The sequence below is a fragment of the Streptomyces tirandamycinicus genome, assembly GCF_003097515.1.
Classification (GTDB): domain Bacteria; phylum Actinomycetota; class Actinomycetes; order Streptomycetales; family Streptomycetaceae; genus Streptomyces; species Streptomyces tirandamycinicus.
In genome coordinates this window covers 2,119,675-2,231,509 of record NZ_CP029188.1, presented here as the reverse complement: position 1 = coordinate 2,231,509, position 111,835 = coordinate 2,119,675, and the positions used below count along the sequence as shown (strand labels likewise).

The window sequence follows — 111,835 nt, the reverse complement described above, 5'->3', positions numbered from 1 at the left end:
TGAGCTCCAAGTAGCGCACCCGCACCACGGCCGGCCGGGGCACCGGGTCCCGGCCGGCGGCCCTCGGCGGACGATCCGGCGGCGACGCCGGTCGTCGTACGAGGAGCAGGAGAGGAAAGGAGAGGACACGGCATGGACAGGTTGCCCGACACCGACGTACTGGAACTCGTACTGGAGGGTGAACCCCCCGAGCTGGAGGTGCTGCCGGCCGGGCACGCCCCGAGCAGCACCCTCGGCAGCGCGGGAAGCATCAGCTGCGCGTCCTGCCCCGCCGCCTCGGCCAGCAGCGCGTCGACCGCCAGCAGCCACTGAACCGGCGGACGGCACGGGCTGCGGCCACGAGCCGTTCGCCCCGCCGGCCCGGACGGCCGCGGCAGGTCCCCGGACACGCCGCCGTCGGCCGCCGCCGGCTCACCGGCGGACATCCGCACACACCGTCACACAGGAGGAATCATGAACGACATCACCCCGGTCTCCGGCCCGGCACTCGACCTGCGCCTCGACCAGGAGGCGCCGGAACTGGAGGTCCTGCCGGCGTCCCACTCGCCCGGCAGCACGGTGGGCACCGCCGCGACCGGCAGCTCCATCTCCACGCCGTCGGGATGCTTCAGCAGCGCGGGTACGGCCAGCAGCGCCTGACCCTGTGCCATCCCGCAGGCCGCTGACGGACGGCCGGTGAACGGGCCGACGCCCGGCACCTGAGTACGTCACGGCCCGCCGGGGCGGCCGGCCCCTGCCCATGTCGGGCAGGTTCCGGCCGCCCTTCCCGGCAGTGCCCGCGGCTGACGCGGGCCTCATGGCCGGCCCGGAGCGCCACACTCCCCACCCCGCGCTCCGGGCCGGTCTCCGTCCCTTCACCGCCACCCGTACCGGTCACGGAAAGAAAGGGAATGCACTACGCTCGGTAGCGGCCGACGAGAGGCGACGACGGCTTCGCACCGGGGGAGTTGGGCATGGCGATCGAGGACAACCCGAAGTCCCGTGAGACCTACGGGGCCGAGCTGAAGCGCCGTCGTGAGGCGGCCGGACTCACCCAGGAGGAGCTGAGCCGGCGGGTGGTCATGTCCCGCACCCATATCGCGCACATCGAGGCGGGCAGGCGCAGACCGGACGTGGAGGACGCGCGGCGACTGGACCGCGTGATGGACAGCGGCGGCTTCTTCGAGCGGTTCCTGCCGTCGCTGAAGGAGGGCAAGGTCGCTGAACACTTCGCGGAGGCGCTGGAACTGGAGCGCCAGGCGAAGGTGATCCGGGAGTACGCGCCGAAGCTGGTACCGGGCGTCCTGCAAACGGAGTCGTACGCACGGGAGGTGCTGAGCTCGGGCTTCCCGTCCAAGACGGAGGCCGAACGCGACAGGCTCCTCGGTACACGACTCGCACGCGCCCGCATTCTCGACGACTTCCATTCACCGGTGTTCTGGGCGCTGCTGGACGAGGCGGTGCTGCGGAGGGGCGCCGGGTGTCCGAAAGTCATGAGCGAACAGCTGCGCCATATTGCCGACTTGGGCGAGAGTCGTCGGATCCGGGTGCATGTCCTGCCGTTCTCCCTGGGCCTCCACTCGCTCCTGGAAGGCTTCGTCTCGCTTATGTGGTTCGACGACCTCCCTCCCGTCGCCTATGTCGAAGCCCTGAAGACGGGCCGGGTGCTCGAAGTGCTCTCCGTGGTGCGCGAGTGCCAGGCGGTCTACGATCACGCCTTGGGGGACGCGCTCTCGCACCGCGAGTCCCTGGCTCTGATCAGGACCGTCGCGGAGGAGTACGAGCATGCACAGCAGTGAGCACGTCACCCCCGCCGCCGACACCGCCCCGAAGTGGCGCAAGTCCAGCTACAGCGGCGGCAGCAGCGGCGAATGCCTCGAAGTCGGCGACCTCTGCACAGCCTTCGTCCCCGTCCGGGACAGCAAGAACCCCCATGGCCCCGCGGTCGTGTTCGGAGCGGCCGCCTGGACGGCCTTCGTCGGCTCACTCAGGGCCCATCCGATCGACCCTGAGGGACGCCGGTTGCCGTTCCCGTGATTCGCGGGCGGGAAGTGAAAAGCCGCTGGCGGCTCGCTTTGTCGATAAGGCAACTGGCTTTGAGCAAGTGGTAGTTCCTCGCTTACGTCACAGTTATCTGCTCCCGCCTCGGGCAACTGGCCCCATTTCGGGCATTGCGCGCGCAATGAAACTTGACGCGTCCGCGGAAACTGGGAAGGCTGACGCGCGGCATGCGTACCTGTGGGGCGGGTGTGAGCAGGGGAGTGGAAACGCAACCCCTGAACGGTCGCCGCCCCTGACGCTGCACTACAAACGAATGAGCTACTGGGGGTAGCAGCAGATGACCAAGAAGACGCGGGTTCGCGTCGCGCGCATAGCCGCCGGCGCGGTGATCGCCGCCGGTGCCTCCCTGACCGCCGCGGGTGCCGCCCAGGCCGTTGGCATCGATGTCGGCGTCGGTGGCCTGAGTGCCAGGGCCGAGGTGACACAGGAGGGTGCCGAGATCGGTCTCGGCATCCAGGATGACGAGGGCGATGGCGGTGCTCTCGGCGGCGTCGACGAGGGTCAGGTTGGCGGTGCGGACGCCGGTCAGGTTGGTGGCGCGGACGCCGGTCAGGTTGGCGGTGCGGACGCCGGTCAGGTTGGTGGCGCGGACGCCGGTCAGGTTGGCGGCGTCGACGAGGGTCAGGTTGGCGGTGCGGACGCCGGTCAGGTTGGCGGTGCGGACGCCGGTCAGGTTGGCGGCAATGGCAACTCCGGCGGTAACGCCACTGGCGGTGACCAGGGCGGTTCCACCACGGGTGACCCCGCGACCACCGGCGGTTCCTCCAGCACCGGCGGTTCCTCCAGCACCGGCGGTTCCTCCAGCACCGGCGGCTCCAGTGCGACTGCCGGTGGCTCCGTCGCAACCGGTGGCGGCGACGGCGGCTCCGACGGCTGCACCGTGAGCGTCGAGGGTGCCGAGTGCGCCGACAACACCGACACCGACTCCGTCGGCTCGCAGCCGGTGGAGCAGGGCGAGGCCAAGGAGGAGCTGGCCGAGACCGGCGCCGCCGAGACCACGTTCCTGCTGGTCGGTGCCGCGACGATGATCGCCGGTGGCATCGGCTTCCGTATGCTGCCCCGCCTCGTCGGCGGCCGCGCCGCTGTCTGACCGGGCCAGCTTGTCACTGATCCACGGGATCGGATCTGACCTGCGCCGGTGACTCGTCACGGCATGCGACAGGGGCCCGGAGAGCCGTTCGGCTCTCCGGGCCCCTGTGCGTTCCCGCGCGTTCCCGTGCGCTTCTGTGTATTCCTGCGCGGATGCGGTGCCTGATTCGGTGCCTGATTCGGCTCGGCCGGTGCGTCAGGCGGCGGTCTGGTGCGCCAGGAGTGCCAGCGCCGCAACCAGGACCACCAGCAGCGCCACCAGCGCCGCAGGGTTCAGGCCCGCGAAGGGGCCGTTCTGCTGCAGGCGCTCGCGACTGGCCCGGCAGACGGGGCAGCGGCCCTCCGCGACGGGCGCGGCGCAGTTGGCGCACACCAGTCGGTCGTAGGTCATGCGCTCTCCTCCTCCCGCGCGGCGGAGCCGCCGGCGGAGTCCGTTCTTCCGGCGTTCCCCGGTGGTTCCCCGATGCTTCTCCGCGTGTCTCTCCGCGCAACGCTCCGGGAACCGTGTTCGTTCCCGGGTACCACTGTGCCAGCTCGCGGGCGATTCGGCGCGCCCCGTCGGATCAGGCCTGTTCCGGGGGCCGGCAGCGGAGGCGAAAGGGCGCTATCAATCCGACAAATCGCGCAACTCCGGGCGGTGACTGCACGCGCCATCCTCGTTCGCGTATGGTCACGCACACATACTCCCGGCCGACCGTGGTGCATCCGTGATCCGATTCGACAGCGTCTCCAAGAGCTACCCCAAGCAGAACCGTCCAGCCCTTCGCGATGTCTCCCTGGAGATCGAGAAGGGCGAGTTCGTCTTCCTCGTGGGCTCGTCCGGCTCCGGCAAGTCGACCTTCCTGCGGCTGGTCCTCCGCGAGGAGCGTGCCAGCCAGGGGCAGGTGCACGTCCTCGGCAAGGACCTCGCGCGCCTGTCCAACTGGAAGGTGCCGCACATGCGCCGGCAGCTGGGCACCGTCTTCCAGGACTTCCGCCTGCTGCCGAACAAGACCGTCGCCCAGAACGTCGCCTTCGCGCAGGAGGTCATCGGCAAGCCGCGCGGAGAGATCCGCAAGGCCGTTCCCCAGGTCCTCGACCTCGTCGGTCTCGGCGGCAAGGAGGAGCGGATGCCTGGGGAGCTCTCCGGCGGTGAGCAGCAGCGCGTGGCGATCGCCCGTGCCTTCGTCAACCGCCCCATGCTGCTGATCGCGGACGAGCCGACCGGAAACCTCGACCCCCAGACCTCCGTCGGCATCATGAAACTGCTGGACCGGATCAACCGGACCGGAACCACGGTGGTGATGGCGACCCACGACCAGAACATCGTCGACCAGATGCGCAAGCGCGTCATCGAGCTCGAACAGGGCCGGCTCGTACGCGACCAGGCGCGCGGTGTCTACGGCTACCAGCACTGAGCAGGCACTGAGCAGGTAGAGGAAAGGCTGAAACACTCGCCATGCGCGCCCAGTTCGTACTGTCGGAGATCGGCGTCGGTCTCCGCCGCAACCTGACGATGACCTTCGCGGTGATCGTCTCCGTGGCCCTGTCGCTCGCCCTCTTCGGTGGCGCCCTGCTCATGCGTGAACAGGTCAGCACCATGAAGGACTTCTGGTACGACAAGGTCAACGTCTCCATCTACCTCTGCAACAAGAACGACGCGGAGACGGACGAGCAGTGCTCGAAGGGTGCCGTCACCGCCGAGCAGCGGGAGCAGATCAAGTCCGACCTCCAGGACATGGCCATCGTCGAGAAGGTCCACCACGAGAGCGCCGACGAGGCCTACAAGCACTACCGCGAGCAGTACAGCGACACCGCCATCGCCACGGTCATCACGCCCGACCAGATGCAGGAGTCGTTCCGGGTCAAGCTGAAGGACCCGGAGAAGTACAAGGTGGTGGCGACCGCGTTCGCCGGCCGCGACGGGGTCCAGTCCATCCAGGACCAGCGCGGCATCCTGGAGAACCTCTTCAACATGATGCGGGGCATGAACGTCGCCGCCCTCTTCATCATGGGGCTGATGCTGGTCATCGCGCTGATGCTGATCGTCAACACCGTGCGGGTGTCGGCGTTCAGCCGGCGGCGGGAGACGGGGATCATGCGGCTCGTCGGAGCGTCCAGCTTCTACATCCAGATGCCGTTCATCATGGAGGCCGCCTTCGCCGGACTGCTCGGCGGCCTGGTGGCCTGCGTGATGCTGCTGGTCGGCCGGTACTTCCTCATCGACGGCGGGCTGGCGCTCTCCGAGAAGATGCCGTTGGTCAACTTCATCGGCTGGGACGCGGTGATAGCGGTACTGCCGCTCGTCCTGGTGATCGGGCTGCTGATGCCCTCCATGGCCGCTTTCATCGCGTTGCGCAAGTACCTGAAGGTGTGACGAGCGCCCCGGGCGCCGTACGGGTCAACAGCCCTACGGCGCCCTTCGCTTGTCCTAGAGTGGGCGCCATGTTGGGCCCTGGATCATCCAAGGTGCCCCGTGGCCTGCGCCACGGGGCGATCCTGACGCTGGTGTTCGCGAGCGCGCTCGCCACCGGTTCCGCGACAGGCCTGCTGCCCCGCGCCGAGGACGAGCCGCCCGAGCCGCGCGTGCGCGCGGCCGCCGCCACGGTCGACCGCGACGAGATCGCACGCGCCGCCGCCGAGGCCGCCGCGGACGGCAAGTCCGGCGCCAAGGCCGCGGAAGAGGTCGTCAGCCGCAGCGGGGACCGCTGGGGCGCCGTGTACGACAAGGGCGAGTACGAGGAGTTCGCGCGCGCCCTCGACGGCTCCTACACCGGCGTCGGGCTGTGGGCCAGGCGCGGTGCGGACGGCCGGGTCGAGGTCGCCCGGCTGCAGCACGGCGGTCCGGCGGACCTGGCCGGCATCCGCGTCGGCGACCAGTTGCGCACGGTCGACGGGGCCCGGATAGACGGGCGGCCGGTCAGCGAGGTCGTCCGGCTGCTGCGCGGTGACGGCGGGAGCGCCGGCGCGGGCTCGTCCGTGGTGCTGGGGCTGCAGCGCGGCGACCGCGCCTGGAGCCGGACGGTGCGCCGGGCCCGGCTCGCCACCGAGGCCGTCACCGTCAGGAAGCTCGAGGGCGAGGCCGTGCTGATCAAGGTCGAGGCCTTCACCAAGGGCGCCGGGGAGCGGGTGCGGCAGGCGGTGGAGTCGGCACCGGAGGGTGCCGGTGTCCTGCTGGACCTGCGGGGCAACAGCGGCGGGCTGGTCTCCGAGGCCGTCACGGCGGCGTCCGCCTTCCTGGACGGCGGCCTGGTCGCCACCTACGACGTGCGCGGTGAGCAGAAGGCGCTCTACGCCAGTCCGGGCGGGGACACCGGCCGGCCGGTCGTGGCGCTGGTGGACGGCGGCACGATGAGCGCGGCCGAGCTGGTCACGGGCGCCCTGAAGGACCGGGGGCGCGCCGTCACCGTCGGCGCCCGCACCTTCGGGAAGGGATCGGTGCAGATGCCCGAGCAGCTGCCCGACGGTTCCGTCGCCGAGCTCACCGTGGGCCACTACCGCACTCCGGCCGGTCACGACGTGGACGGCCGGGGCATCGTCCCGGACCTGGCCGTGAGCGAGCGTGCCGAGGAGCGGGCCCGGACGGTATTGAGTGGCCTCGGAGCCGGGTCGTAGTGCGAAAATGACCGCACTATGGCTAAGGAAAAAGGGCGCAAGCTGATCGCGCAGAACAAGAAGGCGCGGCACGACTACCACATCCTCGACACCTACGAGTGCGGTCTCGTGCTGATGGGTACCGAGGTGAAGTCGCTGCGTCAGGGGCGGGCCTCGCTGGCTGACGGGTTCGTCGACATCCACGACCACGAGGCGTGGCTGCACAACGTCCATGTGCCGGAGTACAGCCAGGGCACCTGGACCAACCACAGCGCCCGGCGGAAGCGGAAGCTGCTGCTGCACCGGGAGGAGATCGACAAGCTGGAGTCCAAGTCCCAGGAGACGGGCCACACCATCGTGCCGCTCGCCCTGTACTTCAAGGACGGCCGGGCCAAGGTCGAGATCGCCCTGGCGAAGGGCAAGAAGGAGTACGACAAGCGGCAGACCCTGCGGGAGAAGCAGGACCGTCGCGAGGCCGACCGGGCGATGTCCGCGGCGCGGCGGCGCCAGCGGGCCTGAGCCGCACACGTGCGCCGGGCCCCGTACCCCGGCCGGACCAGGCCCGACCAGGCCCGACCAGGCCGCCGAGACGCCGGCCGGGCGCGGGCGCCGCGCCTCTGCCGGGCCGGGACCGACCGCACCACCGGCCGCGGGCGTGCCGCGCCGCCGGTCCGCAGCACGGCCGCAGCACCGGTCCGCAGCACCGGTCCGGGCCGGACGCGCGGAATACGCTGGCACGTTCGCGCGTTGGTCACGTACGATGGCTCCTGCCCTCCCCGAGAGGGCAGGCATTGAAAAATCAACATGGGGATGATCGGTTTCGACAGCGGATGTCGAAGCAGGGGAAGCGTGTCGAGGAAGCGGCAATGATCTCGTAAACCATATGTCGCAACCAATAATCGCCAACACCAAGCGCGATTCCTTCGCCCTCGCTGCCTAAGTAGCGACTCGCGAAGTGTCAGCCCGGGGGCGTTCCCGACCCGGATCCTGGCATCAGCTAGGGAACTCCACCTCTAGACCCGGTCACGGGGTGTAGAGGGACAACAAGCAGTGACTGAGCCCGTCGGAGACTTGTTCGCGTGATCTCCGGGGCTGAGAAAATCGCAGCGGACTGCACACGGAGAAGCCCTGGTTCCGCACCGTTGGACGCGGGTTCGATTCCCGCCATCTCCACTCATCCCATGTGAGCAAAGACCCTCTGACCTGCGAGAACTTCGCCAGGGCAGGGGGTCTTCCGCATGCCGCGGGAGCGGCGTGCGGCGGCGAATCCGGTCGTGATGGGCGGTCGGCCGGGGCGGACGCATCGATGACGATCACTGGGCGGCGTCGTCATCCCGGCGCAGCTCGTCGAGGATCTCGGCGTTCTCCTCGTGGGAGGTGCCGGTGATGGTAGCGGCGTGAGCCTGGACGGCTGCGGAGAACGCGGGGTCGATGGGAGCGGGACCCGCGGCGGCCCCGGCGAGGAGTGGCAGGAGCCTCGCGGGGACGATCGCGGCGACCGGCTGCCCGTAGCGAGTGAGGGCGGTGACCTGCCCGGTGTACTCGGCGAGCGTGACCAGCTTGGACAGCTGAGCGCGGGCCTCGGCGAGGGGGACGGACGGCAGTGTGCCCGGCGCGGGCGTGCGATCGGTGGTCATGTCAGGAGTCGGCAATCTACGGGTGTGGTGAACGGAGGTGAAGACGGAAGGACTGCCGGCGTCGTCGCCTACGTCGCGTCGAGGGAGCCGGGTACCTGTGCTCGGGCGCTGTGGTCCGAGCGGGCGAGCCTGCGAAGGGACGAGGCCCCACCCCCGGGCAAGAGGATGGGGCCTCTGTTCGAAGCGAACCCTTCGGGCCGGCTATTTGGCGGTTCTGGGAGCGAGCTTGGCGACCTGCTGATATGAGACATTGAGCATGGCCCCCGCGTCTCGCACGGTCACGGCATGATCGACCAGCACACGAGCCGCCTGGGCCAGGGCCTCGGCTGCTCGACGGGCTGCGGTCTCGGCTGCCTCCCTCGCTTCCTCCGCCTTGATGACGGCGGCTGCCATCTCCGGGTCAGCGGGAAGCATGACGACTTCGAAGCTGTCGCTTTCGACGTCGAGGAGCAGAGCGATCGCCTCACGTGCCATGCGCTCGGCCTCGCGCCAGGTACGTCCTTGGGTAGCGCCTCCGTATCCTTCGGGAAGGTCGTGCAAGCTGACCGTCCACCACTTGCCGTCGTGGCCGGCAGTCGCGTGGTACGTCGTCGTCTTCGCCTTCTGCGGTTCCAATCCGTGTTCCTCCTTCCCTTCCTTCTCTCTTCCCGTCGCCGAAGGTGGAGTGCGGGGCTGATCGGGCAGGGGCCCGGTTGCGACGGGCCCCGCATTCGATCGATCACTCTCCCTTCGCGGCTCGGATGATGCTCCGGGCCGTTCCCTCAGCGATCTCGTTGTGCCGCGGGACGATGAGTCTCTGGCCCCCCAGGGCATAGACCTCATGGCTGCCGCCCTGTCTCGCGAGAACGAGTTCCGCCCCTTTCTCCGCCGCGATTGCCCGGAGCTCTCGGAGTAGATCTCGTTTTTTCACGACGGCAGTCTACGCCGGGCGACAAGTTTTGTCTATCGTGGGCGACGAAATCTGTCGCCTCCTGGCGACGGTCTTCGTGGTGCCCGCCGGCAGCAGCGTCAGCGCCAGTGCCAGCGCGGCGGCCGTCACCGGGATCGCATAGCCGTGGGCGGCGCCCGCCAGCTCCACCGTCCAGCCGCCCGCCGCCGAACCGGCCGCGATCCCGCCGAGCAGCGCCGTCACGGCCAGGGTCATGCCCTCGTTCAGCCGCCCCTCGGGGGTGAGGCGCTGGATCGCGCCCATCCCGGTCACCATGGTCGGCGCCGTCGCCATCCCGGCGATCAGCAGCGCGCCCGCCACGGCGAGCAGCGAGCCGGTGCCGGCCGCGGCGAGCAGCGGCAGTGCCATGAGGACCGTCATCGCGGCCAGGCAGGTCCGCAGCCGGGCCGTGCGGCGGGCCCGGCCGTACGCGAGGCCCGCCAGACACGAGCCGGCGGCCTGGAGGGCCAGCACCGCACCCGCCGCCGGGCCGTCCACGAAGCCGATCGTGACGACCTCCATCGAGCCGAAGACGGCTCCCGTGGCGAGGAAGACGGCGAGCATCGGGACCATGCCGGGCGTGCGCAGCGGGGAGCCGGGCCTCGCGGCCCGGCCGGACGCCGGCGGCTCGGTGGAGCGCTGGGCCGCGAACAGGAGCACGCCGGTCAGCAGCATCCCCGCGCCGACCAGGGTCCCCGCCTCCGGGAAGAGTCCCGCGCAGAGCCAGGCCGCGAGCACCGGCCCGAGCATGAAGCACAGTTCGTCGGCGGCCTGCTCGAAGGAGTTCGCGGTGTGCCGGGCGGCCGGGTCGTCCTTCAGCAGATGCGCCCAGCGGGCCCGGGACATCCCGCCCGTGTTGGGCATCGTCGCGGTCGCCGCGTACGCGGCGAACAGCGTCCAGTCGGGCGCCCCGTGATGGACGCACAGCACCAGGGCGAGTTCGCCGAGCACGGCCAGTACGGTGGCCGGAACGGCGACGCGGGCCTGCCCGTGGCGGTCGACGAGACGTGCGGTCCAGGGGGCGACGAGGGCCGTGGCCGCCAGGCCGGTCGCCGTGACGGCGCCGGCGAGGGCGTACGAGCCGCGCTCCCCGGCAATCATGATCACGGCGCTGACGCCGAACATGCCCATCGGCAGCCGGGCGAGGAGGTTCCCGGCGGTGAACGCCCGTGCCCCCGGGACGGAGAACAGCCGGCGGTACGGGCCCGGTGGACGGGAGCGCCCCGGTTCCGGGCTCCGTGACGCCAGGACCAGGGTTCCTCCGGACGTGGTCATCCGGGGTGAGTGCGCGGACGCGGTGGTCCGGGACGAGTACGCGGACACGGTGGTCCGGGACGAGTTCGACTGCGGCATGGATCAAGGCTCGCCGCGCGGCCCCTCGGAGGTCCAACACCTGTTCGGAGCCCATTGACGCACCCCTGTTGTAGGTTCTGCGGGTGCCCCAGGACCTCGAACCCCGTCTGCTCCGCGCCTTCCTCGCCGTCGCGGCCGAACTGCACTTCACCCGGGCCGCCGCCCGGCTGTACGTCGCCCAGCAGGCCCTCAGCCGCGACATCCGGCGGCTGGAGCGGGCGCTGGGATCCGAACTGTTCGTGCGCACCACCCGGCAGGTGCGGCTCACCGCCGACGGCGAGCGGCTGCTGCCGTACGCACGGCGGGTGCTGGACGCCCACGAGGCGCTGGCCGCCGCCTTCACCGACACGGAACGGCCGCTGCTCGTCGATGTGGGCGCCCCGGTGGGGACGGCCTACCGGGTGCTCGGTGAGGCCCGCCGGACCGCCCCCGGCCTGGAGTTCGTCGCCCGCTACCTCAGCGGGCTCACCGGCGCGGCCGCGGAGATCGCCGCCGGCCGCCTCGACGTCTCCTTCGGCAGGATCGCCGGGATCGACGCGGCGCTGCGCTGCGAACTGGACCATCAGCCGGTGCGGTACGAGCGGATGGCCGTACTCCTCTGCGACGGCCATCCGCTCGCGGTGCTCGACGAGGTGCCGCTCGACGCCCTGGCGGGGGAGACCCTCTACACGGGCGCGGGCAACGCGGCCACCGCCGAGTGGACCGACCTCGCCGCCCGGCTCTTCACCGGCCGCGGAATCCGCATGGCCGCCCCCTTCCCCGAGATAGCCGGGCCGGAGGAGTTCGTGCGGGTGGTGCGCAAGCACGGCTGGTCGGTGCTGGCGAGCACCGAGTTCATCGCCGTGCCGGGCATGGTGGTCCGGCCGCTCGCCGCCCCCGTGCCGCTGTCGCCGGTCTCGCTGGTCTGGCGGCGCGGTCTGAGCCACCCCGGCCTCGGCGTGCTGCGTTCCGCCGCGTCCGGACTCGCCACGGCGGAGGGATGGCTCGACCTGCCGCCGGACGGCTGGCTGCCGGACGAGGACCGGGCGGCTATGGCGCGGAACACCTGACTCCGCGTCCCGGGCGTCCCCGGCGTGCGCTACATTCATGGTCCGGGTGCAACGTGGTAGGGGTGCTCGGCCCGGGTTTAGGGGGCCCGGTCCGACGGCAGGCGTCCGGTTTCCGCCGGCGCTCCCACCTCTCCGTTCAGTGGGGGAAGAGCGTACAGCAGTGGAAAACAGGCGAGAAAAGTCCCGAATAGGGCACACCCATGACCCCAACGAGGTCACGATGCAGATCGACAGCGTGGAGTTCAGAAGACTCCACGCTGCCCGGGCGACCTCTGAGGCCCCTCCTCAGGACGACGCCGACGGGCCGGTGTTCGTCGACGAGAGCGGCCGCCGCAGCAAGAAGTTCCGTCGCATCGGATGGGTGCTCGCGCTCGCCTGCGCGGGCTACGCGGTGACCCTCGTGGTCGCCCTCATCGGCGGCAACTCCAACGCGCCGTCACTTCTCATACCCGGCCAGGCCGAGGACAAGGCGGACACCGCCGAGGAGACGCCCGGGCCCTCCGAGGACCCGACCGCCCCCGCCGCTGCCGAGATCGTCGCCGGCGTCCCCTCGCCCTCCGGCAGCCCCGCCGCCGTACCGCGGCAGCCCGCCGCGTCCGCCGGCGAGCCGGACGGCACCCGCAGCAGCAGCTCGGCAGGCGAATCCGGCACCGGCACCGGCACGACCACCACCGCCGGCGCCGGCGGCTCCGGCGGCGCCACGACCGACCCCCAGCCGACCGTGTCCGCGGGGCCGGGCGGCGCCGGAGGAAACGGCGGCACGGCCGGCGGGGAACAGCCGACCGACCCGGCCGATCCCGCGCCGACCGAGACCGGCACGGAGGAACCCACCGGCGAACCCGTGGCGCAGGGCGCACAACTGGCCGGGGAAGGTGCCCGCTAGATGACCGCCTCCGGCAGAAGGGCCGTCCGACGCCGGAAGAGCGCCAGGAGGTCCGCCGCGCGGCGCAGGCTGCCCATGCGCTACCTGCTGCCCTCGCTCCTCCTCGTCGCGCTCCTCGCGATGCTCATGCTGCGCGGCTATGTGCACAGCGAGATCCTCGCCGACCACCGCGTGCGCCCCCCGGTCGACAACGGTCAGGTGCCCTCGCAGATCCTGGGCGGCGGCCCCGTCATCGACGCCCGCACCCCGGGCGAGCCCAAGGCGCTCAGCGTCCCGGACAAGAACCTGGTGCTGACCTTCGACGACGGCCCCGACCCGGTGTGGACGCCGAAGGTCCTCGACCGGCTGAAGAAGTACGACGCCCACGCGGTGTTCTTCGTGACCGGCACCATGGCCTCCCGCCACCCGGACCTGGTGCAGCGGATGGTCGCGGAGGGCCACGAGCTCGGCCTGCACACCTTCAACCACCCCGATCTGGCGCTCCAGACGCAGAGCCGGATCGACTGGGAGCTCTCGCAGAACCAGCTGGCGCTCGCGGGCGCCGCCGGCATCCGCACCTCGCTCTTCCGGCCGCCCTACTCGTCGTTCTCGGCCGCCCTGGACGACAAGTCCTGGCCGGTCACCGAGTACATCGGCAGCCGCGGCTACATCACCGCCTTCAACGACACTGACAGCGAGGACTGGAAGCGCCCGGGCGTCGAGGCGATCATCGAGCGCGCCACTCCCGAGGGCACCAAGGGCTCCATCGTGCTGATGCACGACTCCGGTGGCGACCGCTCCCAGACCGTGGCCGCCCTCGACCGGTTCCTGCCCGACATGAAGGAGCGCGGCTACCGCTTCGCCAACCTCACCGAGGCCCTCGGCGCCCCCAGCGCCCACACTCCCGTCGCCGGACCGGAGCTGTGGAAGGGCAAGGCCTGGGTCGGCGCCGTCGCCGTCTCCGAGAAGACCACATCGGCGCTGACCGTCGGGCTCGCCGTGATCGGCGTCCTGGTCTTCCTCCGCTTCGGCCTCATGCTGCTGCTCTCCTTCGGCCATGCCCGCAAGGTGCGCCGCCGCCGCTTCCGCTGGGGCCCGGCCGTCACCGAACCCGTGACGGTGCTGGTGCCCGCGTACAACGAGAAGGAGTGCATCGAGAACACGGTGCGCTCGCTGATGGAGAGCGACCACCCGATCGAGGTCATCGTCATCGACGACGGCTCCTCGGACGGCACCGCCGACATCGTCGACGACCTGTGGCTGCCCAACGTCCGGGTCGTCCGGCAGGCCAACGCGGGCAAGCCGGAAGCCCTGAACAACGGCATCCGCAACGCCCGCCACGACATCATCGTGATGATGGACGGGGACACCGTCTTCGAACCGTCCACCGTCCGCGAACTGGTCCAGCCGTTCGGCGATCCGCGCGTCGGCGCCGTCGCCGGCAACGCCAAGGTCGGCAACCGGGACAGCCTGATCGGGGCCTGGCAGCACATCGAGTACGTGATGGGCTTCAACCTCGACCGCCGCATGTACGACGTGCTGCGGTGCATGCCCACCATCCCCGGCGCAGTCGGCGCCTTCCGCCGCGAGGCCCTGGAGCGGGTCGGCGGCATGAGCGACGACACCCTCGCCGAGGACACCGACATCACCATGGCCATCCACCGCGACGGCTGGCGCGTGGTGTACGCGGAGCGCGCCCGGGCGTGGACCGAGGCCCCGGAGTCCGTACAGCAGCTGTGGTCCCAGCGCTACCGCTGGTCGTACGGCACGATGCAGGCGATCTGGAAGCACCGCCGCGCCGTGATCGACAGCGGCCCCTCCGGCCGGTTCGGCCGGGTCGGCCTCCCGCTGGTCTCGCTGTTCATGGTGCTGTTCCCGCTGCTCGCCCCGCTCATCGACGTCTTCCTGCTCTACGGGATCGTCTTCGGCCCCACCCAGAAGACGATCGCCGCCTGGTTCGGCGTCCTCGCCATCCAGGCCGTCTGCGCCGCCTATGCGTTCCGGCTCGACAAGGAACGCATGGTGCATCTGATCTCCCTGCCGCTCCAGCAGCTCCTGTACCGGCAGCTCATGTACGTCGTGCTGCTGCAGTCCTGGATCACCGCCCTCACCGGCGGCCGGCTCCGCTGGCAGAAGCTGCGGCGCACGGGAGTGGTGGAGGCGCCGGGTTCGATACCGACGCAGCGCCAGGGCAGCGACGAGCGGAGGCCCGTCGGATGACCTCGCCCTCGCTCGACACCGGCGGCGCCCCCGGGACCGGGGCCCGGCACCGCGCCCGGACGACCGCCCCGGCGGCCCCTCCGTCTTCTCCGGCCGCTTCCACCGCTCCGAAGCGGCCCGGCCGGGACCGCTATCTGGACCTGCTGCGCTCCATCGCCCTGGTCCGCGTCATCGTGTACCACATCTTCGGCTGGGCCTGGCTGACGGTGATCTTCCCGTCCATGGGCGTGATGTTCGCGCTCGCCGGCTCGCTGATGGCCCGCTCGCTGGCACGGCCCGCATGGGGCGTCATCCGCGGTCGTATCCGGCGGCTGCTGCCGCCGATGTGGGCGTTCTCGGCCTTCGTCCTCCCCGTGATCTTCTACTTCGGCTGGAAGCCGGTGAAGGAGGAGGGGATCTGGTGGTTCGTCAAGCTGGCCTGGTACGTCGTCCCGGTCGGCGCACCGCCGTACCCCTGGCACAGCGGTGACGCCTCGGGGCTGCTGGAGGACACCTGGGCTGTCCAGGCGGCGGGTCCGCTCTGGTACATCCGCGCCTATCTGTGGTTCGTGATCGCCTCGCCGCTGCTGCTGTGGGCGTTCCGCAGAGTGCCCTGGGCGACGCTGTTCGCCCCGCTCGCGCTCACCGCCGTCGTCGGCTCCGGACTGTTCAAGATCCCCGGTGAGACGGGCAACGCCATCACCGACTTCGCCACCTACGGATCCTGCTGGGTGCTCGGCTTCGCCCACCAGGAGGGCATGTTCGAGAAACTTCCGCGTTACGTCTTCGTGTCCGTGTCCTCGCTGATCATGGCCTTCGGCCTGTGGTGGGCGTCATGGCATCTGGGACCGGACGGCTGGGACCTCAACGACATCCCCCTCGCCCAGGCCACCTGGTCGTTCGGCTTCTGCGTGATCCTGCTCGCCTACTCCCCGTCCTGGCAGCGGCTGCCGGGGAAGCTCGCGCACTTCGACGGCCTCATCACCCTGTCCAACAACCGGGCCGTCACCATCTACCTCTGGCACAACCTGCTGATCATGGCCACGATCCCGGTCATCGACCTGCTCTGGCGGATCCCCGGCCTGTGGCCGACGTACTCGGTCTACCTGGAGCGCGCGTACCCGGTCCTCATGCTGATCGCCGTCTTCCCGCTGATCGGGCTGATGATCATGGCCGTCGGCTGGCTGGAGGACGTCGCCGCCAAGCGCCGCCCCCGGCTCTGGCCGAACGGCGCCACGCGCCGGGAGGCGGCAGCGGACGGGGCGGGGCCCGGCCGGACGCGCTCACACCGCGCCTGAGCAGCGGGTGAGAGCAAGGTTCCACCCCGGTCATCTCACGCCACGAAGCTGAAACCGGCGATGCCTACCGTCGGATCCACTACCCGGAGCATCAGTGGAGGCACGCCATGGCCGGCAGGTGGATCGAGCAGTGGGACCCGGAGGACGAGACCTTCTGGAAGGAGAAGGGCGAGCGGATCGCCCGGCGGAACCTCTACTTCTCCGTCCTGTCCGAGCACATCGGCTTCTCCATCTGGACGCTGTGGTCCGTGATGGTGCTGTTCATGGGGCCCGAGTACGGGGTCGACCCGGCCGGGAAGTTCTTCCTGATCGCGACCGCGACCCTGGTCGGGGCTGTGATCAGGGTGCCCTACACCTTCGCCGTCGCCCGCTTCGGCGGCCGGAACTGGACGGTCTTCAGCGCGCTGATGCTGCTGCTGCCGACCGGGGCCGCGTTCGCGGTCATGGAGCCGGGGACGTCGTACGGGACGTTCCTCGCGGTGGCCGCCCTCACCGGCGTCGGCGGCGGCAACTTCGCCTCCTCGATGACCAACATCAACTCCTTCTTCCCGCTGCGGAAGAAGGGCTGGGCGCTCGGGCTGAACGCGGGCGGCGGCAACATCGGCGTCCCCGTGGTGCAGCTCGTCGGCCTGCTGGTCATCGGGCTGGCGGGCGCCGCCCACCCCAGGATCGTGCTGGGCGTCTACATCCCGCTGATCGTGGTGTCCGCGCTGTGCGCCGCGCTGTTCATGGACAACCTGGCGCCCGTGAAGAACGACACCGGGGCCGCGAAGGAGGCGGTCCGGGACCCGCACACCTGGATCATGTCGTTCCTCTACATCGGGACGTTCGGCTCCTTCATCGGCTACAGCTTCGCCTTCGGCCTGGTGCTCCAGACCCAGTTCGGGCGCACCCCGCTGCAGGCCGCGTCGCTCACCTTCATCGGGCCGCTGCTCGGCTCCCTCATCCGGCCCGTCGGCGGCTCGCTCGCGGACCGCTTCGGCGGGGCCAGGATCACCCTGTGGACCTTCGCCGCGATGGCCGCGGCCACCGTGGTCGTCGTCTTCGCCTCGGTGTCCGAGTCGCTGCCGCTGTTCCTGGCCGGCTTCATCGCCCTGTTCATCCTCAGCGGGCTCGGCAACGGCTCCACGTACAAGATGATCCCCGGCATCTTCCAGGCCAAGGCGCTGGCCGTCGGTATGACGGGGGAGGCGGCCGAGGCGTACGGGCGCCGGCTTTCCGGGGCGTCGATGGGGCTGATCGGCGCGGTGGGCGCGCTCGGCGGGCTCGCCATCAACCTGGCCTTCCGGCAGTCGTTCCTCACCGTCGGGACGGGCACGGGTGCCTTCGTCGCCTTCCTCGTCTGCTACGCGGTCTGCTGCGCGGTCACCTGGGCGGTATACCTTCGCAAGCCCGCCCGCACCGCCGCACCGGCCGCCACGACCGAGACGAAGCCGCAGCTCAGCTACGCCGAGGTGTGAGCAGGAGTGCCTCGTAACCACGGGGAAACGCAGCCGAACCGAGCCTGTCACGCTTCCTTGCCAGGCTCGGTCGGCATGTACCAGGAACAGCACGGCGCTCCCGCGGTCGCCCCGCTCTCGGGCTTCACGGTCGGAGTCACCGCGGCCCGGCGCGCGGACGAACTCGGCGCGCTGCTGCAACGCCGCGGGGCGACGGTGCTCCACGCACCCGCCCTGCGGATCGTTCCCCTCGCGGACGACGGCGAGTTGCTCGCCGCCACCAAGGACCTCATCGACGACGCCCCGGACGTGGTGGTCGCCACCACCGCCATCGGCTTCCGGGGCTGGGTGGCGGCCGCCGACGGCTGGGGCTTCGGCGAGGAGCTGCTCTCCTGCCTGCGCGGCGTCGAACTCCTCGCGCGCGGGCCGAAGGTGAAGGGCGCCATCCGGGCGGCCGGGCTCACCGAGGCCTGGTCGCCGACGTCCGAGTCGATGGCCGAGGTACTCGACCGGCTCCTCGCCGAGGGCGTCGCGGACCGCCGGGTGGCGCTGCAACTGCACGGTGAGCCGCTGCCCGGGTTCGTGGAGGCACTGCGGGCCGGGGGCGCCGAGGTCGTCGTCGTCCCCGTCTACCGGTGGATGCCGCCGGAGGACCTCGCCCCGCTCGACCGGCTGCTCGACGCGGCGGTCGGGCGGTCGCTGAACGCGCTGACCTTCACCAGCGCCCCGGCCGCGGCGTCGCTCTTCTCCCGTGCCGAGGACCGCGGGCTGCTGCCGGAGCTGCTGGACGCGCTCGCCCACGACGTCCTCCCGGCCTGTGTGGGTCCGGTCACGGCCCTTCCGCTCCAGGCGCACGGGCTGGACACGGTCCAGCCCGACCGGTTTCGGCTGGGCCCGCTCGTCCAGCTGCTCTGCGTCGAGCTGCCCGCACGGGCCCGGACGCTGCCGGTGGCGGGCCACCAGGTCGAGATCCGCGGCCATGCCGTCCTCGTCGACGGCAGCGTGCGCCCGGTGCCGCCCGCCGGGATGTCGCTGCTCAACACCCTGGCCCGCCGCCCCGGCTGGGTGGTCTCCCGCGCCGACCTGCTGCGCGCGCTGCCCGGGGCCGGGCGCGACGAGCACGCCGTGGAGACGGCGATGGCCCGACTGCGCGCCGCCCTCGGCACCCCCAACCTCATCCAGACCGTGGTGAAGCGCGGCTACCGCCTCGCCCTCGACCCGGTGGCCGACACCAAGTACGCGGACACCTGACCGGGCGCGCGGGGGACGCCCGGGGGGTTCACGGGGGGCGCTCGCACGGGCACCCTGGAAGTCATGGGCATCGGCTCGAACGACGGGCGGTTCGACTCCGGGCGCGTCTGCCTGGATCTCGTTGCGGCGCGACCGGACGGCCCCGAAGGGCTCGGCAGCTGGCTCATGGCGGCCGGTCTGCTGCCGCCGGGCACCCCGCTGGGAGCGGTGACCGCCTGCTGGGTCGCCCCGTTCCAGGAACTCCGGGCCTGTGTGGGACGTCTGGTGGACGCCCAGATCGACCGCCGTCCGGGCGGGCCCGCACCCGTACGCCACACAGGCCCGGACGGCGCCCTGGCGCGGCTCAACGCGTTCGCCGCCGCCGCCCCGCCGGCCGTCACCGCCGTGCGCGACGGCGACGGCGAACTCGTCCGGGCCCCGATCGCCCGCCCCGAGTGCGCCGCGCTGCTCGCCGCCGTCGCCCGCGACGCCGTGGACCTGCTCACCGACCCGGTGGCCCGCGCCCGGCTCCGCCGCTGCGAGGGCGACGGCTGCCGCCGTGTGTATCTGGACACATCCCGGGGTCGTCGCCGTCGCTGGTGCTCCAGCGAGGTGTGCGGCAACCGGGAGCGGGTGGCCCGGCATCGGCGCCGCGCCGCCCTCACCCAGGCCTGACACGACGTCATTTTGCGGTGGTACGACCGGTATCGCGCGCTGATCCGCCGCTCCTGCCGGTACCCCGCCGAAGAATTCGGGAAGTTTTTCCCCGTCGCGTTGAGTGAATCGGCGGACTGCCCCGTAGTGATGGACGACAGACAAGCAGTCAGACACCAGACAGGGTCTCGACCGGGAGGTTCAGGTGCGCAAGGATGCCGCCGTGGCCGATGACCGTTCAGGCAGGGCCCGGCATCGCGCCGACTCGTCGCGCACCAGCACATCCGTCCCTGACGAGGAGCTGATGCGCGTGCTGTATCAGGAGCACGCCGGACCCCTCCTCGCCTATGTGCTCCGCCTCGTGGCCGGCGACCGCCAGCGTGCCGAGGACGTGGTACAGGAGACGCTCATCCGTGCCTGGAAGAACGCCGGTCAGCTCAATCGGGCCACCGGCTCTGTCCGACCCTGGCTGGTGACGGTCGCACGGCGTATCGTCATCGACGGTCACCGCAGCCGGCAGGCCCGGCCGCAGGAGGTCGATCCGTCGCCGCTGGAGGTCATGCCCGCGGAGGACGAGATCGACAAGGCGTTGTGGCTGATGACGCTATCCGATGCGCTCGATGATTTGACCCCTGCTCACAGGGAAGTACTCGTCGAGACGTATTTCAAAGGGCGTACGGTCAATGAGGCGGCCGAGAAGCTCGGCATACCCAGCGGGACCGTGCGGTCCCGGGTGTTCTACGCACTGCGTTCCATGAAGCTCGCACTGGAGGAGAGGGGGGTCACGGCATGAACAGGCAGGACCAGTTCGGGCAGTTCGGACAGTCCGAAGAGGGGTCGATCCACGAGACGGCCGGGGCGTACGTCCTCGGCATCCTCGACGACGCTGAAGCCACCGCGTTCGAGGCGCATCTGGCCGGCTGCGACATCTGTGCCGCCCACCTCGAGGAGTTCGCGGGCATGGAGCCGATGCTGGCGATGCTCGCCGATGCCCCGGCCCGGCCGGCCGTGCCCCGGCAGCCGACCTCGCTGCCCTTCGACAGCAGGATCATGCAGCCCCCGGCCCGCGCCGCGGCCACGGTCCCCACCGCGCCGAGCCCGCAACTGCTGGACCGGCTCGTGGACGAGGTCGCGGTGAAACGCTCCCGCAAGCGCCGCCGCAGTATGTACATGATCGCGGCGTCGGCCGTGCTGATCCTCGGCGGACCCGCCGTCGCGGTGGTCGTCACCCAGGACGACGCCACCGCGGGCAATGTCGCGGCACCCCATCCGACCAGCGCCGCGGAGGACGCGTTCTTCGACGGCATGGCGGAGAAGGTCGAGGCGACGGACGCGGTCACCCGGGTCACCGCCACCGTCGGCCTGGAGGAGAAGGGCTGGGGCACCCACGCGGTCCTGGAGCTCAAGAACGTCAAGGGCCCGCTGAAGTGCAGCCTCATCGCCGTCTCCAAGAGCGGTGAGGAGGAGGTCGTGACGTCCTGGTCCGTCCCCGAGCGCGGGTACGGCATCGCGGACAGCACGGACAAGGAGGCCAGGAAGCCGCTGTACATCCACGGCGGCGCCGCCCTCGACCGCAACGAGATCGATCACTTCGAGGTCCGCACCTTCGACGGGAAGCGCCTGGTGGAGGTCGGCGCCTGAGCCGAGGACACCCGGAACACGACGGCGGACCCACCGCCTGACATAACGGCCCCCTTCGCGTACGGTTGACGGCTGCCCAGTGCACGTCAGAAGGGGGCCACGGGTGGCCGCGCAGGAAGCCGCTGTCGACTCGGTCCGGGACCGCGAGATCCTTGTCGAACAGGACCATCTGGACCAGGTGTACCACCGGCTCGAGGAGAAGATCCACGAGGCGGAGTTCCTGATGGACGACGCCGCCAAACGCGGCCAGGTCGGCACGCCCGGCGCGCTCGCCGAACGGGACGCCCAGGTGTTCCGCGCCGGGATCCACCTCAACCGGCTCAACAGCGAGTTCGAGGACTTCCTGTTCGGCCGCATCGACCTGCTGCGCGGCAAGGACGGCAAGAAGGGGCCCGACGGCGCCTACACCTCCGTCGAGCCCGCCGAGGACGCCGTGCGGTCGGACGAGACGGGGCAGCACGCCGACATCGCCGAGACACTGCACATCGGCCGGATCGGCGTGCTCGACTCCGACTACGCGCCCCTGGTCATCGACTGGCGCGCGCCCGCCGCGGCGCCGTTCTACCGCTCCACGCCGGTCGACCCCGGCCGTGTCGTACGCCGCCGGGTCATCCGCTCCAAGGGCCGCCGGGTCCTCGGCGTCGAGGACGACCTGATGCGCCCCGAGCTGACCGCCCGGCTCGGCGGCGCCGAACTGCCCGTCATCGGCGACGGCGCCCTGATGGCCGCGCTCGGCCAGGCCCGTACCCACACCATGCGGGACATCGTGGCCTCCATCCAGGCCGAGCAGGACCTGGTGATCAGGGCACCCGCGGCCTCGGTCACGGAGGTCTCCGGCGGCCCCGGCACCGGCAAGACCGCCGTCGCGCTGCACCGGGCCGCGTACCTGCTCTACCAGGACCGGCGCCGGTACGCCGGCGGCATCCTCGTCGTCTCCCCGACACCGCTGCTGGTCGCCTACACCGAGGGCGTGCTGCCCTCGCTGGGCGAGGAGGGGCAGGTGGCGATCCGGGCGGTGGGCTCCCTGGTGGACGGCGCCGAGGCCACGACGTACGACGACCCGGCGGTCGCCCGGGTCAAGGGCTCCCTGCGGATGCTGAAGGTGCTGCGCAAGGCGGCCCGCGGCGCCCTGGAACTCGGCGGCACCCCCGACCGGCTGCGGGTCGTCGCCTTCGGCCGCCGGCTGGAGCTGGAGGCCGACGAGCTCCAGCGCATCCGCCACAGCGTCCTCGGCGGCACCGCGCCGATCAACCTGCTGCGGCCGCGCGCCCGCAGACTGCTGCTGGACGCCCTGTACGCCGCGTCGGGGGCGGCCGGACGGCACAGCGACCCGGAACTCGCCGCCGAGCTGCGCTCCTCCTTCGACGAGGACGTCAGCTCGGAGGACTCGTTCGCCGACTTCCTGGACGCCTGGTGGCCCGAGCTGACACCGCGCGGGGTGCTCGCCGCGATGGCCGACGAGCGGCGGCTGGGCCGCTGGTCGCGCCGCGTCCTCAACCCCGGTGAGGTGCGCAGGGTCGCCCGCAGCCTGAGACGCGACGGCCTGTCCGTGCACGACGTGGCGGTCCTCGACGAGCTGCAGGCGATCCTCGGCTCGCCCGCCCGGCCGAAGCGCAAGCGCGAGGTCGACCCGCTGGACCAGCTCACCGGGCTGGAGGAGCTGATGCCGCAGCGCGAGGAGTCCCAGCGCGAGCGGGCCGAGCGGCTCGCCGCGGAGCGCACCGAGTACGCCCATGTCATCGTCGACGAGGCCCAGGACCTCACCCCCATGCAGTGGCGGATGGTGGGCCGCCGCGGGCGGCACGCCACCTGGACGATCGTGGGCGACCCCGCCCAGTCCTCCTGGTCGGACCCGGACGAGGCCGCCGAGGCACGCGACGACGCCCTCGGCACCCGGCCGCGCCGGCGCTTCGAGCTCACCGTGAACTACCGCAACCCCTCCGAGGTCGCCGAGCTCGCCGCCCGGGTGCTGACGCTGGCCATGCCGGGGATGGTGGCGCCCCGCGCCGTCCGCTCGACCGGCCTGCGGCCCCGGTTCGCGGTGGCCAGGGGCGACCTGGAGGGGACGGTGCGGCAGGAGACCCAGCGCCTGCTGGACGAGGTGGACGGCACCGTCGGCGTCGTCGTCGCGATGGACCGGCGCGAGGAGGCCGCCCGCTGGCTCGACGGGCTCGGCGACCGCGCGGTCGCCCTCGGCTCGCTGGAGGCGAAGGGGCTGGAGTACGACGCCACGGTGGTCGTGTCCCCCGCGGAGATCGCCGACGAGTCGCCGGCCGGTCTGCGGGTGCTGTACGTGGCGCTGACCCGCGCCACCCAGCGGCTCACCGTGGTCTCGGGACGGCGCGACGAGCCGGACGCGGACGGGGTCCCGGACCTGCTGAGGGACTGAGGCGCGGAGGCGCAGGGGCACTGAGGGTGCGGAGGCACTGGTGCACGGAGGTGCGGAGGCACTGGGGCACTGAGGGTTGAGGGTGCGGAGGCACTGGGGCACTGGGGCACTGGGGCACTGGGGCACGGAGGGTGCGGAAGGTCCGGCCGGCCGGGGGAGCGGGCAGCCGAAAGGGTCAACTCGCCGAGGGGGGAATCACCTTCCGGGACTCTTTGTTAGCCTGTGTGTGGCACCGGCCCGATCCAAGCCCCCGGGCCCAACCTTCGTCCCTCAGAGGGACCACTTGCCGCGAGGCGAGCATGGCGGGTCGGTGTCATCGGACACCCGGAAGAGGTTCGCGTCACCACGGTGAGGCGGACCTCTTCCGTCGTTCCGCCCCCCTGCCCCCCTGGTCGCTGCCTGCCCGCTTCCTGCGCGCTTCCTGCCCGCCTCCTGCCCGTCGTGGGCCCGAGTGCCCGTCCCTTGCGGGTCCGGTGCCCGTCCTGCCGTGCATCCCGACTTCTGTTCGCCCCCGGCCCTCTCGTATGGTGGAAAGAGTTTTCCGAAACCAAAACGACCAGTATTACCTGCTACTGGCAGGTAGGTGCGACCATCGGATGGCCCCGCCCGGTCCTCACCGGGCGGTGCGGCAACGAAGCTAGGGAAAGCAGAGGAACTCGGCCATGGCAACGGCGCCCAGCGTCTCGTACTCGATGACGGTCCGGCTGGAGGTGCCCGCGAGCGGAACCGCAGTCTCGCAGCTCACCACGGCGGTGGAGTCCTCCGGCGGCTCGGTCTCCGGTCTCGACGTCACGGCGTCCGGGCACGAGAAGCTCCGGATCGACGTCACCATCGCGGCGACCTCCACCACACACGCCGACGAGATCGTCGAGAAGCTGCGCGGCATCGAGGGCGTCACCCTCGGCAAGGTGTCCGACCGGACGTTCCTCATGCACCTCGGCGGCAAGATCGAGATGCAGTCCAAGCACCCCATCCGCAACCGCGACGACCTCTCCATGGTCTACACCCCGGGTGTGGCGCGCGTCTGCATGGCCATCGCCGAGAACCCCGAGGACGCCCGCCGCCTCACCATCAAACGCAACTCCGTCGCGGTCGTGACCGACGGCTCCGCGGTCCTCGGCCTCGGCAACATCGGCCCGAAGGCCGCCCTGCCCGTCATGGAGGGCAAGGCGGCGCTCTTCAAGCGCTTCGCCGGCATCGACGCCTGGCCGATCTGCCTGGACACCCAGGACACCGACGCCATCGTCGAGATCGTCAAGGCCATCGCCCCCGGCTTCGCCGGCATCAACCTGGAGGACATCTCCGCGCCCCGCTGCTTCGAGATCGAGGCACGGCTGCGCGAGGCCCTCGACATCCCCGTCTTCCACGACGACCAGCACGGCACCGCGATCGTCGTGCTCGCCGCCCTCACCAACGCGCTGCGCGTGGTGGGCAAGCAGGTCGGGGACGTCCGGGTCGTCATGTCCGGCGCCGGGGCGGCCGGTACGGCCATCCTGAAGCTCCTCATCGCAGCCGGCGTCAAGCACGCCGTGGTCGCCGACATCCACGGCGTCGTGCACGCCGGCCGCGAGGACCTGGTGGACGCCGCGCCCGGATCGGCACTGCGGTGGATCGCCGACAACACCAACCCCGAGGGCGTCACCGGCACGCTGAAGGAAGCGGTGCGCGGGGCCGACGTGTTCATCGGCGTCTCCGCCCCGAACGTACTCGGTCCGGAGGACGTCGCCGGGATGGCGGACGACGCGATCGTCTTCGCGCTCGCGAACCCCGACCCCGAGGTGGACCCGGCAATCGCCCGCCAGACCGCGGCAGTTGTGGCCACCGGCCGCAGCGACTTCCCGAACCAGATCAACAACGTGCTGGTCTTCCCCGGTGTCTTCCGCGGTCTCCTGGACGCGCAGTCGCGCACGGTCAACACGGAGATGATGCTCGCCGCGGCCGCGGCGCTGGCGGACGTCGTCACCGAGGACGAGCTCAACCCGAACTACATCATCCCGTCCGTCTTCAACGACAAGGTGGCGGGCGCGGTCGCCGGCGCCGTCCGGGACGCGGCGCGGGCCGCGGGCGCCACTGCGTCGGACGCCGGCGCGGTCTGAGTACGGTCTGAGTACGGCGCGGTCTGAGTCCGGCCCGGCCTGAGTACGGCGGCGCGGGGTCGAGGCTGGGCCGAGGACCCCGGGGGCGGTCGCCGGGACCGTCCGGGACGCGCGGTGCGGGCCGCGGACGCGGCCGGGTCGGGTGCCGGCCCGGCCCGCGTCCGGCGCGTCGCGGGTCGCGGGCCCGGAAGACCGCCCGTAGGGTGGCGGACCATGGGCCCGCGACGGGCCGCACGACTTCGGAGGACCCACCTCCGGCGGGTGCTTCCGGCCGTTTCGGCTTCATGGAGTCCGCAGGGAGTCGACGGAACGTCACCGGAACGAGCCAGTGGCGCTTTTCGTGTGACTCCGGAGGGTGCCGGATTGGCTTTCCCGCCGCTGGTGGGGGCAGGATGCTCAATTGGGCGCGAGGGTCTGACAGCAGACCCGGGTCCGGGGAACTGTCCGAGGGCCCTGGCAGCATCGGCTTCGATCTCACGCCTCACAGGCAAGAAGAACACGGGAGTAAGAACATGAACCGCAGTGAGCTGGTGGCCGCGCTGGCCGACCGTGCCGAGGTGACCCGCAAGGACGCCGACGCTGTGCTGGCCGCCTTCGCCGAGGTCGTCGGCGAGATCGTCGCCAAGGGCGACGAGAAGGTCACCATCCCCGGTTTCCTGACCTTCGAGCGCACCCACCGTGCCGCTCGCACCGCCCGCAACCCGCAGACCGGCGACCCGATCCAGATCCCGGCCGGCTACAGCGTGAAGGTCTCCGCGGGCTCCAAGCTCAAGGAAGCCGCGAAGGGCAAGTAAGCCTCAGAACGCGAGGGCGGCCACTTCCCGTCGGGGGGTGGCCGCCCTTGTGCCGTCCCGGGGCGGTACGCGCCGCGGGCGGGTCTCCCGCGCCCGGACGGTGACGGCCGTGGCCGGACGTGTGGCGTTCTTGCGGTCGGGCAGGCGGCCCTCATGCGGCCGCCACGCGGTCCCGGAACCCACCACGGCGTACGGGCCGGGGCGCGGACCGTACCCCTGCCGGCGTACGGTCCGCGCCCCGGCCCGCAGCGGTTGCCGCCGCCGTCGCCGGAAGGCCCTGGAAACGCGCCGAGCGCCGGTGGCCGCGGGGCGGCCGGGCCGGCGCTCGGCGGGGCGGGCTGGGTCGGACGACCGCGAGGTCAGACGACCGCGCCGCGCGGCAGCTCGACCTTGGCGCCGAGCTCCACCAGCTTCTCCATGAAGTTCTCGTAGCCGCGGTTGATCAGGTCGATCCCGTGCACCCGGGACGTCCCCTGCGCCGCCAGCGCCGCGATCAGGTAGGAGAAGCCGCCGCGCAGGTCCGGGATCACCAGATCCGCGCCCTGCAGTTTCGTCGGGCCGGACACGACGGCCGAGTGCAGGAAGTTGCGCTGGCCGAAGCGGCAGTCCGAGCCGCCCAGGCACTCCCGGTACAGCTGGATGTGCGCACCCATCTGGTTGAGCGCCGAGGTGAAGCCCAGCCGCGACTCGTACACCGTCTCGTGCACGATCGACAGGCCGGCCGCCTGCGTCAGCGCCACCACCAGGGGCTGCTGCCAGTCCGTCTGGAAGCCGGGGTGCACGTCCGTCTCCAGGGCGATCGCGTTGAGGGAGCCGCCCGGGTGCCAGAAGCGGATGCCCTCGTCGTCGATCTCGAAGGCGCCACCGACCTTCCGGTACGTGTTGAGGAAGGTCATCATCGACCGCTGCTGCGCGCCGCGTACGTAGATGTTGCCCTCGGTCGCCAGCGCCGCCGACGCCCAGGAGGCCGCCTCCAGACGGTCCGGCAGCGCGCGGTGGGTGTAGCCGCCGAGACGGTCGACGCCGGTGATCCGGATGGTGCGGTCGGTGTCCATGGAGATGATCGCGCCCATCTTCTGCAGGACGCAGATCAGGTCCTCGATCTCGGGCTCGACCGCCGCGTTCGACAGCTCGGTGACCCCCTCGGCCAGCACGGCCGTCAGCAGCACCTGCTCGGTGGAGCCGACCGACGGGTACGGCAGCCGGATCTTGCATCCGCGAAGCCGCTGCGGGGCCTCCAGGTACTGTCCGTCCGCCCGCTTCTCGATCTTCGCGCCGAACTGGCGCAGCACGTCGAAGTGGAAGTCGATGGGCCGGCCGCCGATGTCGCAGCCGCCCAGACCCGGGATGAAGGCGTGCCCGAGCCGGTGCAGCAGCGGGCCGCAGAACAGGATCGGGATGCGCGAGGAGCCGGCGTGGGCGTCGATGTCCGCGACGTTCGCGCTCTCGACGTGCGTCGGGTCGAGCACCAGTTCGCCGGGCTCCTCACCCGGCCGCACCGTCACACCGTGCAGCTGCAGCAGCCCTCGTACCACCCGCACGTCGCGGATGTCGGGCACGTTGCGCAGCCGGCTCGGCTCGCTGCCGAGCAGCGCGGCGACCATAGCCTTCGGCACCAGGTTCTTGGCGCCTCGGACGCGGATCTCGCCCTCCAGCGGGGTTCCGCCGTGGACAAGCAGTACATCGTCTGTGCCGGTCATGAATCTCGCGTTCCGGAGGGTCCCCCCAGGGAGCCGGGGAGGAGGTCGGGCAGGGGCCAGAGAAAAGGTTAAGGCCCTCCTACCCCCGTCCCGTAAGGCCAAGGGCACTCCGCGGGTGTAATGAATCCGGCACAATGCACTCTGTTCCGGCGCGCCTGCGGAGGGTCACCGTCCGCTTGTTCCGGCGGGCGCGCCCTCCGGCTGCAGCGGTGCGCCCTGAGCTGCGTCGGCCCGGACCGCGACGCCCGCTCCCCGTGGAGGGCGAAGATGCGGGATCATGTCTCCCATGACCGAGGTGTCCTCCCTCACAGGGCGGCTGCTCGTCGCCACTCCGGTCCTCGCGGACCCGAACTTCGACCGCGCGGTGGTGCTCCTGCTCGACCACGACGAGGAGGGGTCGCTCGGCGTGGTCCTCAACCGGCCCACCCCCGTCGGCGTCGGCGACATCCTGGAGTCCTGGGCCGGTCTGGCCGGCGAGCCCGGCGTGGTCTTCCAGGGCGGTCCCGTCTCCCTGGACTCGGCGCTCGGCCTCGCCGTCATCCCCGGCGACGAGGGCCCCCTCGGCTGGCGCAGGGTCCACGGTGCGATCGGGCTCGTCGACCTGGAGGCCCCGCCGGAACTGCTCGCCTCCTCGGTCGGCTCGCTGCGGATCTTCGCGGGGTACGCGGGCTGGGGCCCGGGCCAGCTGGAGGACGAGCTGAGGGAGGGGGCCTGGTACGTGGTGGAGTCCGAGCCCGGCGACGTGTCCTCCCCGCGGCCCGAGTCGCTGTGGCGGTCCGTGCTGCGCCGGCAGCGCAACGAACTCGCGATGGTGGCCACCTATCCGGACGACCCGTCGCTGAACTGAATCCGCTCGGCTTGAGTACCCTTGGCACCTATGAGCACTCTCGAGCCCGAGCGCGGGGCAGGTACGGGCACCCTCGTGGAACCGACACCTCAGGTGTCGCACGGCGACGGCGACCACGAGCGCTTCGCCCATTACGTCCAGAAGGACAAGATCATGGCGAGTGCCCTCGACGGCACTCCCGTGGTGGCACTGTGCGGCAAGGTCTGGGTGCCGGGGCGCGACCCGAAGAAGTACCCGGTGTGCCCGATGTGCAAGGAGATCTACGAGTCCATGGGCCCCGGCGGGGACAAGGACAAGGGCGGCAAGGACAAGAAGTAGCAGGACGGCCGGTCCGCCGGCCGCCCGCACTCCCTTCCGGCTCGGGAACGGCCCTCGGGGCGCACACCGGTGCGCCCCGAGGGCCGTTCGCCTTGACCGGCGGCCGTACGCGGTGACTTCGCCTGGCGGCCTCGCCCGAGTGCCCCTGCCCGGCGGCCATGCCCGGTGACCCTGCCTGGCGGCCATGCGCGGTGACCCTGCCCGGCGGCCATGCGCGGCGGGCTCGCCCGGCCATCATGCGCGGTACCGCCCGCTCCGCTCTGCCCCCTCCGCCCGCTCCGTCCGCTCGGTCCGCTCGGTCCGCTCCGTTTTCACGCCTTCCGTCGCTCCGCCATGCGGGGTCGCCTCCGCGCACCCCGGCCGCCCGCTGCGGTCTCCCCGCGTCCCCCCTCGTCCGGAGTGCCGGCGGTGCCGGCGGCGAGGAGTGCCTCAAGGGCCCGGCCCCGGCGCCCGCCTGGGAGCACTCGGCGTCGACTCCCGGACGCCCGGTGGCCGTTGCCGGGGCCGAGGCGACCGTGTGCTCGGACGCCCGATCGAGGGGGCGCCCCCAAACGTGTGAGCCCTGGCCCAACGGGCTGTTCCCGATCCGGCTGCCTGGGACCGTGGACACCCGCGGGAAAAAGTCGTACAAGGAATGCCTTCGACCGGCAATCCGCCTGTGACGGCAATGCCGTGTCAATTCGAGCATTTCACTCGATCCGGGAGGTCTGGGGTGAATGCGTCCTTCGTGGACCCCAGCGTCGGACTGCCCGGAAGATGTGCCAGAGTTGCCACGTCCGGGCTGTGAGCACGTACGGTACGGCAACACAAACGGACAGCCGGGACACCGGGAAGGGGCAGCTGGGTTGACCACGCACGCACCGCAGGCGGCGCAGTCCGTGACGCTGCCGGCCTCGCTCGACGAGGCCGTGGCGGCGCTCACCGCCATGCCCGCCGCCGTGCCGGTCGCCGGGGGCACGGACCTGATGGCCGCCGTCAACAAGGGCCGGCTCAGGCCCGCGGGCCTCGTCGGTCTCGGTCGCATCAACGAGATCCGGGGCTGGCAGTACCAGGACGGCCACGCCCTGCTCGGTGCCGGACTCACCCACTCCCGCATGGGCCGGCCCGACTTCGCCGCGCTCATCCCGGCGCTGGCCGCCGCGGCCCGGGCCGCCGGACCTCCGCAGATCCGCAACGCGGGCACCCTCGGCGGCAACATCGTCGCCGCCGCCCCCACCGGCGACACCCTGCCGGTGCTGGCCGCGCTGGAGGCGGACCTGGTGATCGCGGGACCGGACGGGGCGATCCGCGAGATGCCCGTCTCCCATCTGCTCGCCGGCCGCGAACTGCTCGGCCCCGCCGAACTCGTCGGCTTCGTGCGCGTACCGCTCCTGCACGCCCCGCAGGTCTTCCTGAAGGCCACCGGGCGTACCGGCCCCGGCCGGGCGACCGCGTCCGTCGCCGTCGTCCTCGACCCGGCCCGGCGCGGGGTGCGCTGCGCGGTCGGCGCGATCGCCCCGATGCCGCTGCGCCCGCTGGAGGCGGAGCGCTGGATCGCCTCGCTGATCGACTGGGACGGTGAGCGCGGACTCGCCGTCGAGGCGCTGGCGGCCTTCGGCGAGTACGTGGCCGCTGCCTGCATCCCGGACCAGGAGGGCGAAGAGCCGTTGCCGCCCGCCGTCCTGCACCTGCGGCGCGTGGTCGCCGCGCTGGCCCGACGAGCGCTGGGGAGGGCACTGTCGTGAGCTCCGAGGAGAACGAGTCCCGGGACACGGCCCCGCACGGCGGCGGCTGGCAGCCCATCCCGCAGGGCGCCGAGTACGACGCCGAGGCCACGGCGTTCGTCCACCTGCCGTCCGACGACATGCGCGAAGCACCGCTCGCCGCGCCGGGCCACGGCTACGTGCCTCCGCAGATCCCCTCCATGGCACAGGACGGCCAGGCGGTGGACTGGACCGTTCCGGAGCAGGCGCCCGACGCCTCGCGCCACTGGGAGGCTCAGGGGGCGGGGCAGCCGCACCACCACCCGCACCACCCCTACGAGCCGTACGCCGGGCAGCGGCCGTACGCCGGGCACGAGGCGCACCCCGGCCCCGGCCCCCGAGGCGACGGGGACTCCCGGGACGGGGAACCGCACGGTACCTATGGCACCCAGGGTGTGTACGGCGCCCCGGACCCGCACGGTGCCGGGGAGTTGCACGGTGCCCAGGAGCCGCGCGGTGCCGGCGAGCCCTACGCGGGGCACGGGGCGCACCCCGGGCCGGCCCCGCTCGGCGGCGACTCGCTGGGCGGCCATGACACGGAGGGCGGTGGCGGTCCCCGCGTCTCCGGCGGTGCGGGCGGCGGCCATGACCCGCACGCCACGGGGCAGTGGACGTTCCCGGAGGCCGAGGAGCCGTCGTCCGGCCCCGCGGGGGCGGCGGCCACGGGAGACCTCACCGGCCAGTGGACCATTCCCGTCGCCCAGGGGGATCTCCCCGAGGAGTCGGGCGAGTTCTCCACGTCCGCCCTGGCGCAGTGGGGCGGCCGTACCCCGCCGGCGACCCTGCCCGGCGGCGCCCCCGCGCCGTGGGCCACGACGCCCGACGGCGGCACCCCGGCCGAGGGCACCCCACTCGGCGGTACGCCCGCCTCCGGCACTCCGGTGCCCGGAGCCGGCTACCCGGCCACCCTCCCCGGCGGCGCGCCCGCCCCCTGGGCGACCGAGGTGTACCCCGCCGAGGCGGAGCGGGCCGGATCCGCCGCCGAACTCCCCACCGAACTCCCCACCGAACAGCCCGCCGAAGCGGGGTACGGCCCGCACGGCGACCAGGCGCACCCCCACGCCGGGGAGGGCGACGCGGTCGCCCCGGACCGTGGGGCGGCCGACCGTACCGAGAGCGGTCGTGTCGAGGCCGGGCACACGGAGACGGACCGTACCGGGACCGCTTCCACCGAGAGCTTCGCCTCCACCGAGAACACCGAGGGCACCGAGGGCACCGAGAACACCGGGAGCGAAAGCACCGAGCCTGCCCGCACCGACGGCATCGACGGCACCGACCGCACCGCCCGCACGGCCCGCACCGAGAGCGACCCCACCGGACCCGCCCCCACCGAGAGCGCCGACCACACCGGAGACCTCGGGGCCGCGGGAGCCGATACCGCGCCCGGAGGGCAGTACCCGCCCGACTCGGCCCGCCAGGAGCCGCCCGTCCCGCCCCGCCCCGCGGCCGCGGAGGCAGCGGCCGGAGAGGCAGCGGCCGGAGAGGCCGCGGACCCGTCCGCCGCCGACGCGGAGACTGCCGCGTCCGCCACCGCGGCGACCGCGAACGACGAACACCCGCACACCTCGTACGTCCTGCGCGTGAACGGAGCCGACCGGCCCGTCACCGACGCCTGGATCGGCGAGTCGCTGCTCTATGTGCTGCGGGAGCGCCTGGGCCTGGCGGGAGCCAAGGACGGCTGCTCGCAGGGCGAGTGCGGTGCCTGCAACGTCCAGGTCGACGGCCGGCTCGTGGCCTCCTGCCTGGTGCCCGCGGCGACCGCGGCCGGCTCCGAGGTCCGTACCGTCGAAGGCCTCGCCTCCGACGGTGAGCCCTCCGACGTCCAGCGCGCCCTCGCCGCGTGCGGAGCCGTCCAGTGCGGCTTCTGCATCCCGGGTATGGCCATGACCGTTCACGACCTGCTGGAGGGCAACCACGCCCCCACGGAACTCGAGACCCGCCAGGCCCTCTCCGGCAACCTCTGCCGCTGCTCCGGCTACCGGGGCGTCCTCGACGCCGTGCGCGAGGTGGCCGCCGAGCGCGGGGCGAGCGCCGCAGCGGCCGCCGAGGCCGGCGACGGGAGCCGCGAAGGACCCCATGACGGGGCGCGCATCCCGCACCAGGCGCCCCCGGGCGCCGGTAGTGTGCAGCCCCACCCGCACGACGGAGGCATGGTGTGAGCAACGACGCGGCCATCGCAGCCCCCGCGGTCGACGGTCCCGAGCAGGAACCGCCGGCTCACGGCCTCGGCGCCTCCCTCCCCCAGGCGGACGCCCGCGCCAAGACCGAGGGCACCTTCCCCTACGCCTCGGACCTGTGGGCCGAGGGGCTGCTCTGGGCGGCGATCCTGCGCTCCCCGCACCCGCACGCCCGGATCACCGCCGTCGACACCTCGGCCGCCGCCGAGATGCCCGGCGTACGGGCCGTCGTCACCCATGCCGACGTACCCGGCGACGCCGCATACGGACGCGGGGTCGCCGACCGGCCCGTCTTCGCCTCCGACGTCGTCCGCCACCACGGGGAGGCCATCGCCGCGGTCGCCGCCGACCACCCCGACACGGCCCGGCTCGCCGCCGCGGCGATCACCGTCGAGTACGAGGTCCTCGAACCGGTCACCGACCCCGAGAAGGCGTTCGCCGCCGAGCCGCTGCACCCCGACGGCAATCTCATCCGCCACATCCCGCTGAGCTACGGCGACCCGGAGGTCAACGGCGAGGTCGTCGTCGAAGGGCTCTACCGGATCGGCCGCCAGGACCCCGCGCCCATCGGGGCCGAGGCCGGTCTCGCCGTGCCGCGCCCCGACGGCGGGGTCGAGCTCTACACCGCCTCCACCGACCCGCACACCGACCGCGACCTCGCCGCCGCCTGCTTCGGCCTGGACAAGGAGCGCGTGAAGGTCGTCGTGACCGGCGTGCCCGGCGCGACCGGCGACCGGGAGGACCCGGGCTTCCAGATCCCGCTGGGACTGCTCGCCCTGCGCACCGGCTGCCCGGTCAAGCTCGCCGCCACCCGCGAGGAGTCCTTCCTCGGCCACGCCCACCGCCACCCGACGCTGCTGCGCTACCGCCACCACGCGAGCGCCGAGGGCAGGCTGCTGAAGGTGGAGGCGCAGATCCTGCTGGACGCGGGCGCGTACGCGGACGCCTCCTCGGAGTCCCTCGCCGCCGCCGTCGCCTTCGCCTGCGGGCCGTACGTGGTGCCGCACGCCTTCATCGAGGGCTGGGCGGTCCGCACCAACAACCCGCCCTCCGGCCATGTGCGCGGAGAGGGCGCGCTGCAGGTCTGCGCCGCCTACGAGGCCCAGATGGACAAGCTGGCGGCGAAGCTGGGCCTGGACCCGGCCGAGATCCGCCTGCGCAACGTCCTCGCCACCGGCGACATCCTCCCCACCGGGCAGACCGTCACCTGCCCTGCCCCGGTGGCCGAACTGCTGCAGGCCGTCCGCGACTTCCCGCTGCCGCCCCTGCCCAAGGACACCCCCGAGGACGCCTGGCTGCTGCCCGGCGGGCCCGAGGGCGCGGGCGAGCCCGGCGCGGTGCGGCGCGGCGTCGGCTACGCGCTGGGCATGGTCCACATGCTCGGCGCGGAAGGAACCGACGAGGTCTCCACGGCCACGGTGAAGGTCCAGGACGGTGTGGCCACGGTCATCTGCGCGGCCGTCGAGACCGGGCAGGGGTTCTCCACCCTGGCCCGTCAGATCGTGCAGGAGACGCTCGGCATCGAGGAGGTGCGCGTCGCCCCCGTCGACACCGACCAGCCTCCGGCGGGCCCCGCCGCCCACGGGCGCCACACCTGGGTCTCCGGCGGTGCGGTCGAGCGCGCAGCGAAGATGGTCCGTACCCAGTTGCTGCAGCCGCTGGCCCACAAGTTCGGCATGTCCACCGAACTGCTGCAGATCACCGACGGCAAGATCACCTCGTATGACGGTGTGCTGTCCACGACCGTCACCGAGGCCATGGACGGCAAGGAACTCTGGGCCACCGCGCAGTGCCGTCCGCACCCCACCGAGCCCCTCGACGACCACGGCCAGGGCGACGCCTTCGTCGGTCTCGCCTTCTGCGCGATCCGCGCGGTCGTCGACGTCGACGTCGAACTCGGCGCCGTGCGCGTCGTGGAGATGGCCGTCGCCCAGGACGTGGGCCGCGTCCTTAACCCCGCCCAGCTCGCCACCCGGATCGAGGCGGGCGTCACCCAGGGCATCGGCGCCGCCCTCACCGAGAACCTCCGCACCGCCCGCGGCCTGGTCCGCCACCCCGACCTGACGGGCTACGCCCTGCCGACCGCCCTGGACGCCCCCGACATCCGCATCGTCAAACTCGTCGAGGAACGCGACGTGGTGGCTCCCTTCGGTGCGAAGGCGGCCAGCGCCGTCCCGGTCGTCACCTCCCCGGCCGCCGTCGCCTCCGCCGTCCGCGCGGCCACCGGCCGCCCGGTCAACCGCCTCCCGATCCGGCCGCAGGGGGCGGTCGCCACGCCGTAGCGGCGGCGCATCCCGGGCGGCGCACCGGACGCGACAGCCGTTTGACGGAGACCGACCCCGGCCGGCCGTGTCAGTTGGTGAGGGAGCGATGTGGAGGCGTTCCGGGGACACCGGGCCGCACAGCCGCACGCCGTGGAGGGCGCTGCTCAGCCCGCCGGTAGCCTCCCGCGCGGTGGGCATCTGCGTGACGGGCAGGGCAATGCGGTCATGCCACGCGACACCATCACCCGTCGGTGGTTGACACCCTGCTCAGCGCGGGCGAAAGGGAGCGGAGCATCACCGCATAGACGGGAGAGTCGGGGAACGGCTGCCGCTCGCCGACCTTGCGGTACTGCCAGGACTCGTACAGGGCTTGCACGCGCGGATGGGTGGTGTCGACCAGCAGCACGGCGAGCGCCTCGTCCCGGCTGGCGAGGAGCGCCTCGTGCAGTTGCTCTGCGGCGCCGGTCTTGCGCCACTTGGGCCGCACCATCAACTCGGACAGCGAGAACGTCGACGGGTTCTCGGGCTCTTCGGTCACGTGTTCTCGCCACCACTCGCTGCCAGCCGTCGCGGGGGCGCCGTAGGCGAAGCCAGCGGGCTCGCTCCCGTCCCAGCCGATGAGGCATGAGAAGCCGGGGTTCCCGCCCCAGTGGTCCACGAACCCGGGGAAGCGCTGTACGAACGGGTCGTCCATCTGGTCCGCGTAGGCATCGGCGTGGACGTCGATGAGCGTCTGGCGGATCTCGGGAAGGTCGTCGTGTTTGTACTGGCGCAGCTGGACAGTCACGTTCGGCTCCACTGGTCGCGGTATCGGTTGCCCCACTCGCGCGCCACGGTCGCGTCCGGCGCGAGGGTGAGAAGGTCGCGGTAGAAGTCGCCCATCAGCGATCTCATGCGCCCCGGCAGGGGAGCGCCGGCCATCAGCTGGAAGACCGAGGCTGCTGTGTCGCATGCCTGTTCGGCCTCGCCCTGATGTAGCTGCGCAAGCGCGAGCCGTGCGGTGGCCAGGGCGCGGTTGCGGCGGAACTGCTTGGGGAGGGCTGCCAGCGCACGGTACGAGGATGCCTCGGCCTCTGCCGCGAAACCGAGCCGGTCCCGGACGATCGCGCCCAAGGCGTACAGCTCGGCAGGGCCGTAGAACGCGATCCACGGTGGCCGAGCGGTGTCCGGCTCCGCCTTGCTCAGCATCTCCTCGGCGAAGCCGAATGACCTCAGCGCCGCCTGCCGGTCTCCGCGGTTGCTGTGCCCGACCGCGGTCCGAGCGTGGGCGAGAGACGCGAACAACGGATCGCGACGGGTGATGCCCGTGGCCTGAGCCGCGTACCCGGCATCGACGGCCTGGCCGTGCTCCTTGCGCTGATGGGCGAGCATCGCCAGCGAGTTCCACACTCGCAGCTCGGTGGCGCTGTCGTTGGCCATCCGCGCCAGGTACAGGGCCTCTTTGAGCTGGCTGTCTGCGCGGTCGAGCTGACGGGCGTCGATGGTCGACCAAGCGGCCGTGGCAGTGAAGTCCGCGGCGAGCGCGAGGAGTCGTTGCCGGACGCGCTGGGAGCTGGCCTTGTCCTGCTTACTCAGGCATTCGGCCGCGCCGGCAAGGGCTGACCGCTCAAGGGCGGCGTGTCCGCCGCGCTTGTCGTCCAGGCCGGTCAAGCTCTCCAGGCTGGCGCGGAGAGCAGCCACGTCGGATGTCCCTACGCGGCCCGCGTTGGAGGGCTGGATCGTGAGCGCTGCCCCTGCGGCCGTGGTGGATGCGAGGAAGGTTCGGCGGAGCAATGGACCCTCCGGGGGAACAAAGCCGAGCTCGACGGCCGGACACCCGAATACTGCCTCCAACGCGTCCCGTTGTCGCTGCTGAGGCCATCGAGATTTTCCGGTCAGCCAGTAGCGCACGGTCCGGTCGCTGACGGTCCCGCGGTGGCCGGCCGCCGTCAGCGACAGGTTCAGCTGCTCGACTAACTCCGCCTGGGTGTAGCCGGTTTCGTCCATGGCCGCTCTGAGCCGGAGATTCTCGTCCACGCACTCACCGTAGCCGCGGCGTCATCCTCTGTTGAGGCTGATGGCAGAGGCGCCAGCCCGGAATTTCCGGTCGCCGGCGACCAACGTGCGCCCGCTATTTCCTGCCCTGACCGGAACTTCGGCAGTTGTATGAAGGACGGCCGTTCTCCATGGCGGCCCTCCCCCGGGGCGGACCGCCGACGTGGCGGCGGTCCGCCCGCTCCCCACAGCGACGGAGATGACGATGCGCAGCACGACGAGGGCGGCTCGGGACACGTCGTGGATGGACCGTGAGAACGAGTTCACACGCTTCACCAGCGGCTCTGCGCCCCACACCCGATAGCACCCGGCATGCGGCTGAAGAGGCTGCGGGACGAGCTCAATGCCGACCGCCACTGTTTCACAGCGCTCGTCGTGCCCGAGGCCGCGACGTGAAGTGCCCAATGCGCTGGATGGACGAGCGTCGATGGGGCTGGCGGCAGTGGTGCTTACAGATACTCATCGTCCTCACCGTCGCCGGGCTGGTAGTGCCGCTCGCCCTGTACGCAGAATGAGGAGAACCCCCTGATGACCACCCCGATCCCCCGCACAGAGCAGGGCGCAGCACGGGACGCGGCCGTGACGCCTGTGCCGCCGACCCACCACCCGGGGTACTGGGATGACGTCTTCGCCAAAGGCACGCAATTCCGGCCCGTCAGCGAGGACGAACTGGGTTGGTTCCGCGCCCACACGCGGCCCGCGACCGGCATGACCGCGATCGACGTCGGATGCGGCCGCGGCGACCTCGCGCACACATTGGCCGAGTGGGGCCTGCATACGACCGGCTACGACTTCTCGCCGCTGGTGGTCAAGGAGGCCGCCGAGACGTACAGCCACCCGAGGCTGCGCTACCGCGAGCACGACTTCAACGCCGGCGCGATCCCCAACGACCTCGCCCCGGAAAGCGTGGACATCGTCGTGTGCCGCCTGGTGCTGGCCTTCCTCGACCGGGCCCGGTTCCTGACCGACGTGCGCCGATGGCTCCGCCCTGACGGCGTGCTGTACGTCATGACGCCCGTCTACGAGAAGCAGCCCGAGACCGCGCACCGCGGTGTGCGCGAGGAAGTCATCGCGGGACTCGGCGACGGCTGGGCGGAGACCACCCGCTACGACCTGTGCGACGACGGATGCGTGACCGCCGTCGTCCTGCGCGGCCCACAGGACTGCTGCGTGCCGACATGATGCGCGCCGGCAGCGCGACCTCATCGACTGATCTCGCTCCGCTTTACCGCGGCCGCCCGCACCGCAGCCCTGGACGCGAGAGGCTACGGCGCACCACCCCTCAACACGAGGAGCACCGCATGAACGGCGTCCTGACGATCGACCACCCCGCCTGGATCGAGACCGAGACCGGAGACCGCGCACGCGCCGTACGCACTGCGTCCGGAATCTGGGTCGTGCACTGGGACCGGGAAGGCTTGCACATGAGCTGTGTGAGCGGCACGGAGGACGTGAAGCCCACGGTCGTCACCACCGACCCCGCGTGCCTGCCCGGCACCGTTCCCGCCACGCTCAAGGCAGGACTCGATGACCTCGGGCCCACCCAGCGCCTGGCAAACCCATGGCTGTGGGACGCGATCAGCACAGCCATCCTCCGGCAGGTGGTGCGTGCCGGGCAGGCCCGGAAGCTGTACCGGGCATGGTGCAAGGCCTACGGAACCACCATCGACACCCCGCACGGCGAACTGGCCGTCGCCCCCACCGCCGAGGAGGTCCTGACGCTCGGCGACGCACAGTTCGCGAGTGTGGGAGCCAAGTTCCACCGCAGCGTCCTGCAAGCCGCAGCCACGCACCACCGGCTGCACGTCGCGGACTGGCAGCAGATGGACGCCGGCGATCTGGCGGCCGCGCTGACCGGCGTTCCCCGGATTGGCCCGTGGACTGCCTCCGCCGCCGCGGCCGACTACACCGGCGACTTCAGCATCTACCCGCACGACGACCTCGCCGTGCGCACCTGGGCCGCGCAGATCGCGCCCCAACACGACTGGCCCGACAAGAAGGACAAGTCGTTCCGCCCCATGTGGACCGGCATGGCCGGCCCCGACCGCACCGCCCTGCACACCCTGACCCTCTCCACCCTCACTTGGGGTTCTCATGCGCGATGACCAGGAGGATCAATGTCGCAGTTACCGCTGGTCGCAGGCGCCGATCCGGCCCGCCCGCTCGACGCGCTGTTCGTGAACGCACCGCTGCGTGACTACGACCAACGCCCGCGGACCAACGACTACACACTCCCCGTGCTCGGCATGGCCTACATCGCCACGTACGCTCAGCAGGCCGGTTACAACGTGGGTGTCCTGGACGCCGAAGCGCACGGACTCGGCATCACGGAGACAGCGAAGCTCATCAACGACGCCGCGCCACGGTGGGCGGCCATGAACCTCCTCGCGCCCACCTACGAGATGTCCGCGCGCATCGCGGCGCAGCTCGATCCTGGCATCGCCCTGATGGTCGGCGGCCACCACGCCAAGGCTATGCCCGACCGGGTTCTCGCCGACCCGCGTATGGCCAACCTGCGGGCTCTCGTTCTCGGCGAGGGGGAGCTCCGTGTCGCCGCCCTCCTGGACGACGAGCAGCGCCGCCGCGAACTGCCAGGAGTGCTGTGGCGGGACCGCCTGCTCGGGACCCGGGCCACCGGCATCCTCACGGACAAGAAGCGGAGCGCGGAGATGCTCGGCCCGGACATCGACACCCTGCCCTACGTCAACCGTGCGTTCCTGCCGCAGGACCCCTACCAGGCCGCACCCACGGAAACAGACCGGCGTCTTGCGGTGAGCCGCGGCACCCCACTGCTCAAGGGCGCCGCCCGCTCCGGGCACACGGAAGCGAATATCGTCGGCAGTCGCGGCTGCCCCTACAACTGCACGTTCTGCGGGGCTGCCGTCAGCGCGAACCCCGACGTTCTGATCCGCGTCCGCGCGCCCGAGAACATCATCGGCGAGCTCGACGCACTCCACGAGGAGTACGGCGTCACCGCCTTCCGGTTCGTTGATGACCTGTTTCTCGGCGTCGGGCGTGTCATCGAGGAGCAGATGGAGGCCTTCACCCGCCACAAGATCGGTGAGCGGTACGTGTGGGACGCCACCGGCCGCATCAACGTCCTCGACCGGGTCTCCGACCGCGAGCTGGACCGGCTTGTCGCCAACGGCCTGCGGGAGGTAGCACTCGGTATCGAGTCGGGCAGCGACCGCATCCTGAAGGTCATGGACAAGCGCATCAACGCCGCGATGACCGAGCGCGTCGCCCGCCGCCTGGTCGAGCACGGCATCGGAGTCAAGGGCTACTTCATCCTCGGCTTCCCGGGCGAGAGCCATGACGACATCGAGGCGACCGTCCGCCACGTCCACAACCTCTGGCGCATCGCCGACAACAACCCCGGCGACATACGGGCGAGCGTATTCGAGTTCCGCCCCTACCCCGGCACACCCGTGTGGCAGACCCTCGTCGAGGCCGGCAACGACCCCGCCGCGCTCCTCGCGTACGGAGACGTCGACCTGACCGAAGACGGCGCCGACGAGTCGATGCGTCAACGCGACGAGTTCAACTTCTCCGTCGGCATCCAGTTCGGAAGCGTCCCCCTCAGCCGGGTCCGCTCAACCCTCGCCGCACTCACCCGCGAGCAGCATGATCGCAACCAAGGAAACCAGGGGGCCGCGGCATGACCCGGCGACGGGGCCTGTTCATCACCCTCGACGGCCCCAGCGGTGTCGGAAAATCAACCACCGTCGAGGCGCTGCGCCGAGAGCTGACCGAGCGGGGCATGGCCGTACGCCAGACCCTGGAACCCTCCACCAGCAAGCTCGGCATCTTCACCCGCGAGAACGCCAACGACATCCACGGGCACGCTTTGGCCTGCCTGGTCACGGCCGATCGGTACGCGCACGTCGAGCACGAGGTCAAACCGCCGCTCGACGCCGGAGAGACGGTCATCTGCGACCGCTACGTCGCCTCGACGCTGGTCCTGCAGCGGCTCGACGGCGTGTCGCTGGGTTTCCTGCTCGCCCTGAACGCGGACGTCCTGATGCCCGACCTGGCGGTCATCCTGACCGCGTCATCCGGCCTCATCGCCAAGCGGATAGCCGAGCGCGGAATCCGCCACCGATTCCACCGCGACCCCGCTGCGCCCGGCCGCGAGGTCGACCTCTACGCCGAAGCCGCCCAAGCCCTCGTCGCCAGGAACGTAAAGGTGCTGGTCCTCGACACCAGCGATGTCCCTGCGTCGGACATCGCCTCCCGAATCGCCGACGCGCTGCCCGACGCCCCGGTAGCGTCGGCAATCTCACCGACCCCGACACCCCCCCAGGGATCATGAGTCTGGAAACTGCACAACCTGTCATCGACACCCACGTCATCGTCCGCGACGGCGACAAACTGCTCTTCTCCCAGCGAGGCGGTCCCTACGGCTACGGCTGCTGGCACATGCCGTCGGGCAAACTCGACAGGGGCGAGGCCCTGACTGTCGGGGCCGCGCGGGAGCTGCTTGAGGAAACTGGCGTCGCGGTAGACCCCGATCACCTGCGCCTGGTCCACATCGTGCACCACCGGCAGGACGACACCGTGGAGCGGATCGGCTTCTTCTTCGAGGCCACCCAGTGGAGTGGCGAGCCCGTCAACCGGGAGCCGGCGAAGTGCCTCGGCCTGGAGTGGTTCAGCGTCCACGAACTACCCGAGGACATCATCGAGTACCCGAAGGAGGGCCTCCTCGGCTACCTGAAGGCGGACAGCGGCCTGACAGAACACGGCTGGCTGTAGCTCCTGCGCAGAGCGCGAAGTGCCGGCTCCGGTCCCCCAGCAAGAAGTGGGATCGGAGCCGAGTGCGTGTGGAACCAGTGGGTGCAGCGCTCCGTCCGGTCGCTGCGGCCGGTCACTCCGTCCATGGAGGCGGCCAGGCGTTGACGCTCGGCCGCGACGTGATGCATCGCCGCCGGGAGGATCCCCACGTGCCAACCACTGCAGTCGGCGACCCAATCGCGTTCACGCCCTTCGCGGACCTCTTCGCCGAGCCGCTGGAGAGCGGACCGCCCACGAGCCGCTCCCACCCGGCCTAGGACCAACGGCCGAGCCGAACCCCCACCCCACGACAGGGGCCATCCCAAACCACGGCCCTTACTCTGGAGCGCGTGACAGCCCTCGAACCACCTGACGCGGCCCGTGCCGGTGAGCCGCCGGCCGAGCAGGCCGCCGGCGTTCCCGGCATCGTCAAGACCGCCACCGCCACCGGCACGCCCGCCACCGGCACGCCCGGGGCCGCCACCGGCACGCCCGCCACCGCCACCCTCACCGGTGGCGTGCTCGGGCGGAGCCTGCGCGCCCTCAGCGTCGGCATCGTCTCCGTCGTCCTGCTGATCGCGTTCGAGGCGACCGCCGTCGGTACCGCCATGCCGGTGGCGGCGCGGGAGCTGGACGGGGTGCCGCTGTACGCGTTCGCCTTCTCCGCGTTCTTCACGACAAGCCTGTTCGCGATGGTGCTGTCCGGGCAGTGGGCCGACCGCAGGGGGCCGCTCGGGCCGCTGACCGCCGGGATCACCGCCTTCGGCCTGGGCCTGCTGCTGTCCGGGACGGCCGCCACGATGTGGTGGTTCATCGCCGGGCGGGCCGTCCAGGGGCTGGGCGGCGGACTGGTGATCGTCGCGCTGTACGTCGTCGTCGGCCGGGCCTACCCCGAGCACCTGAGGCCGACGATCATGGCGGCGTTCGCCGCGAGCTGGGTGATCCCCTCCGTCGTGGGACCGCTCGCGGCCGGCACGGTCACCGAACAGCTGGGCTGGCGCTGGGTGTTCGTCGGCATCCCCGCCCTCGTCGTCGTCCCGCTCGCACTGGCACTGCCCGCGATACGGCGCCGGGCCTCGGGCCCGGTGGACCCCCAGGCCCCCGTCCCGGCGCTGGACCGGCGCAGGATCCGGCTGGCGTTCGGCATCTCCCTCGGCGCCGCAGTGCTCCAGTACGCGGCCCAGGACCTGCGGTGGTTCTCGCTGGTCCCGGCCGCCGCGGGCGCCGCGCTGCTCGTGCCGGCCGCGCTCGGTCTGATGCCGCGCGGCACGTTCCGCGCGGCGCGCGGGCTGCCGTCGGTGGTGCTGCTGCGCGGAGTGGCCGCCGGGTCGTTCATCGCGGCGGAGTCCTTCGTACCGCTGATGCTGGTCACCCAGCGCGGGCTGTCGCCGACGCTGGCCGGCCTGTCGCTCGCGGTCGGCGGGGCGACCTGGGCGCTGGGGTCGTTCGTGCAGTCCCGGCCGCGGCTCGAGGCCTACCGGGAGCGTCTGACCGTCGCGGGCATGGTGCTCGTCGCGACGGCCGTCGCCACGGCGCCCAGCGTGCTGATCCCCTCCGTACCGGTGTGGATCGTCGCGGTCGCCTGGGCCTGGGGCTGCTTCGGCATGGGCCTGGTCATCTCCTCCACCAGCGTGCTGCTGCTGAAGCTGTCGCCCCCGGCGGAGGCCGGCACCAACTCCGCCGCCCTCCAGATCTCCGACGGACTGTCCAACGTCCTCCTCCTGGCAGCGGGCGGCGCCGCCTTCGCCGCCCTGGGCGGGGGCGCGGCGGGCGGCCACGGTGCCGCGGTCGCCCAGGCCGGGGTGGCGGGCGCCGGCCACACGGCCGCCTTCGCCGCGGTGTTCCTCCCCATGGCCGCGGTCGCGCTGATCGGCGCCTGGGTCGCCACCCGGCTGCACGAGCGTCGCCCCGCCTGACCCCCGGCTCCCGCTCCGCGGCCGGACGCCCGGCCGGCCCGGGTCGGCTCGCCTTCGGCGGCCGCCCGCCGGTGCTGCGCGCGAACGGTCTCCTGGGGTCCGCCGTGCACCGGCCGCGCTCCCGCGTGTACGGAGTCGCCGCGTACCCGGACCTGCGGGAGCAGGCCGGCGCGCTGCTGCACGCGATCGCCTCCAACCACCCCTTCGCCGACGGCAACAAGCGCACGGCATGGCTGTCGACGGCGGTCTTCCTCGCGCTCAACGGCGCCGACCCCGCCGACGTCGACCAGGACCGGGCGTACGACCTGGTCGTGTCCGTGGCGGCAGGCGAGATGAGCGATCCGGCCCTGATCGGGGCCGTGCTGCGGACGCTGTGAACGAGGCCGGCAGGCCCGGGCCGGGACGCTCCGGGCCGTCTCTGTGAGGCGGGTCTCACCCCGTCCCCGCACCGCCCGGTGAGGCCCTCCCGACGGTGGCCGCACCGGTAGGGTGGCCCGGTTGTCGTACGTAACGCCGCAGCCCTGCCTCGAACCGGAGACCGTGTCTACTACCGCCTCCCACCACCTCTCACCCGCCTTTCCCGGCCGCGCCCCCTGGGGGACGGCGAACAAGCTGCGCGCCTGGCAGCAGGGCGCCATGGAGAAGTACGTCCAGGAACAGCCGCGTGACTTCCTCGCGGTGGCGACGCCCGGCGCCGGCAAGACGACGTTCGCGCTCACCCTGGCCTCCTGGCTGCTGCACCACCACGTGGTGCAGCAGATCACCGTGGTCGCGCCGACCGAGCACCTGAAGAAGCAGTGGGCCGCCGCGGCCGCGCGCATCGGCATCAAGCTGGACCCGGACTACAGCGCCGGTCCGCTCAGCAAGGAGTACGACGGGGTCGCCGTCACCTACGCCGGTGTCGGCGTACGCCCGATGCTGCACCGCAACCGCAGCGAGCAGCGCAAGACCCTCGTCATCCTCGACGAGATCCACCACGCCGGCGACTCCAAGTCGTGGGGCGAGGCCTGCCTGGAGGCCTTCGAACCCGCCACCCGCCGACTCGCCCTCACCGGTACGCCCTTCCGCTCCGACACCAACCCGATCCCCTTCGTCACCTATGCGGAGGGCGACGACGGCATCCGCCGGTCCGCCGCCGACTACACCTACGGCTACGGCAACGCCCTCGCCGACGGCGTCGTCCGTCCCGTGATCTTCCTGTCGTACAGCGGCAACATGCGCTGGCGCACCAAGGCGGGCGACGAGGTCGCGGCCCGGCTCGGCGAGCCGATGACCAAGGACGCCGTCTCGCAGGCGTGGCGCACCGCGCTCGATCCGCGCGGCGACTGGATGCCGAACGTGCTCCGCGCCGCCGACCAGCGCCTCGGCGAGGTCAGGAAGGCCATCCCGGACGCGGGCGGCCTCGTCATCGCCTCCGACCAGGACTCGGCACGCGCCTACGCCAAGCTCATCCGGGAGATCACCGGTACGAAGGCGACCGTCGTGCTGTCCGACGACGCGGGCGCCTCGAAGCGCATCGACGAGTTCAGCGGGAGCCAGGACCGCTGGATGGTCGCCGTCCGGATGGTGTCCGAGGGCGTCGACGTCCCCCGGCTCGCGGTCGGCGTGTACGCCACGACCATCTCCACGCCCCTCTTCTTCGCCCAGGCCGTCGGCCGTTTCGTCCGCTCGCGGCGGCGCGGCGAGACGGCCTCCGTGTTCCTGCCCACCATCCCGATGTTGCTGGGCTTCGCGAACGAGATGGAGGTCGAGCGGGACCACGCGCTCGACCGCCCGAAGAAGGAAGGGGAGGAGGACCCCTACGCCGAGTCCGAGAAGGAGATGGACGAGGCGAACAAGCAGCAGGACGAGGACACCGGCGAGCAGGACATGCTGCCCTTCGAGGCGCTGGAGTCCGACGCCGTCTTCGACCGGGTGATGTACAACGGCGCCGAGTTCGGCATGCAGGCCCACCCGGGCAGCGAGGAGGAGCAGGACTACCTGGGCATCCCGGGCCTGCTGGAGCCGGACCAGGTGCAACTGCTGCTGCAGAAGCGCCAGGCGCGGCAGATCGCGCACAGCCGCAGGAAGCCGGACGCCGAGGCGGACCTGCTGGAACTGCCCGCGGAACGCCGTCCGGTGGTCTCGCACAAGGAGCTGCTGGAGCTGAGGAAGCAGCTGAACACGATGGTGGGCGCGTACGTCCACCAGAGCGGCAAGCCGCACGGGGTGATCCACACCGAGCTGCGGAGGGTGTGCGGGGGGCCGCCGAGCGCGGAGGCGACGGCGGGGCAGATCCGGGAGCGGATCAAGAAGGTGCAGGAGTGGGCCACCCGTATGCGGTGAGCGCGCGCGGGGCCCGCCGGGCGCGTACGGCAGGGTCCGGGCTCCGTCGCGCTTCGGTGCGCCGGCCCGGGCGGTGCGTTCCCCCGGGCGGTGCGGCCCTCTGAACCCCCGGCTCCGCGCGCTCCCGCGGCCGTCTGCCGGACCGTGCTGCCGGGTTGCGTCGAGGGTGGCGCCGTGTCCCTCTTCGGCGGAGGCCGAAGAGGGATGTGTCGAGTGAAGTCGCTGGTCGTCCCGACTTGCGTACCGATAGCGGGCGGCAGCGCCGTTCGACGCCCGGATTCTGGACGAGGTCTTCCGCTGAGCGAACCGGCTCGCTACTGTCCCCGCACATGAAACGCCCCGTGGCAGCGCCGCCGCGGAGCGCAGCCGGTGTGCCATGGCCTGCCGGCGGCCTCTCCGTGCGTCGCCGATGGGACCGGTGCCGCTAGCCGCGAGAGAGTCGCCGCACTCACCTCGAAGGAGAGGGCGTCGTGACCGCGGAGACCTCCCAGACGCTCGACAGAGGACTGCGTGTCCTCAAACTGCTCGCCGACACCGACCACGGGCTGACCGTGACCGAGCTGTCCAACCGGCTCGGCGTCAACCGGACCGTCGTCTACCGACTTCTGGCCACACTCGAGCAGCACGCCCTGGTCCGCCGCGACTTGGGAGGCCGGGCCCGGGTGGGTCTCGGTGTGCTCCGCCTCGGCCGTCAGGTGCACCCGCTGGTGCGGGAGGCGGCGCTCCCGGCGCTGCGCTCCCTCGCCGAGGACATCGGTGCGACCGCCCATCTCACGCTGGTCGACGGGTCGGAGGCGCTCGCGGTGGCGGTCGTCGAACCGACCTGGACGGACTACCACGTGGCGTACCGGGCCGGCTTCCGCCACCCGCTGGACCGCGGAGCCGCGGGGAAGGCGATCCTCGCCGCACGCCAGGGGGGTCTCACCGAGCCCTCGTACACCCTCACCCACGGCGAACTGGAGGCGGGCGCGAGCGGAGCCGCCGCCGCGCTCGTCGGGGTGACCGGCATAGAGGGCAGTGTCGGTGTGGTCATGCTGGCGGACTCCGTTCCCGAGCGGGTGGGCCCCCGGGTGGTGGACGCGGCACGCGAGGTCGCGGACGCGCTGCGCTGAACCGCCGGCGACCGGGCGGACCCGGGCGCCGGGCTTGCGGGACGCCGGACCCGGGCGCCGGGCTGCCGGGACACGGACCCGGACACGGACCCGGACGCGAACCGGATTCGACCGGGTCCGACGATCCGGGCCGGATCCGGGTCCGATCCGGGCGGACCGGGTGGACCGATACATTGACAGCGTGTTCTCTCGCCTCTCACGTCTCTCCCGTACCCGGGTCCTCGCCGTCTGCGCCGTGCCCGTCGCGTCGCTGCTCGCGGTCGCCGCGCTCGCCCCCCTGCCGTTCACCGTGGCCCAGCCCGGGCAGACCACGAACGTGCTGGGGTCCGACCGGGGCAAGCCGGTGATCACCATTACCGGAGCCCCCGTACGGCCGACCCAGGGACAGCTGCGGATGACGACCATCGTGGCGACCGGGCCCTCGGTCGACGTCGATCTCGGCGACATCGCGGGCGCGTGGGTGCGCAAGGACCGTGCCGTGCTGCCGCGCGACTCCGTCTACCCCTCCGGGCGGTCGGACGAGGAGATCGAGAAGCACAACACCGCCGAGATGCTCAAGTCCCAGAACAGCGCGGTGGACGCCGCCCTCGGCTACCTCAAGGAAGACCCCGCGAAGGTGAAGGTCACCCTGAACCTCGCCGACGTCGGCGGCCCGAGCGCCGGGCTCCTCTTCTCCCTCGGGATCGTGGACAAGCTCGCGGGCGACGGCGCGGGCGGCGATCTCACCGGGGGCAGGAACATCGCCGGTACGGGCACCATCGACGCCGACGGCAAGGTCGGTGCGGTCGGCGGGGTCGCGCTGAAGACGCAGGCCGCGGCGCGCGACGGCGCGACCGTGTTCCTCGTCCCCAAGGCCGAGTGCGCCATCGCCGAGGAGCAGCTGCCCGAGGGCATGACGCTGATCCCGGTCACCGGGCTGACGGACGCGGTGTCCTCGCTCAAGGCGCTGCAGAAGGGCGGCAGCATCCCGAAGTGCTGACCGAGGCTGATCGAGTGTTGACCGGGCGCACCGGGCGCTGACCGGCGGGTCCCCGGCGCGTCCCGGGCCTCTCGCATGGGCGGGTTCAGCGGGGCCGGCGGGCGTCCTCCGCGGCCTGCTCCACCAGCGGGATGATCCGCAGCGGTACCGGATTCTCCATCACGATCGCCGTGGACGCCCTGACGATGCCGTCGAACCCGACGACCCGGTCGATCACCCGCTGGAGGTCCGCGTTGGACCGGGCGACCAGCCGGCACAGCATGTCGCCGTGCCCGGTCGTCGTGTGCAGCTCCAGTACCTCGGGGACCGTGGCGAGGTGCGCCCGTACGTCGGCCCCCTGCCCCTGCTTGATCTCCAGCGTGGCGAACGCGGTCACCGGGTACCCCAGGGCGGACGGGTCGACGTCGGGCCCGAAACCCCGGATGACCCCGTGCGACTGGAGGCGGTCGAGCCGCGCCTGCACGGTGCCGCGTGCGACCCCCAGCCGGCGGGACGCCTCCAGGACCCCGATCCTCGGCTCCCGCGCGAGCAGCACGATGAGCCTGCCGTCCAGATGATCGATCGCCACATCGGCCTCCCACGTAGTCATCCTGTACAGGTAGCCCGAACGAATCGGACACAGACCAAGCATATTGTCCAGCGGATTCAGCAACTATTGCGCAGCTTGTGGATCGGCGGGAGTCTGCCGCCATGACTGAGACCCTGGATCACACCCCTGGCACGGGCAGGCAGGCCGACCCCTTCCCGGTGAAGGGAATGGACGCGGTCGTCTTCGCCGTCGGCAACGCCAAGCAGGCCGCGCACTACTACTCCACGGCCTTCGGGATGAAGCTGGTCGCCTACGCGGGTCCGGAGACCGGCAGCCGGGAGACCGCCTCCTACGTCCTGACCAACGGCGCCGCCCGCTTCGTGTTCACCTCCGTCATCAAGGCGTCCACCGACTGGGGCCGGTTCCTCGCCGAGCACGTCGCCGAGCACGGTGACGGTGTCGTCGACCTGGCCATCGAGGTCCCGGACGCCCGTGCCGCCTACGCCTACGCCACCGAGCACGGCGCGCGCGGCATCCAGGAGCCGTACGAGCTCAAGGACGAGCACGGCACGGTCGTCCTCGCCGCCATCGCCACGTACGGCACGACCCGCCACACCCTCGTGGACCGGTCCGGCTACAGCGGCCCGTACCTGCCGGGCTTCTCGGCCGCAGACCCCATCGTCGAGCCCCCGGCCAAGCGGACCTTCCAGGCCATCGACCACTGCGTGGGCAACGTCGAGCTCGGCAGGATGAACGAGTGGGTGGCCTTCTACAACAAGGTCATGGGTTTCACCAACATGAAGGAGTTCGTCGGCGACGACATCGCGACCGAGTACTCGGCGCTGATGTCCAAGGTCGTCGCCGACGGCACCCTGAAGGTGAAGTTCCCGATCAACGAGCCGGCGATCGCGAAGAAGAAGTCGCAGATCGACGAGTACCTCGAGTTCTACGGCGGGGCGGGCGTCCAGCACATCGCCCTGGCCACGAACGACATCGTCGCCACCGTGCGCACGATGCGGGCGGCCGGGGTGCGGTTCCTGGACACGCCAGACTCGTACTACGACACGCTCGGCGAATGGGTCGGCGACACCCGGGTGCCGATCGACACCCTGCGCGAGCTGAAGATCCTCGCGGACCGCGACGAGGACGGCTATCTCCTGCAGATCTTCACCAAGCCCGTGCAGGACCGGCCGACGGTCTTCTTCGAACTCATCGAACGGCACGGTTCGATGGGCTTCGGCAAGGGCAACTTCAAAGCGCTCTTCGAGGCGATCGAGCGCGAGCAGGAAAAGCGCGGAAACCTCTAGCCCGTACGGAGCCCGGCTCCGCCCTCGCGGCCCCACGGACCCTGACCCGTGGGGCCGCGCGGCGTCGCGGCACGGCCGTGCGCGGTCTCACCCACCGGCAGGCGACGGCCCGCGTGGGGTGGTGGCGGGCGGCCGGTCGTCCCCGGCCGTCCCCTCTGTTTCCCCTGTATCCCTCGCTTCCCCTGCCTCGCCCGCTTCCCCCGTTTCCCTCGCTTCCCCCGCTTCCCCCGCTTCCCTCGATTCCCCCGCTTCCTCGGTGTCTCGGGAGTCGCGTTCGCGGGGCCGGTGCGCCCCGGAGTCGCGCGGTCCGGACGAGGTGTCCCCGTCCCGGCCGCGGGGCGACCGCTCCTCGCGATCCCCGGCCCGCTCGCCGTCCTCCCGCGTCCCGCCGTCCCCGGCCCGCTCGTCGTCCTCCGCCGTCTCGTCGTCCTCCGGCGGCAGCTCCGCGTCCGTCGTCCACGGCTCGCCCTCGACGTCGACGGGACCGCCCGGAGGCGGGTTGCCCAGCACCGAGACCGCGCGCTTCGCCTGAGGCACCAGGAGCGGCGAGAAGTACGGGTTGAGGCGCAGCGCCTCCCGCAGATGCCGGCGGGCCGGGCCGTCCTGGCCGAGCGAGCGCTCCATCTCTCCCCGGTGGTACAGCGACAGCGCGCTGCGGAGCCCGGGAGTCGTGGCCCGCTTCAGATACTTCAGCCCCTCCTTCGTCCGCCCCGCCCGGTGCAGCGCCCACCCCAGAGCGTCCGAGACGTGCGCGCTGCGGTGCCCCCGCTTCCACTCCTGCGCGAGGCGCTGCACCGCGGCGTTCGCCAGCCCGTGGTCCGCCTCGTACCGCGCGAGCGTCAGCTCCTCGCTCACCCCGTACTTCCGGGCCTTCGCGGCCAGCCGGCGCACCTTCTCGTAGTGCGCCCGGGCCTCACCGGACATCCCCAGCGACTCGTACAGCTCACCCGCCCGCAGCGCGTACTCGGGCATCGGCGCCCGCTCGATGGCCGCCTTGTAGTCCCGCAGCGCGTCGTCCGTGCGCCCGAGCGCCGCCGAGGCCCGGCCCCGCCCCGCCAGGGAGGGGTGGTGGCCCGGCTCCAGCTGCAGCGCCGTGTCGAAGTACGCCGCGGCCTGCTTGGGCTCGCCCCGCTCCCAGGCCAGCTCGCCGAGCCGGTACAGCGCCGAGGCCCGTTCCGCCCTGCCGCCCGAGCGGGACACCGCCTCGTCCGCCAGCGCCTCGGCGTCCTCGTACCGGCCGTTGTCGCGCTGGACCTGGGAGCCCCGCAGCAGGGTCTGCACGGTGCGCGGCCGCAGCTCCTCCAGCGTGTGCAGCGCCTTCGCGGCCACCCCGTACGAGCCGAGTCCGCTGTACGCGTCGATCAGCACCGGATACGCCGTCCACTGCTCCGGCGACCTCGCCCGGACGCTCTCGGCCCAGCGCTTCGCCGCGGCGAAGTCCCGCCGGGCGTTCGCCAGCGCCGCCATCCCCAGCTGGGCGTCCGCGTTGCCCTTCTCGCCGGGCAGCGCCTCCAGCGAACGCCGCAGCGCCTTCTCCGCCCGGCGGAAGTCCGTGCGGTCGCCGAGCAGCGCCCCCTGCGCCAGGTAGGCCGAGCCCAGCACCGCCCACGACAGATGGTCGCCGGCGTTCCCCGCCAGCCGGTGCTCCTGCGCCGCGATCAGCGCCGACAGCTCTCCCGCCGAGAGGGCGGCTCCGGGGCCCTCCGCCAGCACGGTCCGGGCCGCCGGCCCCGGTGCGGGCGGCGGCGGCCGGTCGTCCCGAACCGTGCCGACGACCACGATCCCGGCGGCGACCGCCCCGGCGACCAGCGAGGCGATCACGGCATTCCTGGCAAGCGGCGCGCATCGCTTCTTCATGGCGATCACTGTGCGCCACCTCCGGTCGCCCACGAAGTGCCCACCCGGCGGAGCGACGCGGATCGGCGGCGGGTTCACACCGATGGCCCCCGGTGCCAATCTGGGATCATGGACGCTCTCCTCTCCCGGCTCCGCGAGAACCTCCCGCCCGAAGCCCTGATCACCGACCCCGACGTCACGGCCTCGTACAGCAACGACATGGCGAGCTTCTGCGACGCGGGCACCCCGGCCGTCGTGGTCCTGCCGCGCACCGTCGAGCAGGTCCAGCACGTGATGCGCACCGCGACCGAACTGCGCGTGCCCGTCGTACCGCAGGGGGCTCGTACGGGCCTGTCCGGCGGCGCCAACGCCTCCGACGGCTGCATCGTCCTCTCCCTCGTCAAGATGGACCGCATCCTGGAGATCAGCCCGGTCGACCGGATCGCCGTCGTGGAGCCCGGTGTCGTCAACGCCGTGCTGTCACGCGCCGTCGGCGAGCACGGGCTGTACTACCCGCCGGACCCCTCCAGCTGGGAGACGTGCACCATCGGCGGCAACATCGGCACCGCCTCCGGCGGACTGTGCTGCGTCAAGTACGGCGTCACCGCCGAGTACGTCCTCGGCCTGGAGGTCGTCCTGGCCGACGGCCGGCTCCTCAGCACCGGCCGCCGCACCGCCAAGGGCGTCGCCGGCTACGACCTCACCCGGCTCTTCGTCGGCTCCGAGGGGAGTCTGGGCGTCGTCGTCAAAGCCGTGCTCGCGCTGCGGCCGAAGCCGCCCCGGCAGCTCGTCCTCGCCGCCGAGTTCCCGTCGGCCGCGACCGCGTGTGACGCCGTCTGCGCGATCATGGAGCGCGGCCACACGCCGTCACTGCTGGAGATCATGGACCGTACGACCATCCGGGCCGTCAACGCGATGGCGCAGATGGGCCTCCCGGACACGACCGAGGCGCTGCTCCTCGCCGCGTTCGACACCGCCGACCCCGGCCCGGACCTCGCCGCCGTCGGGGAACTGTGCGCCGCGGCGGGCGCCACCCAGGTCGTCCCCGCCGAGGACGAGGCCGAGTCCGAGCTGCTGCTCCAGGCCCGCCGGCTGTCGCTGACCGCCCTGGAGGCCGTCAAGACCGCGACGATGATCGACGACGTCTGCGTACCGCGCTCCCGGCTCGCCGCGATGATCGACGGAACCGCCGCCATCGCGGAGAAGCACGACCTCACCATCGGCGTCTGCGCGCACGCCGGGGACGGCAACACCCACCCGGTCGTCTGCTTCGACCACCGCGACCCCGACGAATCCGCCCGCGCCCGCGAGTCGTTCGACGAGATCATGGCCCTCGGGCTGGAGCTCGGCGGCACCATCACCGGCGAACACGGTGTGGGTGTCCTGAAGAAGGAGTGGCTGGCCCGCGAACTCGGCCCGGTGGGAGTCGAGTTGCAGCAGGCCGTCAAGAACGCCTTCGACCCGCTCGGCATCCTCAACCCCGGCAAGCTGTTCTAGCGTCCAGTGCCTGACCTGGCACTGGCCGCGTTGACCCGCAGCGGCGGACGGACACCGCCGGTCGCGGCACCGGCGCCTCGACCGGCGGTGTCCGTCCGCCGAGATCTGGATCACCCGTCCACGACCTCCCCGGACAGAACACCTAGGCCCGAAGGACCATGAGGACCGGGACCGGAGCCGGATGGAAGGGGCAGGGCTCGCCGCATAGCGTGAAGGGGTCAGGCTGGAGAAGGAGGAGCCGTGCCCGCACGTCTTGACCACACCATCGTCCACAGCCGTGACCGCTTCGCGGCGGCCCGCTTCCTCACCGAGCTGATCGACGCGCCGGAGCCCAAGCCCTTCGGCCCGTTCGCCAGCGTCCCGCTCGCCAACGGCGTCACCCTCGACTACCTCGACCCCGGCGACCCCGGCGACCCCGGCGACCCCGGCGACCCCGGCGACCCCGGCGACCCCGACGGGCAGCCGGGCTCGCCGATCGTCTCGCAGCACCTCGCCTTCCTCGTCACCGACCAGGAGTTCGACGAGATCCTCGGCCGGATCAGGGAGCGCGGGCTGCCGTACTGGGCCGACCCGGCGCACGCCGAACCGCAGCGGATCAACCACCTCTTCGACGGCCGCGGGGTCTACATCGACGACCCCGACGGCCACTCCCTCGAGTTCATCACCCACACCTACTTCTGAGGGCTGGCCGGGAAGCGGCAGCCGGATTCCCGGCGGACCCCCGGCCGGGGGCATCGACCGCCCCGGGCGTGCGAACACCCGCCCCGGGAGCGGCCGGCCATGCCCCGTGCCCCGTCCCCCAGTCCCCAGTCCCCGTCCCCCAGTCCCCGTCCCCCAGTCCCCAGTCCCCAGTCCCCGACCATCACCTTCTCCGTGGAGCCCGGCTACGCCTCGCCGTCCTGCGGCTCGTCCAGGGCCCGGTGGCCCTCGCCGCCCAGGGCGGGGGAGGGGCCGCGCCCGTCCGCCGGGGCGGGCGCGAGCAGCTCCGCCAGCCCGGCCTCGAATCCGAGGTGCTCGGCCTCGGTCCCCGGCGGAACGGCCCGCAGGGTCCGCTCGAGCCACGCCGACACCTGAGCGGACGGGGCTTCCAGGAGGGCGTCGCCGTCGGGTGAACTCAGCGCTATCCGGATGGCGTTCCGCCCGTCGTCCCGCGCCGGCCACACCCGGACGTCCCCTTCCCCGCATGTCCGGAAGACCCCCTCCACCAGCAGTTCACGGGCGAACGTCCAGTGGACGGGACGCTCGGACCCGACGTGGAAGGTGATGTGCACGGCATACGCGTCGTCCCCCCGGTAGGTGAGCCTGGCCGGCACGGGGACACTGCGCTCCGGCGACAGGACCAGTTTGAGCTCCAGCTCGCGTTCCACCACGGTGTCCATCAGGCTGCGACTTCCTTTCCTGGTACGAGGCCCCGGAGCGGGCCACACAGGGAGAGAGCGCCATCCCCGCCGACTATTACGCGACTTCCGCCACCAACCTCTCAGTGACGGCGCGCGCGATCGCCGCGGTACGGCGGAGCGTTACCGGAAAGTGGGCCTTACGCCGGGACGGGCCCGGCACGGTGCGGTGGTCTGATAGATGTGGACCCTTGAGTCGACCCCCTTACCCCCCTCGACCCCCTTGATGCCCTCGATGTCTTCCAGGAGATGCGGGACCACGGTGATGAGCGCCCCCACCCCGGCAACCGGCGACGGCAGCCCCACGCCCGGCTACTACCCCGATCCGTCCATCCCGGGGTACGTCCGGTACTGGAACGGCACGGCGTGGGTGCCGGGCACCAGCCGTCCGGCGCCCAAGGACGGCGAGACGATGCCGGCGTCCCCGCCCTCGGCGCACGCGACCGCCGCACCGGCCCGGGCGGCCTCGGCGCCGCCCGTCCCCCACGTTCCGGCGGTCGAGGAGACCGGCCCCGTCTTCCTGGACGAGGCCCCGGAGCCGTCCTCCGGCTGGCAGGCCGACGCCTCACGGCAGACGGGCTTCGGCGGCGACCGCGACCGCCGCGTCTCCTGGGGCGCACCGCAGGACCCGCGCAAGGGGGGACTGCCCGGCTCCGGTACGGACGCCTCGGCACCGGTCGCGGGCGAGGCCTGGGACCGGCCGGGCGCCACGGCACCAAACCCGGGCGCCGGAGGCCCGGCGGCGGGTACGGGCGAGGGCGGGGGACACTCCGGGGTCCGGTTCGACCGGCCGGCCGGGCGGTCGGCCCTCGGCGACGACCGCCCGGAGCAGGGGGGCACCGGAGCGGACCCGACCGGCGGCGCCCTTCCCGGCGTGCGCAGCGTCGCCGGGCCCGCCGGTGAGCCCGAGCCGCCGGTGGACGGCACCGGCACGGGCCGGCCGCCGCGCCCGCAGCCCGGCACGACGCCCGCCGAGGGCGCCATGCCGACCCGTACGATGACGCCCCGCGCGCAGTCGACGGCGGTACCGGCGCAGGCCTCCGCCCAGGCGCCGCCGCAGCCGGAGGTGCCGGCCCAGCAGCAACCCCCATCACAGCGGCCGCCGCAGTCCCAGCGGCCGGCACCGCCGCAGGCGCCCGTGTCCTCGGGGCCGGGCGGCGGGTCGGCCTCCTGGGCGCAGCAGGTCCACCGGCTGGCGCAGAAGCCGGAGGAGGAGCCTCCGGTGGCTCCCTGGAAGCCCCCGGCCAGTGATCCGTTCCTGCTGGCCGCCCAGGCCCAGGCCTCGGCCCGGCCCGCCGCGATCGGCAGGCGCTTCGCCGCCCGGCTGATCGACACCGTCGTGCTGGGCGCGCTCGTCGGCGCCGCGACGTACCCGTTCGTCTCCGCCGCGCTGACGCACATCGACGAGAAGATCGAGGCGGCGAAGCTGTCCGGGGAGACCGTGACCGTCTGGCTGATCGACGGTACGACGGGCTTCCACCTCGGTCTCTCGCTCATCACGATGCTGGTGCTCGGCACGCTCTACGAGGCGCTGCCGACCGCCAGGTGGGGGCGCACGCCCGGCAAGCATCTGCTGGGGCTTCAGGTGCGGGACATCGAGTCGCACCAGCCGCCGTCGTTCGTGGCGGCCCTGCTGCGCTGGCTGGTGCACGGCCTCCTCGGCGTCCTGGTCGTCGGCGTGCTCAATGTGCTGTGGTGCGTGTTCGACCGCCCGTGGCGGCAGTGCTGGCACGACAAGGCGGCCCACACGTTCGTGGCCGGCTGACGGTTCGCCGGCCCCGTCGGGGCCGGCAGTCCCTCATCCCCCGGACAATCCCCCGGACAATCCCCCGGACGGCTCCCGTCCCCCGAACCGCTCCCGTCCCCCGAACGGCTCCCGAGCCGTTGCGGGGCCCGGCGGCGCGGGGTGCACTGCCCCCATGAGCAACGACCGGCCGTCCGGCCCGCCGCCCGAGGACGATCCGTTCCGCAAGAGGCCCCAGGAGCCGCAAGAGCCGCAGGGGCCGCAGGAGCCCACGCCGCCCGGAGGCCCACCGCCCGGGGGTCCCCCGCAGGGCGGGCCGCCGCCGGGCGGTCCGCCGCCCGGCGAGGGCCCCTACGGCGCGCCCCCTCCCGGTGGCGGCGGCCCCTACGGCACTCCGCCGCCCGGCGGCGGCCCGCACGGAGCTCCGCCGCCCGGCGGTCCTCAGCCTCCCGGGGCCGGTTCGCCCTACGGCGCCCCGCCCCCGCCGTACGGCGGCGACCCCTACGGAGGCCGCGATCCGCTGCAGGGGATGCCCCCGATGGCCGACACCGCCAAGCGCATCCTCGCGCGCGTCGTCGACTGGCTGATCGTCGCCATCCCGCTGCTGATCATCGGCATCCCGTTCGGGATCTACAACAGGGTCACGTCCGGCGACGGCGACTTCGGCGACTGGGTGACGGACGGCAATGCCGGCGGGTGGGTGTTCCAGGTCATCGCGATCATCGCGTTCGTCGGCTACGACACCCTGATGGTGCGCAAGTCGGGCCAGACCCTGGGCAAGAAGCTCATGAAGATGCGTGTCGCGATGCTCAACGACGGGAGCACGCCCGACACCGGATCCTCGCTGACCCGCGCCGTGGTGCTCTGGCTGCCGCAGCTGATCTGCTGCCCGTGCCTGTGGCCGCTGCTCCTGCTGATCTTCATTCTGGTCGACAAGCCGTACAAGCAGGGCCTGCACGACAAGGCAGCCAAGACGGTGGTGGTGTCAACGGCGACCTGAGTGCTGCCCGACCCGGTGAGCCGCCCCGCGGGCGGCGGGCACCCGGGCGGACTCCGGCAGGGAGCGGTCCTCGAAGGCGGCCGCACGGCTACGACCGGCCGTGCGCGCCGCCTTCGCCCTGCTCCGCGCCGGTACGTTCACGGCGACCAGCAGGCCGAGTGCGAGAGCGGCGACCCCGACGGCGGCGACCCCGAGCGCCGTCGTCGCGCGGAAGAGCAGGAGCATGGCGACGGTCGAGACGACGACGGTGGCCGAACCGTAGGCGAGCTGTGCGGCAGTCGGACGCGGCATGACGGTTTCCGTCCCTCGAAAGCATCGATGTCGGTGGTGTGTCGCGACGGGTCGCCCTGTCCGGCGACCCTACGTGGGTGGATGCCCGAGAGGAACCGGCGGTAAGCGTGACCTGACCCACGGTGCCGGTGCACCGGGGGCGCATCGAGTCACATGTCTCAGGAACCGGCCGGGTGCATGCTCCTGTTGACGAGGCGTCCGCGATGCGAGAGGGTCGCCGCTGCCGACCCCGTGGACGCGGGTAGCGCGTCCGCTATCCGGGAACGCGCTACTGCATAGTGCAGTTGGCCTGTTCAAGTCAAGGTCTGTTTTTTCTCCGTCAACTCCGGTCGAATGTCGTCACTTGTGACGCGCTGCCGCGAGCGGATCCACCCCACATTCCTTTGGACCGCGGTACGCCGGCGCGCGGGGGAGGACACCTTCAAGTGACAGGCAAGCAACGGGCGATCAGAGCGTCCGCGGTGATCGTGGCCTTGGCCACGACAGGGGCAACGGCCGCGGCACTCACGACGGCCCAGGCCGACAGCAGGCCCTCCGGGGCTCCCGGGGTCGAGCGCCACGATCCGGCGCCCGGCTCCGACCACCACAAGGCCCACAAGGGCCATGTGGACCACGATCTCGAGGGTCCGTTCAGCGAGCAGCAGGCGCAGCAGCGCCAGGCGGCCCTGGAGCAGGTCATATCCGGGGACGCGACCGTGCAGAAGCGCGGCGCGTCCAAGGTGGTGAAGCTCGACAACAAGAAGTACGTGGAGCTGGGCCGGGAGAAGACCGACAAGATCTTCACGATCCTGGTGGAGTTCGGCGACAAGGTCGACGACACCACGATGTACGACCCGGACGGCGACGGGCCCAAGCCGCCCGTCAAGAAGTACGGCGGTACCCCCGGTCCGCTGCACAACAAGATCGCGCAGCCGGACCGCGCGGTGGACAACTCGACCGCCTGGCAGAAGGACTACAACCGGCAGCACTTCCAGGACCTGTACTTCGGCGAGGGCAAGGACAAGAAGGGGAACCCCAAGCACTCGCTGAAGACCTACTACGAGCGCACCTCCTCCGGCCGGTACTCGGTCGAGGGGACCGTCTCGGACTGGGTCAAGGTCGACTGGAACGAAGCCCGCTACGGCTCCAACTACTGCGGCCAGTCCAACTGCAGCAACGTGTGGGACGCGGTCCGTGACGGCGTCACCGCCTGGACCGCGGACCAGAAGGCCAAGGGCCGTACCGACGCCCAGATCAAGGCCGACCTGGCGCAGTACGACCAGTGGGACCGCTACGACTTCGACGCCGACGGCGACTTCAACGAGGCCGACGGCTACATCGACCACTTCCAGATCGTCCACGCGGGCGAGGACGAGTCGGCCGGCGGCGGCGCCGAGGGCCCGAACGCCCTGTGGGCCCACCGCTGGTACGCCTACGGCACCGACGCCGGCCGGACCGGCCCGGCGAACAACAAGGCCGGCGGCACCCAGATCGGCGACACCGGCATCTGGGTCGGCGACTACACCATGCAGCCGGAGAACGGCGGCCTGGGCGTCTTCGCCCACGAGTACGGTCACGACCTCGGTCTGCCCGACCTGTACGACACCTCCGGCGGCGGCGAGAACTCGACCGGCTTCTGGTCCCTGATGTCGTCCGGCTCCTGGCTGGGCACCGGCGAGGACTCGATCGGCGACATGCCCGGCGACATGACCGCCTGGGACAAGCTGCAGCTCGGCTGGCTCAACTACACCAAGGCCAAGGCGGCGACGAAGTCCAAGCACAAGCTGGGCGTGGCGGAGTACAACACCAAGAACCCGCAGGCCCTCGTCGTCGAGCTGCCGAAGAAGAAGGTCACCACCGACGTCGTGAAGCCCGTCGAGGGCTCCATGCAGTGGTGGAGCGACATGGGTGACGACCTCAAGAACACCCTGACCCGCTCGGTCGACCTCACCGGCAAGTCCACGGCGTCGCTGGAGCTCACCGGCTGGTGGGACATCGAGGCCGACTACGACTACCTCTACACCGAGGTGTCGACGGACGGCGGCGCCAACTGGACCGCCGTGGACGGCACCGCCGACGGCGCGCCGATCTCCCGCGACGCCTCCGACAAGCCGGCGCTGACCGGCCCGTCGGACACGCACAAGAAGCTCGTGTACTCGCTCGACGCGTACGCCGGCAAGAAGGTCGACGTCCGCTTCCGCTACCAGACGGACGGCGGTGTCGCAGGCAAGGGCTTCGCCGCCGACGCCATCGTGGTCTCCGCGGACGGCGCCCCGCTCTTCAGCGACAACGCCGAGACCGAGGCGCCCGGCTGGACCGCCAAGGGCTTCTCCCGCATCGGCGAGTCCTTCACGGACGAGTACGAGCAGTACTACATCGCCGAGAACCGCCAGTACGTCTCGTACGACCAGACCCTCAAGGTCGGCCCGTACAACTTCGGCTTCAAGGCGCCGAAGGACGGCTGGGTGGAGCACTACCCGTACCAGAACGGCCTGCTCGTCTGGCTGTGGGACACCTCGCAGAAGGACAACAACACCAGCCAGCACCCCGGCAAGGGGCTGATCCTCCCGGTCGACGCCAACCCCCAGGCCCTCAAGTGGGCCGACGGCACGACGATGCGCAACCGCATCCAGTCGTTCGACTCGACCTTCAGCACCTTCCGCTCGGACGCCCTCACCCTGCACAAGGCGGACGTGCCCACGCGTATCGCCGCGCACAGGGGCAACCCGGTCTTCGACGACCGCAAGGGCGTCTACTGGTTCGAGGAGAACCCGACCGCCGGCGTCCAGGTCCCGGACACCAACACCAGGATCTCGATCGTCAAGGAGCCGAGGAACGGCCAGACGATCACGGTCAAGGTCGGCCCTTCGGTCAGGTGACCTGGCACCGCACAGGGAGCGGGGTGTCCGCGCGTTCGTCGCGCGGGCACCCCGCTCCGCCGTTGCCGCAGGGCGTCCTTTTGTTGACGCAGGCATGAAGGAACGGGTGGCCGGGAGGTGGCTTGATAGTGCCGGGAGGGTGGAGCTCTCCGTGGCAGACGGACGAAACCCCAGGTCAGAGGGTGAAATGCGGCTGCCCTCTAGCGGGCGGCGGCCGATCGTGTTTAGGTGCGTCTGATGACGTTCTTATTGACAGCTAGCTCACGGGGGAGTGATGCGGTGTGCCCGGCGGAGGTTTCTGCAAGCTGCCAGGAGGCAGTGTGGTGGTCGCGATAGGCCTGCCCGACCCGGCGGGCGGCGGCCGCACGGTGCGGGTGCTGGTGCATGCCGCGAACCGTGCGCGCGCCCTCACACGGCTGCGGAACCTGGGGCTGCGTGCGGTGTATCTGCGCGGTAACACGGAGCCACCGACGCCGGACGAGATCACGGCGGTGCTGCACCATCCGGACGGCCTGCTCTGGCGTACCCACGAGCCGCTCAGCCAGGAGCTCTGGCACCCCATCGGCGCCCTGCTCCGCCCGGCGGGCCGGCGGTAGGGTCCGGGCCCCGCGCCGGGAGCGCTCACGCGCGCTCCCCGGGGCCCGCCCGCGAGCGCCGAGCCGTGGGCGTGGGCCGCGAGCGGGGGTGTGGGCCGCGAGCGGGGGTGTGGGCCGCGAGCGGGGGTGTGGGCCGTGAGCGGTTCGCGCCGGCTTCCGGTGGCCGTGTGTCAGACCACCGGCTTGCCGGACAGCTCCACACCCGCCTGCCGCATCTGCTCCAGGGCTCGGCCGGTCGTCTCCTCGGAGACCCCGGCGGTCAGGTCGAGGAGCACATGGGTGCGGAAACCCTCGCGCACGGCGTCCAGCGAGGTGGCGCGTACGCAGTGGTCGGTGGCGATGCCCACGACGTCGACCTCGGTCACATCGCGGGAGTGCAGCCAGTCCGCCAGGGTCGTGCCGTTCTCGTCGGTGCCCTCGAAGCCGCTGTACGCGGCCTCGTGCGCGCCCTTGTCGAAGACCGCGTCGACCGAGCCGCAGGCGACCGCGGGCGCGAAGTTCGGGTGGAAGCCCACGCCCTCGGTCCCGGCGACGCAGTGAGCGGGCCACGAGTCCACGTAGTCCGGCTGCTCCGAGAAGTGGTCCCCCGGGTCGATGTGGTGGTCCCGGGTGGCCACCACATGTCGGTATCCGGGCTGGGCCTGGCCGATGTAGTCGGTGATGGCGGCGGCGACGTCCGCGCCCCCGGACACCGCGAGGCTGCCCCCCTCGCAGAAGTCGTTCTGAACGTCGACGACGATCAATGCGCGGTGCATGGCGGGTGTCCTTCGCTGGGTGCGGGCGGGTGACGATGGGGAGCGGTCGGGAACGGCCTCGGGAACGGTCGGGATGGTCGGGGGCGGCCTGGGGGCGGTGGGCGGCGACGTTCCGAGGGTAGAGACTTCAACCGCCTTGCGGGAGAGGGCCTTCGCCTGCTACCGGAGCTGCCGTGGTCTCCCGGGTCACCCGGTGTTCGGCGGGCTCACATGAGGTACTCCGTGGGGATCACCGGTTCACCGCGGGACAGCTGGGTCGCGGAGATCGGCAGTGCCGCGCGCGCCGCGATGTGCCGCTCGCGCGCCGTGTCCAGCGGCTCACGGGCGACGACCTCCCCCTGCTTGACCAGCTCCGTCAGCAGCTGCCGGTCCGCCAGCGACTCCGGGACCGGGCCGGTGCCGAGCACCTCGGCCTCGGCGACGCCGTACTCGTCGTGCCGGCGGGCCGCCCACTTGCGCCCGCCGACGGACAGCTTGCCGCCCGCCGACCGCTTCGCCACCGGCACCAGCGGGGCGTCCGGATCGGCCGACCCGGCGCGGGCGACCAGCTTGTAGACCATCGAGCAGGTGGGGTGGCCGCTGCCGGTGACCAGCTGCGTACCCACGCCGTAGGCGTCCACCGGCGCGGCGGCCAGGGAGGCGATCGCGTACTCGTCCAGATCGGACGTCACGACGATCTTCGTGTCGCGTGCGCCGAGGTCGTCGAGCTGCCTGCGTACCCGGTGGGCCACCATCAGCAGGTCCCCCGAGTCGATGCGCACCGCCCCGAGGCCGGTGCCGGCGATCTCCACGGCCGCCGCGACGGCCTCGGTGACGTCGTAGGTGTCGACCAGCAGGGTCGTCCCGCGCCCGAGCGAGTCGACCTGGGCGCGGAAGGCGTCCCGCTCGGTGTCGTGCAGCAGGGTGAACGCGTGCGCGCTGGTGCCCACCGTGGGGATGCCGTAGCGGAAGCCCGCGGCGAGGTCGGAGGTGGAGTGGAAGCCTCCCACGTACGCCGCGCGTGCGGAGGCGACGGCGGCGAGCTCGTGGGTGCGCCGGGCGCCCATCTCGATGAGCCGGCGGTCCGCGGCGGCGGCCGACATCCGGGAGGCGGCGGCCGCGATGGCCGAGTCGTGGTTGAGGACCGAGAGGATCACGGTCTCCAGCAGTACGCACTCCGCGAAGGAGCCCTCCACACGCAGGATCGGCGAGCCGGGGAAGTAGACCTCGCCCTCCGGGTAGCCGTGGATGTCACCGCCGAAGCGGTAGTCGGCCAGCCACTGGAGCGTCGGCTCGTCCACGATGCCGCCGTCCCGCAGGAAGCCCAGTACGCCCTCGTCGAAGCGGAAGTTCTCCACGGCGTCCAGGACGCGCCCGGTGCCGGCGACCACGCCGTAGCGGCGGCCTTCCGGCAGCCGGCGGGTGAAGACCTCGAAGACGGACCGGCGGTCCGCGGTGCCCGCCTTCAGCGCCGCCTGCAGCATCGTGAACTCGTACTGGTCGGTGAAGAGCGCGGTCGACGGCACGGAGACCGGCAGACCCAGATCCGCAGTGTTCATACGTGCGATGCTAGCGCAGATTTCGTCAGAGTGACGAGATGTCGCCGGATCGGCCGGGGCGTTTATGCGACCGGGTCCCTCGGGTGGCAGCATGGGTGGAGTGACTGTGCCCCTAGAGATCGAGCAGACCCAGTCGGCCGAGGAGACGTTCGCCGTTCCCGAACCCGACGTTCCCTGGGTGACGATCGTCCACAACGATCCGGTCAATCTGATGAGCTATGTCACCTACGTTTTCCAGGCGTACTTCGGCTACTCCAAGGACAAGGCCCACAAGCTGATGCTCGACGTCCACCACAAGGGACGCGCGGTCGTCTCCAGCGGGACCCGCGAGGAAATGGAACGCGACGTCCAGGCGATGCACGGCTACGGGCTGTGGGCGACCCTCTCCCAGGAACGTCAGTGATGGCGGGACAGTTCGAAGCGCTGCCGGGCGGCGGTGCGGCCGTCGCGCTCGACGAGGTCGAGATCTCCATCCTCCGCTCGCTCGCCGTCCAGCTGCTGGAGCTGATCGGTCCCGGTGACGAGCCCGCCGAGGGCGAGGACCCGCTCGCCGCGCTGTTCGCGGAGGGGCCGAGCGAGCCGCCGTCCGACCCCGCGCTCGCCCGGCTCTTCCCCGACGCCTACGCCAGGCCCGAGGCGGAGCGCGGCGCGGACGGGGCCGAGGACGAGGAACTCCGGGAGCTCTCGGCCGAGTTCCGCCGTTTCACGGAGAACGAGTTGCGCGCCCGCAAGCGCGACGACGTCCTCGCGGTCGTCCGCAGTCTCGACGCGCTCACCGTGACGGGTGAGGGCGGGGCCGTCCTGAAACTCACCGCCGAGGACTCGCTGCACTGGCTCGGCGCACTCAACGACCTGCGGCTGACCATCGGCACCCGGCTCCAGGTCACCGACGACGACGAGACCGGCGACCTCTACCGGCTGCCGGACTCCGATCCGCGCAAGCCGATGGTCATGGCCTACCTCTGGCTCGGGGCGCTCCAGGAGACCCTGGTCGAGACGCTGACCCCGTAGCCGCCCCGTAGTCGCCCCGCCGCCGGGTGGGCGGCCGGGGTCTCGGCGTCCGGGAGGCCGGGCGCCCGGAGGGCGGGGTATCCGTGACGACGCGGCGCCGGGAGGGCGGGGTATCCGTGACGATGCGGCGTCCGGCGCGTGCGGCCGGGCGCCGTACCGGTGTGCCTGGTGTCTGGTGCCTGATGCGCCTGATGAGCATGAGCCAGATGTGTCTGGTGTGCCCGGTGGCGGCGCGGAGGGGCGCGGCGGGGCGGGTTTCGCCTGCCGTGCGACGCGCCGCCGGCCCTGGCGGCCTGCCCGGCCGAGGTATCCGGCGATCGTTCAGCAGACGGTCAAATCAGGATAAAGATCGCATTGCTTACGCGCCCCTGTTTGTCGCTTCACAGGCGGATTGTCCGCTTGTTGCTGTGTGGTGTGCCACATCGCGGCGAATCGGACGGGCTTCCGGCCGTGATACATCTTCACGATCTGCCGGGGACGCCACCCATGTCCCCGGGAGCGCTCGGACCGGCAGACCGCCGGTGGCACTCCATCGGTATCCGGGGGGATCAGGACCGGCCCGCTGCCGCATCACGACGGCGTGGAACGGTATGGAGAAAGGCGCAACAACCATGACCTCGTTGCAGGTCGACGACCACGCCGGTGAGGCCGGGGGCACTTCGCGGGAAGGCTACGAGCGCGGGCTCGGCAGCCGCCAGGTGCAGATGATCGCCATCGGCGGTGCCATCGGCGTGGGTCTCTTCATGGGAGCCGGGGCGAACATCGCCAAGGCCGGACCCGGCATCATCCTGATGTACGCCCTCGCGGGCGTGGTCATCTTCTTCATCATGCGGGCGCTGGGCGAACTGCTGCTCTACCGGCCCGTCTCGGGTTCCTTCGCGGAGTACGCCCGTGAGTTCCTCGGCCCGTTCTTCGGGTTCGTCACCGGCTGGACGTACTGGCTGATGTGGGTCGTCACCGGAATGGCGGAACTCACCGCCGCCGCCATCTACATGCACTTCTGGTTCCCGGGGATCCCGCAGTGGGTCAGCGCCCTGGTGTTCCTGGTGGTGCTCTTCGGCGTCAACCTGATCTCGGTGAAGATCTTCGGCGAGGTCGAGTTCTGGTTCTCGATGGTCAAGGTCACCGCGATCATCGGCATGATCGTGATCGGCCTCGGAGTGCTCACCCTCGGCTTCTCCGACGCCGGCGACACCGCTTCGGTCTCCAACCTCTGGGCACACGGCGGGATCTTCCCCAACGGCATCGGCTCCAGCCTGATGACCCTGCAGGGCGTCATGTTCGCCTATCTCGCCGTCGAACTCGTCGGCGTCACAGCCGGCGAGTCCGAGAACCCCGAGAAGACGCTCCCCAAGGCCATCAACACGCTGCCCTGGCGCATCATCATCTTCTACGTCGGCGCCCTCGTGGTGATCCTCTCCGTAGTGAAGTGGACCGAGTTCTCCGCGGGCGAGAGCCCGTTCGTCCACGCCTTCGACAGGATCGGCATTCCGCTCGCCGCCGGCATCGTCAACTTCGTGGTCCTGACCGCCGCGCTGTCGTCCTGCAACTCGGGCATGTACTCCACCGGCCGCATGCTGCGCGACCTGGCGTCCAACGGCGAGGCGCCGCGGTCGTTCGGACGCCTCAACGCCCGCAAAACCCCGGCCGTGGGCATCGCCGTCTCGGTCGCGCTGATGGGCGTGGGCGTGCTCCTGAACTACGTCGTCCCGGAGAAGGCGTTCGGCTACGTCGTCTCGGTCGCCACCGCGGCAGGCGTCTGGACGTGGATGACGATCCTCGTCAGCCATATCCGCTACCGCCGCGCGGTCGAGGCCGGCCGCCTGCCCGCCTCCTCCTTCCCCGCCCCCGGCGGCGCCAGGCTCAGCTGGGTCGCCCTGGTCTTCCTGATCGCCGTGACCGGCATGATCGCCTACGACAGGGACTCCCGGATCTCCCTGGTGGTGGGCGCGGTCTGGGGCATCGGACTGGCCGTCGGCTGGGCCGTCCTCAAGAAGCGCGACCCGCGGCCCGGCCGGAGCACCCCCGGCCACGCGGACGCCGTGGGCTGAGGCGGGCGTCTGCCGCGCCGGTCATCAGGTCGTGGCGGCGCCTCCCCGCCCGCCACGACCCGACGCCGCTGCGGGACACCGCGGAGTACCCCGCTCGCGTGTCCGGCGGCCGCCGGTCCGGCGCCGGCTCAGGTGAACCGGACGTCGTCCCCCCGGGCGTGGAGCGTCACCCCCGCGTCGTCGACCGAGACGCGGGTCGGGGTGAGGCCGGCGGGCAGCTCCGGCACGACGACCTTCCTGTCGGCGAAGGCCGCCGAGATCCGGGGGCCGGCGGGGTCGACCGGCCGGCCCGCGAACGAGGCCGTGACCGGCACCAGGGAGATCGTGCGCCCGGTCAGCCGCGGCTCGGCCACGACGGTCAGGGGCAGGCCCAGGACCTCGCTCACGACACGCAGCCGGCCGGCCCCGTCCGCCGAGAGCGTGGTGCCCGACCCGAGACCCGCGCCCAGGGAGTCGAACGGTGCCGTGAAGTCGGCTTCGGCGGACGCGGCCTCGTACCCGCCGTCCCGCTCGGCGACCTCACGCAGTTCCACCGTCGCCCGTACCGGCCGGCCCTCCTCGGTCACGGCGTCCGCCTCCACCTCGACGGCCGGAAAGGCTCCCCGGGCCGCGCTGAGCAGGAAGGGGAAGCCGCCGATGGTCACCTGCGGAGTGCCGGACAGCGCATGCTGCCGGGCGGCGATCCGCTCCGCGATCCGCTTCTCGGCGACGGTCGCGCAGACCCGGTCGGCAACCGGCAGTGCGACGAGCACCAGAGCCGCCGCCAGGGATACCCACAGCCGTCGACGGCGGCGGCCGCCCGCGGGGCGCCGCGTCATGACGCGCCCCTGGTGCCCGCCAGAGGCGCGGCGCCGCCCGGGGACGGGGGCGGCGCGGTGCCGCCGGGGCCGTCGTCCTCGATCGCCAGCCTCGGCAGCAGCCTGTCCAGCGCGCCCGGCAGCCACCAGTTCGCCCGGCCGAGCAGGACCATGGTGGACGGTACGAGCACGCCGCGCACCACGGTGGCGTCCAGCGCGACCGCCGTGGCCAGGCCGATACCGGCCATCTTCACCACGGGGTCGTCGGACAGCAGATAGCCGAGGAAGACACTGACCATGATCAGAGCCGCGCTGGTGATGATCCGGCCCGTTGCGGAGAGCCCGGCGATCACCGCGCCCCGGTTGTCCCCGTCGCGCAGGTACGCCGCGCGCACCGCGCTCAGCAGGAACACCTCGTAGTCCATCGCCAGACCGAACAGCACCGCGAACATCAGCAGCGGGACGTACCCGGGTATCGGCACCGGCCCTTCGAGCCCGATCAGGGTCGCGCCCCACCCCCACTGGAAGACGGCGGTGAGCACCCCGTAGGACGCGGCGACCGAGACCAGGTTCATCAGCGCCGCCTTCACCGCGACGACCGGGGAGCGGAAGGCCACCAGCAGGAGCAGTGCGGCGACGGCGAGCACGAAGCCGACGACCAGCGGCATCCGCGCGGTGAGCCGCTCGTTCAGGTCGGCCTGCGCGGCCGTGGCCCCGCCCACATGGGTGACCATCCCGGTGGTCCCGGTGGCCCCGGTGGCTCCGGGCAGGGTCTCCTCACGGAGCCGCTCGACCAGTGCCGCCGTGGCCGGGTCGGAGGGCGCGGTGGTGGGGGTGACCTGCCAGCGCACGCGCGTACCGCTCGCGTCCAGTTGCGCGGATCCGACGGAGGCGACCCCGGCGGTCGTGCGCAGCGCGGCGGTCACCGTCGTGATCCGGGTGTCGTCCGGGCCGGAGGCGGCCGTGGGCAGCGTCGACACGACCTGGAGAGGGCCGTTGGCGCCGGGACCGAAGGCATCGGCCAGGCGGTCGTACGCGGTACGGCTCGCCGTGCCGGGGGCCTTGTCCCCCGCGTCGAGCTGGCCGAACGTCAACTGCGCTGCCGGGACGGCGAGTACGCCGGTCAGCACCAGCCCCGCCAGCAGGCAGCGCCACGGCCGGGAGGCGACGTACGCGGCGACCCGGCCCCAGCCGGCCGGAGCGGACCCCTCCTCCCGCCGGCCCGGCTCCTGCCGCGCGTCCGGCTCGCTCTGGTCGTGCCGTGCGGCCCCTTCCCCTGGTTCCCCCGGTTCCCCCGGCTCGCCTCGGTCGTCCCGTACCCCCTGCCCCTTCTGCTGCCCCTTCCGCGCGCCCGTCTTGCTCCGCGCGCCCGTCTCGCTCCGCGTGCCGCGTTGCCGTCGTGTGCCCCGCGCCCCGGGAGCGAGTCGCGGCCCGAGCAGGGACAGCACGGCGGGCAGCAGGGTGAGCGTCGCCGCCATCGCCAGCAGCACGGCGATGCCCGGCGCGAGGGCCAGCGCGTGCAGCAGCGGAAGCCCGCCCAGCGCGAGCCCGGCGAGCGCGGCGACGACGGCACTGCCCGCGAACACGACCGCCTTTCCGGACCCCGCGGTGGTGCGCGCCGCCGCGTCCTCGACGCCCACCCCGGCCGCCAGCAGTTCGCGGAAGCGGGTCAGGCAGAAGAGCGTGTAGTCGATGCCGACACCGAGGCCGATCATCGCCGCGATGGTCGCCCCCGCGGACGGCATGTCCATCAGATGGCCCGCCAGGCCGATCAGGCAGAGGGACACGCCCAGGCCGACGGCTCCCGTGAGCAGCGGGACCCCGGCCGCGACCAGGCTGCCGAAGCCCACCGCCAGGACGACGAAGGCGGCCGCGACGCCGATGATCTCGCTGTGCCCGGTGGAGCCCTTGTCCGCAGCCGCCGCGAGGTCACCGCCGGCCGTCACCTCGATTCCCGCGCGGGTGGCGGGGGCGGCCGCGTCCGTGACCGCGCGGGTGGTCTCCGGGGTGATGTCCCGGCCGCCGACATCGAGTTCGACCGTGAGCCTGCCCGTGCGGCCGTCGGCACTGAGCCCTCCGCCCGCCGCTTCGTAGGGGGTGGTGACGGCCACGACATGGTCGACGCCCTCGACGGCCCGGGCCGCCTCTTCGACGGCTCTGCGCTGCCCGGGCGAGGTGAGTGGCGCTGCACCGGCCGGTGCGTACAGGACCACGGGCTGACGGCCCGAGGCCGCGTCGTCGAAGGCCTCCGCCGCGTCGCGCGCGGACTGGCTGTCGCTGCCGGGGATGGTCACGGCCTCGCTCGTCACGCTGCCGAAGGCCCCGACGGCGGAGGCCAGGGCGACGAGCAGCAGCAGCCAGGCGGCCGCGGTCCGTTTCGGTCTGCGGGCGCACCAGCGCCCTACGGCCAGGAGCATGCGGAAGCGGTCCCTCTCGTGCGGCGGCCCGGCTGGGCGCGGAGTGATTGCACTTGGTGTGCAAGCAGCACGTTTGCATCGTGAGTGCAACAATGTCAACGCAGGGATGGAGGAGCGAATGAACCAGACGGACCGGCGGGCGCAGGATCGCCCCCGGGGGAGCGGCGGCGCGCGCCCCGACGCCGGGGACGGACCGGCCCGGGACGGCCGCACCGAGCGCGGGCGCCAGACCAGGGAGAGGATCGCCGACGCGCTGCTCTCACTGCTCGACGACGGTGAGACGCAGTTCCCCGCGGACCGGGTGGCGGAGCGGGCCGGGGTGTCACGGCGCCTGGTGTTCCACCACTTCGCCGACATGGGCCAGCTCCAGGACATCGCCATCGCCCGGCGACTCGATCAACTGGCAGCGCAGATCGTGCCGCTGCCGGCCGAAGGGCCGAGGGGGGCGAGGGTGGCCGCGCTCGTCGAGCAGCGTGCGCGGATCCTGGAGTGGATCACTCCGGCGCGGTTGACGATGATGCGGCTGGAGAACCCGTCCGAGCGGGTCGAGTTCGCCACCCGGCAGGTGCTCGACTTCGCCCGGCGACGGCTGGCCGAGGTCTTCGCCGAGGAACTGGACCGGCTGTCCGGGGACCGCCGGGCCGACCTGCTCAACGGGCTGGACGCGGTCACCACATGGGGCGCCTGGTACCACTGGCGCAGCAGCGGCCTCGACCTCTCCACCGCGCGCCGCACGATGGAGACCACGGTCCACGCGCTGCTCGCCGCGACCGACCGGGAGCCCGGCCCGGCGGTCCGTGAGCGACCGTGAGATCCCGACCGGCGGGGCGGTGCGTGAGAGCCCGTCGGTCCGGTGGTGGGCGACCGAGCGGGAACCCGGCCCGGCGGTCCGTGAGCGACCCCGTGAGATCCCGACCGGCGGTCGGCGGGAACCCGCCCGGAGGCCCGCCTCCCCGGCGGCCCGCCCCCGGTCCGTCGCAGGGCCCTCCCGGCGACCCCTGCTCGCCCCCCGCCCTCCGGTCTCACTCCGTGGTCCCCGGATCTCGGCCCCGGGTGTCGTCCGCCTATTCTCGTCCTCATGCTGACCATCACCCAGGCCCTGTACGACCGGATCGTCGCCCACGCCCGCGAGGACCACCCCGACGAGGCGTGCGGTGTGGTCGCGGGGCCGGTAGGCCAGGGGCGGCCCGAGCGCTTCGTCCCCATGCTCAACGCCGCCCGTTCGCCCACGTTCTACGAGTTCGACTCGGCGGACCTGCTGAAGCTCTACCGGGAGATGGACGACCGGGACGAGGAGCCGGTGATCATCTACCACTCCCACACGGCGACCGAGGCGTACCCGTCGCGCACCGACATCTCGTACGCCAACGAGCCCGGCGCCCACTACGTGCTCGTCTCCACGGCGGACACCGACGACGCCGGCCCGTTCCAGTTCCGCTCCTTCCGGATCCTCGACGGCGAGGTCACCGAGGAGGAGGTCGAGGTCGTCGAGGCGTACTGACCCCGGCTGTCCGTCAGGTGAACGGTTCGGTTTCACCATGTGGGATCACATGCCGGGGGCGGGATCGGGAATCGTTACGATGACCGCATGGTTTCCCATGACGTGAGCGAGAAGACGCCGGGCACGCCGCTGCTCGTGGCGCGGCTGCACGTCGACCTGTGCCGCCTGTCCAGCGCCATCTGTACGTGCTGCGCGGACGCCCGCACGGCCTGAGCCCAACGGCCTGCGAACGCAGCGATCCTGCACCAGCCCCTGCGCGGGGGCCCAGCCGCGCGCCCGTACGCAAACGCCCTTACGTCCCTCCCGACAGGAGCCCACGCCATGGCCATCGAGGTCCGCATCCCGACCATCCTCCGCACCTACACCGACGGCGCCAAGGCCGTCGAGGGCAGTGGGGACACGCTCGCCGAGCTGTTCGCCGACCTCGAGACCCGGCACCCCGGAATCCAGGCCCGGATCGTCGACGAGGCGAACGGCGAGCAGCTCCGCCGCTTCGTGAACGTCTACCTGAACGACGAGGACGTCCGCTTCCTCGACGGCATCTCCACCAAGCTGTCCGACGGTGACAACGTGACGATCCTGCCCGCCGTCGCCGGCGGCATGGCCTGATCGGCCGGACGCCCCATGCGCTACGACTCCCCGCTCGCCGCGGTCGGCAACACCCCGCTCGTCCGGCTGCCACGGCTGTCCCCCTCCGAGGACGTCCGCATCTGGGCCAAGCTGGAGGACCGCAACCCGACGGGTTCGGTCAAGGACCGCCCGGCGCTCCATATGATCGAGCAGGCCGAGAAGGACGGCCGTCTCACGCCCGGCTGCACGATCCTCGAGCCGACCAGCGGGAACACCGGCATCTCCCTGGCGATGGCGGCCACGCTCAAGGGCTATCGGATCGTGTGCGTCATGCCGGAGAACACGAGCGAGGAGCGCCGGCAGCTCCTCGCGATGTGGGGCGCCGAGATCATCTCGTCGCCCGCGGCCGGCGGCTCCAACACCGCCGTGCGGGTGGCCAAGGAGCTCGCCGCGCAGAACCCGTCGTGGGTGATGCTCTACCAGTACGGCAACCCGGACAACGCGGGCGCCCACTACGCCACCACCGGCCCCGAGATCCTCGCCGACCTGCCGTCGATCACCCACTTCGTCGCGGGCCTCGGCACGACCGGGACCCTCATGGGCGTCGGCCGCTACCTGCGCGAGCACAAGCCCGATGTGAAGGTCGTCGCCGCCGAGCCGCGGTACGACGACCTCGTCTACGGGCTGCGCAACCTCGACGAGGGCTTCGTCCCCGAGCTGTACGACGCGTCCGTGCTGACGACCCGCTTCTCGGTCGGCTCGGCCGACGCGGTCACCCGCACCCGTGAGCTCCTCCGGCAGGAGGGCATCTTCGCGGGCGTCTCCACCGGCGCGGCGCTGCACGCGGCGATCGGCGTGGGCAAGAGGGCTCTGAAGGCGGGCGAGTCCGCGGACATCGTCTTCATCGTGGCCGACGGCGGCTGGAAGTACCTCTCCACCGGCGTCTACACCGCCCCGACGACCGAGGCGGCGATCGAAACCCTCCAGGGCCAGCTCTGGGCATGACGGCGCCGGTTCCTCGGCGGGATTGATCCGGGCATGACGCGGCCGATCCGGGCCCGTCGGGATTGATCCGGGCCCGGCGGGGCTGATCCGGGCCTGACGCGGCGGACACCACCCCGCGTGCCCCGCCTCGGCGGGGCACGCTCCGGCCCGAGGCGGAAGCGTCGAGCCGACGGGTAAGCCGGAGCGCGCCCCACTCTCCGGGCCGGAACCCCTGGGCCGCTCCGGGGACCGCCCAGGACCGGGCCGGTGCCCACGGCCCGGAGAGACCCGGCCCATACCGGCCCACGGGCCGCGCCGCGGCACCTCGGGCACCCGCATGCCGGCGTTCCACGGGCGACGAAACGGCCGTCCGGCCCGGGCGTCGGGGCAGCAACCGCACACCTCACCTCACCTCACCTCAGCTGCCACGGGCCACCGCTCGTCCCACGCCGCCGGTCGCCGTTGCCGGTAGCCGGTGGCGATGGCCGGTCGCCGGCGGTGGTCGGCGGCGGTGGTCTCCGGTCCCCAGTCGCCCGTCAGCCGAAGCGCGTCACCCGAAGCCCGTCATTCGTCGCCGGTCACCCGTCACAGGTGCCGCAGTTGGTCCCAGAGCAGCGGGTCCACCGCACCCACCCGCCGGCGGAAGTCCCGGACCCGGACCTCGCGCAGTTCGTCCGTCTCCAGGAAGCTCGGGCGTCCGTGTGTGTCGCCGACCGTGCCGGGCGGGAGCGGGATCACGCCCGGGCGCTCGTCGTGGTAGCGGCTGGTGATCTTGGCCACCCGCGCCGCGCCCCGGTGCACGGCCAGGACCAGGCAGGGCCGGTCCTTGGAGCCGGGCCCGTCCTCGTACGGAACGTCCGCCCACCAGATCTCGCCCGGCTGCGGACGCAGCCCCGGCCCGGGAGGCGCCGCACCGCCCTCCACCGGTCCGTTCCGCCGCCCGCCCGGGGCACGGAACCGCGGCCTCGTCGGCACCCTCCCGGCCGGTCTCCCACCAGGCCCGCGCGGGCGGCCACCGGGCCTCATCCGCGTCACGGCCGCCAGCAGCGCGACCGCCACCACCGCGCCGAGCGCGAGCCACCACGACGTGTCCATACCCCAGACGGTACCGGCGCGCATCCCGTGCCGCGCGTGTCGCACACCCGACCGTCACACGTCGTCCTATCCGGTGACAGGGCAGGTGAGTTCTCCCACAACGGGTACCTGCGAAGGAGCGCTCAACCCTTTCGCGCCTTACGCTCGACGCACCGCACGACCTCCCCTGCGCACGCCTCGGCACTCCCGCCACCCGCCCACGTTCCCCGTCCACCGGACGACCGTCCACGGAGGTTCAAGCTCCATGAAGCTCACCGTCGTCGGCTGCTCGGGGTCGTTCCCGTCCGCGGAATCGGCCTGCTCGAGCTATCTCGTAGAGGCCGACGGCTTCCGGCTGCTTCTCGACATGGGCAACGGCGCCCTCGGCGAGCTGCAGCGACACATCGGTCTCTACGACCTCGACGCCGTCTTCCTGAGTCATCTGCATGCGGACCACTGCATCGACATGTGCGGATACTTCGTGGCCCGCTACTACCGCCACGACGGCGGCCGTTGCGACGCCCTCCCGGTGTACGCGCCGGAGGGTGCGGAGCAGCGGCTCACCACCGCGTACGCCGACACCCCCTCGGACAAGTCGATGAGCGAGGTGTTCGACTTCCACACGCTGAAGCCGGGCGCCTTCGAGATCGGGCCGTTCTCCGTCCGTACCGAGAAGGTGGCGCACCCCGTCGAGACCTTCGGCATCCGGATCGAGCACGGCGGCCGGTCGCTGACGTACTCCGGCGACACGGGTGTCTGCGAAACCCTGGTCGACCTGGCCGAGGGCACCGACCTCTTCCTCTGCGAAGCGGCCTTCACCCACGGCAAGGAGGACATTCCCGGCCTCCACCTCAACGGCCGGGAGGCGGGTGCCCACGCCGCCCGCGCGGGGGTGGGCCGTCTGGTGCTGACCCACATCCCGCCGTGGACGGACGCCGAGCGGAATCTCGCGGACGCGCGGGCCGTCTTCGAAGGTCCGGTCGAGCTGGCGGCACCCGGCGCGGTCTACGAGCTGTAGGGGCGCCGCGTGCCCCGGCCGCCGCGACCGGTCGCCACCCGCCCGGTGCCCGGCCGCTCCAACCCCGACCCGGCCCCAGCCCCAGCCCAGGCGCCGGACACCCTCGGCCCCGCCCCGTAACCGTCCGTGCCCCGGCACCGTCCGTACGCCATAGCCCCGGGGCTCGGACGGTCACGGGGTATGGACGGTGCCGGGCACGCCCCGGACCGCACCGCGCCCTTCCCCCGTCGCGCCCTTCCCACGCCCTCCCCGGGCGCCTCGCGACGCGGGAGATCCACTCCGCGGGCCAGGAGCGGCGCGTCCGGCTACACTCGCATAAAACCGACACATCGTCCTGATCTGCGAGGAAACATGGCCGATGACGTCAAGGACACCCTCCCTCCGCCGCCCAGCTCGCACAGCCGGGAAGGGCCCGGAGAGCTGAAGCACAACGCGATCGGCTTCCTCGACGCGCTCGTCATCGGCATCAACTCCACCTCCCCCGCGTACTCACTGGCCGCCGTCATCGGCGCGGTCGTGGCACTCGTCGGCGTCTACGCGCCCGGAGTGGTGCTCGCCTCCTTCGTGCCGATGCTGCTCATCGCATCGGCCTTCTTCTACCTCAACCGGGTCGACCAGGACTGCGGCACGACCTTCTCCTGGGTCACCCGCGCCATGGGCCCCTGGGCCGGCTGGTTCGGCGGCTGGGCGATCATGATGACCGGTGTGCTCGTCGTCGGATCGCTCGCCGATGTGGCCGTCGGCTTCGGGCTGCTCACCGTGGGCCTCGACGGCTGGGCCTCCAACGACCTCGTACGCCAGCTGCTCGCCGTGCTGGTCATCCTCGTCATGACCGCCATCTGCGTCATCGGCACCGAGGCCTCGGCGCACGTCCAGAACGTGCTCATCCTTGCCCAGGTCGCGTCGCTCCTCGCGTTCGCCGTCGTGGCCATCCAGCGCGTGTACGCGGGCACCAGCTCGCTGGGCGCCGTCGACCCGCAGATCTCCTGGCTGAACCCCTTCGGCGCGGGCGGTGCCGCCCTGACCGGCGGCCTGCTGCTCGGCGTCTTCATGTACTGGGGCTGGGAGTCCGCGGTCAACCTCACCGAGGAGGTCAAGAACTCCGCCAGCGCCCCCGGACGGGCCGGCATCTGGTCGACGGTCATCCTGCTGGGCACGTACCTCTCGGTCACGATCGCCGTCGTCGCCTTCGCCGGACCGGCCTACCTCGCCGAGAACGCGTCCGAGGAGGAGTTCATCTTCGCCTCCCTCGCCGGGCAGGTCCTCGGCGGCTGGGACTGGCTCGTCCTGCTGGCCGTCTCCACGTCGGCCCTCGCCTCGACCCAGACGACGATCATTCCCGCGTCCCGGACGGGGCTCTCCATGGCCCGGCGCGGCGCGCTGCCCGCCGCCTTCGCCAGGATCCACCCGCGCTTCCGTACGCCCCACGTCAGCACCTGGGCCGTCGCGGTCGTCGCCATCGTCTGGTACCTCGTCGTCAGCCAGATCAGCGAGAACGCCCTGCTCGACTCGCTCACCGCACTCTCGCTGCTCATCGCGTTCTACTACGCGCTCACCGGCATCGCCTGCGCGGTCTACTACCGCCGCCATCTCACCGAGAACGTCCGCAACTTCCTGCTCATCGGTGCGGGACCGGTGATCGGCGCCGTGCTGCTGCTGTGGCTGCTGGTGGAATCCGTCATCGACATGTCCGACCCGGCCAACTCCTACAGCGGTGCCTCCTGGTTCGGGCTCGGCCCGCCGCTCGTCATCGGCATCCTCATCGCGGTGGCAGGGTTGCTGATCATGGTCGCGCGACGGCTGTCGAGCGACCGCTTCTGGCACGAGCGCCCGGGTGTCTGCGACCCCGACGCCGCGCGCGGCACGGGCACCGGCCGGAGCGGATCCGGAGGGCCGTGAGATGCCCGTCGTCCTCGGATACGACGAGTCGCCCGGCTCGGTGCGTGCCCTGCGGGTGGCCATCGAGGTGGCCGCGGCCTTCCGCGAGCCGCTCGTGCTGGTCTTCGGCGCGGCGCCCCCGGGCACGCTCGGCGAGGAGTACCAGACCCATCTGGAGGCCATCCGCCAGTCCGCCAGGGTGGTCCTCGCGCACGCGGTCGCGGCGGCCGACGACGCGGGCGTGCCCACGGCGGTCGAGATCCTCGACCAGAAGCCGGCGGAGGCCCTGCTCGACGCCGCCGACCGCCACGACGCCCGCGTGATCGTCGTCGGCAGCTACGGCGAGAGCCCACTGCGCGGCGCCCTGCTGGGCTCGACCCCGCACAAACTGCTCCACATCTCGCGGATCCCGGTGCTGTGCGTACCGGCGGCGGAGGCCTGAGCCGGCCACCGGCGACGCCCTCGGGGCGGGTGGCGAGGCCCGCGGGGACGGGCGAGGGCACCTGTCGTCGAACGGCGCAGATGCCCGGGGGTGAACGGCGCAGGCCCCCGCGCTCCGGAGCGCGGAGTCTCCGGGGGGAAGGGCGGGGGCCTGCGGGTACCTCGGGTCGACGGCAGCTGCCGGTCGCGGCTGTTGCCGGCCGCAGCTGCCGTCGGCCGATGCCGCTCCCGGGCCTCGGGTGCCTGGCCTCGGGTGCCTGGCCGAGGGCGCCGCCCGGCAGCGCCCTCGGCCCGGCGCGACCGCTACCTGGCCTCGGCCTTCTCGAGTTCGGCCAGCTCCTCGTCGGACTCACGGCCCGGCGTCGGCAGATTGAACCTGGTGATGGCGAAGCGGAAGACCACGTAGTAGACGACGGCGAAGCACAGACCGATGGGGATGATCAGCCATGGGCTCGTCGCCTTGTTCCAGCCGAGCCCCAGGTCGATCAGACCGGCGGAGAAGGTGAAGCCGGCGTGCACGCCGAGCGCCCAGGTCAAGGCCATCGAGACGGCGGTGAGGAGGGCGTGGATCGCGTACAGGAGCGGCGCGATGAACATGAACGAGAACTCGATCGGCTCGGTCACGCCGGTGACGAACGACGTCAGGGCGAGCGACAGCATCATGCCGGTGACGGCCTTGCGGCGCTCGGGGCGGGCCGAGTGAGCGATGGCCAGCGCCGCGGCCGGAAGGCCGAACATCATGATCGGGAAGAAGCCCGTCATGAACAGACCGGCCTCCGGGTCACCGGCGAAGAAGCGGTGCAGGTCGCCGTGGACGACCTCGCCTGCGGCATTGGTGAAGTCACCGATCTGGAACCAGGCGACGGTGTTCACGAACTGGTGCATACCGATCGGGATCAGTGCGCGGTTGATGAGGCCGAACAACCCCGCGCCGCCCGCGCCCAGTCCGGTCATCCACTCACCGAAGTTGGAGATGACGCTGCCGACCGGCTCCCACACGAGGCCGAAGAAGACGCCGGCGACGACACCGACGAAGGCCATGATGATCGGCACCAGCCTGCGGCCGTTGAAGAAGCCGAGCCAGTCCACCAGCTTCGTGCGGTGGAAGCGCTGCCAGAGGACCGCGGAGAGCAGGCCCATCACGATGCCGCCGAGGACACCGGGGTTGTTGTAGGTCGCGGCGACGTCGACGCCGTCGTTGGCGGTGGTGTTGACCACCGCCTCGGTCACCGGGAACGCGGTGAGGACGTTGTCGTAGACGAGGAAGCCGACGAGCGCCGCGAGCGCGGTGGACCCGTCCGACTTCTTGGCGAAGCCGATCGCGACGCCTATGCAGAACAGCAGGGGCAGGTTGGCGAAGACGGCGTCGCCGGCAGTGGCGAACACCGAGGCGACCTTGTTCCAACCGAGGCCGTCCTTGCCGAAGACATCGGGCTGGCCGAGGCGCAGCAGGATGCCGGCCGCCGGCAGCACGGCGATGGGCAACTGCAGGCTGCGGCCCACCTTCTGCAGGCCCTGGAACAGGCCGGAGCCCCATTTCTTGGCGGGTGGCGCCGTGTCGACGGTGGCCGTGGTCACAACTTCCTCCAGTGGGCGAAGGCGCCGCCCGGCACCGGGGGAGAGGGGGACGGCGGCGTCTCGGGGAACGCGGTGGTATGACCGCATGGTCTACACCAGTCAGAGGTGTAGACCAGTTGTAGCACGTGAGGGAAAGATAAGGAACCTTCGAATTTCGAGGGCTCGGCCATGCACCGGAAGCCTTCCGAGAGGGCGCCGCGACACACCGTCGCCGCGGCCGCCGACACGTCTCGGCCCCGGGCGGGGAAGCCCCGCCGCCCGGCGGCCTCGTGCCGCGAAACCGGTGTGTGGTCGGTGGTTTCGCGCCGCCCGCGGCTCCGTGCCCTCCGGTGGCTTCGCACCGCCCGGCGGCTCCGTGTCTCCGGTGGCTCCCCGCCGCCCGGCGCCCCGCGCTACTTGGTGACCTCGCGCTCCAGCTCGTCGCCGATCTCGTCCGGCTCCCGCCCCGGCGTCCTGATGTCGAACCTGATGATCGCGAAACGGAAGACCGCGTAGTACACCGCCGCGAAGCCCAGGCCGATCGGGACGATCAGCCAGGGTTTCGTCGCCAGGCCCCAGTTGATCACGTAGTCGATGAAGCCCGCCGAGAAGGAGAAGCCGTCCTTGACGCCCAGCGCCCAGGTCACCGCCATCGAGACGCCGGTGAGCAGGGCATGGACCGCGTACAGCGCCGGGGCGACGAACATGAACGAGTACTCCAGCGGCTCCGTGATGCCCGTGACGAACGACGTCAGCGCCGCCGACATCATCAGCCCGCCCACCTCGGCGCGCCGGTGCGGCTTCGCGCAGTGCGTGATCGCCAGCGCCGCGGCCGGCAGGGCGAACATCATGATCGGGAAGAAGCCCGTCAGGAACAGGCCCGCGTTCGGATCCCCGCTCAGGAACATGTTGATGTCGCCGTGCACCACCGTGCCGTCGGGCTTGGTGTACGAGCCGAACTGGAACCACAGCGGCACGTTCAGGAACTGGTGCAGCCCCACCACCAGCAGCGCCCGGTTCGCCACGCCGAAGATGCCGGCGCCCCACGCCCCCAGGTCCTGCAGCCAGTCGCTGAAACCCTCCAGCGCCCCGCCGACCGGCGGCCAGACCCACAGGCACAGCGCCGCGAACGCGATCCCGACGAAGGCCATGATGATCGGCACGAGCCTGCGGCCGTTGAAGAAGCCCAGCCAGTCCACCAGCCTGGTGCGGTGGTAGCGCTGCCACACATAGGCCGTCATCAGGCCCATCACGATCCCGCCGAAGACCCCCGGGTTCTGGTACGTGAAGGCGGTGACCGAACCGTCCAGGGCCCGGCAGCCGGTGTCCACCGGCGTCGCCGGGTCCACGCACTCCTCCGGGAACTCCCGGATCACGCCGTAGTACACGAGGAACCCCGCCACCGCGGCGAGCGCCGTCGAGCCGTCCGCCTTCTTCGCCATCCCGATCGCGACACCCACGCAGAACAGCAGCGGCAGCCCCAGGCCCGAGTCCAGCAGCGCACCGCCGGCCCCGTCCATCACCCTGGCGACGTCCGTCCATCCCAGCCCCTGGTCGCCGAAGACGTCCGGCTGGCCGAGGCGGTTGAGGATGCCGGCCGCGGGAAGCACCGCGATGGGGAGCTGGAGGCTGCGTCCCATCTTCTGGAGCCCCTGGAACGACCTGTGCCGCCAGGTCCGCCCCGGTACTGCCGCGCTCTCGGTACTCATCGGCGTCCTCCCGGAAAGTCGCCTGGTTTGGCAGGTGCCGCAGACTGGTGTAGACCAGTTGTGGTACGGCCCGGCCGGACCCCGGTGCACCCGGGGCCCGGCCGGGGTCCGTCGCGGAAGCGGGCCGCCGGTGATCGTCATCATTCGACAACCGGCGATCACCCGCTCATGAAGATGGGCCAACCGTGCACTACCGTGACGCAACGGACCGGTGGTGGCCGAGGCAGTGCTGAGCGCCCCGAACGGGCCTCTCGAACGCAGGGAGAAGGACATGGCCAGCAAGGCTGAGAAGATCGTCGCCGGGCTCGGCGGCATCGACAACATCGAAGAGGTCGAGGGCTGCATCACCCGGCTCCGCACCGAGGTCGTCGACCCGGGCAAGGTCGACGAGGCCGCGCTGAAGGCCGCCGGAGCCCACGGCGTCGTCAAGATGGGCAACGCCATCCAGGTCGTCATCGGCACCGACGCCGACCCCATCGCCGCGGACATCGAAGACATGATGTGACCCACCCGCGAGCCACCTCCCCGCTCACCCGCGGGAGACCGCACCGCTGACGACGGGCCCGAACCCCGCGGCACGTCCCCCGTGAGGGGCCCGCTCCCGGGCGGCTCCGCGAGCCGCCCACCGGAACGGGCCCGTCACCCGCGTACGGATAGGCTCACCACATGTCTCGTATCGACGGCCGCACCCCCGAACAGCTCCGCCCCGTCACCATCGAACGCGGGTGGAGCAAGCACGCAGAGGGCTCCGTCCTCATCGCCTTCGGCGACACCAGGGTCTTCTGCACCGCCTCCGTCACCGAAGGCGTCCCCCGCTGGCGCAAGGGCAGCGGCGAAGGCTGGGTCACCGCCGAGTACTCCATGCTGCCGCGCTCCACCAACACCCGCGGCGACCGGGAGTCCGTCCGCGGCAGGATCGGCGGCCGCACCCACGAGATCTCCCGCCTCATCGGCCGGTCCCTGCGCGCCGTCATCGACTACAAGGCCCTCGGCGAGAACACCGTCGTCCTCGACTGCGACGTCCTCCAGGCCGACGGCGGCACCCGGACCGCCGCCATCACCGGCGCCTACGTCGCCCTCGCCGACGCCGTCGCCTGGGCCCAGGCCAACAAGCTCGTCAAGGCCGGCCGCAAACCCCTCACCGGCACCGTCGCCGCCGTCTCCGTCGGCATCGTCGACGGCACGCCGCTCCTCGACCTCTGCTACGAGGAGGACGTCCGCGCCGAGACCGACATGAACGTCGTCTGCACCGGCGACGGCCGCTTCGTCGAGGTCCAGGGCACCGCGGAGGCCGAGCCCTTCGACCGCAAGGAGCTCAACGCGCTCCTCGACCTCGCCACCGGCGGCTGCGCCGACCTCGCGGCGCTCCAGACCGCCGCGCTCGCCACACCCCTGGGCGGATGACCCGGGGGCGTCGGCGTCGACCGGGGTGACGAGGGGGCGTCCCCCCGGCCGGTCTCCCCGGCCGCGGCCCCCTGCGGGAGTAGAGAAGCAACCGAGAACGCCACCGCCGGCGTCACAGCAGGTACGGGCGTGCGGGCCGAACCGTACGCCCGTCCGAGAACCCGGGAGGGACCGTCCCATGCGCAGCCGCCGCATCGCACTCGCCGTCGTCACCGCCGTCGCGCTCACCGGAGCCGTCGGCTGCGGTGCCGTCGACAAGGCCCTGGACTGCGTCAAGACCGCCGACGCCATAGCCACCAGCGTCGACGGGCTCTCCCGGGCCGTCGCCACCGCCTCCGAGGACCCGACACAGCTGGTCGAAGCCCTCAACGACATCGACAGGGAACTCGGCAACCTCAAGGACACCACCGACAACGCCGACCTCTCCAAGGCCGTCGACGACCTCTCCAAGGGAGTCGACAACGTCCGTACGTCCGTCGAGAACGGCGACGCCACCCCGGACATCACACCGGTCACCGACGCCGCCGCCGAACTCGGCAAGGTCTGCACCTCCTGAGCGCGCGCCGGACTCCGCTGGACGCAGGACTCCGCGGACGCCGGACTGCGTGAGGCACCGGATCCCACGGGGCGCCGGATCCTACGGCGCATCGGATCCCACGGGGCGCCGCGGGCACCACGGGGCGCCGGGAGCATCGCCGGGCGCATCGGATCCCGCCGGGCGCCGGAGGCATCGCCGGGTGCCGCGGGTACCACCCGCGGCACCCGCCCCGCCACCGGCGCGGAGATACTGGGCGCATGACCCGCCTGATCCTCGCCACCCGCAATCCCGGAAAGATCACCGAACTCCGCGCGATCCTCGCCGACGCCGGACTCGGCCACGAACTCGTCGGCACCGACGCCTACCCCGAGATCCCCGACGTCAAGGAAACCGGCGTCACCTTCGCCGAGAACGCCCTGCTCAAGGCACACACCCTGGCCCGGGCCACCGGTCTGCCGGCCGTCGCCGACGACTCCGGCCTCTGCGTCGACGTCCTCGGCGGCGCCCCGGGCATCTTCTCCGCCCGCTGGTCAGGCACCCACGGCGACGACACGGCCAACCTCGAACTGCTGCTCGCCCAGCTCTCCGACATCTCCGAGAACCACCGCGCCGCCCACTTCGCCTGCGCGGCCGCCCTGGCCCTTCCCGACGGCACGGAACGCGTGGTCGAGGGCCACCTGAGCGGCACCCTTCGCCACGTCCCGGCCGGGACGAACGGCTTCGGCTACGACCCGATCCTCCAGCCGGACGGCGAGACGCGGACGTGCGCACAGCTGAGCCCCGAGGAGAAGAACGCGATCAGCCACCGGGGGCAGGCGTTCCGGGCGCTGGTGCCGGTGGTGCGGGAGCTGCTCGGCTGAGGCACGGAAGGAAAGGCTCGGCTCGCGGGATGCGAGTCGAGCCTTCGGCCATGGTGCGCCCGGTCGGATTCGAACCGACAAACACGACCACCTAAAGATCGCCGCTCAGCCCTTGGCGTACGGGCGCCCGTACCGCGCCCACTGTACTGGGCGCGGTCGGCATCCGGTGCGGCAAGGCCCTCAGACTCCCGGTCGGCGGCCGCCCCGACACCATGTGACGGTGGTCGCGTGGCAGTTGGGGCAGAGGAGGCGCAGGTTCTCGGCGCGGTCGTCCAGCCGGTCGCCGTTGATGTGGTCGACCTCGAGGGTCATGGGCCGCCCCAGCCACTCGGGGCCGGTACCGCATTCGGCGCACTCCTCGGGTACGCCGATCTCCCGGAGCGCGCGCCGCAGGTGCGTCGTTCTGGTGCGCCGCCCCGTCTCCCTCTTCACCAGCAGGTCGGCGGCGGGCCGTGCCGGTACCGTTCCGGGCCTGCCCCTCATGTGCGCCTGACCGAGGAAGTGGGTGGTGCGGAGACCGTCCTCGGCGATCCAGCGCTTCAGGTTGCCGCGCTGACGGGTGTTGTCGGGCCGCAGCAGCCGGCGCAGCACCTCGGCCAGCGAGTGCGAGGCGCTGACGGCTGCGGCCAGCTCCGCCGCCTCAGGCCGGTCGCCCCTCTTTCGGCAGGCGCGTCGCGGTGGTTCCGCCGCGTCGGCGCGGCGGGTTCCCCGGCTCATGAGGACCCCCCGCGCCGGGCCTTGGCACGACCCCGGTAGGTGTCCGTGGCCGAGTGGCAGTTGGGGCAGAGGAGGCGCAGGTTCTCGGGCCGGTTGTCGCGCCAGTTGCCGTCGATGTGATCGACTTCCAGCGGCAGGGGGCGGCCACGCCACTCGGGGCCCGTCCCGCAGAGTGCGCATGCCTCGGATACGCCCGACCCGACCAGAGCGCGTCGCAAACGGCGTCCGGAGATCCGCCGGGATTCGCCCGGTGGCTGCTCCATGAGCAGCCCTCCGGGTGCCGCAGGGCGCCGTCCTGCGCCCGCCCTTGACATCGTCCTGAAGTGGGAGGTGTCGATTCCGTAGGCGCGGATGCGCCGGCTGATGTTCGTGTGGTGGCCGCCGACCACGTCCAGGCCGAGCCGGCGCAGCACCTCGGTCACGCTGGTCGACGCCGCGACCACCGGCTCGAGCACGTCCTTCGTCCACCGTGCCCCCTCCCGTTCGAAGTGCGAGGTGTCGACGCCCAGCCGCTTCATCCGCTCGTGGACGTAGCGCCGTGAAGCGCCCCTCGCCTCGACCCCCAGCTTCCCCAGCGTCTCCGACAGCGTCCGCGACGTCCCCGCCGCCTCCGCCAGGCGCTCGCGCGTGTACGGGCTCATCGGCATGCCCTGCGCCCCCTCCGTACCGTCCGTGTGTTCGCCCCCTCGCACGGAGTAACGAGGCGACTAACGGATGGTCACGTTGCCGGGGGCGCCTGTCCGGCGAGGCGAAGCGCTACGGCCGCACCTCCGGTGCCCCGCCGTCGTCGCCCTTCTCCAGGCGTCCCCGTCTGCGAGCCTCCTTGAGGCGCTGCTTGTCGGTCTTGCGGAGCTTGCGCTCGACGCCGACGCCGCCCATGAGGGCGAAGCCGGTGACGGTGACACGGGGCGAGCCGGGGGCGATGTCGTCAGGGTCGCCGCCGGAGCCCGCCTCGCCGAAGCCGCCCATGAAGCCGAAGCCCCGGACGTCGACGTGCATGTCCGGGGGGACGGTGACCTGGATGCCGCCCATGAGGGTGAAGCAGCGGATGACGGTGTCGCGGTCCTCGAAGTCGGCGTCCCGCAGGTCGATCTCGCCGCCTCCCTGAAGGGCGACGGCGGTGAACCTGCGGGCGACGGTCCAGGTGCCCTTGCGGCCGAAGCCGCTCCAGAACGCGAACGCACCCTTGGACGTGGCCGGTTGGCCGATGCGTCGGCCGTAGTCGACGGTCCCGGAGGCAACTGCGGCGGCGAGCGGCGCCGGGCCGCCGTCGGGTGCCGGGAGGTCCCGTACGAGGGGCTCCAGTTCTCCGCGTGTGCGCGCCTTGTAGGCGGCGTCGAGGCGCTCCCCGAACTCGTCCATGTCGAGGCGGCCCTCGGCGACGGCGTCCCGCAGCCGCTCGGCGATCCGCTCCCGCTCAGCGTCGGAGGCCCGCATGTCCGGAAGGTCGCTCGTCATGCGATCAGCCTAGTGCCTCGGACGTAAGGGTTACCGGGAAGGCCGCGGCATCGTGCACCCTGCGGCCCATCGGCGCTGGTCAACCGGTCGACCCGGGATGCGGCCCCGGCCGGCCGGTCGGCCAGGCGTTCGGCCAGGTGATCGGCCGGTCGGCCGGTCGGCCGGGGCCGCACGGGGACGGGGTCACGGGGGCGTCGGGCGCTCCGCGTACATCCTGGCGATCACCGACTCGATGTCGGGCTCCCGCACCGACAGGTCCACCAGCGGGTAGTCGGCGGCGATGGCGGCCACGATCGGCGCCGCCGAGGCCGAGGCCGGGAAGGCCAGCCACTGGCGCGGGCCTTCGACCCGTACCGGCCGTGCGCCCGCGACCTCGATGGGCGGGTGCCGGTGTTCGAGGTCCACGACGAGGATGCGCTCGCCCGGCGCGATTGCGTGGAGTCCGGCGAGGGTGCCGTCGTAGACGAGCCGCCCGTGGTCGATGACCATGACCCGGTTGCACAGGTGCTCGATGTCGGTGAGGTCGTGGGTGGTGAGCAGGACGGTCGTGGCACGTTCGGCGTTGAGGTCGCGGAGGAACTCGCGCACCTTGGCCTTGGAGACGACGTCCAGGCCGATGGTGGGTTCGTCGAGGTAGAGCACCTCGGGGTCGTGCAGCAGGGCGGCGGCGATGTCGCCGCGCATGCGCTGTCCGAGGGAGAGTTGCCGTACGGGGACGTCCAGCAGGGCGCCGAGGTCGAGCAGTTCGACGCAGCGCTCCAGGTTCCGCCGGTAGCGGTCGTCCGGGATCCGGTACATCCGGTGCACCAGCCGGTAGGAGTCGATGAGCGGCAGGTCCCACCAGAGTGTCGTGCGCTGCCCGAAGACCACGCCGATGCGCCGGGCGAGCCGGGTGCGTTCCCGTGACGGGTCGATCCCGGCGACGCGCAGCCGTCCCGCGCTGGGGGTCAGGATGCCCGTCAGCATCTTGATGGTGGTGGACTTCCCGGCGCCGTTGGGGCCGATGTACCCGACCATCTCGCCGCGCGAGACGGTGAAACCGATGCCGTCGACGGCCCGTACCCGTGCCTTCTCGCGGCGCAGCGGTCCCGTTCTGCGGCGTACGTCGAAGACCTTCTCCACGTCGGCCAGTTCGATCAGGGCGGCGGTCCGGACGGGGTCCGCGGTGCGGGTGGCTTCCTCGGCCACGGTTCAGCTCCCGGTGCTGCGGTAGGTACGGAGGCCCGCCCGCCAGGCGGCTCCCGCGAGCGCGCAGCACAGGGCGGCGACGAGCGGAGGGGTGAAGGCGAGCCAGCGGGGCAGGTCGAGCGGGTAGGGCTGCCCGAGGACGTGGAGCGCGGGCAGCCAGTTGACGAAGGCGAGCGGCACGACGAAGGTGACGCCTCGCACGAGGTCCTTCGCGAAGACGGTGGGCGGGTACTGGAGGAGGGTGTTGCCGCCGTAGGTGAACGAGTTCTGCACTTCGGCGGCGTCCTGGGCGATGAACTGGAAGGCCGCGCCGGCCACGAACAGGGCGGCGAAGATCACGGCGCCGCTGAGCGGCATCATCGCCACCATGGCGGCCTTGAGCGGGGTCCAGGCGATGTCGAGGGTGACGAGCGCGTAGCCGAGGACCAGCAGGCCCTGGGTGATGCGGCCGAGGCGGCGGAGGGCGAAGCGGTCGGCGGCGACCTGGGCGAGTACGGGGGCGGGCCGTACGAGGAGGGTGTCGAGGGTGCCGTCGCGTACCCGTCGTCCGAGCCGGTCCATGGAGCCCATCGTGAGGTCGGCGAGCCCGAACGCGGTCGCGGCCGCTCCGTAGAGCAGGGCGATCTCCGGCAGGCGGTATCCGGCGAGCGTGTCGACGTGCGTGAACATCAACAGGATGACGGCGAAGTCGAAGGACGTGGCGGCGAGGTTCGCGAGCGCGGTCATGGCGAAGGACGCGCGGTAGGTCATGGTGGAGCGCATCCACATGGTGGCGATGAGACCGTAGACGCGCAGTCCGGTCCGCAGCGTGCGCAGGCGTCCGGCGAGCCGGGTGGGCTCGGTGAACCCGGTGGGCTCGGCGGGCCGGGTGTGGGCGGCGGGCCGGGGCCGTTCGGCCGGGCCGGGGCCTTCGTCGCTGTCGGTGCCTTCGGTGCGCGGTGGGGTGCCTTCGACGCGCGGTGGTGTGGCGGGGCCGGGGATCCGGCCGGCCGGGGGCGGTTCAGCCACCCTGGACCACCACCCTTCGGGTGGCGGCCGACTGCAGGAGCCGGCCGGCGCCGAGGAGGGTGGCCGCCCACCCCAGTTGGAAGGCGTAGGCGTGGACGAGCGCCCAGCCGGTGCGCTTGCCGAGCAGGACGTCGACGGGGATCTGGAGCAGCGAGGACCAGGGCAGCATCCGGGCGAGTTCGCCGAGGGCGCCGGGGAAGAGGGTGAGGGGCAGCAGCATGCCGGAGAAGAACATCCCGGCCAGCCAGGTGAAGTGGAGGACTCCGGCGCCGTCCATCAGCCAGAACGCGGACAGGGCCGCGAGGTACCGGAGGGCGAAGCCGACGGTGATGCCCAGCGCGACGGAGACGAGGAAGGCGAGCCAGGGGAGGGGGGACGCCGGCAGCGCGAGGTCGAAGGCGAGGGCCCCGAGCAGCAGGGGGACGGCGCCGCGACCGAGGAGGTGGAAGGCGGCGCGTCCCAGGTCCCCGGCGAGCCACCAGAGCTGCAGGTCGGCCGGGCGGTGGAGGTCGATGGCGATGTCGCCGGTGCGGATGCGTTCGACGAGTTCGTCCTCGAAGCCGCCGCCCATCATGGCGCAGGTCATGAGCAGGGCCTGACACAGCCACACATAGGTGACGGCCTGGGAGAGGTCGTAGCCGCCGAGCCGTGGGCGTTCGTCCCAGAGGGCCATATAGGTGTGGGCCAGGATGAAGCCGAAGACGGTGTTGGTGAAGACACCGGCTGCCGTCGCCACCCGGTACGTCGCATAGCGCCGAAAGCTACCTGCCGCGACGGCCGCGTAGAGCCGCACCACATCCTCCTTCGGCGGGGATCGTCGCCCGGAGGTGTCCGAGGTATCCGAGGTATCCGGGGTGTCCGGGGTGTCCGGGCCGGACGGGGCGAAGCGCATGACCCTAGCCCAGGGGCATGGCCGCCGCGACCGCATTTCTGGCGGGGGTCCGGAGGTCCGGGGGGTGGGAAGTGCACTATGGGCACACCAAGCGATTCGCCCGAATTGTCACCACCGAACCGGTGGATGTTCCTCCGGGCAGGGGCCGAGGAGTCTGCACGGACATGAGCCACGAGCCACAGCAGCCGCGCCGGGATCCGAGGGCTCCGAAGCGCCCGGGGGGCGCCCGCCGCCCGGCGCTCGGCCCGGTGCACGAGGAAGGCCGGGAGCTGGGGGCGTTCGGGGAGCCCGGGGCGGGAGGGGCCGGCGGGCCCGGTGGGTCCGATAGGTCCAGCGGGGCGGGCGGGTCCGATGGGCAGGGGCGCGGGGACTCCGGGGGCTGCGGGGAGCCGCCTGCCGCGAAGTCCCGTCCGGGCCGCGGTCGTACCCGGCCCCGGCCCCGCCCCCGGCGTACCGGCCTGCGGCGTGCCCTCCCCACCTGGCGGATGGTGCTCGGCGCGTGCCTGCTGTTCGCCCTCGTGCTGCTCGGCTGCTTCGCCGCCGGATATCTGCTGGTCGACATCCCGCCCGCCAACTCCGCGGCCACGGCCCAGTCGAACGTGTACCTGTACCGGGACGGCACGCAGATCGCCCGGGACGGTGAGGTCAACCGGCAGAGCGTCCGGCTCTCCCGGGTCCCCCTGTCCGTCCGGCACGCGGTGCTCGCGGCGGAGGACCGCGACTTCTACTCCGAACGGGCCGTCGACCCCAGCGCGATGGTCCGTGCCGCGTGGAACACCGTCACCGGCAAGGGGAAGCAGTCCGGCTCCACCATCACCCAGCAGTACGTGAAGAACTACTACCTGGGCCAGGAGCGGACGGTCACCCGAAAGGTGAAGGAGTTCTTCATCGCGATCAAGCTCGACCGGGAGCAGAGCAAGGCCGACATCCTGGAGGGCTATCTCAACACCAGCTACTTCGGCCGCAACGCGTACGGCGTCCAGGCCGCGGCGCACGCCTACTACGGCAAGGACGTCGGCGCGCTCGACACCGCGGAGGGCGCCTACCTCGCCTCGCTGCTCAACGCGCCCAGCGCGTACGACGTCGCCGCGCACCCGGAGAACCGGCCCAGGGCGCTCGCCCGGTGGAACTACACCCTCGACGGCATGGTGACGGAGAACTGGCTGACGCTCTCCGACCGGGCCGCCATGATCTTCCCGATGCCGCAGACGGCGGGCCCGGCCGCGGGACTGTCCGGACAGCGCGGCTACATCGTCCAGGCCGTCGAGGACTGGCTCACCGGCAACGGGGTCGTCGACGAGAGGACCCTGGCGCGCGGCGGCTACCGGATCACGACCACCCTGGAGCGCAAGAAGCAGCACGCCTTCGCCGCCGCCGTCGACCGGCATGTGACGTCCCGACGCGATCCCGGCCGCGCGGCCGACCGGAACGTCCGCGTCGGCGGGGCGTCGATCGACCCGGCGAGCGGCCGGGTCGTCGCCATGTACGGCGGCATCGACTACACCCGGCAGTACGTGAACAACGCCACCCGCCGCGACTACCAGGTCGGCTCGACGTTCAAGCCGTTCGTCCTCGCCGCCGCCGTCGAGAACGGCTCCGTGACCCAGGACGGCCGCCGGATCACCCCCGACACGCTCTACGACGGCACGGACCGGCGCCAGGTGCAGGGCAGTCACGGTCCGACCGGTTACGCACCGGAGAACGAGGACAACGTCTCCTACGGCCCGCTGAGTCTGCGGCTGGCCACGGACCACTCGGTCAACTCGGTGTACGCGCAGCTCGCCCAGGACGTCGGGCCGCGCCGGGTGCGGGAGACCGCCGTCGCCCTCGGTGTCCCGGAGAGCACTCCGGACCTGACCGCGACACCGTCCATCGCCCTGGGCGTGGCGACCGCGAGCGTCCTGGACATGGCCGAGGCGTACGCGACGCTCGCCAACCACGGCCGGCGCGGCACGTACTCGCTGGTCGAACGCGTCACCAAGGACGGCATGGAACTCGGACTGCCGGCCGCGCCGGTCCGGCAGGCCGTCAGCCGGGAGGCCGCGGACACCACCACGTCCGTGCTGATGGGCGTGGTGCGGCAGGGGTCGGGCATGGCGGCGCTGTCCGCCGGGCGGCCGGCGGCGGGCAAGACGGGGACGGCGGAGGGTGACAGGGCCGCCTGGTTCGCCGGCTACACGCCCGATCTCGCGACCGTCGTCGCCGTCATGGGCCAGGACCCCGACACCGGGGCTCAGAAGTCGCTGTACGGGGCGCTGGGCCTGCCGAGGATCAACGGGGGCGGGGCCCCCGCGGCGATCTGGGGCGAGTTCACGGCGACCGCGCTGGCCGGCAGCGAGGTGCGGGACTTCGAACTGACGGTCGCCGAGGGCGCGCAGGAGGACTTCCACCCGTCCGGCGATCCGTACGAGGAGGTGTCCGCCGGCCCGTCCGGCGATCAGTTCGGCGACCGGCCCGGTGACCGGTTCGGCGATCAGTTCGGCGACCGTACCGTAGACCGGTTCGGCGACCGGGGCGGGACCGGTGACCGCTCGACGGCGCCGGGTGAGGGTGAGGAAGGTCCCGGAGACGGCCGCTCCGCCGGCGCCGCGCCGCCGTCGAGCGGTACGGGCACCATCGGTGCGACGCAGGGCGGTGTTCCCGCCGACGGCGGTGCTCCGCCCGCGGACGGAACCACGGGTGGAACCACCGGCGGAACCTCGGGTGGAACCACGGGCGGCCGCCCGTCCACGGCGGGCCGGGCCGGCGGCGGGCCGGTGAGCGGCGGGCCGGGCGGGGGCACCGGCCGGGACGGCTGGACGCCGGGCGGTGCCACCGGCGCCGGGGGCACCGGTGGCGGGCCGCAGGGGACGGGCGGCCCGGACGGCGGGGGAGGGTTCCCCGGCCGGCCGTGACCAGGGCGGCGAGGGGGTGGAACGGCGAGGGGGCGGGGTCAGTGGCCCGAGGTCGCCTTCAGGCCGACCACGGCGACCAGGAGCAGGGCCACGAAGAAGATCCGGGCGGCGGTCGCGGGCTCACCGAGGACGGCCATGCCCACGATCGCGGCCCCCGCCGCTCCGATGCCGACCCAGACGCCGTACGCGGTGCCGATGGGCAGCGTCCTGGCGGCCTGGGACAGCAACAGCATGCTGGCGACGATCCCGGCGGCCGTGAACACGCTCGGCCAGAGCCGGGTGAACCCCTCCGTGAACTTCATGCCGATCGACCAGCCGACCTCGAGCAGGCCGGCGAGAACGAGCAGGACCCAGGCCATGACAGGCACCTCCGGGACGCGGACTTCGGGCGGGGTGCGTCGTCTTTTCCTGCCCGGTACGGCGCGTCTCGTCGGGTCGGTTCCACCGTAGCAAAGGGCATGAGAACGGCCTGGTGACCGCTGTCACCAGGCCGTTTCCCCGCCGTGTAGGCCGTTGCGCGTGTCTGCAGGGGGTTGCCCGTTGCCCGTGGCGCGTTTTGCCCGTTGCCCTTCGCGCGTTGCCCGCTGTCTGCCTGTTGCCCTAGAGGTACAGCCCCGTCGAGTCCTCGGCGCCCTCGAAGCGGTCCGCCGCGACGGCGTGCAGATCGCGCTCCCGCATCAGGACGTACGCCACGCCGCGTACCTCGACCTCCGCGCGGTCCTCCGGGTCGTACAGCACCCGGTCCCCGGCCTCGACCGTACGGACGTTCTGCCCGACGGCGACCACCTCCGCCCAGGCCAGACGCCGGCCGACCGCCGCGGTCGCCGGGATCAGGATGCCGCCGCCCGACCGCCGCTCGCCCTCGGGGGCGTCCGACCGGACCAGCACCCGGTCGTGCAGCATCTTGATGGGCAGCTTGTCGTGCTTGTCGAGGGTGTTGTCGCTCACGACACCGAACCTACCTGCCGAACGCGGGTCCGGCCGCCGCCGGGGTGGAGCGGAGTCACGCCTTCCGCTTCCTGGCGGCCAGGGCGACCAGACCCACCACGCCCACCACGGCGAGCGCCACCGGCACCGCGCGCTCCAGCCGCGGCGCACCGTCCGGGCGCACGAAGCGGTTCTTCACATCGGTCACCACGCGGTTCGCGGCCACGAACGCCCGCCCGGCGGTGTGGTCCACGGCCGAGGCGACCTTGGCCTTCGCATCCCCGATGATCGTCTTCGGGTGCATCCGCGTCCCGATCTCGTCGAGCGTCTCGGCGAGCTGCTCGCGCCGGCGGACGATGTCCGCCTCGATCTGCGCAGGGGTCCTGGTGTCCGACACCGCGCCGCCTCCGTCGTCGTATCCGGTAGTTCTTCCTGGACAGTCTGTCAGCTCCACGCCGACCGCACCCCGCGGCACCCCCTATTACGCTCGGTCCCGTACGCCCACTTTCCCCGAGGAGAACCGAGAATGAGCGAGCGACTCCAGCCCGGCGACACCGCCCCGGACTTCACCCTGCCCGACGCGGACGGCAACGAGGTCTCGCTCGCCGACCACAAGGGCCGCAAGGTCATCGTGTACTTCTACCCGGCGGCCCTGACCCCGGGCTGCACCAAGCAGGCCTGCGACTTCACCGACAACCTGGACCTGCTGGCGGGCGCCGGCTACGACGTCATCGGGGTGTCCCCGGACAAGCCCGAGAAGCTGGCGAAGTTCCGCCAGAAGGAGAACCTCAAGGTCACGCTCCTCGGCGACCCGTCGAAGGCGGTCCTGGAGGCGTACGGTGCGTTCGGCGAGAAGAAGCTCTACGGCAAGACGGTGACCGGCGTCATCCGCTCGACGGTCGTCGTGGACGAGGACGGCAGGGTCGAGCGGGCGCTGTACAACGTGAAGGCCACCGGTCACGTCGCGAAGATCATCAAGGACCTGGGTCTCTGACATCCGCGGCCGGCCGGGACCCCGTCGACTCGCGGGCCAGTGGCACTCCCCGGCCAGTGGCGCTTCGCGACCTCGCGGGCCCCGGGCCAGTGGCGCTCCGCGACCCCGCGGGCTCCGGGGCCCGTGGCACTGCGGGGCCCGTCATGCTCCGGGCCCCGGTCGGCAACGGGCGGGTTCGGTCGGCCGCGCGCGGGTTCGGTCGGCCGCGCGCGGGTTCGGTCGGCGGCGCGCGGGTTCGGTCGGCGGCGGGACGGGTTCGGCCTCGGGGGACACGGAGGCCCCGGCCGCAGGGCCCGCCCGCCTTCAGAGGCGGGCCGGCGCCCCTTCGCCGGTCAGCGCGGAGAGGTCCACGCTGCGCGCCATCCGCTCGTACCCCGCGTCGTTCGGGTGCAGATGGTCCCCGGAGTCGTACGCCGGGTGGAGCCGCTCCGGGGCGTAGGGATCGCGCAGGGCGCGGTCGAAGTCGACGACGGCGTCGAAGACCGTTCCCGCGCGGATGGCCGTGTTGATCTGCCCGCGGGCGGCGTCCAGCGCCGGGCTGTAGCGGGGGTGCCCCCGGAACGGCATCAGCGTCGCGCCGACCACCCTCAGTCCGCGGGCCCTCGCACGCTCCGCGAGGCTCCGGAGTCCGGCCGTGACCTCGGCTGTGACCTCGGCCGGGTCCGCCGTGCCCGCGGAGCGGAGGAGGTCGTTGACGCCGAGGGCGATGACGACGACCCGGGCGCCCGGCCGGCCCGCCACGTCGCGGTCGAGGCGGGAGAGCCCACTCGGGCCGACGCCGTCCCGGAGGAGCCGGTTGCCGCTGATGCCCTGGTTGACGACGCCGTAGCCCCAGCGGCCCGAGCGCAGCCGGTCGGCCAGATGGTCGGGCCACCGGCGGTCGGCGTCGGGAGTGGAGCCCGCGCCGTCGGTGAGCGAGTCGCCGAGGGCGACCACCGTGCCGCGCGCGGCCGGGGCGCGGACGTCCACCGCCGTCAGATGGTGCCAGGAGGAGGTGCGCCGGGTGTACGCGGAAGCGCCCGCGTCCCGGGTGCGGTCTCCGATGGCCAGGTACGAGGTCTGGCGTGCCCGCGCGTGCAGGGTGACCGTGCCCCCGCCGGGCGGCGGGACGAACACCGAGACGAGCAGATGCCCGTCCGCGGGCACGGTGAGCGGGACGGGGTCGCCGACGACGTGCCCGCCCGCCGGCACCGTGGCGTACGGCCGCCCGTCGAAGAGCACCCGCCGCAGGCTGCCGGGTACGGCGGCGGCGCCCCCGGCGGCCACGGCTATGGAGGCGCCGCCTATCCGCAGTGGCTCGGTCCCGTAGAGGTTCGACAGGGTGATCCTGGCCTCGCTGCCGCCGATGCTGGTGTGGACGACGTTCCGTACGGAGTGCCCGCCGGCGGGCGCGACTCCGGCCCTCCCGGGGGCGGCGGACCAGGACCCGGCCCAGCCTCCGGTGCCCACGGCCCGTGCCGTCGTGTTGCCGGACCTGGCGCCGGCGCCGGCCTCGGAGGCCGCCTGCCGCCGGTCGTCGGAGCCGAGGGCGGTCAAGGTGGTGAAGGTGGTGACGATCGCGCCGCTGATCAGCAGGGTGAGGGCGACGAGTGCGGCGAACAGGCCGTACCCGGCCCGCTGGGTTTTCATGAGCACATCATCCGATATGGCCGTGGGAACTCGACGTGCGCCCCGGGAGTACCAGAGGTAGGGAGAAGGCGTACGGCCCCCGGGCAGGAGGGGTGGGTACGCGGACGGGTGGAGTCGATGAAGCGAACAGAACGAACCGAGCGCGAGGATCCGGCCGCCGGCCGCCCCGGACCCACCGCGGGTGCGCCTGAGGAGAACGGCCAGGCCACCGGCGCCTCCGCGCTGCCGCCGGCGGAGGGGGTGGGCTCCGTGGACGGGCCGGCCGACCCGGCGGCGGGCAGCGGCCCTGACGACGCCGCCGGCGGCGCCGGGCGCGGTCCCGTCCGCCCTGGGGACGGCGGATCGGGGCACGAGGGGGCGCTGGGCCGAGCGGGTGACCGCGGGCGCACCACCGGTCCTTCTCCTACGCGCCCGGCGCCGCTCGCCTCGTTCGGGTACACCGCCGCCGACGAGGAGAAGCGCCGCGGTGTGCGCCGGATGAAGGCCACCGCCACCGGTCTGCTCGTCTTCGTGGCGCTGGTCTTCGCGCTCGCCACCTGGGCCAAGAACTCCGGTGTCGAGGGCTGGCCCGGCTATGTGGCCGCGGCCGCCGAGGCCGGGATGGTGGGAGCCCTGGCCGACTGGTTCGCTGTCACCGCGCTGTTCCGGCACCCTCTCGGCATCCCCATCCCGCACACCGCGATCATCCCCAACAAGAAGGACCAGCTCGGCGCCTCCCTCGGGCACTTCGTCGGCGAGAACTTCCTCTCCGAGGACGTCGTACGGGCCCGGCTGCGCGGGCTCTCCCTCGGCGGCCGGCTCGGCTCGTGGCTCGCCGAGCCCGCGCACGCCGACCGCGTCACCGCGGAACTGTCCACCGCCCTGCGCGGTGCGCTGGCCGTGCTGCGGGACTCCGACGTCCAGGCCGTCGTCGGCGAGGCCATCACCCGCCGTGCGGAGACCGCCGAGATCGCGCCGGGCATCGGCAAGACCCTCGACAAGGTCGTCGCCGACGGCGCCCACCACCGTGCCGTCGATCTGATCTGTGCCCGCGCCCACGACTGGCTCGTCACCCACGGCGATTCCGTCATGGACGCCGTCCAGGGCGGGGCGCCGGGCTGGACGCCGCGCTTCGTCGACCGGAAGGTCGGCGAGCGGGTCTACAAGGAACTGGTCCGCTTCGTCACCGAGATGCGCGACGCCCCCAACCACCCGGCGCGCGGCGCGATCGACCGGTTCCTCGCCGACTTCGCCTCCGACCTCCAGGCCGACACGGACACCCGGGCGCGGGTGGAGCGCATGAAGTCCGACATGCTGTCCCGCCCCGAGGTGCAGGACATCATCGCGTCGGCGTGGTCTTCGGTGCGCGCCATGATCATCTCCGCCGCGGAGGACGAGCGCAGCGAGCTGCGGCTCCGGGCCCGCGCCTCGCTGATGTCCCTCGGCGCGCGGCTGGCGACGGACGGCAGGCTCCAGCACAAGCTGGAGGGCTGGATCGAGAACGCCGCGGTGTACGTGGTGACGACGTACCGCGAGGAGATCACGTCCCTGATCAGCGACACGGTCGCGGGCTGGGACGCCGAGCACACCTCACGGAAGATCGAGGCGCACATCGGGCGCGACCTGCAGTTCATCCGGATCAACGGCACGGTCGTCGGTGCGCTCGCCGGGCTCGCCATCTACACGGTGGTGCACGCGCTCGGCGGATGACACCCGCGGCGGACGGGCGGCCCGCGACCGGCGACCCGCGGCGAAGGGGGCGGCGGGCGGCCCGCGACCGGTGACCCGCGGAGTAGGAGGCGGGGGCGGGGGCGGCGGCAGCGGCGAAGAGGGGCGGCAGCGGCGAAGCGCTGGGTGCGCGACCGGAACCTGTCTTCCGGTCGCGCACCCAGCCACCATGGGGGAGTTGCCCTTGAGTACGGACGGGCCGCCGTCCCCGTTCAACGGCCCCCGGACGGTTTTCGGGCGGCCCGTCGTACGGGCGGGGGATCGGGCGGGGGATCGGGCGGTGGGTCGCGGGCCGACGCGGTGGCTGTGCTTCGGCGGGCCGGACGCACCGGCGGTGGTGAAGACCCCCTGCGTCAGCGGCCGGTTGGCCGTCACGGCCCGGGCCCGGCCGGGCGGCTCTCGCGGCCGGCCCGCGTGGTGTGTGCCGGAACCGCCGGGGCGAGGCGGATCCGTTGCGGTGCGGCGTCGCGGACCGCACCCTGGAGGGAGAGGCAGGGAGACCGTCATGCCCACTCTCGAGGAACAGATCGACATCACGGCGCCCGGTGACGTGGTCTGGAACCACCTGCACCAGGTCGAGAACTATCCGCAGTTCGTCGAAGGCGTACGGGAGGCCCGGCGCGAGGGCACCTCCGGCGTCCACATGGACGTGGAGACCGCGGCGGGGCGGGCCCTCGGGCTCGACGCCGCCACGGACGACGTCCGTCCCCAGCGGACGATGACCTGGAGGACCACGGAGACCCCGCACCTCAGCGGCTCCGTCTCGCTCCTCCCGATCGACGCGACCCACACGAGGATGCAGCTACGCATGGAGTACGACCCCGCGGAGGCGCACGACGCCTTCGGGGGCCCCAAGGGATTTGCCCAGTCGTCCGCGATCGAGAGGACCGTCCGGGCGGACCTCCACCAGTTCAAGGACCTGGTGGAACGGGCACACCCCGGCACCTGACCACGCAGTGCCCCGCGGTGGACGGGGCCGACGGAACCGTACGGCGAAGGTGACCCGTCATGACGACGCAGCACTGGAACATCGACTTGTCGTTCGAGGAGGACGGGACGCGGACGGCCTGCAAGGCCTCCCTGAGCGGCCCCAACGCCCCCGGTGTCGAGGGCAGAGGGGTGGCCCGGCGCAATCCGGACGACACCCCGGACGCGAAGATCGGCGAGGAGCTGGCAGCGGCCCGCGCCTGCTCCGAACTGGCCCATGAACTCGTCGGCCGCGCGGCGGCCGACGTCGAGAGCCACACCCACCGGCCGGCGAACATCGGTATGTGAACCGCACGGGCGCATCCGTACCCGTGCATCCGCATCCGCACCGGCACCAGTGACCGGCGGACCAGGGACCGGCGGCCGGGGACGTCGTTCCCCGGCCGCCGGCCGGTCGCGCCGCCGGCCACGCCGGGCGGTCAGGCGCCGCCGCCGGTGCTGTGCCGTACCTCGAACCCCGTCAGCCCCTCGGGCTCCTCGTCCCGCACCTCCACGGCGCGCACATCGGCGGACGGCGGACCCAGCCGCGCCCACCGGACGAGAGTCTCGACACCGTCGGGATCGCCCTCGAACACCGCCTCGACCCGGCCGTCGGCCCGGTTCCGCACCCACCCGGACACCCCGTGCTCCTCGGCGACCCTCCGGCAGGTGTCCCGGTAGAACACGCCCTGGACCGTCCCGGAGACCACTACCCGCTTCCGCACCATGTCTCCGGATCGTACGAGCAGGCGTGGCCGGCCCGGCGGCGACGCGTCGCACCGCGCCTAGCCCACGCCCCCGGCAGCCCGACCGCGCACCGTCGGTGGCGGGCGGCCGTACCGCACATCAGTCCCACAGCTTGTACGTCACCTCGGGCGGCAGGTGCTCGGGCCTGCTGCCGGGGAAGCTGAGGTGGAGCTGCCCGTACCGCTGCCGGCCCGGGTCCTTCTCCCACGCCTCCGGACGCTCGAGCCTTACGTTCACGGGGTACGAGCGGAACGTGCCCGCGGCGCAGTAGGGCTTGCAGTCGTTGACCACGTTGGTCCCGGAGGCCACGGCGGACCTCGGCCCCCACGACGACCACTCGAGCTCGGTCAGTCCGCTGTTGCCGTCCCCGCAGGCGATCAGGAACTCGCTGGGCCGCACCTGCGCCTTCATGAAGCAGTCCACGACGACGACCTGGTCATCGGGCTGGGCCGCCATGGAGGGGGACGCGGACGCGGTCGCCGGCACGAGGCCCGCCGCGAGCACCGTCGCGGCAAAGATCATGGCCCCGGTCCTCAGCTTGTGTCTCTGCATGTCAGCTCCCAGCCGTCTCTCCCCGAGCCACCCGGCCCACACCATGCCCACGCGCCCCTGCCGACCGCTGCGCGGCCCGGCACCCGCATGGCGTCCCGGCACCCACATCGCACATCCCGGCCTGCGCTCCCTCCCACCCCCTCGAACGGTTCCTCCTGTATCGACGCTACGACCGCACCGGGGGACCCACCACTTACGCCGGGGGGCGTCCAGCCACCGGCCACCCCGGCCACCCCGGCCCACCCGGCCACCCCGGCCCACCCGGGCGGACCTCGCCGGTGATCAGTGCGCGGCGGACGAGTAGGTCCGGACGTCCGCGGGCATCCGGTGCCTCAGCCTCCAGGTGATCGCCATCGGCCTGCTCCCCTCGTGCGTCACGTAGTCCGCGGGGCCGAGCAGCATCCAGGGCTGGGGACCGCCGATGTCCGTCTTCTTGTAGCGGCGGACGAAGAGCAGCACATGGCTGCCCAGCTTCTCGTGTGTCCGGTAGCGGATTCCGGTCGGGGAGGTGTGCGACGTCTGGTTCTGCGACTCCCAGTGGAAGAGGGAGTCGCTCAGGGCGTAGTCCCGGTAGCGGGTCTGCGGGGAGAAGTCCTTCTCGTCCTTTTCCAGGGTGATGAGCAGGGCGTCGGTACGCACGTTCTCGCACCATCTGACGCCTTCGCGGAAGTGGCCTGGCATAAGGCCCCCGATACGGGACTGCCCCAGAGCCGGGAGTATCTCCTCACGGCTGTACGAGGCGTGCACCGTGAGGGGCAGCCCGCCGAGGTCGCCGGCGAGGGGGACGGGGACGTGTTCCGCCCGGTCGAGCACATGGGCCAGGACCTGGCGGAGTTCGCTGCGGACGTCGTGGAGGGGCCGCAGCGAGCCGAGGGCCTCCTGGTAGGTGCGGAAGCCTCCGAGAGGCCAGAGGGAGAAGAAGAGCATGCGCGCGTAGGCCTGGCCGAGGCCGTCGAGATCGTCGTAGCGGGGTGCGTCGTCCTCGAGGAGTCGCAGGTAGGCGGCGACACGTTCCGGGTCATCGGCGTGGAGGAACGCGGGCACCCTTCTGAGAAGCGCCGCTTCTGCGTCGGGTGCGGAGGAGGTGAGCAGCCCGGCGCGGCGCAGCAGACCCGTCCAGGAGTTCCCGTTTCCCCGGTAGAGCTCACTGATGTCGCGGCCGCTCTCCTTGAGGTAGGTGGACAGGCGGGGCTCGGCGTACTGTCGCACCTCACGTGCCAGTTGGGTGACGTTGACCCCGAGCCGGGCCCGGATGTTGTCGACGATCAGTTCCCTGGCCTTGGGCTCGAGGATGATCTGGCAGCCGGAGGGGAGCACCGGGAAGTCCCGCTCGATGCCGGTGAGCAGGCGGTTGCGCGTCAGATTGGTCAGTGCCTGGAAGCGCGCTTCGAAGCGGAACTCCCTGCGGTGCCGTCCGACGAGGTCGAGGACGGTGAGCACGGCCTTGCCTTCGGTTCGGCGGAGTCCCCGCCCGAGCTGCTGCAGGAACACCGTCGCGCTCGACGTGGGGCGCAGCAGGAGAAGCGTGTCGACATCCGGGATGTCGAGTCCTTCGTTGAGGAGGTCGACCGAGAAGACGGCCTGCAGTTCCCCGGACCGCAGCGCGTCCAGCGACGCCTTGCGGTCATCCCGTGACGTCCCGCCTGAGAGTGCCACGGATCTGATGCCGGCGCGGGAGAAGAAGTCGGCCATGAAATTGGCGTGTGACACCGATACGCAGAAGCCCAGAGCGCGCATGGAGGTCGGGTCCGGGACCTTGTCCAGGACGGCCTGGACCACGAGGCGCGCCCGGGTCTCGTTGCCCGTGAGGAGACTGCTCAGCTCTGATGCGTCGTATGCGCCGCGCTTCCATGTGACGGCACTCATATCGGTGCTGTCGGTGATGCCGAAGTAGTGGAAGGGGCTGAGCAGTTCGTTCTCCAGCGCTTCCCACAGCCTCAGTTCCGCCGCGATGCGGCCGTCGAAGAACTCGTCCTGGACGTTGCGTCCGTCCATCCGCTCCGGGGTCGCGGTCAGGCCGAGCAGTTCCCGGGGGGTGAAGTGGTCGATGATCTTGCGGTAGGTCGGAGAGACCCCGTGGTGGAACTCGTCGATGACGATGACGTCGAAGTGGCCCGGGGCAAGGCGGTCGAGAGACCGGGTGCCGAGGGACTGAACGCTGGCGAAGACATGGTTCCAGTGGCGGGGCACGAGGCTGCTGTGCAGTTCCTCCCCGAAGTTCGCGTCGACGAGTACGTCCTGGTACGTGCGGAGCGACTGCCTGAGGATCTCCTGGCGATGGGCGACGAAGAGGAGCCGCAGACCGGGGCCGTGCTTCTGCCGGAGGTGCTTGAAGTCAAGCGCCGCCATGACCGTCTTCCCGGTGCCGGTCGCGGCGACCAGGAGGTTGCGGTGGCGTCCGTGGACTTCGCGCTCCGCCTCGAGGCGTTCCAGCATGTCGCGCTGGTGCGGGTACGGACGTACCTCCAGCCCGGAGAGGGTGATGCGCCGATCGCCGGCGTCGCGGGTCCCCTGGCCGGCCCGCAGCAGCGCCTCGTCGAGCCTTGTGGCGTCGCGATCGGGGTCGTACGGCTCGAACGCCGGGTCGCTCCAGTAGGAGTCGAAGGTCGCCTCGAACTTGCGCAGCACATCGGGAGTGGCGACGGAGGAGAGTCGGACGTTCCACTCCAGTCCGTCGAGGAGCGCCGCCTTCGACAGATTTGAACTCCCCACGTAGGCCGTGTCGTAGCCGCTGCTGCGGCGGAAGAGCCAGGCCTTGGCGTGGAGGCGGGTGGAGCGCAGCTCGTAGTTGACCTTGATCTCGGCGTTGAATCTCTGAACCAGCCTGTCCAGGGCGCGGCGCTCGGTGGCTCCGATGTACGTGGTCGTGATGACGCGGATGGGCACGTGGCGGGCGTGGGCGGCCTCGAGGGACTGCTCGATGACACGGAGTCCGTGCCACTTCACGAAGGCGCAGAGCAGGTCGACGCGGTCGGCGGTCGCGAGCTCGGCGCGCAGCTCGAAACCGAGACTCGGGTCGTCCGGGGAGTTGGTGATGAGCGCCGTGTCGGACAGCGGCGTCGCCGGGCGGATCGCGTAGACGCCCCTGGCTTCCTCCTCGGCGACGGCGAGCAGTTGCCGCGGGCCGTCGGCGACGAGGTCCACCCACTCACGGGCACCCTCCACCGTGCTCAGCGACTCGAGGATGTGGTTGGCCGCGTGCACCCGGTCCGCCGCCGGCAGCCGTTCCAGCACCCGCCTGGTGGTCTCCGCCACGTGACGGGCGATGACGTGGGGCGAGGACTCGGGTCCCACGGCGCCGTCGACCGTGTGCCAGCGGCCATCGGCGTTCAGCTCCCGGAGCTGTTTCTCCAGCCGCAAGGTGATCAGCTGCTCGTAGAGCCCGGCGACCGGGTTCCCGGCGTCAACGGACCTCGTCACCCGTTCCCCTCCCTGCCGGCCCCTTCCCCGGGGCGCCGGCGTCCGTCGGCGGAGATCAGCCCCGCCCCACCCCGTGGCACTCCCCGTACGCCGTCCTCGAACCGCACCAGCACAGCGCGCCCTTCGCCGGGGGCCACGGCGTCGCCTTGCCGCGGGCCGCGAGCGTCGTGGCGTACTGGGGGAGGAGGGTGGCGTCCGCGGGGGAGGCGGCCTCCGAGGCGGCGAAGGCCTCGTACGAGGGGACCGTGCCCGTGACGATGCCGAGGTTGCCGGTGCCCGTCGCCGAGAGGTCGCGCAGGGCGGACTCGATGGCGGTGAGATGGGCGTCGTGGGTCGGGTACTCGGCGGCCAGCGGCGGGTACGTGCCGAGGAGTTCGGTGAGTTCGTGGGCCGGCCAGTGGAGGACCGCGACCGGGAAGGGGCGGGACAGGGCCGCGCGGTAGGTGCCCAGTTCGGAGCGGAGCCGGTCGATCTCGGCGCGGAGTTCGACGGGGTCCGAGGAGCCGAGAGCCCACAGGCGCCTGGGGTCGTGGAGTTCGTCCAGCGGGACGGCCGAGGTGTGGAGGCGGTCGGCGAGGGTGTCCCAGTCGTCGTGCGGCAGCGCCAGCAGACGGCGCACACGGTGGCGGCCGGTGAGGAGGGACTGGGTCGCGTAGGACGTCTCCTCACCCGGGGAGATGAGACGGGTGACGGCCTCGGTGAAGGTGGAGTGGGCCGCGTCGAGTTCGTCGTGGGCCTCCAGCGTCTCGGCGACGATCTCCCACGGTGCCGCGTCGTCCGGAGCCGCCGCGCGGACGCCGTCGATGAGCGTGCGGGCCTCCGCCTCGTGGCCGTACTCCCACAGATTGGCCGCCTGGAGTGCCTTGATCAGCTGGGTGTTGTCCGGATCGCCGGCGAGGAGGTTGTCGTACAGACCGCTCGCGCGGGCCCGGTCGCCCGAGAGCTCCAGATGGGCCGCGGCCTGGAGCAGCAGCGGTTCGCGGTCCTCCGGGTACTGCTCCGCGGTGCGCAGCAGACGCTCGGCTTCGGCGGTGTGGTCGGCAGACGTGTCGGGGCGCATGCAGCACACCGTACTGCTGTACGGGGCTGCGCAGGGGCCTGGTCAGGTGAAGGCCGCGGCTGTCGGCCGGTGCGCGCGGCGCAGCGGGCCGGACGGGAGATGGGCCGCCCGGGTTTTCCACAGGGAACCCGGAGGACTCCGCGCTCGTGTATAACCGATGACGGGTCGTATCACCCGTACAGAGCTGCACAGCCGCCGCGCACGGAGCGGGGCGCAGCGCGGAAGAGAGGGAGGGGTACGCATGGCCGGTCAGACCTGGCGCGTGCTGCGGCCGCTCGCGCTTCTGCTCTTCATCCTGGTCGAGGTCTTCGTCGCCGAGGGGATCGGCCTGCCGACGGCCGTGGCCCTCGCCGCCACGGCGGCGGCCGGTGCCGCGCTCGTCGCCTGCGCGCTGATCCTCTCCCGGTCGGTGCCTCGGGTGCCGCCCGCGCGGATACGCACCGCGCTGCGCGACCGTGACCAGCGCACGGCGTTCCTGCCGCAGCGTGATCCCGACGCGGCGGGCCGCTGCCGCCCCAGGGCTCCAGGCCGTCCTTCGACGACGGCCGCGTAGGGGCGCCGGCTCCTTCTGCCCTTCCCGTGTGTGCCCTGAGCGGGCCACGCGCCCCCTCGCGGGCCGTCATGCCGACATATCCGTTCTTTCCCGGCACGACGAGTCCCGGAGGGCCTCCATGTCCCCAGTCCTGTCCCTGTTCGCTTCGCTGGTCGGTCGGCTCGCCGATCTGCTCCAGCCGCTGTTCCACACCTCCGCCACCGCGGCGGCGATCGTCCTGTTCACCGCGCTGGTACGGCTGGCGGTCCATCCGCTGTCCCGGGCGGCGGCCCGGGGGCAGCAGGCGCGCGCCCGCCTCGCGCCGCAGCTGTCCGAGCTGCGCGGCAGGCACGGCGGGGACCCGGAGAGGTTGCGGCGGGCGGTCCTGGAGCTGCACGCGAAGGAGAAGGTGCCGCCGCTGGCGGGCTGCCTGCCCGGCCTGCTGCAGCTGCCCGCGTTCTTCCTGATGTACCACCTGTTCTCCGGCTCCCGGATCGGCGGGGAGGCCAACGAACTGCTCGGGCACAGCCTGTTCGCGGCCGGGCTGGGCGGCCGGTGGGCCGACGCGCTGGAGGCGGGCGGGGTGTTCGGGCCGGCCGGGGCGGTGTACCTCGTGCTGTTCGGGGTCGTCGCCGTCGTGGCCGCGTTCACCTGTGTGCGCACCAGGCGGCAGCTCGCGGCCACGGGCCCGGCCCGGCCGGAGCAGACGCTGCCGGGGATGGGCGCGATGGCGAGGGTGCTGCCGCTGATGTCCTTCGCGACGCTGGTCACCGTCGCCGTGGTGCCGCTGGCGGCGGCCCTCTACGTCGTGACCAGCACGACGTGGAGCGCGGTGGAGAGGATGCTCCTCCACCGGGACGCGTCTGCCGCGGGCTCCCCGGCTACCGCGGGGTAACGGTCCAGGTGGTGAACAGGGGCTTGTGGGCCGTCCTGCTCTCTTGGAGGATCGACCAATCCTCCGATGGGCCGCACCCTCCCTCCGCCGCACGCGGGGACTCCTCAAGCGGGGCTCACCTCGACCACAGGGAGAACTGAGATGAAGTTGCTGCGTGTCGGTACGGCGGGTTCGGAGCGGCCTGCGCTGCTCGACCGGGACGGGACGACCCTCCGGGACCTGTCCGGGCTGGTTCCGGACATCGACGGAGCGCTGCTCGCGGACGAGGACGCGCTCGAGCGGATCCGGTCGGCGGCCGAGGCCGGCGGCCTCCCGGTGCTCGACGCCGCCGGGGAGCGGATCGGCGCGCCGCTCGCCCGTGTCGGCAAGGTCGTGTGCATCGGGCTGAACTACCACGACCACGCGGCGGAGACCGGTGCCGCCACCCCGGCCGAGCCCGTCGTCTTCCTCAAGGCGGCGGACACGGTCGTCGGCCCCGATGACACCGTCCTCGTGCCCCGCGGCAGCGAGAAGACGGACTGGGAGGTCGAGCTCGCGGTGGTCATCGGGCGCACCGCGCGCTGTCTGGAGTCCCCCGAGGAGGCCCTGGCGCACATCGCCGGTTACGCGGTCGCGCACGACGTGTCGGAGCGGGAGTTCCAGATCGAGCGCGGCGGCACCTGGGACAAGGGAAAGAACTGCGAGACGTTCAACCCGCTGGGGCCCTGGCTGGTGACCCGGGACGAGGTGCCGGACCCGCAGGCGCTGTCCCTGAGGCTCTGGGTCAACGGCGAGCTGAAGCAGAACGGCTCGACCGCCGACCAGATCTTCCCGGTCGCCGAAGTGGTCCGGTACGTCAGCCACTTCATGACCCTGTACCCGGGAGACGTCGTCAACACCGGGACGCCCGCGGGGGTGGCGCTGGGGCAGCCGGAGCCGAAGCCGTACCTGCGGGCCGGTGATGTGGTCGAGCTGGAGATCGAAGGGCTCGGACGCCAGCGGCAGGTGCTGAAGAGCGCGTAGGGACGGACGGCCGGGGCCGGCGGCCCGGGGCCGTACGGCGCGCGTTGCGCGGCACGGGCCGTACGGCCGGGCGGGGGTATGGCCGGGCGGGCTCGAACGGCGCGGGTCGCAGGGCGGTGGCCGGACGGCCCGGCGGGGCCGAACGGCGCGGGTCGCCCGGCGGGGCCGCGGGGCCGGGGCGTACGGCGGGCGTCGCACGAGCCGGGGCGAAGAGGAGGACGGCAACGGAGGGAAGGGCCGCGGAGGGGGTGCGGGGGATTCACTCCCTCCGCGGGGCCTTCAGATGGCGAGGATGCGCTCCAGCGCTTCCACCACCATCGCATGGTCCTCGGCCTGCGGGAGGCCGGAGACCGTGACCGTGCCGATGACGCCGGCGCCGTCGACGCGGACCGGGAAGGATCCGCCGTGCGCCGCGTACCGGTCGGGGTCGAGCCGGGACGACTCCTCGAACGTCGTTCCCTTGGCGCGGAAGCGGCTGCCGACGAGGAGCGAGCTCTCGCCGTAGCGCTCGACGACCCGCCGCTTGCGGTCGATCCACGCGTCGTTGTCCGCCGACGACCCGGCGAGGGCGCAGTGGAAGAGCTGCTGCCCGCCGCGCCGGATGTCGATGGCGACCGGGGCCTGCCGTTCGCGCGCCAGCTCGACCAGCGCCGAGCCGAGCGCCCAGGCGTCCTCGTGGGTGAACCGGCTGAACGTCAGGCGCGCTTCCTGTGCCTCGAGCGCGGCTATGCCGGGGAAGCCGGGTGCCGTGCCGCCGCGGCTCATGTGCCGAGCTCCACGGTGACGCCCTCGCGGGCGGAGCGGCGGGCCGCCTCCAGGACGTCGAGGGCGTCGGCCGCCTCGTACGCGCCGACCGGCGGGGCGGTGCCGTCCCGCAGGGCGGTGGCGATCCCGGCGTAGTACGCGGGGTAGTCGCCGGGCCGCGTCCCGACCGGGTGCCCGCCGCCCGTCAGCGGCGACTCGCCGGAGCCCAGGCGCCCCCACAGCTCCTGCGGCTCCTCACCCCACGGCCGCCCCGGCTCCGGGCGCCTGCCCTCGCGCAGCGCGGCCTCCTGCGGGTCGAGGCCGTACTTCACATAGCCCGCGGCGGAGCCCAGGACCCTGAAGCGCGGACCGAGCTGGGCGGCCGTCGCGCTCATGTAGAGGTGTGAGCGGACGCCGCCGGCGTGCGTGACGGCGATGAAGGTGTCGTCGTCGGTCTCGGCGCCCGGGCGGCGCACATCGGATTCCGCGTACACCCGCACGGCGGGCCCGAAGAGGACGAGGGCCTGGTCCACGACATGGCTCCCCAGGTCGTACAGGAGGCCGCCGATCTCCTCCGGGTCGCCCGACTCGCGCCAGCCGCCCTTGGGCTGGGGGCGCCAGCGCTCGAAGCGGGACTCGAAGCGCTGCACCTCGCCGAGCGCGCCGTCCTCGAGCAGGCGGCGGAGGGTGAGGAAGTCGTTGTCCCAGCGGCGGTTCTGGAAGACGGAGAGCAGCAGCCCCCGCTTCTCGGCGAGGCCGGCGAGCGCGCGGGCCTCGGCGGCGGTCCCGGCGATCGGCTTGTCGACGACGACGGGCAGACCGGCCTCGAGGGCGGCGGTGGCGACCGGGACGTGGGTCCTGTTAGGCGAGGCGACGACGACGAGATCGAGCTCGTCGGCGCGCTCCCACAGCTCGTCGGCCGCGGCCGCGAAGCGCACGTCCGGGAACTCGGCCCGCGCCTGCTCCCGGCGCTCCTCGTTCGAGGTCACGACGGTGTCCAGGACGAGGCCCTCGGTGGCCGCGATCAGCGGCGCGTGGAAGACGGAACCCGCGAGGCCGTAGCCGACGAGTCCGACGCGGAAAGGGGGCCCGGCCGGGGCGGAGGTCCCGGACGCGGCGCCGGTGCCGGTGGTGCCAGTCATGGGGCCACTTAAGCAACACTGTTGCCAAAGCGTCAAGCGCCCGCACAATAGCGGGGTGAAGTGGAGTAACGCGGGTGCCAACCTTCCTGTGCTGCGCAGCCACAACGCGGCCCTGGTGCTGGATCTGCTGCGGGCGGCCGGCGGCGACGGGATCAGCCGCCTGGAGCTGGCCGAGCGCACCGGTCTCACGCCCCAGGCCGTCAGCAAGATCACCGGAAGGCTGCGGAAGGACGGGATGGCGACTGAGGCGGGCCGCCGCGCGTCCACCGGCGGCAAGCCCCGTACGGTCCTGCGCCTCGTCCCCTCCGCCGCGCACGCCGTGGGTCTCCACCTGGACCGCGACGAGCTGACGGCCGTCCTCGTCGACCTCGCCGGCACGGTCGTCGCGTCCCGCAGCCGGGCTCTGGACCTGGGCGGTCCGGTACCGCACGCCATCTCCGCGGCGGCCGGCGAGGTGCGGGCGCTGCTGGCGGTCGGACCGGAGCGGGTGCTCGGCGTCGGGGTGGGCATGCCCGGACCGCTGGACCACCGGACCGGTGTACCGGGCCGGGTGACCGGCGCGCCGGGCTGGGCGGGCGTCCCGCTCCGCGACGAGCTCGCGGAGCGGCTCGGTGTGCCGGTCGTGCTGGACAAGGACACGAACGCGGCGGTGCTGGGGCTCGCGCTGAGGGGCCTGCCCCGGACGGGGCCCGGGGCGGAGAGCGCGGCAGACCCCGGGCACGGCGTCGCCGGTCCGGCGGGCGGGCGCGCCGACGGTGACCCCGCCTCCCCGGCCGCCCCCGCCTGCCCTGGCTCTCTCACCTCTCCTGCCTCTCCTGGCTCTCTCACCTCCCTTGCCTCCCCCGCTCACTCCGCCGCGGCCGCGGCCGCGCCCGGGTCGTTCGCGTACCTCCACCTCGGTACGGGACTGGGCGCGGGGCTCGTGATCGGCGGGGTGGTGCACCGGGGGGCGCGCACCGGCGCGGGCGAGTTCGGCCACCAGGTCGTACAACTCGACGGCCCCGTCTGCCCCTGCGGCAACCGCGGTTGCATCGAGGCGCTGTGCCTCGCGGCCGTCGCCCGCGGTGAGTTCGGGGAGGCGGCCCGGGTGCTGGGTACCGGCGCGGCGAACCTGGTACGGCTGCTCGACGTCGAGCAGGTGCTGCTCGGCGGGCGCACGGTGCTCGCCGCCGCCGAGACGTTCGTTCGCGGGGTCGGCGAGGTGATCGGCGACGATGCCGTGCACGTCGCGCTGGCGGAGAGCGGTGCGTACCCGGTCGCGGAGGGCGCGGCCCAGCTCGTCCTCGCCCCGCTGTTCGGCCGCATGGAGGCGATGGACTCCGCCAACCGGGCGTAATGATGTGATTTTCAGGTCGGAGGGTGGCGTCGGTGCACCACCGGCGGGCCCCCGCGTGGCAGCGTCGCAGCCGACGCCGCCCACGCCCGCGATCTGCTGAGGTTCCCCCATGCGTCTGCGCACCGCCCTCGCCGCCGGAGCCGCCACGGCCGCGCTCGTCCCCGTCGTCCTGGCGGGGCCGGCTCTCGCGCGGACCCCGGAAACCCCGCGGCCCGTGCCGGCGCAACCCGGTTCGCCCCCTGAGCGTCCCGCGCCGTCCCGCACGGACGCCGCTCAGCCGGCGCCGCCGCCCCTGACAGGCGGGTCGTGGTCCGCCCCGCCGCGGTCCGCTCCCGCCGCCCGGCAGACCCCGCCTCGGCGACTCCCCGCCCCGCCCGTTCCGCCCGCGTCCGCCGTGCCCCGCCCCCTCGCGCCGCAGCCCCCGGCCCCGGTCCAGCCCCCGGCCCCGGTGCAGGCGGTGCCCTCCGCCGTCCTGCCGCCCTCGGTGCCGCAGCCTCCCCGTCCGGGCGCCGCATCGCCCGCGGCACCCGGTGCGGTGCCCGCCGAGCAGCAGCCGGCCTGCGGCGATCCGAACGCGGTCGAGTTCCCGATCGTCACCCGCATCGTCCGGGGCCCCGGCGAGTACCGGGCCGGTGGGGAGGCCCACGAGTTCTCCGTCGAACTGTCCAACACCACCGCCCGGCCGTGTCTGAACATCCACCCCGTGGTCGTGCTCGCCGGCCAGGCGAGGGCGATCCGGCCGGACCGGGTCCGGCTGGAGTTCTTCGACGGAGCCTCGCGGATCTGGCGGCACGTCACCGTCGAGAAGACGGACCAGGGGGAGGCCGTCGGCGCGTTCGGAGCCGGCTCGGGCGGCTTCGCGGGCCTGTCGCTGCCCGCCGGCGGCACGTTCTCGGTACGGGTCAGGCTCGCCTTCCCCGACCGCACCACGGCTCCCGACACCGTCGTCGCCAACGCCGCGGTCGTCCAGCGCCGGGGGGCGGACGGAGACTGGGTGGGGGAGTCCGACGACTACCGCTTCGACGTCCTCGCCGCCGAGCCCACCGGCCGTCCCTCGGGGCCCCTCGGCGAACCGGAGGCCAGCGGGCCCGCCGTCCCCGGTGACGGGTCCGGCAAGGACGGCACCGCCCGGCAGAACGCACACGAACTCGCCGCGACCGGCGCCCGCCCCTGGCACTCGGTGGGCCTCGCCACCGCGGGCGGTGTGCTCCTCGCCGGGGCGGTGGTACTGCTCCTGATGAGGCGCCGGGTCAGATAGCGCCCACACCGTCACGGGCTGGACGGCGCCCATACGTGCTCATGTCCACGCACGACGTCGCCGACCTGGCCGACGAAGCCGACGCGGTCACCCTCATGGACGGGGGCCGGGTGCGCCACCACGGCGGGACACGGAGCTTCCTGGAGCACGCCGACCCCGAAGCCGTACCGGCTCGCCGGGCCGAGTCGGCGTACTCCGTCCTGCTGCGGCTGGACGGCGCACGGTGACGCCACGCCGTCTCTGACGGCTGCGTGATCCGGGTGAGCCCGCCCGGTTCCCGCCGAACGCCCCGCCCCGGAAAGCGAGTCCATGGCGGTGCCCAGGGCCGAGTCCAGGGCCGGGGCGCGGGCTGGGGCGCGGGCTGGGCTCGGCCGGGAGTGGGGCGGCCGTACGCCCGCGCCCGCAGGCCGGAGCGCCTGCCCCGGTGACCCGTACGGCACGCTCCGCCCCACGGTCACCGGGACCGCCGTCCCCCCTGCTGCCGGTGCAGCGCGTCAGACGTAGTCGATCACGTCCGCGATCGAGTCCACGACCTTCGAGGGCCCGTACGGGAACCTGTCCACCTCGTGCGGCCTGGTGACCCCCGTCATGACGAGGAACGTCCGCATGCCGGCCTCCAGACCGGCGAGCACGTCCGTGTCCATCCGGTCGCCGATCATGGCCGATGTCTCGGAGTGGGCCCCGATGGCATTCAGCCCGGCGCGCATCATCAGCGGGTTCGGCTTGCCGACGAAGTACGGCTTCTTGCCGGTGGCCGCGGTGATCAGCGCCGCGACGGCCCCTGTGGCGGGCAGAGCGCCCTCGGTGGAGGGTCCCGTCTCGTCGGGGTTCGTCGCGATGAACCGGGCGCCGTCGTTGATGAGCCGTACCGCCTTCGTCATGGCCTCGAAGGAGTACGTCCGGGTCTCCCCCAGGATGACGAAGTCGGGATCGGTGTCGGTGAGGACGTACCCGATCTCGTGCAGGGCGGTCGTCAGACCGGCCTCGCCGATCACGTACGCGGTGCCGTTCGGCCGCTGGTCGTCGAGGAACTGCGCGGTGGCCAGGGCCGAGGTCCAGATGTTCTCGGTCGGCACGTCGAGGCCCATCCGGGCCAGCCGCGCGTGCAGGTCACGCGGGGTGTAGATCGAGTTGTTGGTCAGTACCAGGAAGGG

105 protein-coding genes, 1 tRNA gene, 1 other RNA gene, 1 pseudogene and 1 riboswitch (2 of these 109 running past the window's edge) are annotated in these 111,835 nt (G+C 72.2%); of the genes and pseudogenes, 71 read left to right on the top strand and 37 right to left on the bottom strand.

All coding sequences use genetic code 11. The features are described from left to right. The 6 genes from DDW44_RS09900 to DDW44_RS09875 form a co-directional block, all read left to right on the top strand. Nucleotides 1–14: the 3' end of a thiocillin family RiPP gene (locus tag DDW44_RS09900; protein ID WP_017947951.1), read on the top strand. 145 nt of this gene lie to the left of the window's left edge; the window shows 14 of its 159 coding nt (coding positions 146–159); the start codon falls outside the window, past its left edge; its stop codon occupies nucleotides 12–14. A 118-nt stretch (nucleotides 15–132) separates the two neighbouring features. Continuing rightward, a complete protein-coding gene (locus DDW44_RS09895; protein ID WP_017947952.1) occupies nucleotides 133–312 on the top strand; it encodes a thiocillin family RiPP in 180 nt (59 codons plus the stop codon). A gap of 141 nt (nucleotides 313–453) precedes the next feature. Continuing rightward, entirely contained in the window at nucleotides 454–639 is a 186-nt protein-coding gene (locus DDW44_RS09890; RefSeq protein ID WP_017947953.1) for a thiocillin family RiPP, read from the top strand. 314 nt (nucleotides 640–953) lie between these two features. Next, nucleotides 954–1,778, top strand: coding sequence for a helix-turn-helix domain-containing protein (locus tag DDW44_RS09885; protein ID WP_027734139.1), 825 nt, complete (start codon nucleotides 954–956; stop codon nucleotides 1,776–1,778). After that, the gene (locus DDW44_RS09880; protein ID WP_108906186.1) at nucleotides 1,765–2,016 is read left to right on the top strand and encodes a DUF397 domain-containing protein; all 252 of its coding nucleotides are present in this window, start codon (nucleotides 1,765–1,767) and stop codon (nucleotides 2,014–2,016) included. Before DDW44_RS09885 ends, DDW44_RS09880 begins: the two co-directional genes overlap by 14 nt. Before the next feature lie 301 nt (nucleotides 2,017–2,317). Further along, complete coding sequence (locus DDW44_RS09875) at nucleotides 2,318–3,130, top strand: hypothetical protein (RefSeq protein WP_108906185.1); 813 nt, start codon at nucleotides 2,318–2,320, stop codon at nucleotides 3,128–3,130. 195 nt (nucleotides 3,131–3,325) lie between these two features. Here DDW44_RS09875 and DDW44_RS09870 read toward each other — a convergent pair whose 3' ends face one another. Then, nucleotides 3,326–3,520, bottom strand: a complete 195-nt coding sequence (locus DDW44_RS09870; RefSeq protein WP_017947957.1) for a hypothetical protein — start codon at nucleotides 3,518–3,520, stop codon at nucleotides 3,326–3,328. Between the two features lie 316 nt (nucleotides 3,521–3,836). On the opposite strand from DDW44_RS09870, the gene ftsE reads away from it, so the two are divergent. The 5 genes from ftsE (at nucleotide 3,837) to ssrA (ending at nucleotide 7,878) form a co-directional block, all read left to right on the top strand. Continuing rightward, nucleotides 3,837–4,526, top strand: coding sequence for a cell division ATP-binding protein FtsE (gene ftsE, locus DDW44_RS09865; protein WP_017947958.1), 690 nt, complete (start codon nucleotides 3,837–3,839; stop codon nucleotides 4,524–4,526). 41 nt (nucleotides 4,527–4,567) lie between these two features. Then, nucleotides 4,568–5,485, top strand: coding sequence for a permease-like cell division protein FtsX (gene ftsX, locus DDW44_RS09860; protein ID WP_017947959.1), 918 nt, complete (start codon nucleotides 4,568–4,570; stop codon nucleotides 5,483–5,485). A 68-nt stretch (nucleotides 5,486–5,553) separates the two neighbouring features. Continuing rightward, the gene (locus DDW44_RS09855) at nucleotides 5,554–6,723 is read left to right on the top strand and encodes a S41 family peptidase (RefSeq protein WP_206307185.1); all 1,170 of its coding nucleotides are present in this window, start codon (nucleotides 5,554–5,556) and stop codon (nucleotides 6,721–6,723) included. Nucleotides 6,724–6,741: 18 nt separating this feature from the next. After that, nucleotides 6,742–7,221, top strand: a complete 480-nt coding sequence (smpB, locus tag DDW44_RS09850; RefSeq protein WP_017947961.1) for an SsrA-binding protein SmpB — start codon at nucleotides 6,742–6,744, stop codon at nucleotides 7,219–7,221. A gap of 287 nt (nucleotides 7,222–7,508) precedes the next feature. Next, nucleotides 7,509–7,878, top strand: a transfer-messenger RNA (tmRNA) gene (gene ssrA, locus DDW44_RS09845). A 137-nt stretch (nucleotides 7,879–8,015) separates the two neighbouring features. Here the strand turns inward: ssrA and DDW44_RS09840 are convergent. The 4 genes from DDW44_RS09840 to DDW44_RS09825 all read right to left on the bottom strand — a co-directional run bounded on the left by DDW44_RS09840 (nucleotide 8,016) and on the right by DDW44_RS09825 (nucleotide 10,542). Then, nucleotides 8,016–8,339, bottom strand: coding sequence for a type II toxin-antitoxin system Phd/YefM family antitoxin (locus tag DDW44_RS09840; protein WP_108906183.1), 324 nt, complete (start codon nucleotides 8,337–8,339; stop codon nucleotides 8,016–8,018). A gap of 201 nt (nucleotides 8,340–8,540) precedes the next feature. Next, nucleotides 8,541–8,954, bottom strand: a complete 414-nt coding sequence (locus DDW44_RS09835) for a type II toxin-antitoxin system HicB family antitoxin (RefSeq protein WP_018891569.1) — start codon at nucleotides 8,952–8,954, stop codon at nucleotides 8,541–8,543. A 103-nt stretch (nucleotides 8,955–9,057) separates the two neighbouring features. After that, entirely contained in the window at nucleotides 9,058–9,249 is a 192-nt protein-coding gene (locus tag DDW44_RS09830; RefSeq protein ID WP_078509251.1) for a type II toxin-antitoxin system HicA family toxin, read from the bottom strand. A 9-nt stretch (nucleotides 9,250–9,258) separates the two neighbouring features. Then, the gene (locus tag DDW44_RS09825) at nucleotides 9,259–10,542 is read right to left on the bottom strand and encodes an MFS transporter (protein WP_108906182.1); all 1,284 of its coding nucleotides are present in this window, start codon (nucleotides 10,540–10,542) and stop codon (nucleotides 9,259–9,261) included. Nucleotides 10,543–10,703: 161 nt separating this feature from the next. On the opposite strand from DDW44_RS09825, the gene DDW44_RS09820 reads away from it, so the two are divergent. The 12 genes from DDW44_RS09820 (at nucleotide 10,704) to DDW44_RS09765 (ending at nucleotide 26,271) form a co-directional block, all read left to right on the top strand. Further along, on the top strand, nucleotides 10,704–11,669 hold the full coding sequence (locus DDW44_RS09820; protein WP_108906181.1) for a LysR family transcriptional regulator: 966 nt from the start codon (nucleotides 10,704–10,706) through the stop codon (nucleotides 11,667–11,669). A 160-nt stretch (nucleotides 11,670–11,829) separates the two neighbouring features. Next, nucleotides 11,830–12,552: a hypothetical protein gene (locus tag DDW44_RS09815; RefSeq protein ID WP_146207001.1), complete on the top strand. Its 723-nt coding sequence runs from the start codon at nucleotides 11,830–11,832 to the stop codon at nucleotides 12,550–12,552. After that, on the top strand, nucleotides 12,553–14,751 hold the full coding sequence (locus tag DDW44_RS09810; protein WP_108906180.1) for a bifunctional polysaccharide deacetylase/glycosyltransferase family 2 protein: 2,199 nt from the start codon (nucleotides 12,553–12,555) through the stop codon (nucleotides 14,749–14,751). It abuts the gene before it with no gap. After that, nucleotides 14,748–16,028, top strand: a complete 1,281-nt coding sequence (locus DDW44_RS09805) for an acyltransferase family protein (protein ID WP_108906179.1) — start codon at nucleotides 14,748–14,750, stop codon at nucleotides 16,026–16,028. Before DDW44_RS09810 ends, DDW44_RS09805 begins: the two co-directional genes overlap by 4 nt. 107 nt (nucleotides 16,029–16,135) lie before the next feature. Beyond that, the gene (locus DDW44_RS09800; RefSeq protein ID WP_108906178.1) at nucleotides 16,136–17,488 is read left to right on the top strand and encodes a nitrate/nitrite transporter; all 1,353 of its coding nucleotides are present in this window, start codon (nucleotides 16,136–16,138) and stop codon (nucleotides 17,486–17,488) included. Between the two features lie 75 nt (nucleotides 17,489–17,563). Beyond that, on the top strand, nucleotides 17,564–18,718 hold the full coding sequence (locus tag DDW44_RS09795) for a uroporphyrinogen-III synthase (RefSeq protein WP_108906177.1): 1,155 nt from the start codon (nucleotides 17,564–17,566) through the stop codon (nucleotides 18,716–18,718). A gap of 63 nt (nucleotides 18,719–18,781) precedes the next feature. Next, nucleotides 18,782–19,372 carry a CGNR zinc finger domain-containing protein gene (locus DDW44_RS09790; protein ID WP_017947970.1) on the top strand — a complete coding sequence of 197 codons (591 nt, stop codon included), beginning with the start codon at nucleotides 18,782–18,784 and terminating at the stop codon, nucleotides 19,370–19,372. A gap of 184 nt (nucleotides 19,373–19,556) precedes the next feature. Next, nucleotides 19,557–20,144: a sigma-70 family RNA polymerase sigma factor gene (locus DDW44_RS09785; protein ID WP_026165301.1), complete on the top strand. Its 588-nt coding sequence runs from the start codon at nucleotides 19,557–19,559 to the stop codon at nucleotides 20,142–20,144. Continuing rightward, nucleotides 20,141–20,992, top strand: a complete 852-nt coding sequence (locus DDW44_RS09780) for an anti-sigma factor family protein (protein WP_108906176.1) — start codon at nucleotides 20,141–20,143, stop codon at nucleotides 20,990–20,992. Before DDW44_RS09785 ends, DDW44_RS09780 begins: the two co-directional genes overlap by 4 nt. 103 nt (nucleotides 20,993–21,095) lie before the next feature. After that, nucleotides 21,096–23,381: a HelD family protein gene (locus DDW44_RS09775; protein WP_108906175.1), complete on the top strand. Its 2,286-nt coding sequence runs from the start codon at nucleotides 21,096–21,098 to the stop codon at nucleotides 23,379–23,381. A 662-nt stretch (nucleotides 23,382–24,043) separates the two neighbouring features. Continuing rightward, entirely contained in the window at nucleotides 24,044–25,477 is a 1,434-nt protein-coding gene (locus DDW44_RS09770) for an NAD-dependent malic enzyme (RefSeq protein WP_018891580.1), read from the top strand. 512 nt (nucleotides 25,478–25,989) lie between these two features. Continuing rightward, on the top strand, nucleotides 25,990–26,271 hold the full coding sequence (locus DDW44_RS09765; protein ID WP_017947975.1) for an HU family DNA-binding protein: 282 nt from the start codon (nucleotides 25,990–25,992) through the stop codon (nucleotides 26,269–26,271). Nucleotides 26,272–26,630: 359 nt separating this feature from the next. Here the strand turns inward: DDW44_RS09765 and murA are convergent, their stop codons facing one another. Next, a complete protein-coding gene (murA, locus tag DDW44_RS09760) occupies nucleotides 26,631–27,971 on the bottom strand; it encodes a UDP-N-acetylglucosamine 1-carboxyvinyltransferase (RefSeq protein WP_017947976.1) in 1,341 nt (446 codons plus the stop codon). A gap of 286 nt (nucleotides 27,972–28,257) precedes the next feature. On the opposite strand from murA, the gene DDW44_RS09755 reads away from it, so the two are divergent. From DDW44_RS09755 to DDW44_RS09735, 5 genes are all read left to right on the top strand, one after another. After that, the gene (locus DDW44_RS09755) at nucleotides 28,258–28,818 is read left to right on the top strand and encodes a YqgE/AlgH family protein (RefSeq protein ID WP_017947977.1); all 561 of its coding nucleotides are present in this window, start codon (nucleotides 28,258–28,260) and stop codon (nucleotides 28,816–28,818) included. A gap of 30 nt (nucleotides 28,819–28,848) precedes the next feature. Then, a complete protein-coding gene (locus DDW44_RS09750) occupies nucleotides 28,849–29,136 on the top strand; it encodes a DUF3039 domain-containing protein (protein ID WP_017947978.1) in 288 nt (95 codons plus the stop codon). Between the two features lie 845 nt (nucleotides 29,137–29,981). After that, on the top strand, nucleotides 29,982–30,860 hold the full coding sequence (locus DDW44_RS09745) for an FAD binding domain-containing protein (protein ID WP_017947979.1): 879 nt from the start codon (nucleotides 29,982–29,984) through the stop codon (nucleotides 30,858–30,860). After that, nucleotides 30,857–33,037, top strand: a complete 2,181-nt coding sequence (locus DDW44_RS09740; RefSeq protein WP_108906174.1) for a (2Fe-2S)-binding protein — start codon at nucleotides 30,857–30,859, stop codon at nucleotides 33,035–33,037. Before DDW44_RS09745 ends, DDW44_RS09740 begins: the two co-directional genes overlap by 4 nt. Further along, nucleotides 33,034–35,337, top strand: coding sequence for a xanthine dehydrogenase family protein molybdopterin-binding subunit (locus DDW44_RS09735; protein WP_108906173.1), 2,304 nt, complete (start codon nucleotides 33,034–33,036; stop codon nucleotides 35,335–35,337). The genes DDW44_RS09740 and DDW44_RS09735 overlap by 4 nt, the downstream gene beginning before the upstream one ends. Nucleotides 35,338–35,560: 223 nt before the next feature. On the opposite strand, the gene DDW44_RS09730 is transcribed toward DDW44_RS09735, so the two are convergent. After that, nucleotides 35,561–36,106 (bottom strand): GNAT family N-acetyltransferase, encoded by a 546-nt coding sequence (locus tag DDW44_RS09730; protein ID WP_240800535.1) that lies wholly within the window; start codon nucleotides 36,104–36,106, stop codon nucleotides 35,561–35,563. Continuing rightward, nucleotides 36,103–37,335: an NsdA family TPR-like regulatory protein gene (locus tag DDW44_RS09725; protein ID WP_108906171.1), complete on the bottom strand. Its 1,233-nt coding sequence runs from the start codon at nucleotides 37,333–37,335 to the stop codon at nucleotides 36,103–36,105. Before DDW44_RS09725 ends, DDW44_RS09730 begins: the two co-directional genes overlap by 4 nt. Before the next feature lie 546 nt (nucleotides 37,336–37,881). Here DDW44_RS09725 and DDW44_RS09720 point away from each other — a divergent pair. From DDW44_RS09720 to DDW44_RS09675, 10 genes are all read left to right on the top strand, one after another. After that, nucleotides 37,882–38,535, top strand: coding sequence for a class I SAM-dependent methyltransferase (locus DDW44_RS09720; protein WP_108906170.1), 654 nt, complete (start codon nucleotides 37,882–37,884; stop codon nucleotides 38,533–38,535). 119 nt (nucleotides 38,536–38,654) lie between these two features. Beyond that, nucleotides 38,655–39,458: a DNA glycosylase family protein gene (locus DDW44_RS09715; protein WP_108906169.1), complete on the top strand. Its 804-nt coding sequence runs from the start codon at nucleotides 38,655–38,657 to the stop codon at nucleotides 39,456–39,458. 12 nt (nucleotides 39,459–39,470) lie between these two features. Next, complete coding sequence (locus tag DDW44_RS09710) at nucleotides 39,471–41,015, top strand: B12-binding domain-containing radical SAM protein (RefSeq protein WP_108906168.1); 1,545 nt, start codon at nucleotides 39,471–39,473, stop codon at nucleotides 41,013–41,015. Further along, a complete protein-coding gene (gene tmk / locus DDW44_RS09705) occupies nucleotides 41,012–41,665 on the top strand; it encodes a dTMP kinase (protein WP_108906167.1) in 654 nt (217 codons plus the stop codon). Before DDW44_RS09710 ends, tmk begins: the two co-directional genes overlap by 4 nt. Beyond that, on the top strand, nucleotides 41,662–42,105 hold the full coding sequence (locus DDW44_RS09700; protein ID WP_206307286.1) for an NUDIX hydrolase: 444 nt from the start codon (nucleotides 41,662–41,664) through the stop codon (nucleotides 42,103–42,105). Before tmk ends, DDW44_RS09700 begins: the two co-directional genes overlap by 4 nt. 368 nt (nucleotides 42,106–42,473) lie before the next feature. Next, nucleotides 42,474–44,039: an MFS transporter gene (locus DDW44_RS09695; RefSeq protein ID WP_108906166.1), complete on the top strand. Its 1,566-nt coding sequence runs from the start codon at nucleotides 42,474–42,476 to the stop codon at nucleotides 44,037–44,039. Next, on the top strand, nucleotides 44,036–44,416 hold the full coding sequence (locus tag DDW44_RS09690) for a type II toxin-antitoxin system death-on-curing family toxin (RefSeq protein ID WP_108908783.1): 381 nt from the start codon (nucleotides 44,036–44,038) through the stop codon (nucleotides 44,414–44,416). Before DDW44_RS09695 ends, DDW44_RS09690 begins: the two co-directional genes overlap by 4 nt. A 163-nt stretch (nucleotides 44,417–44,579) precedes the next feature. Further along, nucleotides 44,580–46,364, top strand: a complete 1,785-nt coding sequence (locus DDW44_RS09685; protein WP_026281919.1) for a DEAD/DEAH box helicase — start codon at nucleotides 44,580–44,582, stop codon at nucleotides 46,362–46,364. 470 nt (nucleotides 46,365–46,834) lie between these two features. After that, a complete protein-coding gene (locus tag DDW44_RS09680) occupies nucleotides 46,835–47,476 on the top strand; it encodes an IclR family transcriptional regulator (protein WP_017947992.1) in 642 nt (213 codons plus the stop codon). Nucleotides 47,477–47,657: 181 nt separating this feature from the next. After that, on the top strand, nucleotides 47,658–48,455 hold the full coding sequence (locus DDW44_RS09675) for a S16 family serine protease (RefSeq protein ID WP_108906165.1): 798 nt from the start codon (nucleotides 47,658–47,660) through the stop codon (nucleotides 48,453–48,455). Nucleotides 48,456–48,540: 85 nt separating this feature from the next. On the opposite strand, the gene DDW44_RS09670 is transcribed toward DDW44_RS09675, so the two are convergent. Continuing rightward, nucleotides 48,541–49,023 carry an Lrp/AsnC family transcriptional regulator gene (locus DDW44_RS09670; RefSeq protein ID WP_017947994.1) on the bottom strand — a complete coding sequence of 161 codons (483 nt, stop codon included), beginning with the start codon at nucleotides 49,021–49,023 and terminating at the stop codon, nucleotides 48,541–48,543. Between the two features lie 122 nt (nucleotides 49,024–49,145). Between DDW44_RS09670 and hppD the strand changes: the two genes are divergently transcribed. After that, entirely contained in the window at nucleotides 49,146–50,291 is a 1,146-nt protein-coding gene (gene hppD, locus DDW44_RS09665; RefSeq protein WP_017947995.1) for a 4-hydroxyphenylpyruvate dioxygenase, read from the top strand. Between the two features lie 87 nt (nucleotides 50,292–50,378). On the opposite strand, the gene DDW44_RS09660 is transcribed toward hppD, so the two are convergent. Next, nucleotides 50,379–52,148 (bottom strand): tetratricopeptide repeat protein, encoded by a 1,770-nt coding sequence (locus DDW44_RS09660; RefSeq protein ID WP_244223992.1) that lies wholly within the window; start codon nucleotides 52,146–52,148, stop codon nucleotides 50,379–50,381. 108 nt (nucleotides 52,149–52,256) lie between these two features. On the opposite strand from DDW44_RS09660, the gene DDW44_RS09655 reads away from it, so the two are divergent. Further along, nucleotides 52,257–53,624 (top strand): FAD-binding oxidoreductase, encoded by a 1,368-nt coding sequence (locus DDW44_RS09655; protein WP_017947997.1) that lies wholly within the window; start codon nucleotides 52,257–52,259, stop codon nucleotides 53,622–53,624. A gap of 240 nt (nucleotides 53,625–53,864) precedes the next feature. Next, a complete protein-coding gene (locus DDW44_RS09650; protein ID WP_108906163.1) occupies nucleotides 53,865–54,305 on the top strand; it encodes a VOC family protein in 441 nt (146 codons plus the stop codon). A 203-nt stretch (nucleotides 54,306–54,508) separates the two neighbouring features. Here the strand turns inward: DDW44_RS09650 and DDW44_RS09645 are convergent, their stop codons facing one another. Then, the gene (locus DDW44_RS09645) at nucleotides 54,509–55,003 is read right to left on the bottom strand and encodes an SsgA family sporulation/cell division regulator (RefSeq protein WP_017947999.1); all 495 of its coding nucleotides are present in this window, start codon (nucleotides 55,001–55,003) and stop codon (nucleotides 54,509–54,511) included. Nucleotides 55,004–55,286: 283 nt separating this feature from the next. Between DDW44_RS09645 and DDW44_RS09640 the strand changes: the two genes are divergently transcribed. Further along, nucleotides 55,287–56,786 carry an RDD family protein gene (locus DDW44_RS09640; RefSeq protein WP_108906162.1) on the top strand — a complete coding sequence of 500 codons (1,500 nt, stop codon included), beginning with the start codon at nucleotides 55,287–55,289 and terminating at the stop codon, nucleotides 56,784–56,786. 154 nt (nucleotides 56,787–56,940) lie between these two features. Next, the gene (locus tag DDW44_RS33510; RefSeq protein ID WP_206307349.1) at nucleotides 56,941–57,765 is read left to right on the top strand and encodes an RDD family protein; all 825 of its coding nucleotides are present in this window, start codon (nucleotides 56,941–56,943) and stop codon (nucleotides 57,763–57,765) included. Here DDW44_RS33510 and DDW44_RS09630 read toward each other — a convergent pair. Beyond that, nucleotides 57,751–58,056: a hypothetical protein gene (locus tag DDW44_RS09630; RefSeq protein ID WP_017948003.1), complete on the bottom strand. Its 306-nt coding sequence runs from the start codon at nucleotides 58,054–58,056 to the stop codon at nucleotides 57,751–57,753. The two genes, DDW44_RS33510 and DDW44_RS09630, sit on opposite strands and share 15 nt — an antisense overlap. Before the next feature lie 425 nt (nucleotides 58,057–58,481). Here DDW44_RS09630 and DDW44_RS09625 point away from each other — a divergent pair, with 425 nt between their 5' ends. Both DDW44_RS09625 and DDW44_RS09620 read left to right on the top strand, forming a co-directional pair. After that, nucleotides 58,482–60,914 carry an immune inhibitor A domain-containing protein gene (locus DDW44_RS09625; protein WP_108906161.1) on the top strand — a complete coding sequence of 811 codons (2,433 nt, stop codon included), beginning with the start codon at nucleotides 58,482–58,484 and terminating at the stop codon, nucleotides 60,912–60,914. A 281-nt stretch (nucleotides 60,915–61,195) separates the two neighbouring features. Continuing rightward, nucleotides 61,196–61,510 (top strand): hypothetical protein, encoded by a 315-nt coding sequence (locus DDW44_RS09620; protein ID WP_108906160.1) that lies wholly within the window; start codon nucleotides 61,196–61,198, stop codon nucleotides 61,508–61,510. 170 nt (nucleotides 61,511–61,680) lie between these two features. Here the strand turns inward: DDW44_RS09620 and DDW44_RS09615 are convergent, their stop codons facing one another. Both DDW44_RS09615 and DDW44_RS09610 read right to left on the bottom strand, forming a co-directional pair. Further along, nucleotides 61,681–62,265: an isochorismatase family protein gene (locus DDW44_RS09615; protein WP_108906159.1), complete on the bottom strand. Its 585-nt coding sequence runs from the start codon at nucleotides 62,263–62,265 to the stop codon at nucleotides 61,681–61,683. A 206-nt stretch (nucleotides 62,266–62,471) separates the two neighbouring features. Further along, a complete protein-coding gene (locus DDW44_RS09610) occupies nucleotides 62,472–63,803 on the bottom strand; it encodes a nicotinate phosphoribosyltransferase (protein ID WP_018891601.1) in 1,332 nt (443 codons plus the stop codon). Between the two features lie 91 nt (nucleotides 63,804–63,894). On the opposite strand from DDW44_RS09610, the gene clpS reads away from it, so the two are divergent. From clpS to DDW44_RS09595, 3 genes are all read left to right on the top strand, one after another. Further along, nucleotides 63,895–64,206, top strand: a complete 312-nt coding sequence (gene clpS, locus DDW44_RS09605; RefSeq protein ID WP_026165308.1) for an ATP-dependent Clp protease adapter ClpS — start codon at nucleotides 63,895–63,897, stop codon at nucleotides 64,204–64,206. After that, nucleotides 64,206–64,814 (top strand): DUF2017 domain-containing protein, encoded by a 609-nt coding sequence (locus DDW44_RS09600; protein ID WP_018891602.1) that lies wholly within the window; start codon nucleotides 64,206–64,208, stop codon nucleotides 64,812–64,814. The genes clpS and DDW44_RS09600 overlap by 1 nt, the downstream gene beginning before the upstream one ends. Nucleotides 64,815–65,425: 611 nt before the next feature. After that, nucleotides 65,426–66,865: an amino acid permease gene (locus DDW44_RS09595; RefSeq protein WP_108906158.1), complete on the top strand. Its 1,440-nt coding sequence runs from the start codon at nucleotides 65,426–65,428 to the stop codon at nucleotides 66,863–66,865. Between the two features lie 128 nt (nucleotides 66,866–66,993). On the opposite strand, the gene DDW44_RS09590 is transcribed toward DDW44_RS09595, so the two are convergent. Both DDW44_RS09590 and DDW44_RS09585 read right to left on the bottom strand, forming a co-directional pair. Next, the gene (locus tag DDW44_RS09590) at nucleotides 66,994–67,683 is read right to left on the bottom strand and encodes an LmeA family phospholipid-binding protein (protein ID WP_108906157.1); all 690 of its coding nucleotides are present in this window, start codon (nucleotides 67,681–67,683) and stop codon (nucleotides 66,994–66,996) included. Then, nucleotides 67,680–70,079 (bottom strand): MMPL family transporter, encoded by a 2,400-nt coding sequence (locus DDW44_RS09585; RefSeq protein WP_108906156.1) that lies wholly within the window; start codon nucleotides 70,077–70,079, stop codon nucleotides 67,680–67,682. Before DDW44_RS09585 ends, DDW44_RS09590 begins: the two co-directional genes overlap by 4 nt. A gap of 118 nt (nucleotides 70,080–70,197) precedes the next feature. Between DDW44_RS09585 and DDW44_RS09580 the strand changes: the two genes are divergently transcribed. The 5 genes from DDW44_RS09580 to DDW44_RS09560 all read left to right on the top strand — a co-directional run bounded on the left by DDW44_RS09580 (nucleotide 70,198) and on the right by DDW44_RS09560 (nucleotide 73,155). Continuing rightward, the gene (locus DDW44_RS09580) at nucleotides 70,198–70,890 is read left to right on the top strand and encodes a TetR/AcrR family transcriptional regulator (RefSeq protein ID WP_018891606.1); all 693 of its coding nucleotides are present in this window, start codon (nucleotides 70,198–70,200) and stop codon (nucleotides 70,888–70,890) included. Nucleotides 70,891–71,157: 267 nt separating this feature from the next. Then, nucleotides 71,158–71,580 carry a M67 family metallopeptidase gene (locus tag DDW44_RS09575; RefSeq protein WP_017948014.1) on the top strand — a complete coding sequence of 141 codons (423 nt, stop codon included), beginning with the start codon at nucleotides 71,158–71,160 and terminating at the stop codon, nucleotides 71,578–71,580. A gap of 87 nt (nucleotides 71,581–71,667) precedes the next feature. After that, nucleotides 71,668–71,793, top strand: a complete 126-nt coding sequence (locus DDW44_RS33175; RefSeq protein ID WP_017948015.1) for a putative leader peptide — start codon at nucleotides 71,668–71,670, stop codon at nucleotides 71,791–71,793. 108 nt (nucleotides 71,794–71,901) lie between these two features. After that, nucleotides 71,902–72,189 (top strand): MoaD/ThiS family protein, encoded by a 288-nt coding sequence (locus DDW44_RS09565; RefSeq protein WP_018891608.1) that lies wholly within the window; start codon nucleotides 71,902–71,904, stop codon nucleotides 72,187–72,189. A 15-nt stretch (nucleotides 72,190–72,204) separates the two neighbouring features. After that, nucleotides 72,205–73,155: a PLP-dependent cysteine synthase family protein gene (locus DDW44_RS09560; RefSeq protein WP_108906155.1), complete on the top strand. Its 951-nt coding sequence runs from the start codon at nucleotides 72,205–72,207 to the stop codon at nucleotides 73,153–73,155. Nucleotides 73,156–73,719: 564 nt separating this feature from the next. Here the strand turns inward: DDW44_RS09560 and DDW44_RS09555 are convergent. After that, nucleotides 73,720–74,229 (bottom strand): type II toxin-antitoxin system PemK/MazF family toxin, encoded by a 510-nt coding sequence (locus DDW44_RS09555; protein ID WP_208647951.1) that lies wholly within the window; start codon nucleotides 74,227–74,229, stop codon nucleotides 73,720–73,722. A gap of 244 nt (nucleotides 74,230–74,473) precedes the next feature. Here DDW44_RS09555 and DDW44_RS09550 point away from each other — a divergent pair, with 244 nt between their 5' ends. From DDW44_RS09550 to DDW44_RS09540, 3 genes are all read left to right on the top strand, one after another. Continuing rightward, nucleotides 74,474–75,226, top strand: coding sequence for an MBL fold metallo-hydrolase (locus tag DDW44_RS09550; RefSeq protein ID WP_017948019.1), 753 nt, complete (start codon nucleotides 74,474–74,476; stop codon nucleotides 75,224–75,226). Nucleotides 75,227–75,577: 351 nt separating this feature from the next. Continuing rightward, a complete protein-coding gene (locus DDW44_RS09545; protein WP_108906154.1) occupies nucleotides 75,578–77,125 on the top strand; it encodes an APC family permease in 1,548 nt (515 codons plus the stop codon). Between the two features lies 1 nt (nucleotide 77,126). Further along, nucleotides 77,127–77,546 (top strand): universal stress protein, encoded by a 420-nt coding sequence (locus tag DDW44_RS09540; RefSeq protein WP_108906153.1) that lies wholly within the window; start codon nucleotides 77,127–77,129, stop codon nucleotides 77,544–77,546. A 302-nt stretch (nucleotides 77,547–77,848) separates the two neighbouring features. On the opposite strand, the gene DDW44_RS09535 is transcribed toward DDW44_RS09540, so the two are convergent. Then, nucleotides 77,849–79,123 (bottom strand): PTS transporter subunit EIIC, encoded by a 1,275-nt coding sequence (locus tag DDW44_RS09535; protein WP_018891613.1) that lies wholly within the window; start codon nucleotides 79,121–79,123, stop codon nucleotides 77,849–77,851. 392 nt (nucleotides 79,124–79,515) lie between these two features. Continuing rightward, nucleotides 79,516–80,811 (bottom strand): PTS transporter subunit EIIC, encoded by a 1,296-nt coding sequence (locus DDW44_RS09530; protein ID WP_108906152.1) that lies wholly within the window; start codon nucleotides 80,809–80,811, stop codon nucleotides 79,516–79,518. A 271-nt stretch (nucleotides 80,812–81,082) separates the two neighbouring features. On the opposite strand from DDW44_RS09530, the gene DDW44_RS09525 reads away from it, so the two are divergent. The 4 genes from DDW44_RS09525 (at nucleotide 81,083) to rdgB (ending at nucleotide 83,613) form a co-directional block, all read left to right on the top strand. Then, on the top strand, nucleotides 81,083–81,316 hold the full coding sequence (locus DDW44_RS09525; RefSeq protein WP_026165310.1) for a PTS sugar transporter subunit IIB: 234 nt from the start codon (nucleotides 81,083–81,085) through the stop codon (nucleotides 81,314–81,316). Between the two features lie 161 nt (nucleotides 81,317–81,477). Further along, nucleotides 81,478–82,215: a ribonuclease PH gene (gene rph, locus DDW44_RS09520; RefSeq protein ID WP_017948025.1), complete on the top strand. Its 738-nt coding sequence runs from the start codon at nucleotides 81,478–81,480 to the stop codon at nucleotides 82,213–82,215. Nucleotides 82,216–82,393: 178 nt separating this feature from the next. Next, entirely contained in the window at nucleotides 82,394–82,771 is a 378-nt protein-coding gene (locus DDW44_RS09515) for a hypothetical protein (RefSeq protein WP_017948026.1), read from the top strand. Nucleotides 82,772–83,010: 239 nt separating this feature from the next. After that, nucleotides 83,011–83,613: an RdgB/HAM1 family non-canonical purine NTP pyrophosphatase gene (gene rdgB, locus DDW44_RS09510; protein ID WP_108906151.1), complete on the top strand. Its 603-nt coding sequence runs from the start codon at nucleotides 83,011–83,013 to the stop codon at nucleotides 83,611–83,613. Between the two features lie 51 nt (nucleotides 83,614–83,664). Here the strand turns inward: rdgB and DDW44_RS09505 are convergent. The 7 genes from DDW44_RS09505 to DDW44_RS09475 form a co-directional block, all read right to left on the bottom strand. Further along, nucleotides 83,665–83,740: transfer RNA gene (locus DDW44_RS09505), tRNA-Leu, on the bottom strand. A 53-nt stretch (nucleotides 83,741–83,793) separates the two neighbouring features. After that, on the bottom strand, nucleotides 83,794–84,330 hold the full coding sequence (locus tag DDW44_RS09500; protein ID WP_240800684.1) for an HNH endonuclease signature motif containing protein: 537 nt from the start codon (nucleotides 84,328–84,330) through the stop codon (nucleotides 83,794–83,796). Then, a complete protein-coding gene (locus tag DDW44_RS09495; RefSeq protein ID WP_108906150.1) occupies nucleotides 84,327–84,977 on the bottom strand; it encodes an HNH endonuclease in 651 nt (216 codons plus the stop codon). The genes DDW44_RS09500 and DDW44_RS09495 overlap by 4 nt, the downstream gene beginning before the upstream one ends. 109 nt (nucleotides 84,978–85,086) lie before the next feature. Next, nucleotides 85,087–85,788, bottom strand: coding sequence for a DUF1707 SHOCT-like domain-containing protein (locus DDW44_RS09490; protein ID WP_108906149.1), 702 nt, complete (start codon nucleotides 85,786–85,788; stop codon nucleotides 85,087–85,089). A 183-nt stretch (nucleotides 85,789–85,971) separates the two neighbouring features. Continuing rightward, nucleotides 85,972–86,976, bottom strand: a complete 1,005-nt coding sequence (locus DDW44_RS09485; RefSeq protein WP_108906148.1) for an ABC transporter ATP-binding protein — start codon at nucleotides 86,974–86,976, stop codon at nucleotides 85,972–85,974. Between the two features lie 3 nt (nucleotides 86,977–86,979). Continuing rightward, entirely contained in the window at nucleotides 86,980–87,792 is an 813-nt protein-coding gene (locus tag DDW44_RS09480) for an ABC transporter permease (protein WP_244224199.1), read from the bottom strand. A gap of 184 nt (nucleotides 87,793–87,976) precedes the next feature. After that, nucleotides 87,977–88,777, bottom strand: coding sequence for an ABC transporter permease (locus DDW44_RS09475; protein ID WP_108906146.1), 801 nt, complete (start codon nucleotides 88,775–88,777; stop codon nucleotides 87,977–87,979). Nucleotides 88,778–89,040: 263 nt separating this feature from the next. Between DDW44_RS09475 and DDW44_RS09470 the strand changes: the two genes are divergently transcribed. Beyond that, nucleotides 89,041–91,770 (top strand): transglycosylase domain-containing protein, encoded by a 2,730-nt coding sequence (locus tag DDW44_RS09470; protein ID WP_425275628.1) that lies wholly within the window; start codon nucleotides 89,041–89,043, stop codon nucleotides 91,768–91,770. A gap of 38 nt (nucleotides 91,771–91,808) precedes the next feature. Here the strand turns inward: DDW44_RS09470 and DDW44_RS09465 are convergent, their stop codons facing one another. From DDW44_RS09465 to DDW44_RS09455, 3 genes are all read right to left on the bottom strand, one after another. Next, nucleotides 91,809–92,129, bottom strand: coding sequence for a DMT family transporter (locus DDW44_RS09465; protein ID WP_027731435.1), 321 nt, complete (start codon nucleotides 92,127–92,129; stop codon nucleotides 91,809–91,811). A 33-nt stretch (nucleotides 92,130–92,162) separates the two neighbouring features. Then, a riboswitch (guanidine-III (ykkC-III) riboswitch) is annotated at nucleotides 92,163–92,221 on the bottom strand. A gap of 149 nt (nucleotides 92,222–92,370) precedes the next feature. Continuing rightward, nucleotides 92,371–92,718, bottom strand: coding sequence for a GroES family chaperonin (locus DDW44_RS09460; RefSeq protein ID WP_017948036.1), 348 nt, complete (start codon nucleotides 92,716–92,718; stop codon nucleotides 92,371–92,373). Between the two features lie 55 nt (nucleotides 92,719–92,773). Further along, complete coding sequence (locus tag DDW44_RS09455; protein ID WP_018891624.1) at nucleotides 92,774–93,094, bottom strand: DUF3618 domain-containing protein; 321 nt, start codon at nucleotides 93,092–93,094, stop codon at nucleotides 92,774–92,776. Between the two features lie 129 nt (nucleotides 93,095–93,223). Between DDW44_RS09455 and bcp the strand changes: the two genes are divergently transcribed. Then, on the top strand, nucleotides 93,224–93,691 hold the full coding sequence (gene bcp, locus DDW44_RS09450) for a thioredoxin-dependent thiol peroxidase (RefSeq protein ID WP_017948038.1): 468 nt from the start codon (nucleotides 93,224–93,226) through the stop codon (nucleotides 93,689–93,691). 303 nt (nucleotides 93,692–93,994) lie between these two features. On the opposite strand, the gene DDW44_RS09445 is transcribed toward bcp, so the two are convergent. Further along, nucleotides 93,995–95,320 (bottom strand): SGNH/GDSL hydrolase family protein, encoded by a 1,326-nt coding sequence (locus tag DDW44_RS09445; RefSeq protein ID WP_108906144.1) that lies wholly within the window; start codon nucleotides 95,318–95,320, stop codon nucleotides 93,995–93,997. A gap of 117 nt (nucleotides 95,321–95,437) precedes the next feature. On the opposite strand from DDW44_RS09445, the gene DDW44_RS09440 reads away from it, so the two are divergent. The 3 genes from DDW44_RS09440 to DDW44_RS09430 all read left to right on the top strand — a co-directional run bounded on the left by DDW44_RS09440 (nucleotide 95,438) and on the right by DDW44_RS09430 (nucleotide 98,302). After that, nucleotides 95,438–97,009, top strand: a complete 1,572-nt coding sequence (locus tag DDW44_RS09440; RefSeq protein ID WP_425275627.1) for a DUF445 domain-containing protein — start codon at nucleotides 95,438–95,440, stop codon at nucleotides 97,007–97,009. A 523-nt stretch (nucleotides 97,010–97,532) separates the two neighbouring features. After that, nucleotides 97,533–97,976, top strand: a complete 444-nt coding sequence (locus DDW44_RS09435; protein ID WP_017948041.1) for an SRPBCC family protein — start codon at nucleotides 97,533–97,535, stop codon at nucleotides 97,974–97,976. Nucleotides 97,977–98,035: 59 nt separating this feature from the next. Further along, nucleotides 98,036–98,302: a DUF1876 domain-containing protein gene (locus tag DDW44_RS09430; protein ID WP_017948042.1), complete on the top strand. Its 267-nt coding sequence runs from the start codon at nucleotides 98,036–98,038 to the stop codon at nucleotides 98,300–98,302. Nucleotides 98,303–98,433: 131 nt separating this feature from the next. On the opposite strand, the gene DDW44_RS09425 is transcribed toward DDW44_RS09430, so the two are convergent. The 4 genes from DDW44_RS09425 to DDW44_RS09410 all read right to left on the bottom strand — a co-directional run bounded on the left by DDW44_RS09425 (nucleotide 98,434) and on the right by DDW44_RS09410 (nucleotide 103,772). Continuing rightward, the gene (locus tag DDW44_RS09425) at nucleotides 98,434–98,721 is read right to left on the bottom strand and encodes an acylphosphatase (RefSeq protein WP_027731432.1); all 288 of its coding nucleotides are present in this window, start codon (nucleotides 98,719–98,721) and stop codon (nucleotides 98,434–98,436) included. A 118-nt stretch (nucleotides 98,722–98,839) separates the two neighbouring features. Further along, complete coding sequence (locus tag DDW44_RS09420; protein WP_244223991.1) at nucleotides 98,840–99,292, bottom strand: hypothetical protein; 453 nt, start codon at nucleotides 99,290–99,292, stop codon at nucleotides 98,840–98,842. A 282-nt stretch (nucleotides 99,293–99,574) separates the two neighbouring features. Further along, a complete protein-coding gene (locus tag DDW44_RS09415) occupies nucleotides 99,575–102,712 on the bottom strand; it encodes a DEAD/DEAH box helicase (RefSeq protein ID WP_108906141.1) in 3,138 nt (1,045 codons plus the stop codon). A gap of 55 nt (nucleotides 102,713–102,767) precedes the next feature. Then, entirely contained in the window at nucleotides 102,768–103,772 is a 1,005-nt protein-coding gene (locus DDW44_RS09410) for a tetratricopeptide repeat protein (RefSeq protein WP_027731429.1), read from the bottom strand. A 241-nt stretch (nucleotides 103,773–104,013) separates the two neighbouring features. Here DDW44_RS09410 and DDW44_RS09405 point away from each other — a divergent pair, with 241 nt between their 5' ends. The 3 genes from DDW44_RS09405 (at nucleotide 104,014) to DDW44_RS09395 (ending at nucleotide 106,201) form a co-directional block, all read left to right on the top strand. After that, nucleotides 104,014–104,325, top strand: coding sequence for a DUF6412 domain-containing protein (locus DDW44_RS09405; RefSeq protein ID WP_027731428.1), 312 nt, complete (start codon nucleotides 104,014–104,016; stop codon nucleotides 104,323–104,325). A gap of 118 nt (nucleotides 104,326–104,443) precedes the next feature. Beyond that, on the top strand, nucleotides 104,444–105,199 hold the full coding sequence (locus DDW44_RS09400; RefSeq protein ID WP_108906140.1) for a YidC/Oxa1 family membrane protein insertase: 756 nt from the start codon (nucleotides 104,444–104,446) through the stop codon (nucleotides 105,197–105,199). Between the two features lie 141 nt (nucleotides 105,200–105,340). Continuing rightward, on the top strand, nucleotides 105,341–106,201 hold the full coding sequence (locus DDW44_RS09395) for a fumarylacetoacetate hydrolase family protein (protein WP_017948049.1): 861 nt from the start codon (nucleotides 105,341–105,343) through the stop codon (nucleotides 106,199–106,201). Between the two features lie 279 nt (nucleotides 106,202–106,480). On the opposite strand, the gene DDW44_RS09390 is transcribed toward DDW44_RS09395, so the two are convergent. Beyond that, nucleotides 106,481–106,966: a heme-degrading domain-containing protein gene (locus DDW44_RS09390; protein ID WP_108906139.1), complete on the bottom strand. Its 486-nt coding sequence runs from the start codon at nucleotides 106,964–106,966 to the stop codon at nucleotides 106,481–106,483. Then, nucleotides 106,963–108,087, bottom strand: coding sequence for a Gfo/Idh/MocA family protein (locus DDW44_RS09385; RefSeq protein WP_018891634.1), 1,125 nt, complete (start codon nucleotides 108,085–108,087; stop codon nucleotides 106,963–106,965). Before DDW44_RS09385 ends, DDW44_RS09390 begins: the two co-directional genes overlap by 4 nt. 88 nt (nucleotides 108,088–108,175) lie before the next feature. On the opposite strand from DDW44_RS09385, the gene DDW44_RS09380 reads away from it, so the two are divergent. The 3 genes and pseudogenes from DDW44_RS09380 to DDW44_RS09370 form a co-directional block, all read left to right on the top strand. Continuing rightward, nucleotides 108,176–109,423 (top strand): ROK family transcriptional regulator, encoded by a 1,248-nt coding sequence (locus DDW44_RS09380; protein WP_108906138.1) that lies wholly within the window; start codon nucleotides 108,176–108,178, stop codon nucleotides 109,421–109,423. 457 nt (nucleotides 109,424–109,880) lie between these two features. Continuing rightward, nucleotides 109,881–110,681, top strand: a complete 801-nt coding sequence (locus DDW44_RS09375) for a hypothetical protein (RefSeq protein WP_244223990.1) — start codon at nucleotides 109,881–109,883, stop codon at nucleotides 110,679–110,681. A gap of 17 nt (nucleotides 110,682–110,698) precedes the next feature. Next, a pseudogene (locus DDW44_RS09370) lies at nucleotides 110,699–110,908 on the top strand (ABC transporter); the annotation flags it as partial. Nucleotides 110,909–111,175: 267 nt separating this feature from the next. On the opposite strand, the gene DDW44_RS09365 reads toward DDW44_RS09370, so the two are convergent. After that, nucleotides 111,176–111,835: the 3' portion of an HAD-IIA family hydrolase gene (locus DDW44_RS09365; protein WP_017948057.1), read on the bottom strand. Its footprint extends 120 nt past the window's final position; 660 of the gene's 780 nt are visible here — the last part of the coding sequence; its start codon lies off the right edge, out of view; its stop codon occupies nucleotides 111,176–111,178.

What these genes read in the sequence shown, in the direction of transcription:
- DDW44_RS09555 (WP_208647951.1), bottom strand. Translation starts at nt 74,229, where the DNA reads ATGGACACGTCGTGGTGGCTCGCGCTCGGCGCGGTGGTGGCGGTCGCG.
- DDW44_RS09880 (WP_108906186.1), top strand. Translation starts at nt 1,765, where the DNA reads ATGCACAGCAGTGAGCACGTCACCCCCGCCGCCGACACCGCCCCGAAG.
- DDW44_RS09610 (WP_018891601.1), bottom strand. Translation starts at nt 63,803, where the DNA reads ATGAACACTGCGGATCTGGGTCTGCCGGTCTCCGTGCCGTCGACCGCG.
- DDW44_RS09895 (WP_017947952.1), top strand. Translation starts at nt 133, where the DNA reads ATGGACAGGTTGCCCGACACCGACGTACTGGAACTCGTACTGGAGGGT.
- DDW44_RS09840 (WP_108906183.1), bottom strand. Translation starts at nt 8,339, where the DNA reads ATGACCACCGATCGCACGCCCGCGCCGGGCACACTGCCGTCCGTCCCC.
- DDW44_RS09395 (WP_017948049.1), top strand. Translation starts at nt 105,341, where the DNA reads ATGAAGTTGCTGCGTGTCGGTACGGCGGGTTCGGAGCGGCCTGCGCTG.
- DDW44_RS09780 (WP_108906176.1), top strand. Translation starts at nt 20,141, where the DNA reads ATGAACAGGCAGGACCAGTTCGGGCAGTTCGGACAGTCCGAAGAGGGG.
- DDW44_RS09700 (WP_206307286.1), top strand. Translation starts at nt 41,662, where the DNA reads ATGAGTCTGGAAACTGCACAACCTGTCATCGACACCCACGTCATCGTC.
- DDW44_RS09525 (WP_026165310.1), top strand. Translation starts at nt 81,083, where the DNA reads ATGGCCAGCAAGGCTGAGAAGATCGTCGCCGGGCTCGGCGGCATCGAC.
- DDW44_RS09390 (WP_108906139.1), bottom strand. Translation starts at nt 106,966, where the DNA reads ATGAGCCGCGGCGGCACGGCACCCGGCTTCCCCGGCATAGCCGCGCTC.
- DDW44_RS09800 (WP_108906178.1), top strand. Translation starts at nt 16,136, where the DNA reads ATGGCCGGCAGGTGGATCGAGCAGTGGGACCCGGAGGACGAGACCTTC.
- DDW44_RS09500 (WP_240800684.1), bottom strand. Translation starts at nt 84,330, where the DNA reads ATGAGCCGGGGAACCCGCCGCGCCGACGCGGCGGAACCACCGCGACGC.
- tmk (WP_108906167.1), top strand. Translation starts at nt 41,012, where the DNA reads ATGACCCGGCGACGGGGCCTGTTCATCACCCTCGACGGCCCCAGCGGT.
- DDW44_RS09490 (WP_108906149.1), bottom strand. Translation starts at nt 85,788, where the DNA reads ATGACGAGCGACCTTCCGGACATGCGGGCCTCCGACGCTGAGCGGGAG.
- DDW44_RS09585 (WP_108906156.1), bottom strand. Translation starts at nt 70,079, where the DNA reads ATGCTCCTGGCCGTAGGGCGCTGGTGCGCCCGCAGACCGAAACGGACC.
- DDW44_RS09530 (WP_108906152.1), bottom strand. Translation starts at nt 80,811, where the DNA reads ATGAGTACCGAGAGCGCGGCAGTACCGGGGCGGACCTGGCGGCACAGG.
- DDW44_RS09770 (WP_018891580.1), top strand. Translation starts at nt 24,044, where the DNA reads ATGGCAACGGCGCCCAGCGTCTCGTACTCGATGACGGTCCGGCTGGAG.
- rph (WP_017948025.1), top strand. Translation starts at nt 81,478, where the DNA reads ATGTCTCGTATCGACGGCCGCACCCCCGAACAGCTCCGCCCCGTCACC.
- DDW44_RS09465 (WP_027731435.1), bottom strand. Translation starts at nt 92,129, where the DNA reads ATGGCCTGGGTCCTGCTCGTTCTCGCCGGCCTGCTCGAGGTCGGCTGG.
- DDW44_RS09545 (WP_108906154.1), top strand. Translation starts at nt 75,578, where the DNA reads ATGGCCGATGACGTCAAGGACACCCTCCCTCCGCCGCCCAGCTCGCAC.
- clpS (WP_026165308.1), top strand. Translation starts at nt 63,895, where the DNA reads ATGGGTGGAGTGACTGTGCCCCTAGAGATCGAGCAGACCCAGTCGGCC.
- DDW44_RS09470 (WP_425275628.1), top strand. Translation starts at nt 89,041, where the DNA reads ATGAGCCACGAGCCACAGCAGCCGCGCCGGGATCCGAGGGCTCCGAAG.
- DDW44_RS09805 (WP_108906179.1), top strand. Translation starts at nt 14,748, where the DNA reads ATGACCTCGCCCTCGCTCGACACCGGCGGCGCCCCCGGGACCGGGGCC.
- DDW44_RS09400 (WP_108906140.1), top strand. Translation starts at nt 104,444, where the DNA reads ATGTCCCCAGTCCTGTCCCTGTTCGCTTCGCTGGTCGGTCGGCTCGCC.
- DDW44_RS09750 (WP_017947978.1), top strand. Translation starts at nt 28,849, where the DNA reads ATGAGCACTCTCGAGCCCGAGCGCGGGGCAGGTACGGGCACCCTCGTG.
- DDW44_RS09660 (WP_244223992.1), bottom strand. Translation starts at nt 52,148, where the DNA reads ATGAAGAAGCGATGCGCGCCGCTTGCCAGGAATGCCGTGATCGCCTCG.
- DDW44_RS09875 (WP_108906185.1), top strand. Translation starts at nt 2,318, where the DNA reads ATGACCAAGAAGACGCGGGTTCGCGTCGCGCGCATAGCCGCCGGCGCG.
- DDW44_RS09655 (WP_017947997.1), top strand. Translation starts at nt 52,257, where the DNA reads ATGGACGCTCTCCTCTCCCGGCTCCGCGAGAACCTCCCGCCCGAAGCC.
- DDW44_RS09630 (WP_017948003.1), bottom strand. Translation starts at nt 58,056, where the DNA reads ATGCCGCGTCCGACTGCCGCACAGCTCGCCTACGGTTCGGCCACCGTC.
- DDW44_RS09405 (WP_027731428.1), top strand. Translation starts at nt 104,014, where the DNA reads ATGGCCGGTCAGACCTGGCGCGTGCTGCGGCCGCTCGCGCTTCTGCTC.
- DDW44_RS09575 (WP_017948014.1), top strand. Translation starts at nt 71,158, where the DNA reads ATGCTGACCATCACCCAGGCCCTGTACGACCGGATCGTCGCCCACGCC.
- DDW44_RS09825 (WP_108906182.1), bottom strand. Translation starts at nt 10,542, where the DNA reads ATGACCACGTCCGGAGGAACCCTGGTCCTGGCGTCACGGAGCCCGGAA.
- DDW44_RS09425 (WP_027731432.1), bottom strand. Translation starts at nt 98,721, where the DNA reads ATGGTGCGGAAGCGGGTAGTGGTCTCCGGGACGGTCCAGGGCGTGTTC.
- DDW44_RS09540 (WP_108906153.1), top strand. Translation starts at nt 77,127, where the DNA reads ATGCCCGTCGTCCTCGGATACGACGAGTCGCCCGGCTCGGTGCGTGCC.
- DDW44_RS09600 (WP_018891602.1), top strand. Translation starts at nt 64,206, where the DNA reads ATGGCGGGACAGTTCGAAGCGCTGCCGGGCGGCGGTGCGGCCGTCGCG.
- DDW44_RS09795 (WP_108906177.1), top strand. Translation starts at nt 17,564, where the DNA reads ATGTACCAGGAACAGCACGGCGCTCCCGCGGTCGCCCCGCTCTCGGGC.
- DDW44_RS09790 (WP_017947970.1), top strand. Translation starts at nt 18,782, where the DNA reads ATGGGCATCGGCTCGAACGACGGGCGGTTCGACTCCGGGCGCGTCTGC.
- DDW44_RS09885 (WP_027734139.1), top strand. Translation starts at nt 954, where the DNA reads ATGGCGATCGAGGACAACCCGAAGTCCCGTGAGACCTACGGGGCCGAG.
- DDW44_RS09640 (WP_108906162.1), top strand. Translation starts at nt 55,287, where the DNA reads ATGAGCGCCCCCACCCCGGCAACCGGCGACGGCAGCCCCACGCCCGGC.
- DDW44_RS09710 (WP_108906168.1), top strand. Translation starts at nt 39,471, where the DNA reads ATGTCGCAGTTACCGCTGGTCGCAGGCGCCGATCCGGCCCGCCCGCTC.
- DDW44_RS09645 (WP_017947999.1), bottom strand. Translation starts at nt 55,003, where the DNA reads ATGGACACCGTGGTGGAACGCGAGCTGGAGCTCAAACTGGTCCTGTCG.
- DDW44_RS09720 (WP_108906170.1), top strand. Translation starts at nt 37,882, where the DNA reads ATGACCACCCCGATCCCCCGCACAGAGCAGGGCGCAGCACGGGACGCG.
- rdgB (WP_108906151.1), top strand. Translation starts at nt 83,011, where the DNA reads ATGACCCGCCTGATCCTCGCCACCCGCAATCCCGGAAAGATCACCGAA.
- DDW44_RS09590 (WP_108906157.1), bottom strand. Translation starts at nt 67,683, where the DNA reads ATGACGCGGCGCCCCGCGGGCGGCCGCCGCCGTCGACGGCTGTGGGTA.
- DDW44_RS09440 (WP_425275627.1), top strand. Translation starts at nt 95,438, where the DNA reads ATGAAGCGAACAGAACGAACCGAGCGCGAGGATCCGGCCGCCGGCCGC.
- DDW44_RS09765 (WP_017947975.1), top strand. Translation starts at nt 25,990, where the DNA reads ATGAACCGCAGTGAGCTGGTGGCCGCGCTGGCCGACCGTGCCGAGGTG.
- hppD (WP_017947995.1), top strand. Translation starts at nt 49,146, where the DNA reads ATGACTGAGACCCTGGATCACACCCCTGGCACGGGCAGGCAGGCCGAC.
- DDW44_RS33175 (WP_017948015.1), top strand. Translation starts at nt 71,668, where the DNA reads ATGGTTTCCCATGACGTGAGCGAGAAGACGCCGGGCACGCCGCTGCTC.
- DDW44_RS09810 (WP_108906180.1), top strand. Translation starts at nt 12,553, where the DNA reads ATGACCGCCTCCGGCAGAAGGGCCGTCCGACGCCGGAAGAGCGCCAGG.
- murA (WP_017947976.1), bottom strand. Translation starts at nt 27,971, where the DNA reads ATGACCGGCACAGACGATGTACTGCTTGTCCACGGCGGAACCCCGCTG.
- DDW44_RS09870 (WP_017947957.1), bottom strand. Translation starts at nt 3,520, where the DNA reads ATGACCTACGACCGACTGGTGTGCGCCAACTGCGCCGCGCCCGTCGCG.
- DDW44_RS09495 (WP_108906150.1), bottom strand. Translation starts at nt 84,977, where the DNA reads ATGCCGATGAGCCCGTACACGCGCGAGCGCCTGGCGGAGGCGGCGGGG.
- DDW44_RS09565 (WP_018891608.1), top strand. Translation starts at nt 71,902, where the DNA reads ATGGCCATCGAGGTCCGCATCCCGACCATCCTCCGCACCTACACCGAC.
- DDW44_RS09515 (WP_017948026.1), top strand. Translation starts at nt 82,394, where the DNA reads ATGCGCAGCCGCCGCATCGCACTCGCCGTCGTCACCGCCGTCGCGCTC.
- DDW44_RS09550 (WP_017948019.1), top strand. Translation starts at nt 74,474, where the DNA reads ATGAAGCTCACCGTCGTCGGCTGCTCGGGGTCGTTCCCGTCCGCGGAA.
- DDW44_RS09435 (WP_017948041.1), top strand. Translation starts at nt 97,533, where the DNA reads ATGCCCACTCTCGAGGAACAGATCGACATCACGGCGCCCGGTGACGTG.
- DDW44_RS09445 (WP_108906144.1), bottom strand. Translation starts at nt 95,320, where the DNA reads ATGAAAACCCAGCGGGCCGGGTACGGCCTGTTCGCCGCACTCGTCGCC.
- DDW44_RS09560 (WP_108906155.1), top strand. Translation starts at nt 72,205, where the DNA reads ATGCGCTACGACTCCCCGCTCGCCGCGGTCGGCAACACCCCGCTCGTC.
- DDW44_RS33510 (WP_206307349.1), top strand. Translation starts at nt 56,941, where the DNA reads ATGAGCAACGACCGGCCGTCCGGCCCGCCGCCCGAGGACGATCCGTTC.
- bcp (WP_017948038.1), top strand. Translation starts at nt 93,224, where the DNA reads ATGAGCGAGCGACTCCAGCCCGGCGACACCGCCCCGGACTTCACCCTG.
- DDW44_RS09385 (WP_018891634.1), bottom strand. Translation starts at nt 108,087, where the DNA reads ATGACTGGCACCACCGGCACCGGCGCCGCGTCCGGGACCTCCGCCCCG.
- ftsX (WP_017947959.1), top strand. Translation starts at nt 4,568, where the DNA reads ATGCGCGCCCAGTTCGTACTGTCGGAGATCGGCGTCGGTCTCCGCCGC.
- DDW44_RS09580 (WP_018891606.1), top strand. Translation starts at nt 70,198, where the DNA reads ATGAACCAGACGGACCGGCGGGCGCAGGATCGCCCCCGGGGGAGCGGC.
- DDW44_RS09430 (WP_017948042.1), top strand. Translation starts at nt 98,036, where the DNA reads ATGACGACGCAGCACTGGAACATCGACTTGTCGTTCGAGGAGGACGGG.
- DDW44_RS09595 (WP_108906158.1), top strand. Translation starts at nt 65,426, where the DNA reads ATGACCTCGTTGCAGGTCGACGACCACGCCGGTGAGGCCGGGGGCACT.
- DDW44_RS09410 (WP_027731429.1), bottom strand. Translation starts at nt 103,772, where the DNA reads ATGCGCCCCGACACGTCTGCCGACCACACCGCCGAAGCCGAGCGTCTG.
- DDW44_RS09855 (WP_206307185.1), top strand. Translation starts at nt 5,554, where the DNA reads ATGTTGGGCCCTGGATCATCCAAGGTGCCCCGTGGCCTGCGCCACGGG.
- DDW44_RS09420 (WP_244223991.1), bottom strand. Translation starts at nt 99,292, where the DNA reads ATGCAGAGACACAAGCTGAGGACCGGGGCCATGATCTTTGCCGCGACG.
- DDW44_RS09755 (WP_017947977.1), top strand. Translation starts at nt 28,258, where the DNA reads ATGACCGAGGTGTCCTCCCTCACAGGGCGGCTGCTCGTCGCCACTCCG.
- smpB (WP_017947961.1), top strand. Translation starts at nt 6,742, where the DNA reads ATGGCTAAGGAAAAAGGGCGCAAGCTGATCGCGCAGAACAAGAAGGCG.
- DDW44_RS09890 (WP_017947953.1), top strand. Translation starts at nt 454, where the DNA reads ATGAACGACATCACCCCGGTCTCCGGCCCGGCACTCGACCTGCGCCTC.
- DDW44_RS09615 (WP_108906159.1), bottom strand. Translation starts at nt 62,265, where the DNA reads ATGCACCGCGCATTGATCGTCGTCGACGTTCAGAACGACTTCTGCGAG.
- DDW44_RS09715 (WP_108906169.1), top strand. Translation starts at nt 38,655, where the DNA reads ATGAACGGCGTCCTGACGATCGACCACCCCGCCTGGATCGAGACCGAG.